The organism is Bacillus sp. A01H (assembly GCF_045277205.1).
Classification (GTDB): Bacteria; Bacillota; Bacilli; order Bacillales; family Bacillaceae_G; genus Bacillus_A; species Bacillus_A paranthracis.
Map to the genome: position 1 here is coordinate 2,040,438 of NZ_CP117702.1, position 115,092 is coordinate 2,155,529.

A 115,092-nucleotide genomic window follows, 5' to 3' on the forward strand; every position below is an offset into this window, starting at 1 on the left:
TGATGAGGCACTTACAAAACATATCTATCGTAGCAAGAGGAACAGGAGCGGCTCTAGCTAATGCTTCTATGTATATTGGTCAAATGATTGGAGCGGCAATGGCAGGAATGTTATTTGCAGCATCTCACAATTTTATATTTGTAGGTAGTTTTACTGCAATATTATATATTATAGCTGTATTTCTGTTTAGAAAAAGTGAAAAGCTTACTGAAAATAGTGAAACAGGAATTGCGTCATAAAGTCCTTACAAATAAAAAAAGCCCAAAAATAAAAATCCCTATAGAGATAGGGATTCATATATCGGCATATAGCTCCTTGGAAAAGGATATACTGAGTATAACATATAGGACTACTTATAATTGTGAAATAGTTGTGAAAGTAATGTGAAAAATAACATAATAAAAAGCACTGTTTTAGCTAATGAACTAAAACAGTGCTTTTCTCTTTGATTGAACAGTTGCTGCATTTTCATCATGTATGCCTGCATCTTTAATAATTCGTTGTTTAGCTTTATTTAATAGATGGTTTACTGCTTCTCCAAAATAGTTAGCTTCGCTTTTTGTGCGGGCTTCTCGTAAACATTTATAGTTTTCTAGCAGTTCCTCTTTTTCAGTGTCTGTTAAGAAATCTTCTATTTTCTTTTTTGTCATACGAAACACCCTTTCTTCTGACAAACGACGCAATAGAAAATATTTATTGTTTATTATAGCAATAATTTTCAAAAAAAGTATAGACTAACGTCGCAATAATTTGTCAATTTCTTGAATCTTCTCATCAGCTTTCCCGATTTGCGTATTTTTAGCCTGTTCGCCACCAAGAGCTTGATGTAGTAAAAAAGTCTGACCGGAAATAGCAGTCACAATGGATACTTTAATAATTTCTTTTATTAAGGTGACATCAAATAAAACGAGTCCAAGAAGTGCAGCTAGACTACCAGTGAAAATATCAGTCAAAAACCCAAAGTGAAAAAAAGTCTTCAAACGGCGTGGAAGCAATAACTTACCTTGGTTATTGATTAGATGGGAAACGAAACCGGTAATGCCACCAACGAGTATAGCGGTTAGCCATTGATACATTTCCATCGAATCCACTCCTTTTAGTGAATAAGATTCGATTATTTTATATTGATTCCTTTTAATATTTCATAGAAGCATATTGAGAAAGTTTGTTTGGGGGTATTACGTATTCAATTTAATTATAACAGAAAAATCTGATATATTTCAGTCTATTATATGAAGCTGTTATTCCTTAATATGAATACAGAAAAGGGTGCGTGATATGAATATAGATTACCGAATAAGAAGTGTGGCTGGTTATACAAAAAATATAGGGGAATTAGTAAGCATGCTGGAGCATACAAGGGCTGTAACATTCCTTGAAATAAGAGATCTATCGGTTGAGCAATTAGATTTAATGATACCGAGTGGAGGGAATTCCATTGGAGCGTTACTATAGCATATAGCAGCTATTGAAAAAGCACATCAGCTTATTTCATTTCAAGAGCGTGACTTTACAAAGGAAGAATTAGAAATATGGAAAGACGCACTCTATTTAGGAGAATCGAGGAAAACGATTCGTGGTCATGAAATAAAGTATTATGTACAGCTTCTACAAAGTGTTCGAGAAGAATCACTGAAGTATTTGAGTGAACAAGGTGATGAATGGCTTATGTCAGAAAGAAAGTGGCCTAACGGTGTAGCTCATAACCAGTACTATTTGTGGTTTCACGTGCTAGAAGATGAGATTAGTCACCGTGGGCAAATTAGAATGATGAAAAATAAAATGTTTGAAAATTACGTTAAATAAGGTAGCTTTTTAAATGAATATTCCATATAATGAGAGTAATTAAAATGAGAACGGGGTGATGTATTATGGCGAAAATAACTTATATGAATAATAAACCAAATACAAAGGTGGATGGAAAGGGCGAGACTATATAAGGGAGCGCACGATCCTTCCGCTTAGCTTAAACTAGGGAGGATATCAATTTGAATCAAAATATTTTAGAATCGTTCGGCTGGGATTCTTTTTTTGAGGAACAAGCTGTTGAGAACTTTGAAGTAGGACGAATTTTACTTGAGCATAAGCATATATATCGAATTATTTGTAATGATGGTGAATATATGGCAGAGCTGTCTGGAAAGTTTCGACATGAAGCAGTAACGAAGGGAGATTATCCAGCAGTTGGTGATTGGGTGTATATAAAGAAAATAGAGAATGAAAAGAAAGCAATTATTCATCGTATTTTTCCAAGAAGAAGCTCTTTTTCTAGACAAGAGGCTGGTACTCGAACGGAAGAACAAGTAATAGCAGCAAATGTAGATTATCTATTTTTAGTGAATGCACTTAATCATGATTTTAATGTAAGAAGAATGGAACGTTATTTACTATTAGCGTATGAAAGCGGTGCAATGCCTGTAATTGTTTTAACAAAGAGTAGCTTATGTGAGGACATAGAGCAGAAAATTGTTGAAACGGAAGCTGTGGCAATTGGTGTTCCAATCTTCGTCGTTGATAGTGTAGAGCATACCGGTATTGAATCGTTGCAGCAATTCGTTACTTCAGGAAAAACAATTGCTTTAGTCGGGTCATCAGGAGTTGGGAAATCTACTTTGTTAAATGCACTTATAGGAATTGAAGTAGCAAAAACGGGAGATATTCGTGAGGAAGATAGTAAAGGAAGGCATACGACAACTCATCGTGAATTGTTCCGATTACCGAGTGGTAGTTTAGTTATTGATACTCCGGGTATGAGGGAGCTGCAGCTTTGGGAAGGAAGCGATGCGATTCAAACAACATTTTCTGATATTGAAGAACTAGCAAATACATGCCGTTTTAGGGACTGTAAGCATGAAAATGAGCCAGGGTGTGCAGTGCATAAGGCAATTGATAACGGAATGATTACGATAAATCGATTGCAAAGCTATAAAAAATTACAAAGAGAACTAGCCTATTTTATGAGAAAACAAGATGCTGTTCTTGCAAGAGCAGAGCGTGATAAGTGGAAAAAGATTTCTAAACAGCATAAAAAAATGTAAAAAACCAAAGGTATATTCCTTTGGTTTTTTACATTTGTAAATTTTATAATAATATTATTCAAATATATAGACAAATAGAATTTATTTGTTTAAACTTTACAAAGTATTCATCATAATAGGTTATGAAAATAATAATTAGGGAATGGGAAATATTTATAATTCACAATATTTATCTTATAAAATTGAAAAGCAGGAGGTTTGTAATGGGTAGACTATTAAATTGGTTTCGTGATATGAAAGTAGCAAAAAAACTACTAATTTCATTTTTCGTCATTCTAATTGCGGCGGTCTCTATTATCGGAGGCATGTCTTATCAAACAGCTAAAAAGAATTTTGAATCACAAATTACGAGTAGTGCTCACGACAATATAAAAATATTAGATAATTTAATCAATCAAATGATTGAGGCAAAATTTAATGATATAAATAATTTTGCGCGAGTGATTCAAGGGAATATGTATCAAGGGGAAAATCAAGATGAATTAAGGAAGATGTTATCTCAATATATTAATTTAAATAAAGATGTTGAACAAGTATACGTTGCTGGAAATGATAAGAAATTTGTGCAAGAACCAAATATACAAATGGCAGCGGACTACGATCCAACAGAACGTTCTTGGTATAAAGATGCAGTGGCAAAACAAGGTGGTATTGTAATTACTGAGCCGTATAAGGCAAAAGGAAATGGACATATTGTCGTAACGATTGCAAAACAAACAGAAGATAAAAACGGTGTTGTAGCGATAGATTTAAGTTTAGATAATTTATTAAAAACAACGAAGTTAATTAATATTGGTAAAAAGGGATATGCTTTCATTTTAGATGGGAAACAAAAAATAATTGCACATCCTCAAGAGAAGTCAGGAGAAAAAGCATCTGATTCTTGGGCGAAGAAAATTTATGAAGATAATCATGGTGCTTTTTCATATATGTATGACGGTAGCGAAAAACAAATGGTATTTGCTACAAATGTAAAAACAGGTTGGAAAATCAGTGGGACGATGTACTCAAATGAAGTAATTGAAGCTGCGCAGCCTGTATTTTATAATATGTTAATTGTTATGTTCATTTCATTAGTTATAGGCGGGGCACTTATTTATTTTGTGACACTTTCTATAACGAAGCCATTAAAAAGATTAGTTGTCACTTCTAAAGAAATAAGTGAGGGAGATCTAACGCAAACCATCGAAATTCATTCTAATGATGAAATTGGTCAACTTGCAAAAGGATTTAATGAGATGACTGATGCATTGCGAACATTAATCGGAAGAATTAATACTTCGGCTGGACATGTTGCAGCAGCATCAGAAGAGCTAACGGCAAGTGTAAGACAAGCGAGTGAAGCGACTGAGCAAATTACAATGGCAATGGATGAAATATCGAGCGGGGCAACAACACAAACAACAAGTGTAGAAAATGGTGCAATGTTACTATTTAATGTAACAGAAGGAATTCAACATGTAGCAAATAGTTCATCATCAATTAGTACGGCTTCTGCGCATACTCGTGAAAAAGCAGAAGATGGTGGAAAACTAGTAGGAAAAACAGTAAATCAAATGCAGTCTATTGCAGAATCTGTTTCACAGTCAGATGAAGTTATACAGTTATTAAATAATAAATCAAAACAAATTGGTGACATACTGGAAGTCATTCAAAATATTGCAGATCAAACAAATCTTCTAGCTTTGAATGCGGCAATTGAAGCTGCAAGAGCAGGAGAGCACGGAAGAGGATTTGCAATCGTTGCAGATGAAGTACGTAAATTGGCGGAGAAGTCTAGCGTATCTTCTAGTGAAATTAGTAAATTAATAAGTGAAATACAAGATGACATGAGTAAGACGGTAAAATCAATGGGGCATGTAAATGAAGAAGTTCAATCTGGACTTGTAATTGCGAATGAAACGAAGCAAAACTTTACTGAGATTTTACAATCTACAAACGAAATTGCCGATCAAATTAAAACGATGGTTGAAACGGCTAACGGGATGTCAAAAGGTGCAAATGAAGTGTCTATTTCGGTAGGACAAATTGCAATGACAGCGCAGAATAATGCGACGAGTACTCAAAACGTTGCAGCATCAGCGGAAGAACAATTAGCTTCGATGGAGGAAATTGGTTCTGCAGCTGGTACGCTTTCTCAAATGGCTGAAGAGTTACAAGTATTAATTGAAAGATTTAAAGTTTAATAGAGAACAGACTACTCCAAGATAGCAGTATGCTATTGGAGTAGTCTGTTTTTTTGTAAAATTAAATAGAAATACACAATACTTTTATGAGGTTTAAATATATATTTTGTATAATATTTGTCGAAAAATAAAGGTATTTGTTAACTTTGTGTATAATTATAATCATATAGAATACAAATAAAAGGAGATTCGTATGGGAGTGTATTGGGGGACAAAAAGACATTCTTGGCTTAGTTATGTCTCATTTTGGTTAAGTATTTCATTTTTTATTGTTTTTCTAATTGAAGTGTTTATTTTAAAAACACTTTCGAATAGTTCGGTACAAATTGTTAAATATTTTTATTTTATATTTGTACCAATAAACATCTTCCTTAGTTTAAAGTTACTTTTGAAGAAGAATGAAAAGAAAGCATTACCTATTTTTAGTTTCATTGTATCATTATTATTTACTATTTTAATACTAGTATTAGCGTTAGCAGCTACTGGGAAATTCTTTTAAGGAGAGTGATATAAGTCACTCTTCTTTTTTTATTGCATGGAAATAATAAATTGGAGGGTGGACAAAGAAAGTATTTACTTAAGTTTGATATGATTTGAAAGCTTTAGAAGGGGATTAAGAAATGCATTAAGAGACAATCCAGAAAGTAATGCAGAGAATCAGGTGTTTTATATACAGTTATGAAGCAAATGAATACGGTAAGAACGGCGATATATGGTACAATACATATGGATAGTGATAGAGATAAAGAGTATATAAAATACTCATCGTTTTTTAGTAAGAGAGGGGTTATCTTATGCTATACGAGGATTTGATGACATTATTTCAAGCAGCTCCGAAAGAAGAAGGTAGAGGCGCTTGGAAATATATAATCCAGGAACGAAATGATAAATATGAAATTGTTAATGAAATGTTGAAAAATCAAATGAGTGTTGAATTGTATTTTAATGAATATGATGAGGTGAAAATCACTTTATATAAAGATGGAATGCCTATTTCGACGATGCAAAGAATTGCGATTTCAAAAGTTGAATTAGACGAAGAGGAAGAAGGGATTCAATTCGTTTTAGAACGTATGCCTAGTCGAATGATTCGGTTGCAATTAAAGCCATATTTGGCAATCGAAATGGGGCCGTACTGGGAAGTATGTGATGATTGTGAGTAAATATATATAAAAAGCATCCAATAACATGGATGCTTTTTATGTTTTTTGAAGTTGTTTAAAAGCAATAATCGGAAGTAAAATGATGCTAACCCACCCGATTACTGGATATAGAATATGGAGTAATTCACTGTAACCAACGTAACTAAAGCAATAACTTATTAGTAAAATGAAGAAAATAATATTGTTATTTTTCCAGCCAGTGATGGATTGCATTTGTTTTGTCATTCCGAACACATTGCCAACTAAAGTTGTGAATACTTCACCGAAAATGATAAGAACAAAGAAAAAGTGAAAAGTGGCATTGAATTTTCTTATGACTTCAGCCATTGGAATGTTATATTGATAAAATTGGTCGACTGATAAGATAGCTAAATGGCTACATAATAATATTAAAGAAAGTCCTGCCCCACCTAAAATACCGCCCCATAAAATGGCCTTTCGATCTTTTACTTCGCTGGCTAACGGGACGAGGACGCTTTGGGCGAGAGAAAGATTTAAGGCGACATATGTAATAGGACTAGTTATCCACTTCATATTCCAGCTTTCTGCAGGAATAGTGTTACTAATAGGAGTTGTACCGTGAAAAAACGTTGTAATAGCAAGTCCGATAATGAAAATCATCATAATAGGTACGACAAGTGTATTAACTTCAAAAACCCCTTGTAATCCGCGACTACCTATAATGAGACAGGCGATTACTGTAATGAAAATACCGAGTTGTCTTGGTAAACGAAGTTGCTCTTCAAATACCGCTCCAGCTCCTGATAACATAACGCTCGTTACACCAAATAATACGAGCAATAATAATGTGTTTACGACATTTCCAAATACATCCCCAAATAAATATTTGTTAAATTCTTGCGCTGAAAATGCACCGATTTGTGAGGAGAGTAACATCATTTTTGTACCGAGCCAAATAAAAAAAAATCCACTTATACATATACCAATTGTTCCATAAAAGCCATTCACTGTAAAAAATTCAACAATTTCTCGTCCAGTAGCAAATCCAGCTCCAACGACTGTTCCAATATAAGTAGCAGCGACTTTCTTTGCTACTTGCCATTGTTGATTGTCCATGTTATCCCTCTTTCTACTACGATGAGCTTGATTTACTATTATGCATATGTATGAGCTTGGACAATTAGACGTATGAAGTGTTTGAAAACATACATGAATTAATACATATTAGGGAAATATTAAAGGTGTTAAAACTTTGTTACATATAAGCTAATCGTTCGAAAGGATAGGAAATGTATGGTAACATGTAACTAGGTTATGAAAAGATAATCATTACAAAATGATAAGAGGAGTGGATTGTATGAGTACGAAAACAAATGTTGTTGAAGTATTAAACAAGCAGGTAGCAAACTGGAATGTGTTATATGTGAAACTACATAATTATCACTGGTATGTGACAGGACCACACTTCTTTACATTACATGAGAAATTTGAAGAGTTTTACAATGAAGCTGGAACGTATATTGATGAATTAGCAGAACGTATTTTAGCATTGGAAGGTAAGCCGTTAGCGACAATGAAAGAATATCTTGCAACATCTAGTGTGAATGAAGGGACAAGCAAGGAATCTGCAGAAGAAATGGTGCAAACATTAGTAAATGATTACTCAGCACTTATTCAAGAACTAAAAGAAGGCATGGAAGTTGCTGGTGAAGCTGGAGATGAAACATCAGCGGACATGTTGTTAGCAATTCATACAACATTAGAACAACATGTATGGATGCTAAGTGCGTTCTTAAAATAAAGTGAAACTTTAATCAGTGGGGGCTTACTGCCCATTAAAGCGGGATAAATATAAGAATATAAAGAAAAAAGTCATTGAAAAATTCTTTCAATGACTTTTTTGTGATTTTTCAGTTTTCTTTTATGCTATAATATAGTAAAAAGGAGGCGATGCGATGTTTCGCTTTTTCAAAACTGGAAAAGAAGAGCGTGAAATTACGAAAGATGAATTGGAACAAGCGATGGCTAAGTTTCTAGAAAAGAATGCTAATATCGTTTATACAGTATTAGTAAATGATGATTATACAGTGAATTATGATTTGTTAAAGCCGTATTTACCTGCATTTCCAACAAACCATTTTCTTATTACGAAGGAAACGCTTGAGGTATTTGAACATACAGAAGAAAACTTAAACCTAGTGAAAGAAATTGATATTGTACAAAAGGCAGTAGATCAGTATGTAACAGAAAAAGAAATGTTTCCAATTGTAGAAGGTAGTGAAGATCGCCTCATATGCGGAATGAAACTAGGACCTTACTTAGATCGTATATTAAAAAGAGACTTATATATTTCAGAAAAACATTATTTAGTTTCAAGTAAACCAGATAGAAAAAAACAAAAGAGTGGGTAGATGTATTGAGAACAACAATAAATATATTGTTGTCTTTTTTTTGGTTGTAAAAATATTTATTTTTCAGTCTATTAAACTTTATACTAAATTTATTGGGTAAAGAGGAGTAATAATTGAGTATCATTTTAAGAATAAAGTTATTGTTAGCTTGAGTTATATAACGATTACAGAATGATATAAAGGTTTGAGACATAAATATTATAACAGGTTACGGGGGAGTAGATGTATGAAAAATGGTATGACTTACATTCAATTATTAAATGAAACGTTACATTGCTATGCAAGTAAAGGAAGTTTAGAAGCGTACACTTATATAATGGAGCATGCTAAAGGTATAGTAGGGAATGAGGCTCAAATATATAATTTTAAATATGCATTAGCGAGTGCAGCAGGACTTGAAGAAGAAGCGTTGCATTTAATGAAGGAAGCTATTATAGAAAAGGGTTTTTGGTATGGAAATGAGTATTTAATTTCGGACGACGATTTAAAACCACTACATAAATTTGAAGAGTTTCATCAAATGGTTCAATTATGTAAAGAAAGAGAAGAGTTAGCAAAGAAAACAGAACGAGCAGATGTGAAATATATAGAAAGTAAGAAAAAAGAAAAACTATTTATTGCAATGCACGGTGATCAAGAAAATATAGGAATAATAGAACCATATTGGAAATCTGTTTTGGCACAAAATTATACGTTAGCTTTACCACAGTCTTCGAAAATCCAGTTTTCAGATGGGTTTGTATGGGATGATTTACATAGAGGGAAAGAAGAATTAAAAGAGCATTACGATAAGCTTATAGAGAACCGTACAGTAGAACATGTAATAATTGGCGGTTTTTCTGCTGGAGCAAGAGTAGCTCTATATACAATTTTACAAAAAAATATAGCTGTGGATGGGGTTATTTTTATGGCACCGTGGCTTCCAGAGGTTGAAGAATGGAATGAGTTGCTGGGAGTACTACAGGATAAACATATAAAGGGATATATAGTCTGCGGTGATCAAGATGAAGATTGTTTCGAATGCACACAGCAATTTGTACAATTATTAAGAGATAAGAATATAGAACATAAGTATAAAATTATACCTAACTTAAATCATGATTATCCTATTCACTTTGAAGAGGTATTGAAAGAAGCTATTGAATATATAGGGAATGAAAACAATAAGTAGTAAGAAAAGGAGATGCATCATATGTGATGTATCTCCTTTTTAAAATTATAAATTAAAAGCATTTGCCAATAAGCGATAAGAATTCAATTTATCTTCAAATCGATGAGTAATAGTGACAATCATAAATTCTTCAGTATTGTACGCTTTGCTTAAGTTTATGATTTTTTCTTTTACAGAAGACGGATCGCCTACTATCATACGTTGACGATTTTCTTTTATACGGAATAAATCATACGTGCTATATGAATAATTTTGAGCAGTTTCGATAGAAGGAGTGCCAGTTGTACGCTTTCCTTGTTCTAGTAATAAGATTGATAAATCTAAACTAGAAGCAATTTTTTCCGCCTCTTCATTTGTTTCTCCGCAAATAACAAAAATAGCGACGATTGATTTTGGTTTATCTCCTAAATAGGAAGGCTGGAATTGTTCTTGATAAGCTTCCATTACTTCAGGGCCGCCGTATCCGTTAATGAACTGTGCGAATGCAAAAGAAGCACCTTGTTGTGCGGCAATCTTTGCACTCTCTCCGCTAGAGCCAAGCAACCACATGTCAGGAGATGTGGGAATTACAGGAGTAGCCTTTAAATTTGCATAATGATGGTTTTCTGGTACTTGATCATGTAAGTACATTGCAACATCTGCAATTTGCTCTGGATATTGATCAAGTGAGACCATTTTTCCTTCTTGAAGTGCGCGAGTTGCAATGGGCATACCACCAGGTGCTCTGCCGACACCAAGGTCAATACGATTTGGATAAAGCGCTTCTAAAACACGGAAATTCTCAGCAACTTTATACGGGCTATAGTGAGGTAACATAACACCACCCGAACCAACTCTCATACGCTCCGTTTTTGCTGCAATATGAGAAATAAGTATTTCTGGACTTGAACCAGCAAGGCTTACAGAATTGTGATGCTCTGATACCCAAAAGCGTGTATATCCGAGTTTTTCAACTTCTTGCGCAAGCGTAACTGTATGTGAAAAAGCTTGGGCTGCCGTACTACCATCTGAAATAGGGGATTGGTCTAATACACTTAATTTGATCATAGAATATACCTCTCAATCTTAATGTACATCCTATTATATATTTACTTACGAAAAATGCGTAATGAAATGCTCAAAATAAAAAGTGGATAAATTATATATCCACTTTTAATGTGAAAATCCTCGTTCATAATGATTCATTTCGACTACATTTAAAATATATTCGTAGTTATCAATCTCAAGTTTTATTTGTTCACGCTCTTTTTTAGATAGATGCATATTACTAAGTTTGTTGCATAGCTGTTGTTTCTTTTCTTCTAAATACTTTTTTGTAGCATTGTAGTCGTAAGTTGGTTTCATTTTTAACCACTCCTTATTTGCTGTTGCTATATTATACGAAGCGTGAAGAGATGTGAGAGCGATCTCTTATGTATTTTCAGTGAATATTCAACTTGCTCTGTTGTTATGTTTATGGAAATTTATGAATAAAATGCACTAAACGACTAATGCCCATTTGATGAAGTAAGGGGTGGAATTGTGCAGAAAGATATAATGTATAACACGGAGATGGATGAAACGTTAAAAATTATAAATAAAGGATTAAAGAAGACGACGAGTCCGAAGCAAATTATTGTAGTAGGGGCTGGCATGGCTGGATTAGTTTCGGCATCTTTATTAAAAGCTGCGGGACATGAAGTGAAGATTTTTGAGGCAAACAACCGGGTAGGTGGCCGCATAGAGACAGTTAGAATGGAAGATACCGGTTTATATTTGGATGTAGGGGCGATGAGAATTCCGTATTCGCATACATTAACGATGGCATATATAAGAAAATTTGGGCTACAGGTAGGCCCTTTTATTAATAGGAATGAGACTGATATTATTTACGTAAACGGCCGAAAAACGACATTAAAACAATATGAAAAAGAGCCAAGTATATTAAAGTATCCTGTGGAAATGAATGAAGTTGGGAAAACATCTGAGGAGCTATTATTGTTAGCGGTACAGCCTATTATAAATTTTATTAAAAAGAACCCAGAGAAAAATTGGGATGTTGTAGTAAATGATTTTGGCAGATACTCTACAGGACAATTTTTAAAGTATCACCCTTATCAATATAATACTTACTTTTCACCAGTAACAATTGAGATGATTGGTGTTTTGTTGGATTTAGAAGGTTTTTTAGAAAGGTCATTCGTTGAGACATTACGTTTTTTATACATTATGCAAGAGGAGAGCGGATTTTGTGAAATAATAGGCGGTAATGATAGATTGCCAAAATCTTTTTTACCACAATTAGAGGAAGATATTATATATAATCAAAAATTAATGAAGCTACATCAGCATGATAATGGTGTGACAGCTTTCTATCGAAACGAAGAAACGTTTGAATATAGTAGTATTACAGGGGACTTAGTTATTGTTACCATTCCGTTTTCGACAATACGGTTTGTAGAAGTAGATCCATTTGATTCTATATCTCATGAGAAATGGAAAGCAATTCGTGAATTGCATTATATGCCAGCGACAAAAATAGGAATTCAATTTAAAAGTCGATTTTGGGAAGAACAAGGACAGTTAGGTGGCAGAATTATAACAGATTTGCCAATTCGTTACGCCTATTATCCAAGCTATGGAATTGGAGAGAAGGGACCAGCTATGATGCTAGGAAGCTATACATGGTCTTATGATGCGTTGTTATGGGATGGCTTATCAAAGGGTGACCGTATTTATTACACATTACAAAACTTAGCAACGATATTAGGTGGTCAAGTATATGATGAATTCTTATCAGGTATATCAAAAAGTTGGACGTTGGATCCATATGCACTTGGAGGGTTTGCTCTATTTCAGGCAGATCAAGAATCAGAGTTGCAACCAGCGATTGTCAAACCAGAGGGAAGAATATTCTTTGCTGGAGACCATACAACGTTATATCACGGATGGATACAAGGGGCAATTGAATCTGGCGTTCGTGTTGCGGTAGATGTAAATGAATTAAATGTATAAAATTCAGAAATTTCTTTACTGTATAGTTTGAGATGGATATTATTATATATAAAAGAATTATAGGGAGTGTTTACAGTGAATCCATTATTATTCGATTTTCCTTCTGAATTTTATACTGAAAGGCTATTGATTCGAATGCCGAAACCAGGTGATGGTAAAGCTGTATACGATGCCATTCAAGCTTCTATGAAAGAATTAAAACCATGGATGGTTTTTGCACAAAAAGAGCAAACAGAGGAAGAAGTAGAAGTGAGCATTAGAAAATCACATATTCAATTTTTACAGCGTGAGGACTTAAGATTATTAGTTTTTTCGAAAGAAACAGGCGAGTTTATCGCATCTAGCGGATTGCATCGCATTAATTGGGATATACCCCAATTTGAAATCGGGTATTGGATTGATTCGAGGTTTAGTGGAAAGGGCTATATGGTTGAGGCTGCAAAGGGGATAACAGATTATGCTTTTTCTGAACTGAAAGCAAATCGCGTAGAAATTCGTTGTGATTCTTTAAATAAGAAAAGTAGAGCGATCCCTGAGAAATTAGGTTTTAAATTAGAGGGTGTTTTAGAAAGTGCGAGTGTTGCAGTAGATGGAAATGGCTTAAGGGATATGTGTGTATTTGCGATGACTAGAAATACATATGAAAAAGAAGAGCTGTAGAGAAACGGCTCTTCTTTTTGTGTATTATGGTACAGGATGTCCGTTAGAGCTTTCGAAAATTGTAAACCATTGTTGACGGTCTAAGTTAAATTTTGTAGCAAGAGCGGCTGTTTTAACACGATCTAATTTACCAGAGCCGATGATTGGCAACATTTTAGCTGGATGTGCAAGTAACCAAGCATACATAACCGTATCGATACTAGAAACACCTAGCTCAGTAGCAACTTTTTGCACAGTTTCACGTACACGTACAGCACGTTCTGATTGACCAGTAAAGATTTCTCCGCCAGCAAGAGGTGACCAAATCATTGGATTGATTCGTTTTTCCTGACATAAATCAATTGTTCCCTTTTCAAAATGTTCAAGCTGCAGAGCTGATACTTCAATTTGGTTCGTAATAAGCGGGAAATCTAAGTATGAACTTAACATATTGAATTGGGAAGGTAAAAAGTTAGATACACCGAAATGACGAACTTTTCCTTCTTGTCTTAAGCGTGAGAACGCTTCTGCCACTTCATTTGGATCCATGAAAGGATCAGGACGATGGATAAGTAATACGTCAATATAATCTGTATGTAAATTTTTAAGTGAAGCTTCTGCACTTTGAATAATATGTTTTGCACTAGTGTTGTAGTGAGCAACATAACGCTCTGGAAATTTCGGTGATGGGGGAGCGATTCCACATTTTGTGATGATTTGCATGTTTTCACGTAAGGAAGGCTTTAGTTGTAATGCCTCTCCGAACAGTCCTTCACACATATAACCGCCATAAATATCAGCATGATCAAAAGTGGTAATTCCCATATCCATACAATCTTCAATGAAAGAAAGTAATTCTTGTTTCGTCATATTCCATTCTGCTAAACGCCAAAAACCTTGAATCATACGAGAAAATTCGAGTGTTTCGGCCATTTGAACTCGTTCCATTATAAGTGCCCCCTTGATGAATGAATAATGTTTTGAAAAGGCTTTCTTGCTACATATTATTATATAGTTACAGTGTCGTACATACAATAAATATGTTTTGCTACAAAAACGATTTTTTCTATATGCTATAATGTAGAAACATATAGCTATAAGGAGAGGTACAAAATGATTCCAGTAACAATATTAACTGGTTTTCTTGGTTCAGGGAAAACGACATTATTAAATCGTATTTTATCAGAGAATCACGGTCAGAAATTGGCGGTGATCGTAAATGAAATCGGGCAAATTGGTATTGATAATCAGTTGATTATGAATGTTGAAGAAGAAATTATGGAAATGACCAACGGCTGTTTATGCTGTACTGTACGTGAGGATTTACTCGTTGCGTTAAAACAATTACTGGACGTAAAAGCAGAAGGGAAAATGGACTTTGATGGATTAGTAATTGAAACGACGGGTCTTGCAAATCCAGGTCCTATTATTCAAACATTCTTTTTAGATCCTGTTATTCAATCTGCATACCAAATTAATGGTGTTGTAACAGTAGTAGATAGTTATCATATACATAAACATTTTGAAAAAGGGCTAGAAGCAAAAGAACAAATTGCATTTGCTGATGTTGTATTAGTGAATAAGTTAGATTTAATTGAAGAGAGTGAAAAAGAAAATCTCTTACATGAATTGCAAGGAATAAACCCGACTGTAAAGTTAATTCAGTCGACTAATTGTGATGTGGATATTCCATCGTTACTACAAATTCAAACGTTTAAAACGAAAGATACGTTACAAATTTATCCTCATACAGAGCATAATCATTTAGAAGGTGTAAAATCGTTTGTACTACGCGAAGAGCGTCCGTTAGATTTACAAAAACTAAATGAGTGGATGTCAGCTGTCGTTCAAGAACTAGGAGAATATTTATATCGCTACAAAGGAATTTTATCGATTGATGGAGTGGATAAACGTATCGTTTTCCAAGGCGTACATACGTTATTTGCTGCTTCGTATGATAGAGAGTGGCAAGAGGGCGAAGATCGAGTAAGTGAAGTTGTTTTTATCGGAAAAGATATTAATAAAGAATGGTTCCAAGCACATTTCGAGGAGTGTGTGAAATAAGTCTGCGTTTATTGCAGGCTTATTTTTTGGACTTAACTAAGTGTTTTGTAGAAAAATACTAGATTGCCAAAAACGAAGGACTAAAAAAACCTGTTTTCACAGGTTTGTATGTTCATCTAAAAGTAACTCCATTACAACACCTACAACAGGACCTTCATCATCAATATCGCCATTTAAACGGAAGCCAAATGACTCATATAATCCCATTGCAAGTTTGTTGTCTGGGTGTAAACTTAAATAAATTGTTTTACATTCAAATTTATTTTGTAAGAATTGAATAAGCAAGCGAAGGAAACGTTTTGCGTATCCTTTTCCTTGATATTGTTGGTCAATCATAAAGCGGTCTAACCATATGCTTTTACGTTTTTCACAATACCATCCATACATTGCATATCCTACAAGTGTTTCTCCATCATATAAACCTACTGACGTTCCGTTTCCCTCATATAATGATTCTGCTAAAGAAAACGCATTGCTTTCAATAAATTGCTGCTGGTCTTTTGCGACGTTTAAAGCAGCTACCGAACGCCAATTTTTTTCTGTTACTTCACAAATGTGAAGAGTCATAATTCCAACTCACCTTCTAAATTAATATAGCTTAAAAGCTAATATGGATAATTTTACTTGTTATTTTGGTCAAGTCAAGCAGAAACACATAAACATTATGCTAATAAGAGCATCTCCATTGGTGAACTCAATATTTTTATTCACTGCACATTGCACTCGTTGAAGGGGCACTTGGTTTTGTATTGTCTGCTGTATGTAATATCCTACAGGAGAAATTCTGGATTGTGTTTTTAGGAACATATTGATCCTTATATTTATCAATTTGGATAGCTAGTTAAAATAAAGATGCTGGTTTAGGATTTGCTATTGTTACAAAATAGGTAAGGATTATAAAAGCAGAACCCTTATACGGTTCTGCTTTTATTTGGTGTAATTAATTGTCTATATCTAGTGTAAATCCCCATATAGGTTTTTTTTCTTCAATTAACTCAACATCTGTCCTATTTACTTCCATATGAAATTCCCCACGACCTGGTACAGACATATTTAGTTTGTGTCCTACCTGTGGATTATTTGTAGCAATAACTACTTTTAATTCGCTTGCAGTTAGTACTCCGAAATTATGTCCTTTATATTTTGCGTATGTTGTAATTTCATAAGCGGTATCCAAGTCTTCTTTTTTTATTTTTTTAAAGAAAATATTTTCATCCCAATCATCTTGAATAAAACCATTTAATAGTTCAGCTGGATCATTCGATATAATTTCTAGATCATCTTTCTTTCCAGCTAACATGTATTCTTGTCCATTATATAATCCATATTTTCCATCTCTAATCATTGAGTCACCTAATCTACTGTTTTTCGGTTGCCGGTATTAAACGGCAGAACCTTTGTGCTTATAAGGTTCTGCTGTTATCTATTGTAATTAATTCTCTTTATTTAGTGTAAATCCCCAGATAGGTTCTACTTTTTCAATTAACTCAACATCTTCTAGTCTTACATCTTTTACGAATTCCCCACGACCAGGTGAAGACATTCCTAATTCTTTTCCTACTTTGGGATCAATCGTATATATTGAAACAGTTCCCTTGTCTTTATTTTCTCCAATAATTCGAAACATAATTTCTTTATGCTTGGCAAAAGGTGTAATGTCATACGCTGTTTCTAACTCGGATTTTTCAACTTCTTTTATAAATAAATTGGGATTTCGTTCGTAGGGTGTAAAACCGTTTTGTAAGTCCTTTTGATTTGTAGAAGTTAATATAAACCGATTACCGATTTTGGATATACTATATTCTGTCCCTTTATAAACTGCATACTCATCTCGTCTAATCATTTCCATAATTCCTTTCTTAGTTCTTAGTCACAGCTGGAATAAATTTTTTATCTAGCTCGCTATATATTCCTACCAATCGTTCCTTTCCGTTTACAACTTCATATATTTCTGCTCCATCATGTGGTCTTAATTTCTGTGGAAATTGAGATTCATATTCTGGAATAATACGTCCGTTTTCAGACATTACAAATCCATTTCCTGTTTGAGGATATTGTAAGTAATCGCTAGGTTTTTTATTTATTGGGTCATTAAAATTATCGCCATAAGGAATATATAGTTTTTCCGCATCATCCGATGTAAATCTAATAACACCAAAATCACTTTCGGTAGTAAATTTGGTTTTGTGATAATCTAAACGTAATGAGTGAAATAAGTCATGTGATGATTGAATGTCTGCTACATCTTCAAATTTTGCAACGCATCCCCCGACTTCATTGAATCGCTCATCCATTAAGTATTTTTTTATATCTTCTAACGGAATTGCTTTCTGCATCATTGTAGTAGAAGTTGGTGCGGGAACACTGTCTCTAATCTGTTTCATGGCTACTACTTCTTCTGGACTAAGTTCATGATACATTTTTGTTTTTAGCTCATTAAACTTTTCACGTGATATATCTACATCCCGCAAAACAGAATCTATTTGATTTTCAAAGTTACTTTCAGCTAGATGTTCGATTTGTTCACGTGTATATCTCGGTTTGATTTCTGCCACTGTTCCGCCAGTATTCTCTAAATAACGTTTTACTTGTGCTTCACCTACACTTGTGACAGGTTGGGACCTATCACCTTTAGCAAACTGGTAGGTTGAAAGTTTTTCTTCGGCTTGTCTAAAACTAGCACTATCAAATACAGATCTACCACCATTACCGCCTGCGAAAGCCAAATTATCGCCTTTATTAAATAATTGTCCAGCTTTCGAGATACCTTGAGAGAATTTAGCCCCTTGTGCAAGCTTTGCAGCCTTACTGACCCCTTTATCTCCAAGAAGACCCAATCCAATTTGTGTTAAAGCATACGATCCCCATCTTGCACGTGTTTCTGCATCTCCATTTATCACATCTTTATTAAAAGAGTCGGATAACGCATCCCACATAGCAGGTAAAGCTTCATCTAAATGGGTGACAGTGTAGCCCATGCCTTTCCAAGTTTCCCAGTCACCTAATGCTTTTATACCGTCAATTGTATCTCCAACAGCATCTCCCGCACCATCTACTATACCATCCCATACTTTTCCTAAGAAAGATTTTTCAGGTGCTTTACTAGACTTAGCCGTTTTTTTGGATGTTACATCTTCACTATCTGCAACGCGGAATTTCTCAGCAATTCTCTTTAATTCTTCTTCAACATGCACAAGCGCATTAATAGCTGTGAATGCGGATGGTCTCGCATTGTTAAACATTTGAATGAAGTTTTGATTTGATGCGCCTGTCCATTGAAAACACATGTAATCAATTTGATTGCATAAGTTATTATGTATAGATTCTAATGCGTGCTTTGTATCGTTTGCCCGTTTTGCAACTCGTTCCAATTCTTCGGGCGTTACTTTTATTTGAACCATTTTTTTCCTCCCTTTCCCGATTAAAATTATGAGGTAAGGAAGGGGAAATGTAAATACTTAATATTAATAAAAATAGATATATTATATGAGAAAATTATGGATGAATCTAATGTAAATGTGAAGTGGATATAGAGTTTTTATGAGCATGAAAAGATGTAGTTTCAATTGAAACTACATCTCTAAAATGAACTACTCTTGATTCTTAAAGATTTTCTCATCCATATTAAAGTTAAAATAAAAAACTGTCTCCAAAAGGTCTTATTTAAAGACCTTTTGAGACAGCCTCTTCTTATCAAAAGTTGGTTAGTTAGTAGCTTCTTTCAATGTGTTTACGTTTTCTTCCATTAAAGTGAAGTAATCTTTATTATTTTTCGCATCGTCTTCAGAAATAGTAGCTAAGTGATTTAAGCGTAAAATCTTTGTACCTGTTTCTTTTTGAATAACGGATGCTACTTTTGAAGTAGAAAATGTTTCAAATAAAATATATTTTAGATTATGTTCTTTTACTGTTTTTGTAATGTCAGCAAGTTGTTTTTGAGATGGTTCATCAGAAGCTGAAATACCGGCGATAGCAATTTGTTTCAGGCCATAGCGTTGTTCCCAGTATCCATAAGCCGCATGAGAAACTAAAATATCTTTCGTTTTTGCATTCGCAACTGCTGCTTTAAATTGATCATCTAAATCAGTAAATTTTGTTTGAAGTGCTGCAAAGTTTTTTTCGAACTCTTGTTTATGGTCAGGTTGTAATGCTACAAGTGCATTTTTAATTTTTTCTGCTTGTTTCATTGCTAGAGTAGGGTCTAACCAAATGTGTGGGTCTTTATCGTGATGATGTTCATCCTCTTTATGGCCGTCTCCGTGATCATGATGCTCTTCTTCAGTAGAAGTACGCAGTTCAATACCTTTTGATGCATTTACAATTTTAACGTTTTCTTTTTGTAATGTTTTTTCCATTTTTTCAGCAAATGGTTCTAATTCAGCACCGTTATAAACGAATAAATCGGCTTTTGCAACTTGTACTGTTTGTTTCTGACTTGGCTCAAATGTATGAGAATCGGCACCAGGCGGATAAATTGCTTCAACAGTTACATAGTCGCCACCAATTTTTTTTGCGAAATCTGCAAGAGGAAAAATAGTTGTATAAACAGTTAGCTTTCCGTCTTTCTTGGCATTACCTTCTTTTGTATTTGAGCAGCCAGTAAAAATTAAAGTGAAAATAAGTAAGAATGAAAATATAGTCAATCTTTTAGGCATGAAGTTCTCCTCTTTTCTTTTTTTACGGATATATTTTCCCCAATTATAGAAGAAAAATATCATTTTAATACAAAACGGAATAATTACGTTTTAGTTTGCGAACTTAGTATAATACATCTTTTATAAAGTTGCAATAAATAATAATCATTCCGATTTGATTTTGTTATAAAGTTGTCAAATATAGGTGTGTTATTTTTGCGAATACATGCATATGTGACAACGCTGTGTTCATATATATGAAAGGAGGGTGTAGAGGGGGCTGAGTGTTTGGGTTACTTAATGGAAGCTATTTTATTGATATTAGCGGTAGTATTACCATTAGCCGTAGTCTTAATTTTTTTAAGAAGATTAATAAGTAATTTAGGAGATGCATCAACCGTAACAAAATTACGAGAGAAAGATGAGAAAAAAGAGTGAGTAAAGCACTATGCGTACGCATAGTGCTTTACTTGTGGTAAAATGAGAGAAGGAAACTCCTAAAAGTTGTATGTTACTAAAGGAGAGAAAAGTAAAATAAGAGGTATATGCATATATGAATAAGCGAACAGCGTTAGTACTTGGTGCAAGTGGTTTAGTTGGGCAAGAGATAACGCGTCTATTACTTGAATCAGATTACTACGATTCGGTTACTATTTTTGTAAGAGAACCAATGCAATGGCAACATGAAAAGTTACAGCAAAAGCAAGTAGATTATTTGGCATTAGAGGAATATAAAGAGTTCTTTGCTGTAGATGACGTATTTAGTTGTCTAGGAACAACAATCAAAAAAGCAAAAACGAAAGCTAATTTCAAAAAGGTAGATTATGAATATACGTTACGAGCGGCTTGTTTAGCTGAAAAACAAGGGGTGCAAAATTTCCTTGTTGTGTCCTCAATGGGAGCGAATCCTAAATCGTTTTTCTTTTATTCACAAGTGAAAGGAAGAATGGAAGAGGAATTGCAAAAGTTAGTAATCGGTGGTATTCACATTTTTAGGCCATCTTTATTAGTAGGAAATCGACAAGAATTTCGCTTTGGTGAAAGAATGGCGGAAAAATTATCTCGTATGATTCCTTTTATATTTAAAGGAGCCTTCAAAAAGTATAAACCAATTTCCGCTAAAGATGTGGCAAAAGGGATGTATATAACTGCATTGCGAGAAGAATCAGGTATCCACATTTATAATTCGAATGAAATTACAACGATAGAATAAATAAAACCGAGAAGAAAAGCTTCTCGGTTTTATTTATTTGTACTGATTTTCCCAGGCGCTCGCTCGTATTGATACGGTTCTTCTAATTCAAAGCCAAGTTCATTGGCGGCTATTCTTGGGAAGTAAGGATTGCGAAGTAACTCACGTCCGATAAAAATTAAATCTGCTTCGTTATTATTTAAAATTTGCTCTGCTTGTGCCCCGGTCGTAATCAATCCAACTGCACCAGTTGCAATGTTAGCATGCTCTTTAATATGTTTAGCATATTGTACTTGATACCCAGGGTAAACATCGATGCGCGCAGGTACAACAGCCCCAGAGCTACAATCGATTAAATCTACTCCTTGTTCTTTCATCCATTTTGTATATTGTACATAATCTTGAACTGTTAACCCGTCAGGATGATAATCATTTGCTGAAATACGAACAAATAGCGGTCCGTTCCAAACTTCATTTATCGATTCAATGATTTCGCGTAAGAAACGATATCGATTTTCAGGTGAACCACCATATTCATCAGTCCGCTTATTGGTAAGTGGAGAAAGAAATTCATTAATAAGATAACCGTGAGCACCGTGTATTTCAATAACGTCAAATCCAGCTTGTTTGGATCGTACTGCAGCTTGCTGAAAAGCTAATACAGTATCTTTAATTTGGTGTTTGCTCATTTCTATTGGCATTTTCATTGTTTCATTAAATGGAATGGCTGAAGGAGCTAACGCATTTGTTTCTAATTCTGCTTTTCTTCCAGCATGAGCGAGTTGAATGGCAGCTTTTGCACCATTATCGTGTATAAAAGTTGTCGCTTTATGTAAGCCTTCAATTAGACTGTCATCCCAAATGCCTAAGTCTTTATTTGAAATTCGACCTTCAGGTAACACGGCTGTTGCTTCAATCATAACTAAACCAACTTGACCAGCAGCTCTTGTTCCATAATGAATGAGATGGAAATTCGTTACTTGGCCATCCTCGTTTTTCGATGAATACATGCACATAGGTGACATAACAATCCGGTTTTTTAATGTAACGTCTTTAATTGTATAAGGTGAAAAAAGTTTGTAATTCATCCAATAGCCTCCTAGATTGAATTTTCTTACATTGTATCATTCTCGTTTTTGTTTCTCGAATAAAACGCTTATACGAAAAATTTTGTCTATTCGTGTTACAATAATGAATATGAATTGAATTGGAGGATGACATATGTACCAAGCTTATTATGAAAGTGAATTAGGCTTGCTAGAAATTACAGCGAACGATAAAGGAATTACGTCTGTTATATTTGTTGATGAGAGACAAGAAGAACATACAAATGAAATGATAGATCAATGTATAAATGAGCTCGATGAATATTTTAAGGGGAATAGAAAAGAGTTCACAGTCCCGTTGTCTCCTGAGGGAACAGCATTTCAAAAAAATGTATGGGATGCGCTCTATACGATTCCTTATGGCGTAAGTGCTTCATATTTAGATATTGCAGAGAAAGTCGGAAATACGAAAGCTGTACGAGCAATAGGAGGAGCAAATAGTCGCAATCCGATTTCAATAATCGTTCCATGTCATCGTGTAATAGGAAAGAGCGGGAAACTTGTTGGGTATGCGGGCGGTTTATGGAGGAAAGAGTGGTTATTAAAACATGAAGGTATTTTGAAATGACGTATGGATGGGAAGAGGGATTGTTTTGAAATGTATAAATTGTGGGCAACTTTGCGAGGGAAATCAGCTGAATTGTGAAAGTTGCCAGCGGACTTTGCATACTGAACAGAGTGAAGGAAGTTCGCTAATAGACAAGGAATTAGAAGTATATGTAGGGAGACAATATCCGTATTACAAAAGGAAATGGGAGCTTGAGGAAAAGCGGATTGCTAGGTGGAGCTGGAATGGTTGGGCAGCTATTTTCAATGTAGGTTGGCTCGGATATCGTAAGTATTATTTACCTGCAGCTTTATTTGTAGTGTTATTATTAGCGTGTGATGCGTTTTCTTATTATATGGGCTTCAACGTAGCATTGCCGATCATTAATATGGTGCCTCTTACGTTTCTATTACTCGTTTTTATTTTATTTGGAATGGCGATTTTTGCGAATGGATTATATTATCAATTTGCAGAAAGGCGTATATATCGAATAAAAGCAAGAGAAATTCAAGATGGATCGGTTGAAAAGTACCTCATTCGTGATAGTGGTGGAACGAGTAAAATGGGAGCAACAATTGTTACGATTTTAGCGGTTGCTAGTATTTTTATCAGCCATTTCTTTTTCCCGACTGATCGAGATATTATTCAAAAAGTTCGTACAAGCTCGCTATATGAATATCCATTCCTTTCAATTGGTGAATCGTTTGAAAATTATTTTAGAAATCCGGGTTGGGCATATTATCGTGGCACGGAAGGATTAGAATTGGTAGAGTTCCAAGGGGATAGTCCGGATATGTCGAAGAAAAAGGTTACGATCCAATTTGTTGTTGATTATAAATTGGGTGAGATTGAGCCATACTCACTTATGATTAATGGCGAATCTAAAAATGAGGAAGAATTTTTAAAGATAATGGACGAAATATTTAAAGTTCAAAATCCATTTGACATAGAGGATGGATTACAAGTAAAAGAAAAAGAAGTGGATAGTAGAGCTCTCTATCCGCTTCTTTTTTTGTATATACGAAAATAATATTTGAAATAATCTGAATCTTTTGTATAATAATATGTATTATACTGGCTTTCATTTATACATATAGATTGGGGGAAGGAACAATGAAGAGAAAGGTAACAACGATTGCTGCAGTTGCATTATCGACTAGTATATTAGTTGCGGGTTGCGGAAATGGGGAGAAGGCATCTACAACGAAGAAAGAAACAGGTAAGGGGGCAGCAGATAAGCAAGTATTAAACTTACTAGAAACAGCTGAAATTCCTTCAATGGATACGTCAAAATCAACAGACTCTGTATCATTCCGTGCCTTTGTAAATGCAATGGAAGGATTATATCGTTTAGATAAGGATAATAAACCAACTCCAGGTATGGCAAAAGACGTGAAAATTAGTGAAGATAAAAAGACATATACATTTGAATTACGTGATGCAAAATGGTCAAATGGTGATCCAGTTCGAGCGCAAGATTTTGTATATGCATGGCAACGTACATTAGATAAAGCAATGGCAGCTGAGTATGCATTTATTTTATTTGATGTAAAGAATGCACAGAAAGTAAATAAAGGAGAATTACCGTTAGATCAATTAGGAGTGAAAGCGAAGGATGATAAAACTTTAGTAGTAGAATTAGAACAACCAGCACCATATTTCCTTGAGCTTACTTCATTCCCAACATTTTTCCCTTTAAATGAAAAATATGTGAAAGAACAAGGAGATAAATACGGATTAGAAGCAGATAAATTATTATATAATGGACCATTTACGATGAGTGAATGGAAACATGAAAGAAGTTATCAGTTAAAGAAAAACCCTAATTATTGGGATAAAGATACTGTGAAGTTAGAAGAAATTAATGTGAATATTGTGAAGGAAACAAGCACAGGAGTAAATTTATATGATAGTGATCAAGCTGATCGGGTTATTTTAACTTCTGAATTTGTTGATAAATATAAAAAGAATAAGCCAGATGAATTTAAAACGAAGTTAGATCCACGTATGTATTTCTTACGTTTTAACCAAAAAAATGCAACGTTTAAAAACCAAAAAGTTCGTGAAGCAATTGATCTAGCATATGATAAAAAAGGAATTGCAAATGTTATTTTAAATGATGGATCATTGCCAGCGTATTTCTTAGTACCTGAAAAATTTACGACAGGACCTGATGGGAAAGATTTCCGTACTGTAAATAAAAATTTCCGTGACAGTAAAGATAATGCAGCAAAAGCGAAAAAATTATGGGAAGAAGCGAAGAAAGAACTTGGTCAAGATACAATTACAGTCGAATTACTAAATGATGATAACGGTAGTCGTAAAAAAGTAGGAGACTTTATTAAAGAAGAGTTAGAGAAAAACTTACCTGGTATTAAAGTGAATTTAAAACAACAGCCATATAAGCAGAAGTTGGATTTAGAAAAGAAACTTGAATATGAATTCTCTTTATCTGCATGGAGTCCAGATTATCCAGATCCAATGACTTATATTGATATGTTTGTTACTGGAAGCTCATTTAATGAAATGGATTATTCTAATCCGAAGTATGATGAGTTAGTAGCGAAATCAAAAGGAGAACTATTAAAAGATGATAAAGCACGCTGGAATGCACTTGCAGAAGCGGAAAAAATCTTAATTGGTCAAGATGCTGCCATTTCTCCTACGTACCAACAAAGTACCGCATACTTAGAGAAACCATACGTAAAAGGTATTGCAAATCATACGTTTGGTGGGGACTTCAGTTATAAATGGGCATATATTACAAAAAAATAGTATAATAAAAGATGAGAGAATTTTCGCTCATCTTTTATTTGTATAGGAGGAATTAGAGTTGTTAAAAGGAATCAATCATCTTTGTTTTTCAGTATCTAATTTAGAAGATTCTATTACATTTTACGAAAAAGTATTGGAAGGAGAATTATTAGTTAGAGGAAGAAAACTTGCATATTTTAATATATGTGGAGTATGGATAGCGCTTAATGAAGAAATACATATTCCAAGAAATGAGATTCATCAATCTTATACGCATATTGCGTTTTCTGTTGAACAGAAAGACTTTGAACGTCTACTGCAGCGATTAGAAGAAAACGATGTTCATATTTTACAAGGAAGAGAACGGGATGTAAGGGACTGTGAATCTATATATTTTGTTGATCCTGACGGCCACAAATTTGAGTTTCATTCAGGGACATTGCAAGACAGGCTTAATTATTATAGGGAAGATAAACCTCATATGACGTTTTATTAAGGGGGGCAAAGAAAGTTGCATGCGCTAGTAATTGGTGGAACAGGAATGCTAAAGAGGGTGTCTATGTGGCTTTGTGAGCAAGGGTTTCATGTTTCTATTATTGGAAGAGATGAAGTGAAATTAGAAAATGTTAAACGAGAGAGTGCTATACCAGAAAATATCACATGCCTTCCGTTAGATTATCATAATGATGACGATGTAAAGGTAGCTATTAAAAGCACAATTGAGCGGAATGGCCCAATAACATTAGTTGTCGCATGGATACACTCAAGTGCAAAAGATGCGTTATCACTTATTTGTAGAGAATTAGACTTGTCGCCTGAAACATACGAAGTTTTTCATATTTTAGGCAGTAAAGCGTCGAGAATAGCCTCACAAAAAATAGGTGGTACGCGATGTAGCTATCATAGAATAATTTTAGGTTTTATATTAGAAGATACATACGCAAGATGGCTTACTCATGAAGAAATATCGGATGGGGTAATAAAAGGAATTGAACGTAAATGTAATGAATGGATTGTAGGACGAGTAGAACCGTGGGAATTGCGGCCAACATGGTAAGGGGGAATTGAAGTGAAGACAACGGTATATGTAACAAGGCATGGTGAAACGGAATGGAATGTAGCGAAGCGAATGCAAGGACGGAAAAATTCTGCTTTAACTGAAAATGGTATACTGCAAACTAAGCAATTAGGAGAGCGAATGAAAGATTTATCTATTCATGCAATCTATAGTAGTCCGAGTGAAAGAACCCTTCATACTGCAGAGTTAATAAAGGGAGAACGTGATATACCGATAATCGCGGATGAGCATTTCTATGAAATTAGCATGGGTATATGGGAAGGACAGACAATTGATGATATAGAAAGGCAATATCCAGACGACATACAGTTATTTTGGTATGAGCCACATCTTTTTCAGTCAACATCAGGAGAAAATTTTGAGGCTGTTCATAAAAGGGTAATTGAGGGGATGCAGATTCTTTTAGAAAAGCATAAAGGAGAAAGTATATTAATTGTCTCCCATGCGGCAGCAGCAAAATTACTTGTAGGACATTTTGCGGGTATTGAAATAGAAAATGTGTGGAATGATCCATTTATGCATAGTGCTAGTCTCAGTATAATAGAATTTGAAGATGGTAAAGGTGAAGTGAAGCAATTTGCAGATATAAGTCATTTTCAATAAAGCGGGATAAACGTAAAAAAGGCCGCAAAACGGCCTTTTTTTGTAGGCATAAAAACTAACAATTACGTTTTTTATACCAGAAGTGATCAAATTTCTTGTGTTTGCAAGATGGGAATTTATGTCCGCCTTTGCAATCATTCCATTTGTGTCCATCATCGTGACAGTCTTTACCATGATCGCATGAATCATCGCAAGAGCCGCCGTGTCTATGCGGGAAGAATTCGCACTTTTTACAGAAACTTCGTTTAGTCCAGAAAAATTTCTTTTCAAAGCGTATGCATTTTGTAATGAATGTACAATGTTTTCTGCGAGTACGTTTTGTAACTAAAACGCATTCTTTTCTACGCGTCACTTTCGTAACGAACGTCCATTTTTGAACGCGTACACGAGTACATTTTGTAACAAATGTCCATTTTTTCACATGTGTACATTTTGTAACGAACGTACAATGTTTCACGCGAGTACATCTTGTTCTTGGACATTTACCCCCAGTTGTACATTTACATCCAGTTGTACAAGTATGATGAGTGAATTTATCATCATCGCATTCAAAAGTACTTGGATCTTGGTGTAAGAAATCCTCCATCCCAGCACTTTTGATTTCTTCAACCGCTTTTCTAATATCACGTTTCATAGAAATCCTCCTTATCATGTATTAAGTTGAAAAGGTATTCTTTTTCCTTAACAGGATATGTATGTAGGTATCTTTCTGAACAGGACAAGAGTGTAATTTTATATAAATAGATGATAGCGGATGTATGGACAAGGCGAGTTGCATACATTGAATGAAGAGAACTGAGAAGGGATGAGAAAACATGCTACCTTCATATGATTTTTTTATTCATCCAATGTACTTAGTGGAATTGAAAAAAGACATTTGGTCAGACAGTCCAGTACCAGCAAAATTAACTTATGGAAAAAAGAAGTATGATATTGATATCGTATACCGTGGTGCTCATATTCGTGAATTTGAGAAAAAATCTTATCATGTTATGTTTTATAAGCCTAAAAAATTTCAAGGTGCGAAAGAGATTCATTTAAATTCTGAGTTTATGGATCCGTCTCTCATACGAAATAAATTATCTTTAGACTTTTTTCATGATATTGGTGTACTTTCACCGAAATCACAACATGTGTTTATAAAAATTAATGGTCAAATTCAAGGTGTATATTTACAGTTAGAATCGGTTGACGAAAACTTTTTGAAAAATAGAGGATTACCGAGTGGTTCTATTTATTATGCGATAGATGATGATGCGAATTTTTCTTTAATGAGTGAGAGAGATAAAGATGTTAAGACCGAGCTCTTTGCGGGTTATGAATTTAAATACTCGAATGAAAATAGTGAAGAACAGCTGAGTGAATTTGTATTTCAAGCGAACGCTTTGTCGAGGGAATCTTATGAAAAAGAAATTGGGAAGTTTTTGCATGTTGATAAATATTTACGATGGTTAGCTGGCGTTATTTTTACACAAAACTTTGATGGTTTCGTTCATAACTATGCACTATATCATAATGATGAAACAAATTTATTTGAAGTAATACCGTGGGATTATGATGCGACTTGGGGGCGAGATGTACAAGGGAGACCACTTAATCATGAATATATTCGTATTCAAGGTTATAACACGTTAAGTGCAAGATTGTTAGATATACCTGTATTTAGAAAGCAATACCGAGGTATTTTGGAAGAAATATTAGAAGAACAATTTACCGTTTCATTTATGATGCCGAAAGTAGAAAGTTTGTGTGAGTCGATTCGTCCTTATTTACTACAAGATCCATATATGAAAGGAAAATTAGAAATATTTGATCAAGAAGCTGATATGATTGAGGAATATATAAATAAAAGAAGAAAGTATATACAAGATCATTTACATGAATTGGATTAATTTTGAAAGAGATTGGAACATTATCAATCTCTTTTTTTGTATAATAAAGAAGTATTGGTAGAATTGGCGTAATATATACTTAATAAAGGATGGAGATGTGGAAACATGACGGTAAAATGGATTGATTGGGTAAAACAAATACAATCTATAGCTCAAGCGGGTTTAACGTATTCTAAGGATGTGTATGATATAGAACGTTTCCAACAATTACGGGATATTTCCATTTCGATGATGTCACATTATACAAAGACAGATTGGGAAGTTGTAGAGAAGTTATTTGCAAGTGAGACAGGCTATCAAACACCTAAAGTCGATATAAGAGCAGTCGTTTTTCAAAATGAAAAGTTATTATTTGTGAAAGAAAAAAGTGATGGGAAATGGGCATTGCCAGGTGGATGGGCTGATATCGGTTATACGCCGACAGAAGTAGCAGCAAAAGAGGTTTTCGAAGAGACAGGTTATGAGGTAGATCATTTTAAGTTACTCGCTATATTTGATAAAGAAAAACATCAACCATCGCCTTCAGCAACGCATGTATATAAAATTTTTATTGGCTGTAAAATTATTGGCGGTGAAAAGAAAACTAGTATTGAAACAGATGATGTGGAGTTTTTTGGTGAAAATGAATTGCCTAATTTATCGATTGCTAGAAATACAGAAGAGCAAATTAAACAAATGTTTGCCTACATAAAAGAACCTCAGAAAGAAATAGTAATAGATTAATAATGCGTATGCCTGTGATATTGTCGGCATGAAGATATTGGCAGAATGCAACCTTTATGTAATAATGAGATGGTATGTGAAGAAAAAAGGAGATAGAAAATAAGATGTTAGCAAGCATAATAGATCAGTTATTGCAATTTTTTGCAAGTTTAGGTTACTTTGGAGTAGCGCTAGCTTTAATGATTGAAATTATCCCAAGTGAAATTGTACTTTCGTATGCTGGCTTTTTAGTCGCAGATGGTAAAATTAGCTTTGTCGGTGCAGTTATTGCTGGAACAATCGGTGGTACTTTAGCCCAAATCTTTTTATATTGGCTTGGATACTATGGTGGACGTCCAGTTGTAGAGAAATATGGGAAATATCTGCTTATTAATAAACACCATTTAGACATAGCAGAAAATTGGTTTAAGCGTTACGGAGCAGGAGTAATCTTTTCGGCACGTTTTATCCCAGTCGTACGTCATGCAATTTCTATTCCAGCAGGATTAGCTAAGATGCCATTAAAACTATTCACACTGTATACAGTAGTTGCGATTATTCCGTGGTCAATACTATTTATATATTTAGGTGAAAAGCTTGGTGGAAATTGGCGACATATTAAAGAGTATGCATCTGACTACACACATTACATAATTATAGGAGCGGTTCTCTTTGTTGCTCTATACTTCGGTTTAAAGTATTTCAAAAAGAAAAAAGCAGCGCGTTAAAGTCAATGATTTTTCATTGGCTTTTTTATTTGTTTTGGTTCTAAAAAAAAGGAGTTGTCCATAATGTGTAATAATAAAGCGTAGCGGAGGAATGTGATGAAAGGGTCACCGTTTATACGTGGAACGATATTTTTAACAATGGCAACGATGATATCTAAAATGTTAGGGTTTATATATGTTATACCATTTACAGCTATGGTCGGTACGAGTGGGTACGTTTTATACACGTATGCTTATCGTCCATATACAATTATGCTTAGCATTGCGACGATGGGACTACCACTTGCAGTTTCAAAGATGGTATCAAAATATGATCAATTAAATGATTATCATACGGTTAAGAGAGTGTTGAAAAGTGGAATTGTTTTTATGTTTATAATGGGAGTTATTTCGTGTTTTACGTTATATATGCTAGCTCCGCATTTGGCTAAACTTGTAATCGATGGAAATGATCAAACGGGGAATAGTGTAGCGGCGGTCACTACTAATATTCAAATTGTAAGTTTTGCGTTAATACTCGTACCAGTAATGAGTTTATTAAGGGGCTTTTTTCAAGGATTTCAATCGATGGGGCCTTCTGCTCTAAGTGTAGTTGTAGAGCAATTTTTTCGAGTCTTAACCATCTTGATAGGAAGCTTTGTCGTTTTATATGTTTTAAAAGCTTCTATCTCACTAGCTGTTGGTATTTCAACGTTCGGTGCTTTTATGGGAGCGATAGGTGGACTAACTGTTTTAAGTGCGTATTACATAAGGAGGAGAAAGCACTTAAAGAAAAAAGAAATGGCAAGTATACCGCAAACAACGAAATCTTTTTTTTCACTATATAAGGAGCTCTTTACATATTCAATACCATTTGTTGTGGTTGGTTTAGCAATTCCGTTGTATCAGACGATTGACACATTTACAATTAATAAATTACTTATACAAATAGGATATATGCAAGGAGAAGCGGAGAAGATTAATGCGATAATTGGACTTGTTCAGATGGTTGTACTTATCCCAGTTTCCGTTGCGACTGCTTTTAGTATGTCACTCGTACCTGAGATGACAAAAGCTTATACAGCAGGAAATGTGAAGTTACTGTACAAACATTTTACGAGGACGAATCTATTAGTAGTAGGTATTACGGTACCCGCGGCAATTGGAATGATGGTGTTAGCAAAACCAGTGTATACTCTTTTATTTGGTGCCGGAAATGATCCGGAGATGGGAAGCGTTATTTTACGGTATTACGCTCCTGCTTGTATACTATTTTCGCTTTTTACAGTAACGGCTGCAATGTTGCAAGGAATTAATCAACAACAGAAAACAGTGCTAGGGTTAGTGATTGGCATTATTGTGAAGATAGTTTTAAATATTGTATTGCTTCCGTATTTTGATTATGTAAGTTTTATTATTTCAACATACGCTGGTTATACGATTTCAGTTGGCTTTAACTTGTGGATGCTTTCTAAATATGTTATAAAGGCAACATAAGCTTTTTAAGGCAGAGAGCACTCTGTCTTTTTCTTTGTTTGTAATATTTTTCTTATAAAAACGTTTTCAAAATAATTTTTCTATTGAAATTTAAACGTATGTTTCATATGCTGAGAATGGCGGTTCAAAAACTGTTATGTAAGAGAGGTAGATTCCTACATGTAAAAAGAATCGGGGTGATAGTATGTTAAATATTTATTTAACAGACCGAAACGGAAAACTACAAGAGGTTGAGGAAATGCAAAAGGGTTGCTGGATTAATGTACTTCATCCAACGGAAGAAGAAATTCAATATCTAGTACAAACTTTAAATGTGGACTTAGATTTCATTAAAGACCCTTTAGATGATGAAGAACGCTCTCGTATTGAAAAGGAAGACAATAATACTTTAATAATCGTGGATATTCCAACAGTTAGACATGATGAAGAAGGAAATTCGATTTATGACACGATTCCAATAGGTATGATTGTAATGCCAGATTGCTTTGTGACAATTTGTTTAGAAGAAAATCCAATTTTTGAACGTTTTATTAATCAACGTATTAAAGAATTTTATACGTTTAAAAAGACACGCTTTGCACTTCAGCTCTTATATACGATTTCTACTTACTATTTAAGATACTTAAAGCAAATTAACAGAAAGACAATCGATTTAGAGCATCAATTAAATCAGTCGATGAAAAATAAAGAGATTTTCACATTGCTAGGTCTTGAAAAAAGTTTAGTATACTTTACAACATCATTGAAGGCGAATAAAATTGTAATTCAAAAATTAATGCGTAACAGTACATTTTTAAAAATGTATGAAGACGATCAAGATTTATTAGAAGATGTATTAATTGAAAATAAACAGGCTATTGAAATGGCGGAAATATATAGTCATATTCTAAGTGGAATGATGAATACTTTTAGCTCTGTTATATCGAATAATTTGAACAGTGTTATGAAACTGTTAACGTCTATTACAATCATTTTATCATTACCAACAATGGTCTCTAGTTTCTTCGGAATGAACGTAAAGGTTCCATTTGAAGGTGAGGCTCAAGGTTTTGTAATTGTACTCATAATATGTGCAACATTATCTTGCGCTTTAGCATTTGTATTTTGGAAGAAACGTTACTTTTAACGATAAGAAAGCTGCTCTAGCATAGTTGTGTAACTGCGCTAGAGCAGCTTTTTTGCTATGAAATCCCAAATTTTGAATAGAATATAACTTATAAAATGTAATGTATATGAAAGGGATGAATTCCGTATAAGTCTTGTCCAATCAATAAAATGGGGTTAAAATTACATATTGTTAATGAAAAGTTGGAGGAAATACATCATGGAATTGTTTCAATTACCGAAAGCATTCCTGCAAATGAATACAATCTTTATCTCCATATTGATCGAAGCACTTCCTTTTGTGCTCATTGGTGTATTTATTTCAGGATTCATTCAAATGTTTGTGACAGAAGATATGGTAGCAAAATGGATGCCGAAAAACCGATTTCTGTCTGTTTTAATGGCTACTTTTTTAGGGATGATGTTTCCAGGTTGTGAATGTGGAATCGTTCCGATTGTTAGGCGATTAATTGGAAAAGGGGTTCCGCCATATGCCGGGATTGCATTTATGTTAACTGGTCCAATTATTAATCCGGTCGTATTATTTGCAACATACGTTGCCTTTGGAAGTAGTATGCACATGGTATGGTATCGTTCTATTGTAGCGATTATCGTAGCAATCATTGTTGGAATTATATTATCATTTATGTTTAAAGAACATCAATTACGAGATGATCACTTCCCAGAAGTGAATCATAAGCGTCCATTACGTAAAAAAATGTGGGATGTATGTACGCATGCTGTTGAGGAATTTTTCTCGATGGGAAAATATTTAGTATTAGGTGCATTAATTGCAGCTGCAGTTCAAACGTTCGTACAAACTTCAACACTTCTTGCTATAGGACAAGGTCCGTTTTCTTCACCAGCTGTTATGATGGGACTTGCTTACATTTTATCACTTTGTTCAGAAGCAGATGCATTTATTGCTTCGTCATTCCAAAGTACATTTTCAACAGCATCACTTGTCGCGTTCCTCGTATATGGACCGATGGTGGATATTAAAAATATGTTTATGATGCTTGCGACATTTAAAACAAAATTTGTAATTGTCGTTACAGTTACAGTTACAGTTGTTGTTTATGCAAGCTCACTACTCATTTATGCGATGGGGTGGTAGGTTATGTTTCGAGCATATATATTATTAGGTTTTACAATCTTAATCGCGCAGCTTCATATTTCAGGTAATATTACGAAGTATATCAATATGAAGTATGCCTATTTATCAACAACAGCAGCTATTATTTTAGGTTTCTTAACGATTGTTCAAATTATTATTGTTTTCCAAAAAGAACATGAGAAAGAACAAGGAAAACAGGATTGTAGTTGTGATCATAGCCATTGCGGGCATGACCATTCAAAAGATGAGAATACATGGTGGAAAAAAGCATTCTCGTACACATTGTTCTGTTTTCCAATTGTTTCGGGATTATTTTTCCCAATTGCAACGTTAGATTCAGATATTGTTAAGGCAAAAGGGTTTCATTTTCCTGTTGCACAAGCAGAAAGTACAGATCCATTTATGAGAAGGCAATTTTTAAGACCTGATACGAGTATATATTACGGAAAAGAAGGATACCGTGGTGTAATGGAGAAAGGGAAGAAAGAGTTTGTAACAAAGGATAGTGTTACTTTAAATGATGAAAACTTCCTAAAAGGAATGGAGACGATTTACAATTACCCTGGTGAGTTTACTGGGAAAAAATTATCATTTAAAGGTTTTGTTTTCAAAGATGATTCTTCTAAAAAAGAACAATACTTCTTATTCCGTTTCGGTATTATACATTGTGTAGCGGATTCTGGTGTATATGGTATGTTAGTGAAAAAGCCAGAAGGTGTAGAATGGAAAAACGATGATTGGATTCAAATAGAGGGAGAAATTTCTACTGAATTTTATCAGCCGTTCCATGCGAACATTCCTGTTTTAGAAGTAACGAAATGGAATAAAGTTGAACAGCCAAAAGAACAATATGTATTTAGAGGAGCCGATTGATAACATCGGTTCTTTTTTATGGACTAAAAGTTCTGAATGTTGTTAATATTAAACGTGTAGTTCATTTAGTATAGTGATTATTGAGATATTAGGGATACATCATTAAAGGGGTGATAACAATGACAGAAGTAAAGGGGAAAACAGCCAATGAATCAAGGGTGTTCAAAACGAGCCGAGTATTTCCAACAGATTTAAATGATCATAACACGTTATTTGGTGGAAAGATATTAGCCGAGATGGATATGGTTGCTTCTATTTCAGCAACGAGGCATGCAAGAAAAGAATGTGTAACAGCCTCTATGGATTGGGTTGATTTCTTACATCCAGTTCGCTCTTCAGATTGTGTTAGTTATGAATCCTTCGTAATTTGGACGGGTAGAACGTCTATGGAAGTATTTGTGAAGGTAGTAGCGGAAGATTTAATTTCAGGTGAGAAGCGTATCGCAGCAACGTCTTTTGTTACTTTTGTTGCACTGAGTAAGGAAAATAATCCAGTTCCTGTGCCGCGAGTAATCCCTGAAACAGAAGAAGAGAAAGAATTACATCGCATTGCAGTGTTGCGTGCAGAACAACGTCATATACGTAAGGCAGAGAGTAAGAAAGTAGCTACATTACTAACTTTTTGAGTTGAATATTTAGTCGTTAATGGCATTATAACAGACCGAAATGTTTTTCATATGAAAAGCGGACACCTAAAAGTAGGTGTCCGCTTTTATAGTTTTTCTATCCGCATATCATGTGACAATAACTACTTAGCAGAAGCAAGCAGCACCGACGATGATTAAGAGGATAAATAATACGACTAATAGCGCGAATCCATTACCATGTGCGAAGCCCATTGTTATTTCCTCCTTTTATTTTAAGATACAACATACAATATGCAAATGAGCTATCGTTTGATATGGACATATATCATGCAATGACATATTTTCTTGAATGATATTGTATTAAAAAAGGGAAGATATAGAAATAACAGTAAGTGGAGAAAGGAAAATATCCATGAAACACTTTTTCGTTGTAATCCTTTGTGTAATAGGTGTATTCATTTGGATGAACATCGATGTGGAAATGGGGAAAAAAATGGCTAGTGAATATGAAGTAGGACAAGTTAGATTAGGTGAATTTCAACTGTATACGAACGGTGAAGAGTTATATACGAATTTATTTGAGGATATACGTAATGCGGAGAAGTACATATATATCCATTTTTATATTGTAGGTAAAGATGAAATAAGCAAAGAGTTTTTGCAGTTGCTCGAGAAAAAGGCATCTAGCGGAGTAGAAGTGAAATTGTCAGTCGATCGAATAGGTGGATATAAGCTGAAGAAAAAGGTAATTCGTCAACTACAAAGCAATGGTGTCCAGTTTACGTTTAGTAAAAAACCTAAATTGAAACATTTATTCTATTCGTTGCATCAGCGAAATCATAGACGAATTGTTACGATAGACGGAAAAGTATCATATATCGGCGGCTTTAACATCGGAAAGGAATACCTTGGACAAGATCCGAAATTTGGCCAGTGGCGTGATTATCATGTGCGGGTTAAGGGGAATGGTGCCACGGATATGGAAAGAAAATTTGCTGCTGACTGGAAAGAAGATACGGGAGAAAAAATGCCTGTACATGAAAGTCTACCTGCAATTGGGAATGTAAAATATCAATATTTATTTTCAGATGGAAAAGGGTTATGGGAAAAATATGGAGCGTTTTTAAAGCAGGCTAAAAAGTCTTTAATTATTGCTACACCATATTTTGTACCAAGTAAAGAAATGATGAAAGAGTTAAAAGGTGCATTAAACCGCGGTGTCAATGTGAAAATTCTCGTACCATTTAAAAGTGATGCAGTATTGTTAAAACAAGCTGCCTATCCGTATTTGAGAGAGATGAACCATGCTGGAGCGGAGATCTATCAATATCGGAATGGTTTTTTTCACGGGAAAGTAACAATCATTGATGGAGAAATTGTTGATATAGGTACAGCGAATTTTGATAATAGAAGTTTTTATTTAAATTGTGAATCTAATTGTGTCGTATATGATAAAACAGTTGTTGCTGACGTATGGGATCGACTAAAAGAAGACTTCCATAAATCAAAAAGATTTTCGGAAGAAGATTTTGAGGAAATTAGTAAATGGGATTGGTTTTTAGCAAGAATAGCAAATGTTATAGCATCATATTTATAGCATATAGACAAAAAGTAGGGAGGCACTTTCATGGATTGTATGAAAGAATTGATGAGGTATAGTTATATGCTTATATATAAGGTTGGGGAGTATACAGGACAGGTAAGAGACGAAGAATTAAAGGAGCTATTACAGCATCATTTACCATATATGTTGCAAGCATATAATGAACAAGTGAACTTTCAAGAAGGAGAGAATGTACAGCATATAACTTGTGAACCAATTTCATTTCATTTTCATGAAATGGAAAAGGAAACTGATAGTAAATATACAGGTGATATGTATATTGCAACTTGTTATATTTCGCATTTGAAACGGTTAGCGTTAAAGTTTGCTCAAGTGGCAGTTGAAGTTGCAAATCCAGAATTTCGCTCGTTTTTAGAAAACTGCTTCCTGAAAATGAATCGTTATGCCTATAGTGTATGGCAATATGTCGTGAAGAAAGAGTATAAGATTAAACATGTATATGAAAATGAGAAATTTGCATAAGAGACTAAGGCGGAAAGATAGGCGCCTTAGTTTTTTACTTTTCGTGGAGAAAAATGAATATATGTACATATTTATTATCAGAAAATTTACAAATATTTACCGTTTATTTACTATTTTTCAATCTTTCCTTTAAAAATAGAGAGTAATATGGGATTGTACATATTCTATCAAAAGGAGGAAACGCAAATGAACAAATGGGTTAAATCATTAACTGCTATGGCACTTGCAAGTTCTTTATTAATGGTAGGTTGTAGTAAAGGTGAGGACAAGAAGAAAGAGGACGATACAACAACACAACAAGAGGATAAAAAGGATAAAGAAACAAGTGGAACTGAGAAGTCTACGGATTCTAAAGAAAAGAAATAATGTAATAATAGAGCTTCCTCTTTTATGTGAGGAAGCTTTTTTGTTGTAAATTGATTGAGATTATTGAAAAATAGAGAAAGAATGAAAGAGGGGGAAAACAAATGAAAGTATGTATATTGGGAGCAACAGGGCGAGTAGGTTCAAACATAATTAAATTAGCATTAAAAGATTCAGCAGAAGTGACTGCATTAGCGCGTGATTCAAGTAGGGTAGAAATAAATCATGAAAGATTACGAGTTATAGAAGGTAATGTATTAAATGAAAATGATATAAAGAAAGCGATAAAAGGAAGCGATATAGTAATTAGTGCACTTGGAACGGATCAAAATGGGACGTTAGCGAAGAGTATGCCACAAATTATAAAGAAAATGGAAGAAGAAGGCGTTCGTAAAATCATTACAATAGGAACAGCCGGTATTTTACAAGCAAGAACAAATCTAAATTTATATCGTTTTCAATCAACGGAATCAAAGAGAAAGTCGACAACAGCAGCAGAAGATCATTTAGCTGCATATAAGATACTTAGTAGTAGTAATTTATGCTGGACGGTCGTTTGTCCGACGCATTTAATTGACGGTGATGTGACAGGTATATATCGAACTGAAAAAGATGTATTACCAGAAGGAGGAGCAAAAATAACAGTTGGTGATACAGCGCAATTTACATGGAATCTGTGTAGTGAAAACAAATATGAGAATAGTCGAGTAGGTATTTCATATTAAAAAACCATCCCGAAATTGGGATGGTTAAAAGACGATATAACATACAAATATGATAATCATAATGATTTGGAGAATGGCTTTCGCTACTGTACTGCTTAAAAAACCAACTACAGTAGCAACTCCTACTAGAAAAGCGTCTTTTGGCGCTTTTTTATGCATTAATTCGGTTATAAATACCGCTAAGAACGGTATGATAATAAGTCCGAATGGTGGGAAGAAGAAAGATCCGGCAATGATCGAAATCATTCCGACACGTTCGCCCCATTTAGAACTACCGTATTTCTTTAAGAAATATCCATTTGCAATAAAATCAGCAACGAAAATGAATAGTGTGAAAATAGCTTGAATAATCCAAAAAGAAATCGTTAGTTCTCCGCCATTTATACCAAAATGGTAAATGAAATATCCAGCCCAGACAGCTAGGATGCCCGGGATAATAGGATAAATAAAAGCTAGAAATGAAATAATGAAACAGGCAATGATACAGATTGTTAAGAAAACAGTCACTTTATAACTCCTTTTGTATATCTAATTTATGTACAGCAATTTTTTTGACTTGATGTCCATCAAGTTCTAATGCCTTAAATTGAAAACCGGCATATTCGATGGAGTAGCCAGCTTCAATATTTACGTCAACTGCTTGCGATAATAGCCAGCCTCCAATTGTATCTAAGTCGCTCTCATCAATATGTAAGCCAAACATATCATTTACTTCAGAAATAAGTACTTTTCCATCTAGAACAGTAAGTTTAGGTGTACGTTTTTCAATCATAGGTGATTCATCTGCATCAAACTCATCTTGAATTTCTCCAATGATTTCTTCAAGAATATCTTCCATTGTTAAAAGTCCAGCAGTACCACCATATTCATCCATAACGATTGCCATCTGAACGCGATTCTTTTGTAGATGTACCAGTGTTTTACGAATTGGAACAGTTTCAAATACAGTTAGTACTGGATGTATGTAAGATTCAAGTGGCTTATGAATGCCTTTCGTTTGATCGTGAAATACTTCTTTCGTATTGATCATACCGATAATATCATCTTTATCTTTTTCGATGATAGGGTAGCGTGTATACTTTTCAGTTGCGACGATATCCATATTTTCTTCTAACGTATTTTCAGTAGATAAGCAAATCATTTCTGTACGAGGGACCATAATTTCTTTCGCAACTCGGTCGTCAAATTCAAAAATATTATTTACATATTTATATTCGGTTTGATTTATTTCGCCGCTTTTGAAACTTTCACCTAAAATGAGTCGTAGTTCCTCTTCAGAATGGGCAAGTTCATTTTCTTTCGCAGGTTCTAAACCGAGTAGTTTTGTGAAAAAGATAGCAGTACTATTAAGTAACCAAATGAACGGGTACATAATTTTATCAAATAAAATAAGTGGTCGTGCAAACTTAAGCGTAATCGCCTCTGCTTTTTGAATTGCGAATGACTTTGGAACTAATTCACCTAATACAACATGGAAAAATGTAATCACACTAAAAGCAATAATAAATGATAAAGTATTTGCCATTGTTCCAGTAATATTAATCTTTTCAAAGAGCGGTCGTAGTAAATGTTCCACAGTCGGTTCACCAAGCCAACCAAGCCCTAAAGAAGTAATTGTAATCCCGAGCTGACAAGCTGATAAATAAACATCTAAATTAGAAATGACACTTCTTGCAGCTAAAGCTTGTTTATTGCCTTCGTTTGCAAGCTGGTCAATTCGACTTTTTCGTACTTTTACAACAGCAAATTCTGATGCAACGAAAAAGCCGGAAATAAGGATAAGAACAAAGATGAGAAAAATATTTAATATGTCCAAGTGTATTCTCTATTCCGTCGTTTGGAATAAAGATGTCACCTCCTGCAATTATGTTATACTTTTATAATAAATCCAAATGAAAAGAATAGTCAAAGAAAAAGGGTAAATATTGGTATGTTTCTGCAATGGTTTTTGAATTTGCTGTTATTTTGTCCGCTATACAAAAGGAATAACCCTCTACTTTCAGATTCTAGAGGGTTATTTTAAATTAAGGTTTTGGAATACTTCTCGTTAAAGCGTATGATTGTTGTTTAAAGTGGTTTGTCGTCCATAGCGTTTGAAGGAATGAGAGTATACAATACGGGATATACAAAAGTAATAAGCTAATTGTAACAATAATAGGTGCATTTCCGCCGAATTGAACGATAAATTGCAATAGTCCACTTGCGTGAAAAACGCATTCCATAAAAACGAATGAAAGAATAATGGAACCTAAAATAGATTTATGATTCGAAGTAAGCGCTAAAAACAATGTATCTACAAGGAAAGAAGCTTGTTTTATTTCATATTCATTTGTATTACTTAAGAAAGGAATCCATTTTTTTATTGCTTGCATAACGATAATCATGGAAGTACTACAAACGATGATAAAAGATGAGTAGTAAGGAATCTTTATAAATTTTGTGATGTATAGGAGTAGTAATAAGACTGCGCATTGTAATAATACAGTACATAAAGAATAAGGAATCCATCTTAATAAAGAAGCGAACTTTTTAACCGATTGAGGTGCTTTAAAAATTAAATGGCCAATCCCTAAGCTGATGAAGAATCCGATTGCAAGAGTAAAGGTAAAACGAACAATCGATAAAAAATATATTTCCCACATGTAAGGGAATAACGGTGTTGATTGATTAGCAGTATGTACCATCTCATTTGCTGAGAAAAAGATAGATTCGTGCATCCAATCAATCTTTGGAATTGTCATCGAAGAAAGTTGTGCGAAGTTATGGAAAATGCTTATAAAGCCGGTGATGTATGAGTATTTATGTGTAATGAATAAAGTTGGAATAGGACTAATGATAAATATAATGAGAACACCAACGATAAATTTATATATATGTGAGCGCAATAAAGACATGTAATCACCTACTCTTTGAATATTCAGAAAATTCTTATTCTTATTTTAGCTTTTTTCGGAGTAAGTTACAATATATTTTTCTTAAAGAAGTTTAGTATTGTAGTGGATAGAATTGAATGAAACGTGAATAAATTATGACAAGAAAATGAATAATTTTCAGAAAAATAAAATAAATTATTTATTTTTTTCTGAAAATATAATATAGTTATGGCACAGAAAGTATTTTAACATAAGGAGGCTGTTTATGAGGATTAAAGGGAATTATGTGCCGAAAAGGGAAGTTTTATTTTGCTCAAGTTCAATTACAGTAGGGGAAGCGCTAGAGCATTTAAATAAAACTGGTTATCGTTGTGTACCAGTTTTAGATGAAAAAAAAGAGAAATATTTAGGGAATATATATAAAGTAGATATTTTAGAATATAAAGGTTCACTGGAAGAGAGTGTATTAAAACTATTAAACGATAAAGAAGGATATGTTAGAGAAGATTCTTCGTTCTTTAAAGTATTTTTTACAATAAAAAAATTACCTTATTTATCAGTAGTTGATGAAAAAGGAGTCTTTCTTGGGATTTTAACGCATAAAAAAGTTTTTGAGCTATTAGAAGATGCTTGGGGCGTTCATTCTAGTAAATATTCTGTCATGATTGGGACACAAGATTATAATGGGGCTATTCAAAAATTATCGACAGTATTAAAAAAATATACAGGTATCCAAAGTTTAATGACTTTTGATAATGATGCCTTATTAGTTCGTAGAATTATGTTTACATTAGGAGAAGAGTTTAACGATGGTGAATTAGAGACGTTATTGAAAGATTTAGAAGATCACGGATTTAGAGTGGTGTATGTGGAAGAGATGAAAAATCCACGTGAAGTTGAAACGATAGAATAATATGCAAAAGCCGTCTAATTATGTTGGATGGCTTTTGTTATGTTGCGTATATAAAATTATTTGAAAATAACGATAGGATAATAAGTGAGTTTGAAACAATATTTGTGCAAAAGAATAAAAAATGTAGATAATTTTGATTTTCAAAAAAGTCAATTTGAAAATATGTTTTTATTTTTCAACTAAATATGTTACTATATGTGTGATAAAAACAAAGAGGTCTGACAACTATACTCCGCGCAATACCACTCTAATGATTTAAAAATTCAAAAAAATCAAAAATCAAAAATTAATAATTAGAGTAAAAATAAGGGGACTGGAGAAATTATGGAGAAAGACACTGCTTTGTAAGGGGCATATTTTATCAGCTTGAACAGAGAGGAGGATGCATAGCATATTGTGAAAATAGAGATAAACAATGAAAAAGTGCTATGCAAATGAAAAGCATGAAGGGACGTTTAAGGCCAGGTGATACGGTAGCAATTGGTTTAATGTTATTTGCACTATTTTTAGGAGCAGGAAATTTAATTTTTCCACCAGTTTTAGGGCAACAAGCTGGAGAGAATGTTTGGGTTGCTACAATTGGATTCCTTGTAACGGGAGTCGGATTACCCCTATTAGCTGTAACAGCTGTCGCGTTTGTAGAGGGGGACTTGAAAGCGCTATCTTCTAGAGTTCACCCTATATTTGCGTTTGTTTTCCCATTAATTAGTTATTTAGCGATTGGACCTTTTTTCGCGATTCCGCGTACGGGAGCCGTTTCATTTGAAATGGGTATGAAGCCATTTTTATCAGAGGCATTAGTTTCCGAATGGTACATGCTATTTCTTTTCACTATAATTTTCTTCGGAATAACTTGGTATTTATCTTTAAATCCATCAAAATTAGTGGATTGGTTCGGGAAATTTCTTACACCATTGTTAGTATTAATTGTTGCTGTAATTGTCGGAAAGGCAATTGTTGATCCGATTGGAGAACCAGTTGCACCGCTAGAAGCATACAAGGAAAATGCTTTCTTTGGTGGATTTATTCAAGGATATTTAACGATGGACGCAATTAGTGCGCTTGTATTTGGAATTGTAGTTGTACAAGTTATCCGCTCTAAAGGAATAAAAGAGAGTAATCAAATTGCAAAAATAACAGTAGTATCAGGTATTATCGCTGTACTTGGTTTAACGTTAATCTATTTATCACTTGCTTATCTTGGTTCAACAAGTACATCACTTGGGGTATCAGAGAATGGTGGACTTATTTTAACGAATGTTGTAAATGAGTTATATGGAACAAGTGGTAAAATTTTATTAGGACTTGTTATTGTACTTGCTTGTTTAACAACTTCTGTTGGATTAACATCAGCTTGTGCTGGCTTCTTTACAAACTTATTCCCAAAAATTTCGCATAAAACGATTGTAACAATGGTATGTGTATTTAGTTTAATTGTATCTAACCTAGGTTTAACACAATTAATCGCAGTTACTTTACCAGTGTTAATGATTATTTATCCAGTTGCAATCGTATTAATTGTACTTTCTTACTTCCATAAATGGATTGGGAAGCGTAATACCATTTATATTGGAGCTATTTTAGGTGCGTTGTTAATTAGTTTCTTTAACGGTTTAGAAAGTGCGAATATTAAAATTGACGCGATTTCTAACGTACTACAAATGTTACCATTATATAAAGAAGGAATAGGATGGTTAATCCCATCATGTATTGGCGGGATCCTCGGTTTCTTCTTCTATAAATCAAATGAATCAAGTGAATTACAAAAGAAAGGTGCTTAGGCGCCTTTCTTTTTTTAAAGGGGATTTTTTTGTTTTGTCTAAGTAATAAATGAAAGGAGTGATAAAATGGCTAATTTTGAAGATTTTTTAACTTTGGATTTACGGATTGGGACTGTAACACATGCAGAGGAATTTAAAGAAGCGAGAGTTCCAGCGATTAAACTAGAAATTGATTTTGGAGAGCTTGGAATGAAACAGTCAAGTGCTCAAATTACGAAGAGATATAACCCAGAAGATTTAATCGGTCAGCAAATCGTTGCTGTTGTAAATTTTCCGCCAAAGCGTGTAGCGGGATTTAAATCAGAAGTACTTGTTTTAGGAGGAGTACCTGAAGCGGGTGATGTCGTATTACTGCAGCCTAATATGGAATTACCAAATGGAACAAAAATTAGTTAATGTAAAGGCGGGGGAACATGGATATTGGACGCGAATACGTACAGTGTGCCATTTCGAATTTTGAAGCAACAAAGAAACAAGGGGAACGGGTGCTTTCACAATTATCATATGAACAGATTGAATGGTCTTCTCATGAAGTAACAAATAGCATAGCAATTATAATTAAGCATCTGCACGGTAATATGCGTTCTAGATGGACGGATTTTTTAACATCTGACGGTGAAAAAATAGATCGTAACCGAGATGCTGAATTTGAAGGTGGTTATTCTTCTAAGAAAGAGGTACTCGCAGCATGGAATGAAGGTTGGGAATATGTTTTTAAAACGATGAATGCACTAACGTCAGAACATTTATTGCAGACGGTATATATTCGCGGTGAAGCACATACTGTCATGCAAGCAATTGAAAGACAAATTTCTCATTATGCTTTGCATATTGGACAAATGATTTACATTGGTAAAATGTTAAAAGAAAATGAGTGGGAATGTTTAAGTATTCCTAGAGGAAAGTCTAACTTTCATTTAGAGAAAAAACGTTCAACATAATAATAGGAAAGAAACCGATATAAAATTGGAAGTAAGAAAACAAGCCAAATGATAGATGGCTCTACAGTCATAAGAATGCTACCAACAATCAGCCCATATATAATAAGAAAGAAATTAATAAGTGTATTCACAGGGATAAATCGTGAGATAAAAACTTGCTGTCGTTTAAAACAATCACTATGAAATACATAAAAGCGGAAGTACCATGTGGTAGTAATAAGATCTTTCTTTCGCGTAATTCTTTTTTTGCATGTATGACAGATGAACGGTGGTTGCATTTCATTGCGCTCCATTTTCTATATTTGTAATAATGTAGGACAAAAGTAGGTACAAAGTGTATATCCCTATATACGCTCCTGATATAAGAAAAAATGGATTTAGTAAAATCCCATGAATACTTGTCATAAAAACTAAGTCTTGCATAAAAACATCATATATATGAATAGAAATGATTGTACCGAGTACATAAAGTGCTAGATATGCTGAAATATGTAACACAACACGGATGGTAGGATGCTTAGCAAGCCAATAAAAAATAAATGATAGTACAACGGGGAGTGTTCCTATTAGTAGTTTCAATTCATTTCACCTCATTAACAATATAGCCTGAATTTAGACGGTCTATTCTCTAGAGCTTGTACATAACTTGAAATAGAGAGGTGATAGTATGAATCGAGGCTTTTTTTATGTGAAATTCACGAGTGTACGTAAGTTAGTATTATTGCTACAGTACTGGCGACTTTTTTTCTTATTAGTATGATGGTAACTTCTATGAAAGAGACAAAGTCAACGTATTTATATAATTGGTTAAATGAGTTATCAATGAATGGTTACATGTATGTTCTTGGGAAAGAGAATCATTATTTTACACAGGAATATAGAAATTTAAATCAAGATTTTTCAATATCTTCGTTTCTCTTTTCTATGGCTACGAATATTCGTTTTAACGATGTACGCAGTTTTGTCGGCAAAGAGCTACCTGGTTTCGGTAAGTACGATACAGAAATTGTTATTGCGGGTGAAGGAACAAATTATTCTAACTTGCCTATAGAGTCGAGCGTTCCACTTGAAGAAGTAGTAAAAGAACGGACTGGAGAAGGTGGACAGGCTCAAAAGCCGGATACGAATAAAGAGAAAAAGCAACCAGCTCAAACGACAGGAAAACGACAAGTTGCATTTATTTATCATTCGCATAGCTGGGAATCTTATTTGCCATTATTGAATTTAACAAATGATCCAAATCCGAATAAAGCCACAAGTTCCGTAACGAATATTTCAATAGTCGGCGACCGATTTCGTGAACAATTAGCAAATGAAGGAATCGGAGCAACTAACGACAAGACTGATGTTGGTCAAAAGTTGATTAGTAAAGGGTTAAATAGTAATAGTTCATATAAAATGTCACGGGAAATTGTACAAGAAGCAATGGCCGGCAATAAAGAATTACAATACTTCTTTGATTTACATCGTGATAGTGCTCGGAAAAATGTCACGACAAAAATAATCGGTGATAAATCATATGCGAAGCTTGCGTTTGTAGTAGGGAAAGGTAACAAAAACTATGAAAAAAACTTGCAATTAGCAACGGCTTTACATGAGACGATTAGTAAGAAATATCCAGGCGTTAGTCGTGGTGTCATTCAAAAAGGATTCCAAACAGGAAATGGTGTCTACAATCAAGATTTGTCAGGACAAGCGATATTAATTGAAGTTGGTGGCGTGGATAATACAGAGGAAGAACTAAATCGATCGATTGATGCGCTAGCTAAAGCGTTTGGTGAATATTTCTGGCAGGCAGAAAAAGTGAATGGATAAAGTGAAACAGAAATGAATGCGAGAGTCTGAAAAAACGTGAGTGTAATGTAAAGCTTGCGTTTTTTTGTAATTAATGATGCGTCACAGAATAGACATAATTTGTCGATGTTATAGTAAAATCGAAATTTGTCAAATTATACTGGGAGATTTACAAAGGGATTTTCGGGAAAGTAGAGAAAATCTTTTTACAAGGAAAGCTTTTTATTATGAAATTGGTAGGGTGATTGAAGTGATTAGGGAAATCAAAGTAGAAGATGCAGCATCATTTTTGCAATTAAGTAAGCAATTAGATGAAGAAACAAAATTTATGTTGTATGAACCAGGAGAAAGGAAATTCACAGCCGAGCAACAAGAGCAAATGATTCAGCGTTTTGTAGAAAATAAATATGCAACAATATTGGTAGCAGTTGAAGAAGAGAGAATAGTAGGGTTTATTTTAGTGAATGGAAATCATATTCAAAGAAAGAGACATGTAGCAAGTATTGTAATTGGGATTTTGCAAGAGTATAGCGGGCGAGGTATTGGGACTAGATTGTTTAAAGAGGTCGAGAAGTGGGCAAGATTACATGATGTATGGCGTTTAGAATTAACGGTAATGGCCCACAATACAAGAGCTCAGGCACTATATAAAAAAGCTGGATTTGAGAAAGAAGGTGTCAAAAGAGCTGCTCTTATTATCGATGGAGAGAACATCGATGAGTATGAAATGGCCAAATTATTAAAATAAGAGGTCGTTATATGAAAAAAAGATGGATACTACTTGGTATCGTAGCGGCGATACTCATTGTTGGAGTAGCGGGAATCAATTATAAAATGTATAAGGATAAGCAAGCGCGCGAGGTGAATGTAAATAACATATTTCCGAAAGCGAAAGAAACGATTGCGAATATGGATGGAGATATTGCGGTAATTAGTAATCCGAATTCAATGCTTGTGCTTGTGAATAAAAGTAGGCGTTTACCAGACGGGTATAGACCGCCAGATTTAGTTATTCCGAAAGTGCGCTATTCTAGTGAAGGTGATCAAGAAAAGAAAAAAATGAGGAAAGAGGCGGCCGGTGCGCTTGAGGAAATGTTTCAGCAAGCGGATAAGGAGCGTGTTTTCTTATTTGCAGTCTCTGGATTTAGATCTTTTGATCGGCAAAAAGCGTTAAATACAATGTATAAAAAACAAGATGGAGAAGCCAAAACGGCAATGTCGAGTGCAGTTCCTGGAACGAGTGAACATCAAACAGGACTAGCTATGGATATCACATCACAATCTGCTAAGTTTCAGTTAGAGACAGTTTTTGGTGAAACGAAAGAAGGGCAGTGGCTTTCTGAAAATGCCCATAAATTTGGTTTTGTCATCCGATATACAAAAGAGAAAGAATCGATTACGGGCTATCGATTTGAACCATGGCACGTGAGGTATGTGGGAAATCCACAAGCTACATATTTATATGAAAATCAACTAACACTTGAAGAAGTAGCGCAGTGAACAATTGAGGGGAGAGAGGGATTATGACGGTGTTATATAAGAAAAAAGTACACGCATATGTGACAAGAGAAAAAGAAGGAGTTATGCAACTGCTTGTTTTTAAACATCGTGATATACCTGAAGCTGGTATACAAGTGCCAGGGGGAACGGTTGACGAAGGGGAAACGCTAGAAGCAGCGATTTTACGTGAAGTACAAGAAGAGTCTGGGTTACGTCATTTATGCATAGAACGATTCCTAGCTGATTACATCATACATGTGAGAGAAAAAAAGGAATATGAAAAACGCCATTTCTTTCACGTAACATTACTAACAGATGTAAAAGATCGTTGGGAACATATTGTAAGTGCCGGTGAGGAAGATGAAGGGTTAGTATTTTGCTATGAATGGATTGATATTGCAAAATGCCCTGAATTAGCGGGGAAACAAGGTGAGTTTTTACATTTGTTAGATGAGGTATACGTGCAGTAATAATAGGGTCTGAGGCGAAGGTGAAATCGTTTCAGACTTTTTTTATTTTTCAGGAAATAAAAGGTTTTTACATCGGTAAGTTGAATTCTTATAGAGGGATTGTAGTTGTATATGTGAGGAGCGGAGAAAATGAAAAAGTAATAGAGATATGCTATCAATAAAGGTTTATAGAAGGAGAATGAAAATGGAGATTCAGTTCAATACACTACTACAAAAAGAATTAACAATTCATGATATACAAAGAGCGATGGAAGATGGAAAGTTAACTTCAAAAGAACTAGTTATGTATTACCTTCATAGAATCGCAAAGTATGATCAAGATGGACCGGAAATTAATTCTATTTTAGAAATCAATCCAGACGCCATCTTTATTGCTGAAGCGTTAGATTATGAAAGAAAGATTAAAGGTAAAAGAGGTCCATTACATGGTATACCTGTTTTACTTAAGGACAATATTGAAACGAATGACTCTATGCATACAAGTGCAGGTACGATTGCGTTAGAACAACATATAAGTAGTGAAGATGCATTTCTCGTTACGAAGCTGCGAGAAGCAGGAGCAGTGATAATAGGGAAAACAAATATGACAGAATTAGCAAATGCAATGTCATTTGAAATGTGGGCTGGATATAGTGCAAGAGGTGGGCAAACAATAAACCCTTACGGTACGGGTGAGGATGATATGTTTGTTGGTGGCTCAAGTACAGGATCTGCCATAGCAGTTGCTGCTAACTTTACAGTAATATCGGTTGGAACAGAAACGGATGGTTCTATTTTGAGTCCAGCTGTTCAAAACTCTGTAGTCGGTATTAAACCGACTGTTGGTTTAATTAGTCGTAGAGGTACTATTCCATTTACGTATTCGCAAGATACAGCAGGACCATTTGCTAGAACGGTAACAGATGCGGCTATTTTGTTAGGGAGTTTAACTGGGGTAGATGAGAAAGATGTAGCCACTTATAAAAGTGAAGGGATAGCAGAGCATGATTATACAAAATACCTTGATGTTAATGGTTTAAATGGAGCGAAAATTGGTGTATATAGCAATGCACCAAAAGAGTATTATGAAACTGGTGAGTATGATGAAAAATTGTTTAAGGAAACGATTGAAGTATTGCGTATTGAGGGAGCGACAGTAGTAGAGGATATTAATATTCCGTCTTTTCATAGAGAATGGAGCTGGGGTGTATCGCTTTATGAATTAAAGCATAGTTTAGATAACTATCTTTCGAAATTGCCTTCTACTATACCAGTGCATTCTATTTCAGAGTTAATGGAGTTTAATGAAAACATAGCAGAAAGAGCTCTGAGATATGGACAAACTAAGTTAGAAAGAAGAAAAGATTTTCCTAATACGTTAAGAAATCCACAATATTTAAATGCAAGATTAGAAAATATATATTTTTCACAAGAACAAGGCATTGATTTTGCACTGGAAAAATATAATCTTGATGCGATTCTGTTTCCTTCTTATATAGGCTCCACTATATGTGCGAAAGCAGGTTATCCGTCTATAGCAATACCTGCGGGATATATGGATAACGGGAGACCATTTGGAATTACGCTTGCAAGCACTGCTTTTCGTGAGGGGACTTTAATTAAACTCGCATACGCTTTTGAACAAGCGACAAAGCATCGGAAATCTCCTAACTTATCATAAATAAAATAAATAGGGCAGGAAATCCTGTCCTATTTATTTTGTTCATTAAAGTGACATGTTTTTTTGCTTTGTCTTATCATATTTTAATAAGTTAAATGATAAACAAGCAGAGCACAATATAAGGATTGAAGCGAGAATATAGATCGTACGAACACCGAACAAATCGGTAATAATGCCAACACTCAGCATAGAAAGGCCAGAAGCTGTTGAGAGAAGAGCGCCGTGAGCTGTATACATCTTTGATAATAAAGATGGAGCGACGCTGGATTGTAAAACAGTTGTTTGAGAAATATCTCTAATTTGGTAACATGGGCCCATTAGAATGCATAGGAACAGCGCAATAAATCCGCTACTTGTTATACCATATAAAAATGTAAGAATACTAAACAGAAGAGAGCCTATCGCCATAGAGCGTATTAAATTGTTTTGAATGTATGTACTCATTTTCCACGCTAATAGACCGCCAATTAACGTCCCAACATAATAACTTGTATTAATAAATCCCCACCATTCTTCTCCTTTATGAAGGACAGTTGTTACATAAGCCATCGTAATAGCACCGATCCATATCGTCCCTGCAAAAGTTTCAATTAAGTCCATACATGTAACAGTACGGAGGGAAGGGTTTTGAAATAAGAGCTTCCAACCTTCCAATAAAGTATCACCTTTTGAAGAAGAAGGCTCTATTACTCGTTCAGTATGTATGGATCGTAATGAAAAGTGTAGTGCAACACATCCGAAAATCATCAATATGTTATTCATCATAAGTGTAGTAGTAGCGCCGACGAGAAGAACAATAATACTTGTAAATGAATAAGCAGCGGCTTGTGCAATTTGTGTGGAAAAGGAAAAAATACTATTTACTTTTACTAATTTTTCTTTCGGTGTAAGGCGCGGAAGAATACCGTATAGTAATGGAGCGCTCCAGCCACTACATAATGAAATGAAAAAAATGAAAATGAATAGTACTACAATGTTTGTGGAAAGGACCGGGAATAATATCATGAATAAAAATAATAGAGCAGTTTTTATCCATTGTAGTGTAAACAGTAATGAATAAGATGGAAAACGATTCATTATAAGTGGTGCAGATGTATTTGCTATAAGATTAGTTATGACTTGTAATAATGGAAAAAGAGCAGTTAATGTAGCTGATTTCGTTGTGATATACATATGAGTTGTAATAATCATTACGTATACGATGTCAGCGAGAGTAATGCATATTTTCGATCCTAAATAGTAAGTCAATGAACGTTTTTGCAATAAGTACACACCCTTTCTGGGGAAAATATGACAGTAGTTATAATCATTATAATTTGAAAAATAAATTTTGAAAGAATTAAATTTTTTGTCACTTTTTGAAAGGGATTTTCATGTATAATGAAGAATATATTAATATAGTATTTTAATAATACTCATTGTAACAGTGAAAATGTACAATAGCTTGTAGTAAGCGCCCACGTATGAGAAAGGGCGGATAAACCATTCTTTTCTTCATATACATATAGAAAATGAGAAAGAAAGTGAGGGTTGCAAATGGCTGCTTGGGTAATTTGGTTTATAATAGCTGGTATTTTATTTATTGCGGAAATGCTGTCGATTACATTTTACATGCTTTGGCTTGGAATTGGAGCTGTTGTCGGAGGTCTTATTGCTTTGTTTGCTCCTGAAGCACTACTATTACAAGTTGTTGCTGGTGCGATTGTAAGTTTAACGTTGACTTTCTTTACGAAAAGAATATCAAAAAACTTTCGAGAAGCAAAAGGTTTTACTGATACAGTAGATATGTTAGTCGGTAAAAAAGGGATTGTTATGCAAGCGATTACAAATGAAACGAACGGTATTGTGAAGGTGAATGGAGATACTTGGACAGCTGTTGCAGATGCTCCAATTGATACTGGAGAAAAAGTTGTTGTTATAAAGAGAAATAGTACTATATTACAAGTGAAAAAGGAGAGTGAATAAATATGGTAGCATTAACGTTAACGATTATTTTTGCACTAATTGTTGTTACATTTATCGCATTAACAATTAAAATTATTCCACAGCAAAAAGTTGGAGTCATTGAAAGATTTGGTAAGTTTCAGCGGGTTATGCAGCCGGGATTAAATTTATTAATTCCGATTGTGGATCGCGTTCGCGTATATCACGACTTGCGTATTCAACAAACGAATGTACCACCGCAGAAAGTAATTACGAAAGATAATGTACAAGTGGAAATTGATACAATTATTTTCTATCAAGTCGTTGAACCGGAACTTGCGACATATGGTATTTCGAACTATGAATACGGTGTACGTAACATTACTTCAGCAACGATGCGTCAAATCATTGGTAAAATGGAACTGGATGAAACGTTATCTGGTCGTGAAAAAATTTCAACAGAAATTCGCTTAGCACTTGATGAAGCTACAGAAAAATGGGGCGTTCGCATTGAACGTGTTGAAGTTGTCGATATTAATCCGCCGAAAGATGTGCAAGCATCAATGGAAAAACAAATGAAAGCAGAGCGTAATAAACGTGCGATCATATTAGAAGCTGAAGCTGCAAAACAAGATAAAGTCCTTCGTGCTGAAGGGGAAAAGCAAAGTAAAATCTTAATGGCTGAAGGGGATAAAGAAGCGCGTATTCGAGAAGCAGAAGGTATTAAAGAAGCAAAAGAATTAGAAGCGCAAGGGGAAGCAAGAGCGATTGAGGAAATTGCAAAAGCAGAACAAAATCGAATTGAATTACTTCGCGAGGCGAATTTAGATGAACGTATACTTGCTTACAAATCATTTGAATCATTAGCTGAAGTTGCGAAAGGGCCAGCAAATAAAGTCTTTATTCCATCTAATGCAATTGAAACACTTGGTACTCTCGGGGCAATTGGTGAAATCTTTAAAGAAAAACAAGCGAAGAAACTGCCTTTAAATAATACAGAAAAAGAACAATAAGAGTGAAAAAGAGAAATGGGATGCCGTTTCTCTTTTTATTTTTTATCATTTTTTAATTTATAAATTAAATGAGTAAGGGACGGGGGACCGTTCCTTACTCATTTACACTAAAAAATTTTTAAGATTTCATAATATGAAATAAAGGAGAATCTGTAAGAAATAGAATTGATATAATGATTGAAAATTCAGTCATCTGGTAAAATTTCTAAACTTTTTAGTATATTATTATTGGAAATTGGAGGGGAAAGAATGGCAATTAGAACAGGGGAACAGTATATTGAAGGGTTGCGAAAAAGAAATCCTGAAATTTGGATTGGAGGAAGAAAAGTAACGGATGTAGTAAATGAAGATGTTTTTCGTGAACCAATTATACAAATTGCGAACTTATATGATATGCAGCACAATCCAGAATATCAAGATAAGATTACTCATATATGCGAAGAGACAGGAGAAAGGGTATCAAATGCATTTTTAGTACCGAGAAATTATGAGGATTTAAAAGTACGCCGCGAATTATTTGAAGTGTGGGCAAAAGCCACTTATGGTTTAATGGGTAGAACACCTGATTTTTTAAATGTAACGGTTACTTCAATGGCAAGTAATTCGTGGTTTTTTGAGAAGTTTAATCCAGAATGGGGAGCGAATATAAAAAATTATTATAAACATATAAGGGATAATGATTTGTTTTTAACACACGCAATTATTAATCCGCAAAATGATCGGAGTAAGGCCTCCCATCAACAAGAAGATGAAACAATGCATTTAGGGGTAGTAAGTGAAACAGCGGAAGGAATGTATGTTAGTGGTGCTAAAATGTTAGCGACACTGGCGCCGATTACGGATGAGGTAATAATATATTCCTATCCAAGTTTTAAGCCAGGTGATGAACGTCATGCAATTTCTTTTGCAGTTCCAATTGACGCACCAGGTCTAAGAATTCTATGTCGTGAGCCAATGCAAGATGGAAAACGATCTTTATTTGATCATCCACTCGCATCAAGGTTTGAGGAAATGGATGCATTACTAGTATTTCATAATGTGTTTATCCCGTGGGATAAAGTATTTATTTATCAAAGTGTGGAAGCTGGGAATCAATTGTATCCTAAAACCGGAATTGGTCATCAACCAGCACATCAATCTGGGGTAAGAGGGTTAGTAAAACTATCTTTTGCAGCTGAAGTAGCTATGAAATTAGCAGATTCGATTGGAGTAGATGGTTTTTTTAATGTACAAAACCAGCTAGCAGAGCTTATGCAAGATGTTGAAACGATACGTGCTCTCCTGCAAGTAGCTGAATATGAGTATGAAACGAATTCATATGGAGAAGTTATTCCTGCGAGGTTACCGCTTGATACGATACGCAGTTTATTACCTAAGATGTATCCGCGGGCTATTGAGATTATTCAAACTATAGGTGCGGGTGGATTATTAATGTCACCGACAGGTGCTGATTTTATGAACCCCGAGATTCATGATGATATGCAAAAGTATTATATCGGGCGTGAAGGAGTATCCTCTGAGGAACGGGTTCGTTTGTTTAAATTAGCATGGGACTTATGTGGTGAGGCTTTTGGACAACGGTTATTACAATATGAGCGTTATTATTCTGGAGATCCGGTGCGTAAAATGGGAATGTTTTATAATGCGTACAAAAAACAACAAACTTTTTCACTTGTGAACAATGCGTTGCAATCGAGTTCATCTGAAGGGGCCTTAAGTTAAATAAAAATGTTTGCGCTTACATTTTTGTTTGGAAAAGGAAGGAGCAATAGATGATAGAAAGAATTTTACTGTTAGGATGTAATTCTTCTTATATTTTTAACAATATCTAGAACGTGAGAACTGTAACTGGAATAGGGGAGGTATATGATTTGATTGCTTCCATCGGTAAAATTTGCAAAATTCTAAATTGTTTCACAAGTGATGAGCCTGTGCTAGGTAATTCGGAAATAGCGGAAAAGCTAAATATGAATGCAAGTACGGTTCACCATCTTGTTCGTACGTTGTGTGCAGAAGGAATGCTCATACAAGATGAGCAAAGAAAATATAGATTAGGTTGGAAATTGTTAGAGTGGGGAAATCAAGTCATGTTTCAGCAAGAGATATATAGTGGAGCGATTCCGCTTGTTGAAGAGCTAGTAAGAAATTTTAGTGGTACTGTGCATATCGGTATGTTTGACCGTGGTGATGTTGTATTTATATTGAAAGTTTCATCGAAGGAGTCCGTTCAAATTTCAACACATGTTGGATCAAGAGAACCTGCATATTGTACAAGCACAGGGAAAGTGCTGCTTTCATTTCATTCATCACCCTTAGAATATACTTCAGAAAAAGGGCTTTTACGACGAGCACCCAATACCATTACATGTGTCAAACAATTCCAAACAGAGTTACAGAAAATTCGTAAGCAAGGTTATTCAATTAGTGATAACGAAAATGAGCATGGACTGTATGGAATTGCAGCTCCTATTCGATCTTATACTGGGAGAACTATTGCGGCACTTAATATTGTTGGACCTATATCGTATATGCAAGGAAGTAACCGTGAAATCATAATTCAAAGTGTGATGAATACGGCAAATTTGATTTCAAAGGAATTTGGTTATTTGGAAATTTAACTTTAGAAGAAAAGAGATGAGTATCATTTATATACATGAGCAGTGTATACCTGAATTAACGGAATCTATTGTTTCAATTGGAGCATTTGATGGTGTGCATAAAGGTCATCAAGCCGTAATTAAAAATGCGGTTGAGAAGGCAAAAGCATTAAAGATAACAAATGTTGTGTACACATTTGATCCACCACCACGCTCATATTTTCAAGGAGCGCAAGTATTAACGACTATTGATGAGAAAGTGAAACGTATTCAAAACCTTGGTGTTGAACATGTGATTGTAATTCGGTTTGATGAGTCTTATATAACAAAAAGTGCGAGTTGCTTTATTCAAGATATAAAAAGGTTAAGCCCTGTAGAAATTTTTATTGGTCAAGATTTTAGGTTTGGAAAAAATCGTGAGGGAAATATTGAGCTACTAAGAGAACAATTCAACCTTTCTATAGTGAAAGATGTTTGCTGTGATGAAGGTGAGCGAATATCTTCAACGAGAATTAGAGATTATATCTATCATGGGGATTTGCAAAAGTCTAGTTCTTTACTCGGTTGGTCTTTTAAAACGATATAAATAAAAAGGAATTATAAGGAGGAAATAGTATGTCTAAAACATTGCAATCTTTTAATTTACTAAAATGGATTGATGAGAATAAGGAGTTATTGAAGCCACCAGTAAATAACAAAGTTATTTGGCAAGATTCAGAGTTTATCGCCATGATATTAGGTGGTCCAAATAGAAGACGTGATTTCCATGTAGATCCTTCAGATGAATTTTTCTATCAAATTAAAGGTGAATGTTATGTGGAATGTATTACAGAAGAAGGGAAGCGGGAAGTCGTCACAGTAAAAGAAGGGGATGTATTTATGCTCCCAGCTATGGTACCGCATTCACCACATCGCGTTGCTAACACATATGGGCTTGTAATTGAAAGAAAACGTAGCCAAGGAGAACTTGAGGATTTCGTTTGGTTCTGTGATGAGTGTAATCATGAAATGCATCGTGTACGCGTCCAATTAAGTGATATTGAAAAACAAGTAAAAGAAGCAATTCATAGTTTTAATTCAAATAAAGAAATTCGAGCGTGTAAAAACTGCGGTCATATTATGCCAGAGGAAGTGGAGGAATGGAAGTGCGAATAGATTTTCATACACATATTATTCCTGAAACTTTTCCAGATTTTGAAGAGAAGTTTGGTGGCGGTCGTTGGCCGATATTAAATCGGACTTGTACATGTGGTGCAAGTATTATGGTTGGAGGTAAAAATTTTCGAGACGTGACAGACCAAGTATGGTGTCCTAAGAAAAGAATTGAAGATATGGATCGTGAAGGTGTTGATATTCAAGTTCTATCACCAATCCCCGTTACATTTTCGTATTGGGCAAAACCAGAGGAAGCCGAAAGTATGGCACGTATTCAAAATGATTTTATTGCAGAAACAGTTTTAGCATATCCAGATCGTTTTGTAGGGTTAGGAACGGTTCCGATGCAAGATGGAGAAACTGCGATTCGTGAAATGGAGCGTTGTATAACGGAATTAAATTTACATGGTATTGAAATTGGTACAAACGTAAATGGAAAAAATTTAGATGACCCATCGTTTATTGAATTTTTTCGAATGGCTGAAAAATGGCAAGTTCCGATTTTTATTCATCCATGGGAAACATTAGGGCGTGATAGAATGCCACATCATAATTTTATGTATACAGTTGGGATGCCGAGTGAAACGGCACTTGCGGCAGCTACATTAGTATGGAGTGGAATAATGGAGAAGTTTCCACTGCTAAAGGTTTGTTTTGCGCATGGCGGCGGCTCTTTCCCATATATTTTGCCAAGGTTAGATCAAGGCTGGAAAGTATGGCCGCATTTACGATTGACTACGCATCCTCCTAGTTATTATGCAAAGAAATTTTATTTTGATTCTTTAAATTATGATCCTATTAATTTGAAATATATGATTGAAAGGTTTGGGCATGAAAAGATTTTCATGGGTTCAGATTATCCATTTTTATTGCGAGAAGTTGATCCGGGTAAAGTGATTGATGAAACAGCCAGTTTATCAGAGGAACAAAAAGCAGCGATGCTTGGGGGAAATGCTGCGGAATTTTTAAATATTGATATAAAAAAACGAGGTGTAGCATATGCAGAGAGTACAAACACCTGAGGATAAACTAAGTGAGTTGGGAATTACACTACCAGCTATTCGCCCGGCAGTTGGAAATTATGTTAGTTGTGTAAGAGTAGGTAACTTATTATTTACTGCTGGACAAGGTGTAGATGAGTATCACGGGAAATTAGGAAAAGATATTTCAATTGATGAAGGGTATAAAGCGGCAAGGCAATCGATGTTGAATTTGTTAAGTGTTGTGAGAAATGAACTAGGTGATTTAAATAAGGTAAAACGAATTGTAAAAATACTTGGTTTTGTAAATAGTACGGAAGACTTTATTAATCAGCCAAAAGTAATGAACGGTGCATCGGATGTATTAGTAGATATATTTGGAGAAAAGGGGAAACATGCTCGCTCAGCAGTCGGTATGGCTCAGTTACCTAATAATACAACAATTGAAATTGAGATGGTTTTAGAAATTGAGGAGTAGGAGGTAAAGAAGGTGAACAAAGAATTATTAGCGGACAAACTGAAAGTGAAAGATGCGAAATTGTTTATTGATGGACAGTATGTGGATTCTGTATGTGGTGAAACGTTTGATACGTTCAATCCAGCAACGAATAGAAAGCTTGCATCTATTGCAAAGGCAAATGAAGAGGACACCAAAAGAGCAATTGATGTGGCAGAACGTACATTTAAAAGCGGTATTTGGAGTAAAATGCCTGTGGAAGAGCGATCAAATATTTTATGCAAAATGTCGGATTTGATTATGGAAAGAGTGGATGAGCTAGCTTATATAGAAACTCTGGATGTGGGAAAGCCAATTAAAGAAAGTAAAGGATTCGATATACCACGTTCGGCTCATAATTTTCGCTTCTTTGCTGAAATGGCTAAATATATGGTGCACGAGCACTATGACAAACATAATTTTATGTCATATGCAAAGTATGCTCCTGCGGGAGTGACAAGTTTAATCATTCCTTGGAATTTGCCATTTATGCAAATGACATGGAAAGCATCAGCGGCACTTGCTTCTGGTAATACTGTAGTTGTCAAACCGGCCTCTTATACTCCATTAAGTGCAGTTATGCTTGGTGAAATTGCAAATGATGCAGGACTACCACCAGGTGTACTTAATATTATTACAGGTCCGGGAAATACTGTTGGGACAAAAATGACAACACATCCAGCTGTTAGAAGAATTTCATTTGTTGGAGAAAGTAATACAGGCAAGACAATTATGCGTAATGCATCAGAGAACTTAATACCTGTTTCATTAGAACTAGGAGGTAAATCAGCGAATATCGTATTTGAAGATGCGGATTTAGATGAAGCAGTACAAGGCTCAATTGAAGCTATTTATCGGAATCAAGGAGAAATTTGTTTAGCTGGTTCAAGATTACTAGTGCAAGAAAGTGTATATGAACAGTTTTTAGAGAAATTTGTAGAGGCTGTAAAAAGAATAAAAGTTGGAGATCCTCTTTCTGAAGAGACAGATATGGGAGCGCTTGTATCAAAATCTCATTTAGAAACAGTTAATCGTTATGTAGAAATAGGAACTTCAGAAGGGGCAAAATTAGCCTATGGTGGAAAAAGAGTAGAGAGTCTAGTAGAAGGAAACTTTTATGAACCTACTATTCTATATGATGTTGATAACAGTATGCGTGTAGCGCAGGAAGAGATATTTGGTCCAGTTCTAGTTGTTATTCCATTTAAAACGGAGGAGGATGCAATTCGCATTGCGAATGATTCCATTTATGGACTAGCTGGAGTTGTTTGGACAAATAATCTTAGACGAGCACAACGAGTGGTTTCACAAATTGATTCAGGTTTACTATGGATTAATTGCTGGTATGTCCGAGATTTACGTACGCCATTTGGCGGTTCGAAGGCAAGTGGAATTGGTAGAGAAGGTGGACGTCATAGTTTCGAATTTTATACGGAAGCTAAAACGGTAACGATGAAATTATAAGGATAATATTTTAACTTAATTACAAAGAGCCCTCATTTAATGTTTATGAAAATAAGTCGATGGGTGGGGGCTAGTTACAATGTAGTGGATTGGACATATATATAAATTTTTAAAAATGAGGTGAGAGCAATTGTTAATTAAAGAATTAGCTGATGAGCTATTACAGGCTGAAGATTCACGTGTAGGAATACCTCCTTTTACTGAGAGATATGCTAATTTATCTATTGAGGATGCATATAATATTCAACTTGAAGTAGTAGAAAGAAAGTTGGAGAAAGGGCGTTATGTAATCGGAAAGAAAGTTGGACTTACGAGTGTTGCGATGCAGCAGACGCTTGGGGTAAATGAACCAGATTATGGACATTTGTTAGATGACATGAAAATAGAAAATGGAAGTACAATCTCAATAAGTTCTTTTGTAGCTCCGAAAATAGAAGCAGAAATAGGATTTGTTTTAGAGAAAGATTTAAAAGGGCCTAATATTACATATATTGATGTACTGATGGCAACGAAGTATGTTGTACCTACACTTGAAATAATTGATAGTCGTATTTCCGATTGGAAAATAAAATTGGTCGATACAGTAGCGGATAATGGCTCGTCAGCAAAAGTTGTAATTGGGAACAGATTTTCTAGCATCGATAAAGTAGATTTACGTACAACTGGAATGACACTTTATAAAAATAATAGTTTAATTGCCACGGGGGCTGGTGCTGCTGCATTAGGGCATCCTGCACAAGCTATTGCTTGGTTAGCTAATAAAATACATGAATTTAATATTGAATTAAAAGCAGGAGAGTTAATTTTACCAGGGGCGTTATCTGGTGCAGTCTCAGTGAATAGTAAAGATAGCATTCAAGCTGACTTCGGTTCACTAGGATCGGTTTCAGTTACATTCATATAGGTTAAAATGTTATGAAAAGGTGGGATAGATGTGCAGAAAGTAAAGGCGGCCATAATTGGATCAGGTAATATTGGTACGGATTTAATGTATAAATTAAGAAAAAGTGAAGTCATAGACCTCAATGCCATGATTGGAATAGATGTAGAATCGGATGGTTTAAAGAGGGCGAAAGAAGCCGGATACGAGGTTTTTGATAATGGAATACAGACGATTATTGATAATCCCAGTTTAGCTGATATTGTATTTGATGCAACTTCAGCTAAAGCACATAGGTATCATGCGAAAACGTTAGAAGAGCTTGAAAAAATAGTAATTGACTTAACACCGGCTGCATATGGGCCATTTGTTTGTCCTGCTATTCGAAATAATAATTTTTTAGATAAGAAAAACGTTAATATGATTACGTGCGGGGGACAAGCAACAATCCCGATTGTTCATGCTATTAATGAGGTGGCGAATGTTACATATGCAGAAATCGTTGCTACAATTTCCAGTTTAAGTGCAGGTCCAGGTACAAGAGCAAATATTGATGAATTTACAATTACGACAAAGCGTGGAATTGAAGAAGTTGGTGGGGCTGATAAGGGGAAGGCGATAATTATATTAAACCCTGCAGAGCCACCTATATTAATGAGAGATACGATTTATTGTGAAGCTAAGGATATGGATGAGGTTTCTATCTATGAAGCAATTCATAAAATGGTAGAACGGGTTAGGACGTATGTTCCTGCTTACTCTTTGAAACAAGAACCAATGTTTGATGGGAATCGTGTAACTGTATTTTTAGAAGTTGAAGGAGCTGGAGATTATTTTCCTCCTTATGCCGGTAATTTAGATATTATGACAGCTGCAGCATTAAAAGTAGGTGAAGAATTTGCAAAGCAAATCATTTCAGAGAAGAAAAGAGGTGTAATGAATGAGGCGAAATAGTGAAAGACCAGTGAGAATAACGGAAGTTTGTTTACGTGATGGAAGTCATGTAATGAAACATCAATTTACAGAAGAGCAAGTTCGATCTGTAACAAGGGCATTAGATGAGGCAGGTATGCATTATATCGAAGTGAGCCATGGAGATGGTTTAGGTGGCTCTACTTTACAATATGGGAAGTCATTAGTTAATGAAATGAAGCTCATTGAAGCTGCGGTAGATGGGTGTAAGCAAGCTCAAATAGCTGTCTTGTTAATTCCTGGTATTGGAACGATTCATGAATTAAAGCAAGCTGCAAATATTGGTGCGAAACTAGTTCGTGTAGCAACACATGTAACAGAAGCGGATGTTTCCGCTCAGCATATTCAATTTGCGCGTGAGTTAGGTATGGAAGTGTGCGGTTTTTTAATGATGGCACATTCTGCATCGGTTGAAAAGTTAGTAGAACAAGCAAAGCTTATGGAAAGTTATGGTGCAGAAGCAGTTTATGTAACAGATTCTGCAGGAGCTTTATTGCCTCATGAAGTACGTGAACGTATCCGTGCTTTGCGTCAATCTTTAAATATTGAAATTGGTTTCCATGGTCATAATAATCTTTCGGTTGCAGTAGCAAATACAATTACTGCAATTGAAGAAGGAGCGACACGTATTGATGGAAGTGTACGATGTCTTGGCGCAGGAGCTGGAAATGCCCAAACAGAAGTATTGCTCGCTGTTTTGGATCGTATGGGATATAAGCTAGATATAGATTTATATAAGATGATGGATGTCGCAGAGGAGATAGTTGCCCCTTTATTACCAGTACCACAAGAAATTCAAAAAAGTAGTCTAGTAATGGGATATGCAGGGGTATACTCTAGTTTTTTATTACATGCTGAAAGGGCGGCACAACGCTTTAAGGTAGACACACGTGATATTTTAATAGAACTGGGGAAAAGAAAAGTAGTTGGAGGACAAGAGGATATGATTTTAGATGTAGCTGCAGAATTAGCAAAGATAAAAATGGAGGTGTAACATATGGCTTTAGTGAAAGGGGCAGATTTAGAAATTATTGACTATTTACTTCAAGCTGAAAAGGAAAGAAAAGAAGTAGTAAAAGTAACGGATAAGCATCCTGATTTAACAGTAGAGGATGCTTATAAACTGCAAAAACGTTTAATTGAACAAAAAATGAGCGAAGGTTCTAAAAGAGTTGGTGTGAAACTTGGATTAACGAGTAAGGCAAAACAACAAATGATGGGGATTGATGAAGCGATTTACGGATATTTGTTGCATGATATGCTTGCATTCGAATGGGAGCCATTGCAATATGAAACGTTGATTCATCCGAAAGTAGAGCCAGAGATTGCTTTTTTAATAGGTGAGGATTTACAAGGAACGAATGTGACAGCTGATGATGTATTAAAGGCAACAAAATATGTTGCGCCAGCTTTAGAGGTGATTGATAGTAGATATTTGAATTTTAAATTTACATTACCTGATGTAATAGCAGATAATTGTTCCTCTTCAAAATTTTTGTTAGGAAGCAAATGGATTGATGTTAAGAATATAGATTTAGCAAATGTAGGAATGGTTATGTCAAAGAACGGTAAGATTGCTACGACTGGGACAGGAGCAGCTGTGCTGGGACATCCAGCAGAGGCAATCGCTTGGGCGGTAAATAAACTTGATTTACAAAATGAAGGATTAAAAAAAGGTGATATTGTATTAAGTGGAGCATTATCTGAAGCGATTGCATTTAAATCTGGAGATTCTATCATTGCACAATTTGATGATTTGGGAAGTGTAGCGATGTTTTGTGAATAAATAGTAAAGCGAGAGATAAAAATGCCCATTATACAAATTCAAATAATAGAAGGTAGAAAGCAAGAGCAAATTCAAAATCTAATATTTGATGTTACAGAAGTAGTCGCGAAAAACTTGGATGTAGATGTTGGACGAGTCCGTGTTTTAGTGAATGAAATCCCAAGTTCGCATTGGGGAGTAGGAGGAAAGTCTAAAGAGTGTTTAAAAGAAATTTAGTTAGTAATAAAAGCAATTTTCATTCTCTTATGAATGGGGGTTGCTTTTGTTGTTTTGAAAATTTCTAATAATATGTTAAAATTTATTCTTGGTTTTAAGGAGAAAAGGGGAGTGAAGAAACATGCAAATACTACTAATACGCCACGGAGAATCAGAAGCTGATATTTTAAACGTACATGAAGGACGAGCTGACTTTGAATTAACAGAAAAGGGAAGAGAGCAGGTGCAAAGACTTGTACAGAAAGTGAAAGCAGATTTCCCGCCAGATTTCATTTGGGCAAGTACATTAAAACGGGCTCGCGAAACAGGTGAAATGTTAGCAGAGGGAATTGGGTGTCCAATTCAATTAGAAGAGGAATTAATGGAGTTCAATAATGGAGTGCAAGCAGGTCTTTCATTTGAAGAAGCAAAGAAATATCCCGAGCCACAGTTTCTTCATGATCGATTTGAAAATGGGGAGTCATTTATTGAGTTTCGAATGAGAATAGAAGGCATCTTTTCTAAAATCGTGACAGAGAATACGTATGACCGAATTGCAATTGTTGCACATGGTGGTGTAATAAATAGTCTATTACGTGCGTTTTTCAAAATGCCCATTTCAATGGATTATTATTTTAAAATGGGAGATACGGGAATAAGCTTAATTGAAATGGATGGCGAACAAAAAACAGTACATTTCATTAATGATACGAATCATTTGGACGGGATGTAAAGATCTATGTACAAAGTAGTATTTTTTGATGTTGACGGTACGCTTTTAAGCGAAATTGATAGAAGTATGCATGAGAGCACAAAAGAAGCAATACAAAGATTAATAGAAAAAGGGATTCACGTAGTTGTTACTACAGGGAGACCATATAGCTTATGTTCGCAATTTAAAGAGCTGGGCATACATACAATTATTTCTGCAAATGGTGCACATATTAAGTGTGAGGAAACGGTTCTACATAAATCAGTACTTTCAAGTGAAATCGTTCATGATATCTCAGAGTTTGCAGAATTACATGGTCACGGTATTTCTTATTTTACCGAGGATTTTGCAATGAACGGAATAGCTTCGGATAATGAGCGTGTAATGCAAGCGCTTAGCGAGACGTTGAATTTAGAGAAGTATCCAGAAAAAAGCAGGGATTTGTCAGAAGAAATCTATTGTTTATGTCTGTATGCAGATGAAATAGAAGCTCAAAAATTTCTTGAAAGATATCCAGCACTTACGTTTGAACGTTTTCACGGTTATGTTATGAATGTGTTGGAAGATAATAAAGTATCGAAGGTAACTGCAATTCAAAAGGTATTAGAGCACCTAAACATTTGCAAATCAGAAGCCATTGCTTTTGGTGACGGTAGCAATGATATTGAGATGTTAGAGTATGTAGGATTAGGTATTGCGATGGGGAATGGCGGAGAAGAGTTAAAAACAAGAGCTGATTTCGTTACAAAGAAGGCGAGTGAAGGTGGTATTTTATTTGCCTTAGAAAAGCATTATGTCGTCTAACGTACCTTTATTGAAATAAAGGTACGTTAGGATCTTTAATGTGCTCGCATAATAAAATATGTATTTGTCCACGATGATGATAAAAGTGTGCAACAATTTCAAGTAACCATTCAAACCGAGAATAAGAAACACCCCAATAGGCAGTCATAACTGCCGCTAATTCTTCATGGGAATAGGAAAGAAATGTTTTAGAGAGAAGGTTGTATCCTTCAAGCATTATTTGTTGCATGTACGCAATTGTTTCTGGTGTATGTTCTAAATAAAAGGTACGTAACTCTTTTTCCGTACTACCATTTAAAATGAGTAAATCAGCATGGCAAATAAGAGAAAGATGTGCACACATTTCAAATAATGATCGCTTCGAGTGAATTGGTTGTATTTTTAATTCGTCTTCTTTATATCGGTTAAGCATTTGAATAGAAGTATCAACAGCAACTTTAAGTTGATGCAATACAGATTGTACAAACATTGTAATTCTCCTCTTCTACGTATATAATAGTTTCTTGAGGGTATTATATCGTACTCAAAATTCCGAAAATTCTAGTAGTTTGACTAGCATATTGAAAAGTATTATATTGTAAAAGGTCATATGAAACGTGAAATAGAATGGAATGCAATTATTGAGTTAGGAGTTAGACCAATGAGTTTGAAATATGGAAGAGATACAATTGTTGAAGTTGACTTAAATGCAGTAAAACATAATGTAAAAGAATTTAAAAAACGAGTGAATGATGAAAATATTGCAATGATGGCTGCTGTAAAAGCGAATGGGTATGGTCATGGGGCAGTTGAAGTTGCAAAAGCTGCTATTGAAGCAGGAATAAATCAGCTTGCAGTTGCATTTGTAGATGAAGCGATAGAGTTAAGAGAAGCAGGAATTAACGTGCCGATTTTAATTTTAGGCTATACGTCAGTAGCATCTGCGGAAGAAGCAATTCAATATGATGTAATGATAACTGTTTATAGAAGTGAAGATTTACAAGGTATAAATGAAATCGCAAACCGTCTTCAAAAGAAAGCGCAAATTCAGGTGAAAATTGATACAGGAATGAGTCGCATTGGTTTACAAGAAGAAGAGGTTAAACCATTTTTAGAGGAATTAAAACGTATGGAGTATGTAGAGGTAGTAGGAATGTTTACACATTACTCTACGGCAGATGAAATCGATAAATCATATACGAATATGCAAACAAGTTTATTTGAAAAAGCTGTCAATACAGCAAAAGAATTAGGAATTCATATCCCATATATTCATAGTTCAAATAGTGCAGGATCAATGGAACTTAGCAATACATTTCAAAATATGGTTCGTGTCGGTATCGGAATTTATGGAATGTATCCTTCAAAAGAGGTAGATCATTCAGTTGTTTCTCTGCAGCCTGCGTTGTCGTTAAAATCAAAAGTAGCTCATATTAAGCATGCAAAGAAAAATCGCGGTGTAAGTTATGGGAATACGTATGTAACGACTGGTGAAGAATGGATTGCCACTATACCGATTGGTTATGCTGATGGCTATAACCGTCAGTTATCTAATAAAGGGCATGCATTAATAAATGGAGTTCGAGTACCTGTTATTGGTCGTGTTTGTATGGATCAGCTCATGTTAGACGTTTCAAAAGCAATGCCAGTACAAGTGGGAGACGAAGTAGTATTCTACGGTAAACAAGGCGAAGAAAACATTGCAGTAGAAGAAATAGCGGATATGTTAGGTACAATTAACTATGAAGTTACATGTATGTTAGACAGAAGAATTCCACGTGTATATAAAGAAAATAATGAAACGACTGCTATTGTAAATATACTAAGAAAAAACTGAATCGTTATGATTCAGTTTTTTTATTTTTGACAAATGAAAAATGTTCTATTTGTACCGTGTGATTGAATGTCCTTAAAACCTACGGATTCTAGCAAAGAAATTATTTCTTCATTGGAATAACAAGCTTCTTCAAAAGAAAAGTCACTTCTTGTCCAATTATTATCTATGTCATGTTGAAATAGTATAAAGTTCATGACTGCTTTTTTATTGTCATTATCATATGTAGAATCGATTGTACAAACATATTCCGTTTCTGAAATGTGAAAGGAAGCGCTCCAGTTTTCAAGAAAACCTTTTTCCATATTCATATCAAATACGAATGTACCTTCACTATGTAATATAGAATAAACATTACGAAAAACACTTTTTAATTCATCTAATTTTAAAATATGGTTTAAGCTATCGCCAGTAGAGATAACATATTGAAATTGCTCATTTATATTGAAATAGCGAGCATCATCGACGATAAAGGCTGCGTCTGGAGCGTTTTGACGTGCGTATTCAATCATTTGAGCAGAACCATCTATACCAGTTACTACAAAATGATTCTCAATTAATTTCTTAGTAAGGTGACCAGTCCCGCAGCAAAGATCTAAAATATGAGAATGTGGTGGTGCATATTGTAAAATGAGTTTTTCCAAAAGTAGATAGGAGTGTTCAGCATAATGCCCCCAATGTTTATTATAAATGGATGCGAAAATATCATAATCAGAATAAATTAGTTTTTTAGACACATGCATTCACCTCGAAATTCATTACATTATAATAATCATACTTCGTTTTCATTTCAAAACCACATTGTGTATACAATTTTAAAGCATGGTTATTTTTCGTTTCGACGTCTAATTTAATTGTTGAAACTCCTTTTGTAATAAGGGTATGTATCATGGACGTAAGAATATCTTTACCGTATCCTTTCCCTTGATAAGAAGGGTGAACGGCGAATCCTGATAGTGTAGTAGATTGGTCTTCTTTAGAAACTGTAATTGTTCCTATCACTTTTTTATCGATAAGAGCACTGTAAACTTGATGGGAAGATGAATCCATCATCTTTTGTAACCATGTAGTGGTGTTTTCTACTGAATCTCCAAACGCTTTACTAGAAATTTCAATCAGATCAAGCAGTGATTTTGAAGATGCAAGAGTAAGTTGTATAGCATTCTTCGTTCTTTTTTGCGCTCCATTTGCTTTGAACTCCATACTATATTCACTATATAAATAAGGTAGCTTCATATGTATTGCAAATGCTTTCCCAGAAGCAGACGCCCCATTCATAATAAGAAGAGCTTCGTCTGCCTCTCTTAATCGTATTTCTTTCATTGCGGTTTGTAAAAGAGTAGTACCTATATATTGTTTCCTATAGTTCGGATGAACAAAGCCTATTAACTCAAGTTTGGTAGGTCTTTCAAAGTCATACATACTTAATGCACCGACTAATTGAGTATCGTCATAGAGTAAAAAGTCATGTATCTCTTCTTTATTACGAGCAGTTAAAAAGTTTACATGTAAATCTGACGAGTAATCAATTTGATCGTGTTGCCCGCAAATATGAGCTAAATCTTTCATTTGTTGTATTTCACATTCTGTTAAAGAACACTTTTTCTGAATTTCCATTTCATAACCTCTCACCTTCGAATTTAAAAATAGGATGGATGACTTAGCCACTTTTCTAATTCCACACTGCCCTGAACAGATAATAAACGGTACAAATATCGATAAGGACGTCTACATTCTACAAGATTAGGAATAGGCATGATGGTTTCATAACCTTGTTTAAAAGCATGAGCTTCCTTTTTTGTAAATACATATTCTAAGCCGATAAAATCAAATTCTCGGGGAGCAACTGCATAAGCTTCTGTATCTACTAAACCTGTAATAGTTGTACCATCTGATAAAAACTGAGTAGGGTCCATATCAATTAAAACGAGCGTAGCTTCCTTTGGTACCGGTAAGGAAGAAAGTTGTTGTTCAAAAGTAGGAAATGCGTTACGGATGCTCGCATTATTGGAATAAAATCTATTTACAAGTTCTTTACTGACTTTTAATATGTGAGACTTACATTCTTCTAGTGGAACTTGGAAAGTACCTGATGGGTTTCCTATAAACTTTGCTTGAAACGAATGAATTTCTGCTAGTCCTTTTCCAAGGCTGAATAAAATTGAATCAGATTGTCCGATAAAGGATTGGAGCGTACTTCCTGTTAGTTTTTCGACACTAACATACTTCCGGCCATTTAAAACATGTTTTTGCAAAATAGTGGGGATGGGCAAGTTAGTATGCTTTTTCAATAATTCGTGTATATGCTCTAAATGATGTACGTTCCTTGGATCGGTTCCAAAAAGGTTTTTACATCCCCACCAAAAATCATTATTTGGTTCTTCAGTCATTTTTGAGGAACGAACAATAACTTCTTCAAATGCTGTTTTAACAAGAAACACATCGCTTGCATGTTCTTCATAACCTGGGTGTAAAGTTTGAATAGATAAAATAGGTGAAGCGAATAGTTGTTGTAGCATGAAATTGCTCCTTTTTCTGTAAATTCGATAAATTTATTATATAACAGAATATGTTGCAAGTGGATAATGATAGGGACAACATAGAATTTAAATAAATTTACGGTGAGAAATCAGTTTGGAAATTATATTTTTCTACTTTTGTATGAATTATCAAAATAATGTTTTGATGATAAATCTGTAAAAATACCCAAATATAAATCTCATATTTTTCAGTAAATGAAGAGTTAAGCACACTTTCAATAGGGGGATAACGTAGGTTATGAAAAATATTTCTCAATAATAAAATGAAGAGAAAAATGTGAAGAAATAGAATAGATTCCTTTATAATAGTTTTAAATTAATTAATATAATTAATTATTAATAATATTAGATAGGAGAGAATATGATGGCAAACGTACTCGTAATAAATTTCCCTGGAGAAGGTCATATAAATCCGACTTTAGCTATTGTAAGTGAGTTAATTCGGCGAGGGGAGACAGTTGTTTCGTATTGTATTGAAGATTTTAGAAAGAAGATTGAAGCAACAGGTGCACAATTCCGAGAGTTTGAGAATTTTCTCTCTCAAATTAATATTATGGAGCGAGTAAATGAAGGTGGGAGTCCTTTGACGATGCTGTCTCATATGATGGAAGCATCAGAACGTATTGTTACTCAAATTGTAGAAGAAACAAAAGGGGAAAAGTACGATTATTTGATATATGATAATCATTTTCCAGTAGGACGTATTATAGCCAATGTTTTACAATTACCTAGTGTTTCTTCTTGTACAACGTTTGCTTTTAATCAGTACATTACTTTTAACGATGAACATGAATCAAGAGAAGTAGATGAAATGAATCCATTGTATCAATCTTGTTTAGCGGGAATGGAAAAATGGAATAAGCAGTATGGAATGAAGTGTACTAGTATGTATGATATTATGAACCATCCTGGTGATATTACGATTGTGTATACTTCAAAAGAATATCAGCCGCGTTCAGATGTATTTGATGAATCATATAAGTTTGTCGGTCCATCAATTGCTACTCGAAAAGAAGTAGGTAGCTTTCCTATTGAACATTTAAAAGATGAAAAAGTGATTTTCATTTCTATGGGAACAGTTTTCAATGAACAACCTGAGCTATATGAAAAATGTTTTGAAGCTTTTAAAGATGTAGAAGCGACAGTCGTATTAGTTGTTGGTAAGAAGATAAATATAAGTCAATTTGAAAACATTCCGGATAACTTTAAGGTGTATAATTATGTGCCACAATTAGAAGTATTACAGCATGCTGATGTATTCGTGACACACGGTGGTATGAATAGTTCGAGTGAAGCACTGTATTACGGTGTCCCATTAGTTGTAATTCCGGTAACAGGAGATCAGCCTTTAGTTGCGAAACGAGTAAATGAAGTAGGGGCTGGAATAAGGCTAAATCGTAAAGAACTCACTTCTGAATTGTTACGAGAGTCTGTAAAGAAAGTGATGAATGATGTAACGTTTAAGGAAAATAGTCGTAAAGTTGGAGAGTCACTTCGAAAGGCTGGTGGATATAAAAGGGCAGTTGATGAAATATTTAAAATGAAAATGAATTCGTACTTGAAACTTAAATAAATGTTTGAGGCACACTTACTACAATGGGTAAGTGTGTTTCAATAAAAAATTACATAAAAATCACTATAAAGGTGAAACTTTTGTGTATATAAACTGATATCTTTGTATTAGTAGAGAAATTACGTTAAAATAATACTAAGAAAATATATAAGTTTTGGGGGTAATGAATGAAGAAAGTATTTGAATACGTATTATTAACAATTGGCTCAATTATTGTAGCAGGTTCATTAGAGCTTATTTTAGCGCCTAATGGATTAGTAGATGGCGGGGTAACAGCCATTGCTATTATGGCGAATAAAGTTGCAGGATTGCCGCTTTATGGAGTGTTCTTGGGGATTAATATCCCGATTTTATTATTTACTGCAAAAGTAATGGGAAAGAAGTTCTTTATCCGTACGTCCTATGCAAATGTTGTGACAACACTCGGATTGATTTATTTGAAACCATTTCCAGCAATTACAACTTCTGAATTGTTAATTGTTCTTTATGGAGGAGTTCTATTTGGTGTTGGTGTAGGAATTGTAGTAAAAATGGGCGGAGCAATTGATGGATCAGAAATGTTAGCTGTTTGGATGAATAAACATTTTAAAGTGCCGATTAGTACATTTTTACTTGCTGTAAATGCGGTTATTTTCATCTTTGTTGCCATTTTGTTTTCAATTGAACAAGCGATGTTCTCATTAGCAATTTTCTATATTGTTACGAAGATGATTGATTTCATATTAGATGGCATTAATCAAGGAAAGAGCGTTATGATTATTTCTGGTAAAAATAAAGAAATAGGCGATCTACTTATGAAAGAATTGCAATTATCCGTTACGTATCTACATGGAGAAGGTGGTTTTTTAGGAGAACATAAGAGAATCATTTATTGTATTACAAACCGTTTCATTTATCCGAAAATGAAAGATCTCGTTCTCTCTGTAGATCCAACTGCTATTATTGAAGCTTCCTATTCAACAGAAACAACTGGTGTCAAACGTCCGGGAAGGGCAATGAGATCAGAAAAATAGTGCATAAAAATAGCTCCACGTAAGTATAACTTGCGTGGAGCTATTTTTATTTAGGGAACCACGCTTTTTTCAGTAATTTGACAACAGTTTCAATACATTCCTCTCGAATACTGCCAAAACCGAGCAATACATATGACTCCTCCCTCACATTATAAACAAAATCATATGTGGAGAGAGGGTATAACTTAATACGTTCTTTTGCAGCTGCATGAATAAGTTCTTGTTCATTCATCCCGTTATGAACGTGAAGTACAATATGAAGCCCGGATTGTTCACCGAGTATATGCACGTTATTTCCCATTTCGCTTTTAATAGATTTAATTAAAGAAATATGTTTTCTTTTATATAACGTACGACTTCGGTTAATATGACGTTCCCAATCACCACTTTGAATAAAGGTAGCAAAGGTAAGTTGTTGCATTGTAGAGACAGTTTGTTTAAACATACCACCAAGTTCTTTATAGACTTTTAAAAGATGAGGTGGTAAAACGATATATCCCATTCGTAAAGAAGGTAAAAAAGATTTCGAGAAAGTTCCCATATAAATAACACGTTCATTTGAATCTAGCCCTTGTAAAGAAGGAATAGGTTTTCCTATATAGCGAAATTCCCCGTCGTAATCATCTTCAATAATATAACCATTACAATCATTCGCCCATTTTAATAACTCGAGTCTTCTAGATAATGGCATAATGATTCCGAGTGGAAATTGATGAGATGGAGTGACATATGCCACATTGGAACCGGATTCACATAAAGCGGAAATATGAATCCCTTTATCGTCTAAAGGGATCGGGTGAACAGGAAGGCCACAACTTTGAATCATAGCAGGTATACGGTGAAATCCAGGATTTTCGATTCCGTATTCTTTTTTTGAACCAAGTAGTTGAAGGAGTAGCCAAAGAAGAGGCTGCGTACCTGCTCCAATAATAATTTGATCAGGTGAAGAATGTACCCCGCGAGCATGATATAAATACTTTGAAATATGTTCTCGTAGAACGAGCTCACCTTGTGGATCTTCTTTAGCAAATAATTCATTTTCATACTGCAATAAAGTTTCGTGTAACGCTCTTTTCCAGTTTGTTATGGGAAAAGCTTTTTGATCAATAAGTCCTTGACTACAATCATAATCATATTGTTCTTTTTCTTTATTGTTAGTACTGCTTGACGCAATTTGTTGTTTCTTTTGAATGACATCAATATCTACTTCCGCAACAAAAATCCCGCGTTTCGGTTTGCTTTCTACGTAACCTTCAGCTAGTAATTGTTGATAAGCGGATTCAACTGTAATACGACTCACATTAAGTTGCATAGCTAAATTTCTGTGAGAAGGAAGACGTGTACCGGCACGTAGTGATCCATGAGAGATTTCTCGTTTCATATATTCGTAAATTTGTAAGTAAATAGGTGTTTTATTTTGTAACACTAATGGGATAGTCAGATCCATTTGTAGACGCTCCTTTTTATACTGGCCTTATAAAAAAGAATAGAACTGTCACTTAAGTTAAGGGCAGTTACTTTCTATAATGATGATATAACATTTAGAAAATTTTATAAATAGTAAGGGGAGAATCATAATGAATATTAAAGAAGTAGTAACAGAAGCTGATTTACATGAAGTATTTCCCGTATTACAGCAATTACGAACAAAACTTTCAAGAGAAGAAGCAAGTTCTTTATTTCAAAAAATGAAAGAAGAAAATTATAAACTATTTTCGCTGCGTAACGAAGAGAATGAAGTTGTTAGTCTAGCTGGTGTAGCAATTTGTACGAATTTTTATAATGAGAAACATGTTTATGTATATGACCTTGTAACCGCGGAAGCTCATAGATCAAAAGGGTATGGTAATGTTCTGCTGTCATATGTAGAAAAATGGGGGAAAGAAGAAGGGTGCAGTTCTATCGTACTTACATCTGCATTTCCAAGAATTGATGCACATCGTTTTTATGAAAGAGAGGGCTTTAATAAGGTAAGCTATTCTTTTTATAAAGAGTTATAATACTAAGTAGGTTCCGTGTGTAAAAATATATGGAACCTATTTTCTTTTTCAGATTTGAGCTAGGGACAGGTCTAGCGATATGATTTGTCGAATATTAGAAATTTAAAATGGAATCTTGAATTTAGAGAATGTTAGGGGCGTTTATACTTGGAAAAAATAAAGAAATTATCTATACCAAATGATGTAAGAGTCATCATTATTTCTGATATTCATGGAGAATTAGACCTTTTTAAGGAACTACTACATAAAGTTAATTTTCAAGATGAAGATTATTTAATTATTAATGGCGATCTTTGTGAGAAAGGAAGAAATAGTATTGGCGTCGTAAACTATGTGATGGATCTAGTAGTTAGTAAGCCAAATGTGTATGTAATAGAAGGGAATTGTGAAGTTGTAGTTGAAGCACTTGTAAATGAAAATCCTGCTTTAATAAATTATTTGTGTACGCGAAAAAATACAATTTTTAATGAATGGCTAGCGCAATTGAATATTAACGTTCATAAAGAAAGTGATATCCGTGAATTGAAAACAAAATTAATGAGCCATTTCTCAAAAGAAATAAAGTGGCTAACAGAATTACCAACAGCGATTGAAACGGAGGATTATATCTTTGTACATGCTGGCCTTGAAGATAGAGAAGATTGGAAAGAGACAGAACGAAAAAATGCGATAGCAATACCGGAGTTTTTCAATCAATCACATAAAGCAAATAAGTATGTAGTTGTCGGTCATTGGCCTGTTGTAAACTATTCAGAGAAGGCACCATCTAACAATCCTGTTATTGATAAGGGAAAAAAGATTATTGCAATTGACGGTGGAAATACGATTAAAGAGGCAGGACAATTAAATGCATTTATCATTCAGAGGACAAGTGCAAGTGATAAGTTTTCTTATACATATGTAGACTATTTTCCAGAATATGAAGTAATAGCAGATTTTCATGCCGATGCAACAATGCAGGGCGGGGTTACCTATCCACATTATTACATAGAGCCTATGGAGAAGAAGCAAGATTACACAATATGCAGGCAAAGGGAAACGAATACATTACTTTATGTGAAAGATGAATATATTAAGCAACTTGATTCAGGTGAATACACAGTGAAAACGGATATATCTTGTGCGCAAATAAGCGTAAAAAAAGGGGATATTGTTTCTCTCATTAATGGTAGCTGCTCAGGATATGATTTAATTAAAAAAGATGGAGTAGAAGGCTGGATAGAGAAAGGGATTTTAGTTGAGATAGAAAAGACGAAAAAGAAAATATTTAGCTGAAATAGGAGGGATGTAACCTCCTATTTTTTTTAAGAAGTAGATTGCTTGCTATCTTTAATAAGTAAATAAATCGTACTCGGTAAAATGACAAGCGTCATTCCTAAAATAATTGTTAGTATAGCATAACCTCTATAAGGAGTAGAAACGATAAATGGAAGCCCCGCTAGTAAAATACCTGCTATTATCATTGAAATACTACAAATATTTGAAGCTCTTTTTTCGAGGTGCTTATCATTCCATTCCAATGAAACAGTTGATTCAGTCGTATCAATTTTGGAACTGAAATAACCTATTAATATAAATAAAAGCCCTAATCCTAAAAATATAAAATGATCAAGAGGAAGTGAAAAGCCAAGAGCGATAAGGGCAATGACAATATCGACAAAAAATAAGAATAGTAAAATAGTATTGCCGATCCAAAGGAGAAATTTCTGATTACTCGCTGCTTTAGATAAAGCTAAAAATAAAAAGAATACGAAAGAACATATAATTATATTTACGATAACAAAAGTAGCTTTATCCATTGTTGATGTAGGCGTTCCATTGAAGTCCCATTTCGTAACAATATTTGATGGTAAGAAGAAATAGAGAATAATATTTGCCGTAACAATAGTGAGAAATAAAGTAATACTAAATCGATTATTCATTGAATCACCAGCTTTCTACATGAATAATTGGTATCTTATAACAAAATTATACAATATAATAAACGATATCTGTTTTGATTTTTCAGAAAAAACATTATAATTATATATGAAATAAAGAGGAGTGTAGGAGGAAATTATGAAAAGCGTAATCATAAAAGGGGATAGAGTAACAATTCGTACAATTGAAGAATCAGATATAAAAACATTATGGAATCTCGTGTTTAAAGAAGAAAATCCAGAATGGAAAAAATGGGATGCACCGTATTTTCCGTTTTCGATGCAAGAATACTCAGCCTATAAGGAAAAGATGCAAACTCGTTTAAAAGAAGAACCGCTATACAATTTAATTATAGAACATAACGGTCAAGTTATAGGGACGGTCGGATTTTATTGGGAGTATAAACCGACGCGTTGGTTGGAGATGGGAATTGTCATTTATAATCCGGCTTACTGGAATGGCGGTTACGGTACAGAAGCGTTAACGTTATATCGGGATTTACTATTTGAAAAGATGGAGATTGGTAGAGTAGGGCTCACGACTTGGTCTGGTAATGAACGTATGATGAAAGTAGCGGAGAAAATAGGAATGAGCTTAGAAGGTAGAATGCGAAAATGCCGTTATTATAACGGAACGTACTATGACTCTATTCGAATGGGAATGATTCGTGAAGAATGGGAAGCGCTATGTGTAACAAAGGGGTGAAGGGATATGTACGCTATTATTGCTACATTTGATCGTGTATTTACTAATAAAATTACAGAATTGCAAAATGAATTAACAAATATTATTGGCACAAATCAATTAGCCGGAGCAGAACCTCATATTATGTTAGCTGATTATAATGAGTTAAATGTTCATTTGTATAAGGAGAAATTAGGGGAGTTTGTAGCTATTCAAGAAAATATGGATCCAGTAACTTTTCCTTCTATTGGAACTTTTCCTACTAACGGAACGGTCTTTCTAGCACCGACTGTTACTGATGCATTGTTAAAATTTCATCATTCTTATCATGATTATTTTAACAATTTTCATGACAACCCAAATTCATATTACGTACCGGGAAAGTGGGTTCCGCATTGTACGATTGCAAATAGATTACATACAAATCAGTTTTTAAGCGTAATGGAATATATTTATGAAAAATTTGATCATGCAACAGCTTCAATTGAGAAATTAAAATTAATAAAGGTGAATTATGAAAATGGTTCTGCCATTTCTTCTCGTATATTAGCAGAATATAATTTAAAGAGAATGGAGACATCGAGATGACATATGTAATTAGAGAAATGAAGCAGGAAGATATTCATGCTGTACAATCAGTAGCGAAAATAGCTTGGCATGATACATACGAAGGCATTATTCCGAGAGAGATTCAAGACAGTTTTTTAGACGAGGCTTATTCTGATGAAAAAATGAAATATCGTCTTGAGAATACACATTTATTCGTTGCAGAAGAAGAGGGAGAAGTCATTGGCTTTGCAAATTTTTCACCTGTTAGACTGCAAAACGAAGCAGAATTAGGAGCAATTTATTTGTTACCAGATCAACAAGGGAAAGGGATAGGAAGTGCTTTATTACAAAAAGGGTTAACAGTATTAAAAGGAATTCGGAAACTATACATTCATGTAGAAGCAGCGAATGAAAAAGGAAAACGTTTTTATGAAGCGAAAGGTTTTGCACAATTAGAAGAATTTGAAGAAGATTTTGAAGGACATATGATGCAGACAGTAAGGATGGTTTTATACATATAAGGAGGACTAGAAGTGAAAATCTTTGATTTTAGTGAAAAAGTAGGAAAGCAAATTACAGCATTTCAATCTAATTTCATAATGTCGAAAATAGTAAACCATCAAGGGAATATACATATCGGTGCTATGCATTTAAAAGAGAATGGAATAATTGGATATCATGAAGCAGTTGTATCGCAACTGCTTCTTATTGTGGACGGAGAAGGATATGTATGCGGGGCAAATAAAGAAAAAGTGAAGGTGGAAGCGGGACAAGCTGTGTTTTGGGAAAAGGGGGAGCTTCATGAGACAAGTACAGAAAAGGGATTGATGGCAATTGTTATGGAAGCGGAGGATCTTGAACGAGCGATATTAATGCCTATTAAAGAGGAGAGTTGTAAAAAATGATAGAAAAGGCAAATCGGGAAGAAACGGACGAAATAATACAATATGCAGCTCAATCGCTTTTTGAAGGTACGAGGGGAAATTGTCGTTTAAATACAGAGAAAGCGATTGAAATTACAAGGCCGATTGTAGAAAAGGGAGCGTATTATTTAGTCGTTAAAGAAGAAAACGTTGTAATGGGTTGGATATTAATAGGGGAAAATACGGACTATTTTTCTCATGAAAAACTAGGGTTTATATACGAATTGTATGTTTTTCCAGAGTACCGCGGGAAAGAATTGTCAAGAAAGTTAATGGAGGCTGGTATTAAGGAATTACAAAAGAATTATTCAGAAATTCGTTTGAATGTATTTGCTGGAAATTTTGCAAAAGAGATGTACGAACAGTTTGGTTTTGTTGAAAGACAGGTCATTATGACTTTGAAGTGAGAATAATAGTTTGAACGGGAGAAGAGAAAGAATGAGAAAAGAAAATGAGTATGTTGCGTATTTACAAAGGTTGTATCCTGAATTGCAAATAAATTCTGTTTATATAAATGAAATAGGTCAAAATAATGATGTGTTAATTGTAAATGATAATATAGTATTCCGGTTTCAGAAATATGAAAAAGGTATTCAGAAACTTCGAATAGAAACACAGTTACTAGAGAAAATAAGACCCTTCATTACGCTTCAAATTCCCAATCCAAGTTATCAAGGGTTTCAAAATGAAGTACCAGGGAAAGTATTTGCAGGTTATGAGATGATTGAAGGAGACCCGTTTTGGGAAAATGTTTTTACAGAAATAAATGATGAAAAGCAATTACAGAAACTTGCGTACACATTGGCGAGATTTTTAAAAGAGTTGCATGAAATTCCGTTATCTACATTCGAAGGTATTATGCAATGTGATAGTACTGATATGTATTCAGAAATAAATAGTTTATATAGCCAATTAAAAGAACATGTTTATCCATTCATGAGAAATGTAGCGAGAAAAGAGGTCTCAACATCGTTTGAGTTATATTTAAATGAAAGTAGTCATTTTAACTTTACTCCTAGTCTTGTTCATGGGGACTTTGGCATGACAAACATTTTATATAGTGCAACAAAAAAGAATATTTCAGGGGTCATAGATTTTGGTGGGGCGAGCATTGGAGATCCAGCTTATGATTTTGCTGGCATATTAGCTAGTTATGGAGAAGAGTTTTTACAACTATTTGAAGCCTATTATCCTAATTTAGAAGCAGTAAAGGAGCGAATGTATTTTTATAAGAGTACATTTGCGCTTCAAGAAGCATTATTTGGCGTACTAAATAATGATAAGAAAGCTTTTGAAGCTGGAATAGCACAATATGTATAAAAGCCGATTTTAAATCGGCTTTTTATTATTATCGATACATCGTCCACATCCCAATGTCTTTAAACCCTAGTCGTTTATAAATTCGTCCAGCAGTTGGATTGTTATAAAACAGGCAAAGTGTTCGGCTTTCTTTCGTAAAGTCTTGAATCATTTTTTGTAATATGAGTGAAGCAAATCCATTTCCGCGGTAATTCGGGTGTGTACATACGCCAACAACCATTGCAGATAATGAATTTTCAGCGGAAGTAGAGGCGGATGCGATGATTGCACCGTCTTTTTCAATATAATATGTACGTCCTGTATTTGTTTCGAGAGCTTGCCTTAAAATTTTTTCTGATTCATGAGCAGTCGGGAATTCATCGATGCTACTTCTTAATTGCATAATTCGCTCGACATCATCTAGTGTGGCAAGTTTAATTGTTTCTTGGACAGGCGTATTAGGCAAGTTGTCGGCATCTATACATTCGCAAAAATACATTTCATTTTTGGAGCCTAATTGTAGACTGGAAGCAGTTTCAAATCTTTCTACAATAGTTGACTTACCAGAGAGTTTAAGCGGCTTATATGCGGAAAGAATTGTCTCATAATCAGTGGTAACAAGTTCTTCTTTACTATAGGGTATAAATGAATCGTGGAATCGGAGTAGAATTGATTTTAATGTTCCATTCTCTTTAAATACGCCCCATAATTCTTGAAAATCTGTGTCATAACCGAAAGCTTCAATATCTCCAATAATAAACAAGTTAAGGGCTGCTTCTTCTTTTAGGTAAGCGAATACTTGTTCATGATCTTTCTTTGTTAATTTTCGCATCATAACGAATCGACCTCTTTTTTTATTTTTCTAAATATTACAACTTAAGTTTTTTGAAATCAATATAAAATTTTATGTTTAGTTCACAAACTTTCGGAAAAACTAGGAAAGATATGACAAAGGAGGTTATGAACGGTGGATCATCCAATTCAAGGATTAATGAAAGCGGCAATGGAAAATTTAAAAGAAATGGTCGATGTAAATACGATTGTTGGAGAGCCTGTTCAAACGGCTGACGGTGGTGTAGTGTTAACGGTTTCTAAAGTAGCGTTCGGTTTTGGAGCAGGAGGTTCTGATTTCCAAACGAATGATGGACAAAGAGCGAACGGTAACCCTGCATTTGGTGGCGGTAGCGCGGGTGGTGTTTCTATTACACCAGTAGCATTTCTTGTGGTGAATAAAGATGGAGTAAATATTCTTCATTTGCAAAATGCGACACATTTAGCAGAGAAAATGATTGAATTAGCTCCACAAACAATTGATAAAATTCAATCGATGTTCCAAAAAGATGAAAAGAAAGAGGGAAATCATCATCCTCAAAACCCAGATGAAATCCTTTAAAAACGCCTGCTTACAAGCAGGTGTTTTTTCTTGTAATCACTATGTAATAAAACACATGAAATTGTAAATAGTTTTTGAAGTTTTTTCTATGTTTCTAAAATTTTTCATGTTAAAATATGCTATAGAATTGAAACATATAAAACGAAGGTGGCTAGGTGCTTTGTCTGGAGGATCTGACCAAGTAAAGAATATGATATATATTAATGGTAATCGTCGAGGTCATTGTTTTATTACATCAGGAATTACGTTTAAAGAGTTTGCAAGTAACATCCCTTCACCGCTTCATCAAGTGTTGCTTTTAAAGCATAATTTTGAATGGACAGATTTTCATTATCATACTTTATTTGAATATGTTGAGGAAGAAAATATACATAAGTTAATTCAAGCAGAGATTGATGAATTTGATGAATTTTGTTGGGTAGATTTTGATGATGCAAGCGATTTAGATGAACTAGAGCCAAAAGAAATTGCAGAGCTTTTATATTTGGCTCACAAAAAAGAACCACTTGCAAGAACGTTCTTTCCGTTATTGAAAAATAGATTTGTTTATTTTTCACATGATGACGGATGGTACAACAAAGTGTATTATCGTAGAATTGCTGATTTTGTAGGAATGTTAAGTAAAGTTATTCCTTATAAACTCGGTGCTTTCGGTAAGAAACGTTTTTCTTTCTTCCAAAAATCAAAAATTTTCCCAGCAATTTCAAAAGAAGTGATTATGGGGCTTATTCCATTAATGGAAGATGGTCTTTATATTGATCTGGCAGGGAAAATTGAGTCAAGAAGGGGTCTTGAAATTCCAGTTTATGTAGTCGGTTCGTATGAAAGTACGGATGAGGTACTAGATAATATCGATGAATTGAAAGAAGAAGCAACAGAGACTGGTTGGCTTATTTTTGATAAGAAAGAACAAGAGTGGCAATGGGTTGTGGACTAAGAAAACTTGGCGCATGCAGTCAAGTTTTCTTGTCTTTTGAAAGGAGTACAAATGAAGAAATATTATACAATTGTGGGTATTGTAAGTATTATTCTTGTGGCAATTTTACTTATCACTTGTCCGAAAGAATCAGATTTTAAATTGTATCTAGAAGATAAGTATGCATTGAAATGTGACGAGGGTAGTTTTGAATGCACACAAAATGTAGATGGTAAAAAAGAAAAACTAAAATTTGAAAGTACAGATGCACGAAATGGTGTATTCTTTATGACTGTAAAGCAAACATTTAAAACAGAAGCTGATGTTACAAAAGAATATAGCGGGGTAGGAATGTTTGGTACATTTCTTTTTGTTTCAGAGAAGACTTTCTAGTAATAGAAGGTCTTTTTTTTATGCTTATGTTCATATAGATGAAGTAAGACAAGCATAGGAGGGATATTGATGAAGAAGGAATGTATTGTTTGTGGCGGTGAGGAGTTTTTCTCTTCTACATTATACGCACGTACGAAACAAGATTGGGCATATGCGCCAAATATGTATCGATTTGAAAAGGTATTTATTGAGCATCGGGATGAAGAAAATTATCCAGTGTTTCAAGAAATTACAGCGAAGCATTGTTGTGGATGCGGTCATATTATGTTGTATCATGAATGAACACACCAAGTATAACTTGGTGTGTTTTTTTAAAACGCTGACAAAGCAAGCGGATAAAGTAAAGTAAATAAAACAGAAAAACTACCAAAACCAATTGCGGTATATCCAAGTGTTCTTGCTCCAAAATTGACAGCTAATAAGCCAACTAAAATCGCAAGAGAACCGAGTGTAACTGGATAAAATGCAATGGAGAAAAGCGAAAGAAATAAAGCGACATAGCCTATCATTGCACCGGTATTTGTACCTTCTATTTCATTTGAAATTTCTTTACGTTTATGTCTAATTGGAATGCCAGCTGGTGATATTTCAGCTGCATACTCTTCGTTTTTTTCACCACTTTTAAAATGATGATTTCTCTTTCTTCGCATGTACATCCCTCTCTTTCAATTGGGTGTACTTATATTATCTTTCATAAAGAGAAGAACATGAGTATGAGTTAAACCCAAGTAAAGCAAAAATTGGAGAATAAAGATTCCTTTATTAGCATGTACATTTCCTAATGAAGATAAAACAGGAATTTTGGAAAATGATGTAGAATGAAATGAGTGATAAAGCGTGAAGGTAGGGGAATGTATGACGAAATTTAATTGGCATGAATCAGCAGAGAAGAAATGGGATAGTAGTGCAGAGTTTTGGAATCAAAATAGTCAGGAGATGTGGGATAGTGGGAGTAGGAGTACGATTATTCCATTTTTTGAACAATATGTGAAGAAAGAAGCCAAGGTGCTTGACGTTGGTTGTGGAGATGGATACGGTACATATAAATTAAGTCGCGCGGGCTATAAAGCAGTTGGAGTAGATTTATCAGAAGTGATGATTCAAAAAGGTAAGGAGCGCGGAGAGGGACCGGATTTATCCTTTATAAAAGGAGATCTTTCTTCCTTACCGTTCGAAAATGAACAATTTGAAGCAATTATGGCAATTAATTCTTTAGAATGGACCGAGGAGCCATTACGAGCATTAAATGAGATAAAGCGTGTTCTAAAAAGGGATGGATATGCATGTATTGCAATTTTAGGACCGACAGCAAAGCCGCGCGAGAACAGTTATCCTCGTTTATACGGCAAAGACGTTGTTTGTAATACGATGATGCCCTGGGAATTTGAACAGTTAGCAAAAGAACAAGGTTTTAAAGTTGTAGATGGAATCGGTGTATATAAGCGCGGAGTAAATGAGAAGATGTTAGGTCAACTTCCTATAGAGTTACAACAATCGTTAACATTCTTATGGGTATTTATGTTAAAAAAGCATAAAGAAATGAAAGAATTTTTAGGAGGTAAATAAGTGCAGAAAATACAAAAAACTGATACAATATCATCAGAACCAATTAAAGGGGGACTAGGGTATATGACAACTACTACAACAGTTAAATCCGACATTGAAATCGCACAAGAAGCAAGTATGAAGAAGATTCAAGAAATTGCAGCTGAATTAAATATTTTAGAAGATGAATTAGAGCCATACGGTCATTATAAAGGTAAGTTATCTCTTGATATTTTTAAGCGCTTACAGAATGAGAAAGACGGTAAAGTTGTTTTAGTAACAGCGATTAACCCAACTCCAGCTGGAGAAGGTAAATCAACAGTAACAGTTGGTTTAGGTCAAGCTTTTAATAAAATTGGTAAGAAAACAGTAATTGCACTTCGCGAACCATCTCTTGGACCAACGATGGGGCTAAAAGGCGGAGCAGCAGGTGGTGGTTTTTCACAGGTTGTACCAATGGAAGACATTAACCTTCACTTTACTGGAGATATCCATGCGATCACAACTGCTAATAACGCGTTAGCGGCGTTTATTGATAATCATATCCAACAAGGAAATACACTTGGAATTGATACGCGTAAAATCGTTTGGAAACGTTGTGTTGACTTAAATGATCGTGCCCTTCGTAACGTAGTAATTGGTCTTGGTGGACCGGTTCAAGGTGTACCACGTGAAGACGGTTTTGATATTACAGTAGCATCTGAAATTATGGCCGTATTCTGCCTTGCAACAGATATTCAAGATTTAAAAGCACGTCTATCACGCATCGTAGTTGCTTATAATTTTGCAAATCAACCTGTAACGGTTAAAGATTTAGGGGTAGAAGGTGCGTTAACATTATTATTAAAAGATGCATTAAAGCCAAACTTAGTGCAAACGTTAGAAAATACACCAGCTATCATTCACGGCGGACCATTTGCGAATATCGCTCACGGTTGTAACAGTGTTATCGCTACTACAATGGCAGCAAAATTAGGTGATTATGTTATTACAGAAGCTGGATTTGGTGCAGATTTAGGTGCTGAGAAGTTTTTAGATATTAAAGCTCGTGCAGCTGGCATTAAACCAGAAGCAGTTGTTATTGTTGCGACGATTCGTGCGCTTAAAATGCATGGTGGCGTAGCAAAAGATCAATTAAAAGAAGAAAATGTAGATGCATTAGCAAAAGGTATGGAGAACTTACAGAAGCATGTTGAAACAATTCAAAGCTTCGGTGTGCCTTTCGTAATTGCAATTAATAAATTCATTACAGATACAGATGCAGAAGTTGCATACTTACAAGAATGGTGTAATGAGCGTGGCTATGCGGTATCCTTAACAGAAGTTTGGGAGAAAGGTGGCCAAGGCGGAGTTGACCTTGCTGAAAAAGTGTTAAAAGAAATTGAAAAAGGTGAAAACAACTACGCACCACTTTATGAATTAGAATTACCATTAGAAGAGAAAATTCGTACAATTGCTCAAAAAGTGTACGGCGCAAAAGATATTGAATTTGCTCCGAAAGCACGTAAGCAATTAGCTCAATATGAAGGCGAAGGTTGGAGTAACCTACCAATTTGTATGGCGAAAACACAATACTCTCTTTCTGACGATGCAACGAAATTAGGTCGTCCATCTGACTTTATCGTTACAATTCGTGAGCTAAAACCATCCATTGGTGCAGGCTTTATCGTTGCGTTAACAGGAACAATGTTAACAATGCCAGGCCTTCCAAAACAACCAGCAGCACTACAAATGGATGTAAATGAAGATGGAAAAGCAGTAGGTTTATTCTAAAAGGTTGTAATTCATCTCGTTTATCTGTAAACTATATATACATCAAGTGGCGCCTTTCCATCGAAAGGCGCCTGTTTTTTGGAGGAAATTATGTTTGATCCAACTGCTTTTGATAATTTAAAAGTAATCGTAGAAGGCGCTGTTTATGATTTTGATTTACATGGAGATATTCTTGTAACTGATCGAAAAGATATGATGGACCTTGCTTCATTAAGTCGTATATATCATATTTCATTTCAATTAACAGAACCATTCGAACCGTTAGTAGAAGCAACATTTTCACTATCTGTAGATGCAAAGAACTTGTCTGGTGAAATATTAGAAGTACCACAATTTACACCAGGTTGTGAAATGAAATTAGCATTTTCATTCTCGATAGAAAAACCAGAAGTAATGTGCGAAGAAATTGAAACTTTCATGCATTCTATATGGGGAAAAGAAAGAATGATTACGCAAAAACTTTCATACGAATATAATAAGCAAGCGATTTCATATCATAATAAGGTAGAGGTTCTATTTCAAAAAGCGATTACAGAAGACCATGTTGATGATTTAATAGCTGTTATTTCACACATGATAGAAACGGTGCGAACAATACAACATTTTCTTCAAAAATAGAGATAAAGGAGAAAAACAAATGATAAAAGATATGCAACCATTTTTACAACAAGCTTGGGAGAAGGCTGGTTTTAAAGAGTTAACTGAAATTCAAAAACAAGCGATTCCAACTATTTTAGAAGGACAAGACGTTATAGCTGAATCTCCAACTGGAACAGGAAAAACATTAGCGTACTTATTACCCCTTTTACATAAAATTAATCCTGAAGTAAAACAGCCACAAGTTGTTGTTTTAGCACCAACACGTGAACTTGTCATGCAAATTCATGAAGAGGTTCAAAAGTTTACAGCAGGAACTGAGATCTCAGGTGCATCTTTAATTGGTGGTGCAGATATTAAGCGCCAAGTTGAAAAATTAAAGAAACACCCAAGAGTGATTGTCGGTTCACCAGGACGTATTTTAGAATTAATTCGTATGAAAAAGCTAAAAATGCATGAAGTGAAAACAATTGTATTTGATGAGTTTGATCAAATTGTAAAACAAAAGATGATGGGCGCTGTACAAGATGTAATTAAATCTACGATGCGCGATCGTCAATTAGTATTCTTCTCGGCTACAATGACAAAAGCAGCAGAAGATGCGGCGCGTGATTTAGCAGTTGAACCACAATTAGTACGTGTAACACGTGCAGAATCAAAAAGCTTAGTTGAGCATACGTATATCATTTGTGAGCGACGCGAGAAAAATGATTACGTAAGAAGAATTATGCATATGGGCGATGTAAAAGCAGTTGCTTTCTTAAACGACCCATTCCGTTTAGATGAAATTACTGAGAAATTGAAATTCCGTAAAATGAAAGCAGCGGCTCTTCATGCAGAAGCAAGTAAACAAGAGCGTGAAGCGACAATGCGTGCTTTCCGCGGAGGAAAATTAGAAATTTTACTTGCTACTGATATTGCAGCACGCGGTATCGATATTGACGATTTAACACATGTAATTCACTTGGAATTACCAGACACAGTAGACCAATATATTCACCGCTCAGGACGTACTGGACGTATGGGTAAAGAAGGAACTGTTGTATCTCTTGTAACACCGCAAGAAGAGCGTAAATTACTACAATTTGCGAAAAAACTAGGTATCGTATTTACGAAGCAAGAAATGTTCAAAGGATCATTTGTAGAAACAAAACCGAAAGCACCAAAGAAAAAGAAACCAGCATTTACTGGGAAGAAAAAGCCTAGATAAATAATGTGGAAGGCGTAACTATTTGTAGTTACGTCTTTTTTATTTGTAATCAAGTGATAATGGGAATTGTATTAGTGTTTTTTATGTGCCTATCATATATATGCTTTTACTGGGAGTATCGAAAAAAAGGGTAGTTTATTTATTTCGTTTATACGAGGAAATAATATAAAAAAAGCCGAATATTAAACTGATACGAAATAATAAAAAGAAGGTACACATATGGATAGGAAATTAGGAATGTTTTTAAATACGAAACATATTGAAGTAAACGAAGGAATAAAGAAGGCGAGAGAATGGGGGTTAGAATATATTCAATTATATGCTATGAATTCGACTTTCAACTTAGCTAACATTTCAAAGGTACAATGGAACACATTAAAAGAAAACTTATCTTTTAATGAGATTCAAGTCCCGTCATTAGCAATTAGCTTCGGAGAAAATGGAATGATAGGAACTGAAGCTGGATGTGCAATAGAGAGTCTTAAATATATTACTGATAAAGGGTTAAGGTTAGGAGCTAACATAGTAACTGCCCATATTGGGAAAATCCCTGATGATGAAAATAGTGAGTACTATGATAAAATGATACGTGTTTGTAATGAAATAGGAGACTTAGCGTTCAGATTTGGAGGATTTTTCGCTATTGAGACAGGATCTGAAAAAGCGATAGTGTTAAAGCGATTTATAGAAAATATAAATTCAAAAGGATTAGCGGTTAACTTTGACCCAGCAAATTTAATTAGTGATGTAAATGAAAATCCGGTAGAAGGTTTATTGCTATTAAAAGATTATATAGTACAAACTCATATTAAAGATTGTACAAAAGTGAAAAGCGATAGTTCAAGTAAGTATATTGAAGTAGCAGTAGGAAATGGTGAAGTGGATTTCGATATATTCTTCAAGGTATTAGATGAAATTGGATTCAATGGATATAACATGATTGAAAGAAATGATTATTTTGATGAACTGGATGGGATGAGTCAGTCGATAAATTTTGCAAAGAAGTACATACCAACTCAAAAGGAATAACGATAGTATTTGTAGAAAGCTACATAGAATATAAAAACCATTAGGGGGAAATGCAATGATCCATAAAGTAGGACAAATTATGTTATATGTAAATAATCAAGATGAGGCAGTAAATTTTTGGACGGAAAAGGTAGGATTTCATGTAGTTGCAGAGGAAGATAATAAACAAGGAATGAGATGGATTGAAATCGCTCCAACTAACGGTGCTGAAACGAGCATTATATTACATAATAAAGAAGTTATCTCTAAGATGAGCCCAGAATTGAATCTTGGTACACCGTCTTTAATGTTCTTCTCAGAAAATCTTGATCAATTATATGCAGATTTAAAAAATAAAAATGTTACTGTTGGCGAAATGGTAACTATGCCTTCTGGTAAAGTATTTAACTTTGCTGATAGTGAAGGGAATTATTTTGCGGTTATGGAAAAGAACCGATAATAATATTGTTATGTGAAAATCCCCCTCAAACATATTGAGGGGGATTAAATCTTTGAAATGAATTTATCATGAGAGAGTTGTTTAATAAAAAATGTTCCTTTTTCAATAGCGGTTTCCATATAACCGACAATTTGATTAAACGTAAACACCTGTAAGTCTTCATGCAAATGTTGCTTTGGATACAACATATCTTCAAAAAGATATTTTCGAAATTCTAAAACATTTTCTTTAGAAACCTCTTCAATATCGACAATGTGAGCATCTTGATTGAGAAGCGAGAAGAGCTGTTGTTCTTTATCGTAATGATGAAGCAATTTTGCATTTAACAATTTAAAATCGTTATAGTACATAGGTGCGATCGTTTCATCATTTTCTATTCTATTTTTTAACCAAGGAAGAAAAAAGCCGCTTAGCCAATTATCATCAGCAATGAGGTGAGTGTAATAGCCTAAGAGAAAAGGGGAATCCATTTGAGCTTTATATTTTTGAAAAAAAGAATTAAAAGCTATCCTTCTCGTATAATTTTTCGTTGTGCCAGCGTAAAAGTGTGAAGTTCCTTTTTCTTCTGCTGAATGAACCGCATCAGGGGCTACACCTCCGAGTATGAAAGAAGTTCTATCTTGAATACATAGTTTTTCGGCAATACCGTTAGCGATAATAGCATGCATAATTCGTGATCCCATGAATGACACCTCGGTTTCAAGTATTCATTTCAGGAGGAGGACTGAACAGTTAGTATTACTTTCCCTGTACTTTTTCTACTTTCGACCCATTCATGTGCTTTCCCTGCATCTTGAAGTGGAAAAGATTTCGTAGCCTTGATTTGCAAACGTCCGTCACGCAAATAACGGAAAACTTCATTTGCAGTTTCTTGGAGTAGTTCAGGACGTTTTTTTCGTGTAGTTCCAAAGCTAAAACCGAGTATAGAGCGGCAACTTGCATGTAAATCTTTCGTTTGAAAATTGCCAATTTCACCACTAGCATTACCGAAATGAACGAGGCGGCCGTAATAAGCAAGACATTTTAAACTTCTTTCCGAAACAGTTCCAGAAATAGAATCTAAAATTACATCAACCCCTTCACCGTTTGTCAGCTCATTGACTTTCTCTACAAAATCTTCATTCTGATGACAAATTACATAATCAGCTCCAGCATATAAAGGAATTTCTTTTTTTGCTTCACTTCCGACAGTACCGATAACTTTTCCAGCCCCTAATAGTTTTGCAAGTTGAATAGCTGTAGTACCAATTCCACCAGCAGCCGCATGAATGAGTACTGATTCACCTTGTTGAAGCCTTGCTACATTTGCGAGTAAATTATAGCTTGTGAAAGATACGATAGGGCATGCTGCTGCAGTTTGAAAGTCGACTTCATCAGGTAAAACGAAAGTAAGATTTTCATTTGAAACAACGTATTCTGCGTAAGATCCATTTTGAGGAAAAGCAATGACACGTTGTCCAGGGTTTATATTTTTCACATGAGAGCCGACACGTTCTACTATACCAGCGACATCTATCCCTGGAATAAAAGGTAGTACTTTATTTCCTTTTTTGCCATAACGTGATTTAATATCAGCGAAATTTACACTTGTAGCAACAACGCGAATTAAAACTTGATTTTCTGAAATAACCGGCATATCCACATCTGTATATTTCATCACTTCAGGACCACCGAACGATGTTACAATGATAGCTTTCATTATTTATCCCCCTAAATTTGACTATATAAATCATTTTAAATCTTTATCAGGAATTGGAAAATTATATAATAGTTATGCAAGGTTATAAGTGAAGCTTATGAACGTATTGAATCATTATATTAATTCATATAAAAAACTTTTGAAAAAATCGAACGAAATATAGATTACTTGCCAATATAAAGTGTAAGACAAAGGAGGGGTGGTATATGAAGGATGAAACAGTGTATACAGATTTGATCCAATTAACTTTATCAGGAAATAAAGAAGCGTATAGTGAATTATATGATGTAACGATTCACGAAGTATATAAGACAGCACATTTTTTAATAGATGATAAAGCGGATGTAGATGATGTCGTTCAAGAAATATACATACAGCTATATGAATCGCTTCGTAAGTATGATAGCGAGAAGCCATTTCGTCCTTGGCTAATTGGACTTGTAATTAAACAAATTCACTCTTATAGAAGAAAGAGATGGATGCGACTACGAATTATAAAAAAAGCAGAAGAGCAAAGAAAACCGGTACAAAGTGATTTTTCTAACGATGTTGTAAGTAAAATATCAAATCGAAAACTAATCGAACTTATTCATAAATTACCGTATAAATTGAAACAAGTTATTATTTTAAGGTACTTGCACGACTACTCACAAGAAGAAGTAGCAGAAATATTACATATTCCAATTGGTACTGTGAAATCTAGAATTCATTCGGCTTTAAAGAAACTACGTCAAAAAGAGCAAGTAGAAGAAATCTTTTTAGGAGAGGTAGGGAATGTGAAATGAGTTTAGATTGTAGAGTTCGAGAATCTATACAAGAAGAAGCGAAGGGGATTGTTGCGCCGCCGGAGTTGAAAGAAAAAGTAATCGTTCAAATAAAAATGAAGCGTGGGGGAAGTAAGAAGAAACGCCTTATCGCAGGAGTACTTGCAGCGGCGTTTTTAATCCCAACAACTGGTTTTGCATATCAATCTATTATGGCAGATGGTATATACGGGTCTTTTGAAAACTTAAAAAAACATGCTGGAACGATGACATTAGAGGCGTACATGCGTTTTAGTGCAAAGTTATCAGAAGCGAAAGATGAAATGGGTACAAAAGAATATGAAGTGTTTACAAAAGAACTAAAGAAATTAACAAATGCAAAGCTTGCGTACGGAGATTCGAACGGCAATATTGATTATGATGCATTATCGCCAGCAAAAAGAGAAGAAATGAAAAAGGTAAGTATGGGCCTTCAACCATACTTTGATAAATTAAATGGTCATAAATCAAGTAGGGAAGTATTAACGCAAGAAGAGTTTGATCGCTATATGGAAGCTTTAATGACACATGAAATCGTACGAGTGAAGACAAAATCAACTGGTGCAATAAAAGTAGAAGAAATACCTGAGGCATATAAAGAAAGATTTATGAAAGCAGAGCAGATTATGGAGTATGTAGACGAAAAGGTGAGATAATTAAAAAAAGCTCAAAGCTTTCGCTTAGAGCCTTTTTATTGAAATAAAATAGAGTATTCAATTATATTTTTTCATATTTGCAGGATCCTTTTGTATAAAACAATCTAAAAGGGAATAACCAGCTATTAAACTAATTATCGTAACAAAAGTTGTATTGATAAGAATAATATTAGTTATATAAGGTAGGTATGCACCAACTGGTGAAAAGAGTAGAGCTGGAGAAAAGGAAATGAATAGTGTAGGCACAGTAATGGCGATAAATTTATCCGGTTGAAAGCGCCAGTTTTGTTTACTCGTTTCACGATTAGTAGATTGAAGGAATCGTAATAAAATGCCGACTATAAGAGGGAAGAGTGTAAAGTAGAATAATCTTGGATAAACGTTAAAGTTTACTTGTGCGTCTGTATCTAAATAAAATTGAATTTTCACTCCGATAAATAATAATAAGACGATAAATAATGTAAAGCAGAGGTATAGCATCACTTTTTGCATTATATTCCACCATCCTTTACTCAAAATATATTCAAAAAAAGAAGAGATATACAATAACTACTGTTGTATATCTCTTCTTTTACGGTTATTTAATAGTGGTGTTTGCTTTTTCTTGCTTCGTGAAATAATCTATAATGCCCATCGCACTAATTTCTATATCTAGATGTAAAATGTTATAAACGGAATGATCTGATGGAACGTTTAACTTTGTAAGGTGAGAAGAGACCTTATCTATTAATACAGTTTGCAAAGCTTTAGTAGCTTCATCGAAATCATTATATTTTTCAAAGACCTCTTTACCAGTATGAACGAAAATAGGTAACCAATGTTCTAGTTGCTTATATACTTCTGTAACATTGGATGATGCGCCGTAATGGCCGAAATAAATAGTATCTACATTCATACTTTGAATATGATTTTTAGAAGCAATCATCGCATCTGGTTGGAATTGTGAAGGGGACGTTGATGGTAAATACAGTTCTACACCAAGGTCTGCGAGTTCTCTATAATAAATTCCAATTGTATCGCCAGTAAAAATGCCGTTTGTTAATGAATCGTGAATGCTAATATGGTGCTTTGCATGTCCCGGTGTATCATAAAATGTAAGGATGCGGTCTTCTGCAATTTGTAACGTATCACCATGTTGTACAATATGAACACGTTCTTCTTCAATTGGAAGAATTGGATCAAAAAGTTTATCGAAATCTTCTTTGTACACAGCTTTTGCACCTAAAATGAGTTTTGTTGGGTCAATCATATGACGAGCACCGCGAGAATGCACATATAAAGTAGCATTTGGACATTTTTCCATCATTAAACCAGCAGCACCGGCGTGATCTAAATGAACATGTGTAACGATAATGTTTTTAACTTCGTTTAAATCAATATGTAATTGTTGTAAGCCGTCTAAAATATACGGAAGAGAAGGGGCTGCACAAGTTTCAATTAAAGTAATATCATCACCTAATAAAACGTACGTACCAGTTCGTTCATTATGTTGTAAATCAAAATCATCAATCAGATATAGGTGAGAAGATAATTGTTCTACTTTTTTCATCTTTACCACTCCTTATATACGGTATGTAACTATTATACGCTAAAAATACAAAAAGGCAGAAAACGAAAGTTTCGTCTTCTGCCTTTTTGTAATGTTCTTATTGTCTTTGTTGTTTATTAATAGACATAACGAATAGTCCAACAATGCCGCCAACTAATGGAAGCATAATCTCTCCCGCTAAATTAAAGTAGGAGCTTAAAAATAAACCATTTACATCGATTACCCAGCCAATCACATACAATAACATCATATATAGTACGAAATAAAACTCGCGATTTGAAATCGTTTCATGTTGTGCAGTTTTCATATTGAACACCATCCTTTTCTATAATAATAGAATATAAACTGTCACATTTTGTTCACAATTCAATTGTAAAACTTTCCATCATAAAAGTCTAGTAATTTGTGTCGAATTTTCGAACGGAAATAAAGCGCTTTCAATTGTAGAGAGAAATACGTAATAAGAGCTGTAAATTCACGAATGTAGTATAGTATAAACATGGAATGATAGTGAAGAGAGGGGTAAGGACAATGACAGTTTATGATTTTTCAGCTAAAACAATTACAGGTGAAGAAAAATCGTTAAAAGATTACGAAGGAAAAGCACTTCTTATTGTAAATGTAGCTAGTAAATGTGGGTTTACACCGCAATATAAAGGATTACAAGAAGTATATGATAAATATAAAGAACAAGGGCTAGAAATACTCGGTTTCCCTTGTAACCAATTCGGAGGGCAAGAACCAGGAACAGAAGCAGATATTACTAGTTTTTGTGAATTAAACTACGGTGTAAACTTCCCAATGTTTGCAAAAATTGATGTAAAAGGTGATAAGGCTCATCCTCTGTATACATACATGACAGAACAAGCACCAGGTTTACTCGGTATGAAAGCAGTAAAATGGAACTTTACAAAATTTCTAATTGGAAAAGACGGAAAAGTAGTAGGGCGTTTTGCACCGCAAACGAAGCCGGTGGATTTAGAGGTTGAGATTGAGAAGGTACTTGGCGAATAACTAGGAGTTTCACTTTATTAAAAAATGCCTCAAAGAACTATTTTGTTCTTTGAGGCATTTTATTTACATTCACATTGTCAATATTAAATCGCTGAATGGAAGTTATTTGATTTAGGTGGAGAAGCAGCTTTTTTCATAAGTACTTCCCATAACTGTACGGATTTTTTCCATTCTGCTGCGGCTTGTCCTTTTTGATATATAGCATTCTCATAACTGAAAGTAAGTTGTTGCATATCGGCCGAGTTGTAAAGTGTATCAACATGGAGAGCATATTCTCGGAATGTTTGACTCTCATCTCGTCGTATACCAATTCGCGCAAATTGTTTTAGGAGTGAATCGTAAGCTTTTGTATAAACGGCATCATCTTTTCGATATTTATAGAAATGAATGATAAAAAACGTAATCCATTTCATTCTAGTGATGAATAGAATGTATCCTATAATACTAATCGGTATCGTAGAGAGGAATACGTACCACCAAGAAAATCCATTTTTAGAATTTGGAATCTTTTTAGTAGAAGCATCTTCTGTATCTTCTATTAAACTTTTGAGCTTTGCTTCATTGTTTCGTTGTTGTATGGGTTCGTTATTAGAATTATATACTTCGTTATTTTGTAAAGTAGGAGCAGGAGTATTATTTGTGAAATTATAGGGATTCGTAAATCCTTTTGTCGGTTCGAATGGAATCCATCCATATCCAGGGAAATATACTTCGACCCAAGAGTGTGCGTTATCGTTCGCGACTTTATAAACATCCTCACCTTCCGCACCCACCAACGTATTATCAAGTGTTCCTTCTGTATAACCTTTTACCCAACGAGCTGGAATCCCGGCAGAACGAAGTAAAACAATCATAGACGTCGAAAAATTATTACAGTAGCCGCTTTTTGTATCGAAAAGAAATTGATCTACATAATCTTGGTGTTTGGTAGGGAATGAGACATTCGTTGTTTCATATACAAAAGAATGGTCAGTAAAGTAGTTTTCAATAGCTAATACTTTATCATATCGGTTGTTTTTATCATTTGTTAGATTAACAGCTAAGTCTCTTACTCGCTGCGGTAATGATTCGGGAAGTTGCGTGTACTTTGTCATGAAATAAGGATTTGTTTCTTGACCTTCATTCGTTTTTACAGCTTTCAAGTTTTCTATGGAAAACTCCGGGACCTCATATGTTACTTTATATGAATGTAAAGTAGTGGAAGAGTCTGCGTCCATCGTATAGATTTTTTCTGAAAATGGGTCAACGCTGTATGATACATCGGAAGAAGCCTCAACTGATACTAAACCTGCTGGATAGGTAAGGTGCGGATAACTTTTTTGCATGGTGATTGTTGCCGAAGTTGTCTCTGTTTTTGTATTTTGTTCGTACCAACTCACGACGTCGTTTTTATTTTTAAAAGTAACCTTCTTTTGATTTTCAGAAACTTCCCAACCTTTTCCGGTATAAAAATCTTTCGTTTCTACTCTCCAATATTGTTTGTTTTGCGTTTGTGCTGTGAAAACAATTGTAGGATCTGCCGTAAAAGGACCGCCTAATTTTGAGTCATCAAGACCATATCCAATTTTAGAAACTTCTTGTTTTTTACTTGATTCGGATGTGTTGAATTTTAAAAAATCCATTGGGTTTGGCCATTGAGGGCCAAATTTTGGCGCAAAGTATGCGATGGTTGCTGACAATACAATAAATATTGTAAGAGGTTTAAGTAGTTTTGAGATTTCTCTAGCATAATTTTGTAAGTGCTCACTCTCTTTTATATGTTCTATGCGAAGAAGACTCAGCATAAAAAAGCCGATGACAACGGTACGAATAATAGCGTAGTTTGCATTGTATACATGTAAGTTATGAAAAGCGGTGATATAAATAATAGTCAATATAAGAAATAACAATCCACGCTTTTTATGAATCATCCAAAAAGAGATGAAAGCACTCAAAAACCAAAATGATAAAAAAAATAAAAGTGTAGGAAAAACAGGAGAAATATCTAGTAAATTCCCCTGAAATAACAGGGAGGAATTTCGAGAAATATCAGTAAAAAATTTTGTTAGCCAAGTTGGATTAATAAAAGCATTTTTATAATACAGGAAATGAATGATGAATAAAATCGTCACGATCTTTAGTGGAATTTGCCACCTTATTTGAAAAAAAGAAAGAGTGAAGCAAATTCCTATAAATATTACAAAAATATCTAATCTACCTACGTTTGTAATACCTATAAGGGGTCGTATCCATTCTAGTAAAAGTAGAAATGCGCATGCATGCATGAAGAATCTGCTCATATCCCATTTGTATTTTGTTTGTAATGTTGTCATTTGCTCACCTCAAAAAACACATTTGTATATCGGTTTTCATAAACCACATTTACAAATATTTTTCGTTTTTGTAGAGTTTCTAAAATACTTAGTTCTCGATGTGAGAGTTGATTCGGTTTTTCTTTTACAATAAAAACTAGTAATTTTCTATTTTGTATAGCGGCATAGTCAGCCGCCTTTTGAATATCGGGAGAAAGATCGCTTGTCACGAGTAGTATCGTTACGGGTTCATAAACTTTTCTTAATTCCATTTCTACACTCCGGGAGAGCGGGAATACACTGTCCGCTTGTACTTTCGCTAAATGACAAAAGATTTGCTGCAACTGACTATCTCCATTGTCTAAAGGGAAAAAAGTTCGTTCTTTTCCGACAGACACAAATGACGCTGGTGAATTTTGCTTCAATACAGCCCTGACAATAGAGGCAGTAAATGTGACGACTGATTCGAATAGAGGGGACTCAGTTCTGTCTATGAATATCATAATATTATGGCTACGCTGTTGTTCAAACTCTTTCGTCATAATGTTGTTTGTTCTTGCAGTTGCTTTCCAATCAATCCATGAAAAGCGGTCACCAGGTTTATAGTCTCTCACACCGACAGAAATGGTAGAGTCTTTTGTGAAATTTATATTTGCTGAGAGCGCTCCTTGTTCGAAATGGTTTTCCAATTGCTGATACGTTATATCTACATACTGAGGATAGACTAAAAATGTATCCGGAACTGAAAAAGTTACTTCTTTCTCCATCATACTGAATAGATCACCAGTTTTGACTCGTACGCTTGAAAAAGTGTGCTCTCCTCTAGGGATTGTGTCAATTGCATATTGAAACGAAATATTTCGTTTTAATCCTGGAAAGAGTATTGTTTTATTCATCTTTGTTTGTCTACAACTTGTAAGGTGTGGTGGCAGTTCATCTTCTATAACTAAATAAAGTAAGGGGAAAGGAAATTTTCTTTTTATTGTAATCGTGCTTACAAATCGTTCTCCTGCTACATAATCGTTTTGATTTGTTATTCTTTTTACTTCAGCACCCCGTAAAGCGTAGAAGGGGAGTAAAAGTGAATAAAGACCAATAGGAACCATACTGTAAAATAAAAACCAACTTACAAATCCTCCTTGAAGCATAGCATACACAAATGTTAACACTAGGCATAAAGGGATTAGTAATAACTTCGTAACGTGATATAGTGCTCGTAGCGTGCGTTTCATTAAAGGTTCATCTTCCTTTGAGTCGGCACGGTAGTTCGTGCAACGATTTTTGAAATAACTTGTTCCCCTGTTATTCCTTCAAATTTTGCTTCCATTTTTAGAATGAGTCTGTGAGCTAACACGTAAGGAGCTAAAAATTTAATATCGTCTGGAATAACATAATTTCTGCCATGGATGAATGCATAAGCTTGTGAAGCTTTCATTAAAGCAATCGAGCCACGCGGACTTGCACCTAGTTGTATAGAACTATAAGAACGAGTCTGACTAACAAGCTTTACAATGTAATGCTTAATTCCTTTGTCCATACTTACTTCCCGTACGCTTTGTTGCAAATAAAGTAATTCTTCTATTGTAGTAATAGCTTGTAAATGGGAGAGGGGATTTGTTTTTTCCATCCGGTTTAAAATTTCAAATTCTTCTTCTGGCGAAGGATATCCCATTTTTAGCTTCAATAAGAAACGATCGAGCTGGGCTTCTGGTAAAGGATATGTTCCCTCATATTCGACCGGATTTTGTGTAGCCATTACAAAGAACGGTTTTGGTAACGGTCTTGTCATACCATCTATTGTAATATTGCTTTCTTCCATACTTTCAAGTAAGGCAGATTGTGTTTTGGGAGATGTACGATTAATTTCATCAGCAAGTATAAAATTCCCCATAATTGGTCCAGGCTTGAACTCGAATTGAAGCTCTTTCGGATTATAAATAGAAACACCTGTTACATCTGATGGAAGTAAATCAGGTGTAAATTGAATACGTTTGTAATCAGCATCAATAGATTTAGAAAGTGCCCGTACTAACATTGTTTTCCCGACGCCAGGAACATCTTCTAATAGTACATGACCTTCAGCTAAGAGAGCTGTCAAAGCTAAGATCGTTTCTTTTCGTTTTCCGACCATTAACTTTTCAATATTGTTGATTATTTTTTCTATAATGGGATGTAATGAATCAAGCTGGTGCATCGTAATCCTCCTAATGTGTTATTATCGTTTTCTAATCTATTTAGTGGAAAATAGAACGTACCTCTCTATGTGCGAGTATAAAACTATTACCTTTAATTCTAAGAATATTCAGATTATTTATTCTGATTACATCTAGTATAATTGTTTCAGTAACTAAGGGCAATATGGTAAATAATGATTTCTCTTTTTATGTGAAATATGTCTTGATATAGAATAGTATCATCGGTAAAAGTAGAAGAGGGGAAGGAAAGATTGACCTCAATGAGCAAAATAAATAGCGTAGGAAACCCTACGCGTATAGTTTGGAACATATATTAATACCCCTTTGTGAATAAAAAATAAAGTCGACTTCTCATGAAGAGGCCAGTTATTTAAATTATTACACTCCTTTATTTTTTATCTTTCTTATATTCTTTTCGTTTATTTAACCAAATATGAATTAATTCTACCAATTCCATTGTTTCAATCTCACAATATTCTCCTTTACCATCTTCGGCTAAATTGTCTAACACAGTAGTTGTGTCGTTCCGAATTTCTAAACTGCAAATGTTGCCATTTACTACTACATAATTTTTTTCTCCGTTTAAAACATTATGTATTTCTTCTAAAATCCAATCTCCAAAAGATGTAACTTCAATTCCTAAAAAAGTTTCAACAAGTTTAATTTCTTGAGGAAGTCTCATAACTAAATCACTACTGTTAAGCACTTCAAAACTATATGGATATTTCATGACTATTTTACTCCTTTATTTCTGGCTTTAGTGACTCTATTTACTTCTCTATTAATCTCATAAGCTCTATTAAGGTAATAAATTCTTATACTATCATCTCTATTTTCCTACTTAAATTATAGTAAAAGTAAATTATTATTAAACTTATCTATCCAATATTTCTCTGATGTAGGTATGAATTCAGTGAAATCTTCATATGTACCACTCCAATCTTTTGGTACATAGTTTTCATATGATGCCGGTTCTGGAAACATTGAATATAGTATTTTATTATCAAAGTTAATTAATAAGATTGGACTAAAATCTAATAGATCTTCTCCTGCATTTTTCCTTTTAATATTTTCAAGTAGTAAATAATTTAATTCTTCTTTAGTTGTTTTATATTTATTAATCCTTACTAAAAATACTTCTACATTTTCATGATCTAATACTTTTATTCCATTTCTTTCTTCTGTTTCGTCATTATCTTCAATGCTTATACCTAAATTTTTATATGCATTATCTAATTTATTATAATCTAAAAACCATAGTTCTTTATCTGTTACATACCATCTAAACTCATTTTTATATATGACGGCTACGATAATGTTTTCTGCATAAAGCGGTTCTAATTTCATAATATACTCCTTTTATTATTATCTTAAAATCCTGACATTCTTGGTGTATTCTTCTATTGATTCAATCCAAGTTGCTGACAATTCATATGGATTTCCTGGCGTTTTTTGTTCAACTATTTTCAGGATAGTTGCCCTTGATATGGTGAATTTAAAGTATTGTATTTTCATTTATTAACTCATCTAACGATTTAGGTATATCAAATTTAACTACTCCCAAATTACTTCCTCTATTATATAAGAAATTTTTTTACAAGCTCATTATTATCTGTACTTCATCTTAAACTTTGCTAGAAGCAAGGAAGTAACTTAACAGTCAGTGAAGGATGTGAGCCCTCCACAATGATTAGATTTTCACCTTTTTATATTTTTTTCGGAATTTTTGACAATCTCTTGAACTGTGCGAAATGTCACATCTGTATTTTACAACCTCTCTTATAGTAAGGGTATGTAAGAGAGACGTATTAAAGGAGTGAACAGTATGAAGAAGAAACCTTCAGCACTAATGAGACGTTTAAAATATTTTTCACCAATAGATCGTTATAACGATAATCATACACAAGAAACATATGAAGATCGTGAATGGGAAAATGTGTATAGAAAGCGTTGGCAGCATGATAAAGTAATTCGTTCTACACATGGTGTGAACTGTACTGGTTCATGTAGTTGGAACATTTATGTGAAAGATGGAATTGTAACTTGGGAAGGACAGGAGCTTAACTATCCAACAACAGGTCCAGATATGCCTGACTTTGAACCACGAGGGTGTCCACGTGGAGCGAGTTTTTCTTGGTACATTTATAGTCCACTTCGTGTGAAATATCCGTATGTACGTGGTGTTCTTTGGAGTATGTGGCTAGAGGAATTACAAAATAATGGGTCACCATTAGATGCTTGGAAAAGCATTGTGGAAAACCCTGAAAAAGCACGCAAGTATAAGCAGGCACGTGGTAAAGGGGGATTCGTTCGTGCGAATTGGGATGAAGTGTTACAACTCGTTTCAGCTTCATTATTATATACAGTAATGAAATACGGTCCAGACCGAAATGTTGGCTTTTCACCAATTCCAGCTATGTCGATGTTAAGTCATGCTGCAGGCAGCCGCTTTATGCAACTTATGGGTGGACCGATGCTTAGTTTCTATGATTGGTACGCAGATTTACCACCAGCTTCTCCGCAAATTTGGGGTGATCAAACAGATGTACCAGAAAGTAGTGACTGGTATAACTCTGGTTACATTATGACATGGGGTTCAAATGTACCGATGACAAGAACACCAGACGCACACTTTTTAGCGGAGGTTCGATATAAAGGAACGAAAGTCGTTTCTGTCAGTCCTGATTTTGCTGAGTCAACAAAGTTTGCGGATGATTGGATTAGTGTGAAACAAGGTACAGACGGTGCACTTGCGATGGCAATGGGGCACGTGATCTTACAAGAATTTTACGTAGATAATCAAGTGGAATACTTCACAAAGTATGCGAAGCAATATACTGATTTTCCTTTCTTCGTTACATTGAAACAAAAAGGAGACCAATTCGTTGCGGATCGATTCTTAAATGCTTCTGATATTGGACGCGAAACAAAGTTAGGAGAATGGAAACCTGTACTTTGGAACGAGAACACGAATGATTTTGCAACACCTCATGGCACAATGGGGTCACGTTGGGATAACGAAAAGAAATGGAATTTACGTTTAGAAGATGAAGAAACAGGCGAAAAGATTGATCCACGTCTTTCTGTACTTGGAATGGAAGATCATGTTGGAACTGTACAAATCCCGTACTTCTCTGATAATGGAAACAAAGTATTAGAACGTACAATTCCAGTGAAAAAGGTTATGACAGAAGAGGGCGAAGTGTTCGTTACTACTGTATATGACTTAACGTTAGCAAATTACGGTGTGAACCGAGGGCTTGGTGGACAAGAGCCGAAAGACTTCAATGATGACGTGCCGTTTACACCTGCATGGCAAGAGAAAATGACAGGAGTAAAACGTGAGCTTATTATTCAAATCGCTCGTGAGTTCGCACAAAATGCTGTTGATACGAATGGTCGCTCAATGATTATTGTCGGGGCTGGTATTAACCATTGGTTTAACTCTGATACAATTTATCGCGCCGTTTTAAATCTTGTACTTCTCGTTGGAGCACAAGGTGTAAACGGCGGTGGCTGGGCGCATTACGTTGGGCAAGAAAAATTACGACCAGCAGAAGGATGGCAAACAATCGCAATGGCAAAAGATTGGCAAGGGCCACCGAAATTACAAAACGGTACATCTTTCTTCTATTTCGTAACAGATCAATGGCGCTATGAAGATACACCAGTGGGACATTTAGCATCACCAGTCGAAGGCAACTCTCGTTATCAACATCACGGTGATTACAACGTATTAGCGGCGCGACTTGGCTGGTTACCTTCTTATCCGACATTTGAGAAAAATGGAATTGAACTATATAAAGAAGCTGTTGCTGCTGGTGCAACAACACAAGAAGAAATCGGAAAATATGTTGCACAAAAATTAAAAGAAAAAGAACTAAAATTTGCGATTGAAGATCCAGATAACAAAAATAACTTCCCGCGCAACTTATTCGTTTGGCGTGCAAACTTAATTTCAAGTTCTGGTAAAGGACACGAATATTTCTTAAAACATTTATTAGGTACAACGAACGGATTAATGAATGATGATAGTGATTCATTACGACCAGAAGAAATGAAATGGCATGAAGAAGCGCCAGAAGGGAAGCTTGATTTGCTCATTAATTTAGATTTCCGTATGGCTGGAACAGCGCTTTATTCTGATATCGTCTTACCGGCTTCAACTTGGTATGAAAAACACGATTTAAGCAGTACAGATATGCATCCATTTGTACATCCATTTAATCCGGCAATCGGTTCGCCATGGGAAGCACGTTCTGACTGGGATATTTTCACTTCACTTTCTAAAGCTGTGTCAGATTTAGCAGAGAAAATTGATCTTGAACCAATGAAAGAAGTTGTTGCAACACCACTTCTTCATGATACACCGCAAGAATTAGCACAACCACTTGGTAAGATTAAAGATTGGAGCAAAGGTGAGTGTGAACCAATACCAGGTAAAACGATGCCGCAAATTCATGTTGTCGAAAGGGATTATAAAACGATTTATGACAAAATGACAGCACTTGGACCAAATGCCGGGAAACAACCGATTGGTACGAAAGGAATTTCTTGGTCGGCAGAAAAAGAGTATGAGCAATTAAAAAGCCGATTAGGAGTTGTTCGAACAGATTCTATTGCGAAAGGTTGTCCAGACATAAAAGAAGCAATCAATGCTGCTGAAGCGGTATTAACGCTTTCTTCTACAACAAATGGTCATATGGCTGTAAAAGCATGGGAAGCACTTGAAAAACAAACAGATTTAAAATTACGTGATTTAGCAGAAGAACGTGAAGAAGAATGCTTCACATTTGAACAAATTACAGCGCAGCCAAAAACAGTAATTACTTCTCCAGCCTTTACAGGTTCTGAAAAAGGTGGGCGCCGTTACTCACCATTTACAACAAATGTAGAACGTCTCATCCCTTGGAGAACAATCACTGGACGACAATCTTTCTATTTAGATCATGACATGATGAAAGAATTTGGTGAAACGATGGCAACATTTAAACCAATTCTGCAACATAAACCGTTCCGTAAATCACGACCTGAAGTAGAAGGGAAAGAGATTACACTAAACTATTTAACACCGCATAATAAGTGGTCCATTCATAGTATGTACTTTGATTCATTACCGATGTTAACGCTATTTAGAGGTGGTCCAACTGTTTGGATGAATAAAGAAGATGCTGAAGAAGCTGGTGTTGCAGATAATGATTGGATTGAGTGCTTTAACCGTAACGGTGTTGTTGTAGCACGTGCAGTTGTAACGCACCGTATACCGAGAGGAATGGCGTTTATGCACCATGCGCAAGATCGCCACATTAACGTACCTGGAACGAAATTAACAAGTAATCGCGGGGGAACGCATAATAGTCCAACTCGAATTCACGTAAAACCGACACATATGATTGGTGGATACGGTCAATTAAGTTATGGATTTAACTATTATGGTCCAACTGGGAACCAGCGCGATTTAAACGTTGTAATTCGCAAACTGAAGGAGGTAGATTGGCTTGAAGATTAAAGCACAAGTCGGAATGGTAATGAACCTAGATAAATGCATCGGCTGCCATACTTGTAGCGTAACGTGCAAAAACACCTGGACAAATCGTCCAGGTGCTGAATATATGTATTTCAATAACGTAGAAACGAAACCTGGCATTGGTTATCCGAAGCAATGGGAAGATCAGGAGAAATATAAAGGTGGCTGGGAATTGAAAAATGGTGAAATTCAGCTGAAATCCGGTTCGAAAATGAAGCGCCTTATGAATATTTTCCACAATCCAGATCAACCAACAATTGATGATTACTTTGAACCGTGGAACTATGATTATGAAACGTTAACAAATAGTCCGCAGCGTAAGCATCAGCCAGTTGCTCGTCCGAAATCAGCAATTACAGGCGAATTTATCGACAAAATTGAATGGGGTCCAAACTGGGAAGATGATTTAGCTGGTGGACATATAACAGGATTACAAGATCCGAACGTAAAGAAAATGGAAGAAGAAATTAAAACCGATTTTGAAAATGTCTTTATGATGTATTTACCACGCATATGCGAACATTGTATGAATCCATCTTGCGTATCGTCTTGTCCATCTGGTGCGATGTATAAACGGGAAGAAGATGGGATTGTTCTTGTGGATCAAAACGCATGTCGTGCATGGAGATTCTGCGTATCGTCTTGCCCATATAAAAAAGTGTACTTTAATTGGCAAACGAATAAAGCGGAAAAATGTACAATGTGTTTCCCACGTATTGAAGCTGGTATGCCAACAATTTGTTCGGAAACATGTGTAGGACGTATCAGATATATTGGGGTAATGCTATATGACGCTGACAAAGTAAAAGAAGCGGCTTCTGTTGAGAATGAAAAAGATTTATATGAATCTCAGCTTACTGTTTTCCTAGATCCAAATGATCCTGAAGTAGCAGCTGAAGCGAAAAAACAAGGCATTCCTGAAGAGTGGATTAAAGCGGCACAACAGTCACCAATCTATAAAATGATTATCGATTGGAAAATTGCTCTACCACTTCACCCAGAGTATCGTACAATGCCAATGGTTTGGTATATCCCACCGCTTAGCCCAATTATGAATATGGTGGAAGGGAAAGGTAGTAACTGGCAAGCAGAAGAGATTTTCCCTGCTATCGATAATATGCGTATTCCAATTCAATATTTAGCGAATTTACTCACTGCAGGAGATGAATCACACATTCGACTTACATTGAAAAAAATGGCTGTTATGCGAACGCATATGAGAGCACTGCAAATTAATAAAGAACCAAATGAAGCGGTATTAAAAGAACTTGGTTTAACAAAACAAGATGTAGAAGACATGTATCGTCTGCTTGCTATCGCAAAATATAAAGATCGTTTTGTTATCCCGACGTCTCACCGCGAACAAGTTGCAGATTTATACAATGAACAAGGAAGCTGTGGTTTATCATTTGCAGGTGGTCCAGGCTCTTGCATGACAATTTCTTAAATAATGGGGGCGGAAAAATATGAAACAAAGTCTACAAATTGCTTTTTCTTGTTCTTCATTCCTTCTCTCCTATCCGGAACTCGGGTGGAGAGAAGCTTTAGCTGAATTGCAAGAAGAGATTGAAGCGATTGAACAGGAAGAAGTTAAAACTTCACTTACAGCATTTATAAAACAAGCACTGGATAAAACGAACGATCAACTTATTGATAGTTACGTATATACATTTGATTTTGGTAAGAAGACAAATATGTATTTAACGTATATGAACACCGGTGAGCAAAGGGAAAGAGGTATTGAATTACTAGAGTTAAAACAGCATTATAAAAAATCTGGTTTTGAAGTAACAGATAAAGAACTACCTGATTATTTACCGCTATTACTAGAGTTTTTTGCAAATGCAAATGAGCAAGACAGTGAACCAATTATGAGTAAATACAAAGAGAACATCCAAGCATTACACGTTCAGTTAAAAGAAGCTGATAGTATGTATGAACCAATTCTTGCGGCTGTTCTACTCGCTATCGATACATGGGGTGTACAGACAAATTAGAAAGGAGAGTTGTCAAAATGATGGATCAATTTCTATGGGTGTTGTTTCCCTATATCATTTTTGCAATCTTTATCGGTGGACATATTTTTAGATACAACTATGATCAATTTGGATGGACATCAAAATCTAGTGAACTATTAGAAAAGAAAATGCTCCGAATCGGAAGTCTATTATTCCACTTTGGGATCATGTTCGTAATTGGCGGTCATGTTATGGGAATTTTAATTCCAGAAGCTGTATACCGTTCCATAGGTATTTCTGAGCATACGTATCATGTAGTAGCAATTAGTTTTGGGCTTCCAGCAGGGGTTGCTTCAATCATCGGTTTAATTATATTAACGTACCGCCGCGTAACGGTAAAACGTATCATTGCAACGAGTACAAAGGGAGATTATATTGCGCTTATTCTATTACTTATCGTAATGCTAGCAGGACTTTCTTCAACGTTTTTAAATATCGACTCAAAAGGATTTGATTATCGTACAACGATCGGTCCATGGTTCCGAAGCCTCTTCGTTTTTCAACCGAAAGTTGATTATATGAAGGAAGTACCTGTATGGTTTAAAATTCATATTCTTGCGGGAATGGGGCTTTTCGCAGTATGGCCATTTACTAGACTGGTACACGTATTTAGTGCCCCAATTAAATATGTAAGCCGTAGCTATGTAATTTACAGAAGACGTATTCCAAATGAATTGAAAAAATAAATTAGTTTTATATGTTTCGTAATTTATAAGGAAAGCCGAGATCTAATTGGAGACCTCGGCTTTCCTTATAGGTATAAGTACCTAAATAAGACGCTAATCAATACTACAAACAGAAGCAGAACAATCTTCACAAGCAATTTCACATTTTAAAAATTGTAAATCGTGTATTGTAATCTTTCCTTTATGAATAGAAATTGTACCTTGCTTTTTTAATTCATTTAACATTCGATTTACACTTTCACGTGAAGTTGCACAGAAATTAGCAAGTTCTTGATTCGTTAACGGTAAATCGATGAGAATACCATTTTCCTTTAAAACACCATAACTATTTGTCATTCGTATGAGAGTAGAATATAAGGCACCTTTTTTGCCGTGTAATACTAAATCTCGGAACTTCGTTTGCATTCTTCTTAAATGTTCACTAATCCATTTCATAAATTCAAATACAAGAGCTGGTTTTTGGAGTAATTCTTTTTCTAACGCTTCACGCTTTATAACGCCTACTTCAACATCTTCAAGGCATTTTGAATTTAATAAATACTTCGCATTATCCGTGAACAATGTTAATTCTCCAATAATGTCGTATGCCGAACAAATTCGAAGTGTTAGTTCTTGTCCGTCAGCACTAAGTTTACTAATTTGTACTTTTCCTGAGTGGATGATATAGAGTTCGGTTGCCTCCATACCTTCTTGAAAAATAAAACTACCTTTTTTTATCTGCATTTTATATTCAACAGATGCAAGTAATTCTTTTAAATCTTGAGATAATGTCATACTGTTTGCCACAGCAATCACCTTTCTTCTTATAAGCAATACATTTCCTATTTTGAGTGTAAATATGATGAAAATGCAAGAGCTATTTTAAAAATAATGTAAAATTTCAATGACCGTAAGGAGTATGGCCTGAAGATGTGAACAAAATGCGAACGGATTTGTGAAAAGTTTTTGAATGGGGAAAGTGATGTGAGAAAAGTCACATTGAATATGTAGCTTCTTTTTTATAATAAAGGCAAATAAAAAAATGAAAGCTTACTAAGGATTGCAGCAGAAAAGAAGGGATATAGATGCACGAGAACATGAAAGATTCTTTAAAGCGGCCACTTCAAGATTTACGCATTTCAGTTATTGATCGTTGTAATTTTAGGTGCACATATTGTATGCCTGCTGAAGTGTTCGGACCTGATTATGCTTTTTTACAGGAAGAGTGTTTATTAACGTTTGATGAAATAGAAAGGTTAGCGAGATTATTTATAAGTATGGGAATTAATAAAATTAGGCTTACTGGCGGTGAACCTTTATTGCGTAAAGACTTACCGAAGTTAATTGGAAGACTTGCAAAGCTAGAAGGCTTAAAAGATATTGGGCTCACAACAAACGGAATTCATTTAGCAAAACAAGCTAAGGCGCTAAAAGAAGCAGGATTAAAGCGTGTAAATATTAGTTTAGATGCAATAGAGGATTGTGTCTTCCAAAAAATTAATGGAAGACATGTAAGTACGAAACCTGTACTGAAAGGAATTGAAGCAGCGAAGGAAGCTGGATTAGAAGTAAAGGTAAATATGGTCGTAAAAAAAGGGATGAATGATAGTCAAATTCTTCCTATGGCTCAGTATTTTAAAGAACAAGAAATACAGTTACGTTTCATTGAGTTTATGGATGTAGGCAGTACGAACGGATGGAACTTTGAACAAGTCGTTACGAAGGAACAATTAATAGAGAAAATTAATCGTGTATATCCAATTGAACCTGTTAAACCTCGTTACTTTGGAGAAGTTGCGAAATTGTATCGATATGTAGGAAGCGATGCCGAAGTTGGATTTATTACTTCAGTATCTGAGTCATTTTGTTCTTCTTGTACGAGAGCCCGTATTTCGGCAGACGGCAAGTTTTATACGTGCTTATTTGGAGAAAAAGGAACGGATTTACGATCGCTTCTTCGAGAAAATATTTCTGATGCATCACTATTAAAAATTTTACAACATACATGGCGATATAGAACAGATCGATATTCAGATGAAAGAACGGCGGAAAGTACAAATAAACGTCAAAAAGTTGAGATGTCTTACATTGGTGGATAGCGAAAGGAGGATTCCTTATGCAAGAGCGATATTCAAGACAAGTATTGTTTTCTGGAATAGGTGAAATGGGACAAAGGAAAATAAGGGAAAAGCATGTGCTCTTAATTGGTGCGGGGGCGCTAGGAGCTGCAAATGCAGAAGCGCTCGTTCGGATGGGAATTGGGAAATTGACAATTGCCGATCGTGACTATGTCGAATGGAGTAATTTACAACGGCAACAGTTATATACAGAAGAAGATGCAAAACAATGCAAACCAAAAGCAATTGCAGCGGCAGAACATGTAAGAAGGATTAATTCTGAGGTGGAAATTGTACCAGTTGTAACGGATGTCACAATGAAAGAAATGGAAGAGTTAACGAAAGAAGTGGATCTCATATTAGATGCGACTGACAACTTTGATACGCGTCTACTTATAAATGATATTTCACAAAAAGAAAATATACCTTGGATATACGGTGGATGCATTGGAAGTTACGGTGTAACGTACACAATTCTTCCAGGAAAAACACCATGTTTTCGCTGCTTAATGGATCATCCGATGGGCGGTGCAACATGTGATACAGCGGGAATTATTCAGCCAGCTGTACAGATGGTTGTTGCTCACCAAGTGACAGAAGCAATGAAAATATTGGTGGATGATTTCGAGACGCTACGAGGAACAATGTTATCATTTGATATTTGGAACAATCAATTTCTCTCATTAAAAGTAAATAAACAGAAAAAAAGTACATGTCCATCTTGCGGAAATACACGTACGTACCCAAGTTTAACATTTGAATCACAGGTGAAAACGGAGGTGCTATGCGGACGGAATACAGTTCAAATCCGTCCAGGAATAAAGAGAGCTCTAAATTTAAACGAAATTAAAAAAAGATTACAAAAAATTGTACATGTCCAAAAAACGCCGTACTTACTATCATTTCTAATTGATGAATATCGTTTCGTTTTATTTACAGACGGTAGGGCATTTGTTCATGGGACAAATGATGTGAAAATGGCAAAACGACTATATGCAAAATATATAGGATGAACAGAGAGAGTTTCTCCTTATTAAAACGAGGTGAAAAAGAATGTTAGAAAAACGTATACCGATTCCAGTGGCAGAAGCAGTTGCACGAGTAATGAAATATGCTCATCAAGGTGAAACAGAAGAGGTTTCTCTTATAGAAAGTTACGGTAGAACGCTTGGAGAAGATGTTATTGCAGATCATGATGTCCCACATTTTGATCGCTCTCCGTACGACGGATTTGCGATTCGAGCGGAAGACACAAAAGAAGCAAGTAGCAGTAATCCCATTCAGTTTGAAGTGATTGGTGAAATTGGAGCAGGGGTTGTTTTTACAGAAGAAGTGAAAGCATTTCAAGCTGTCCGTATTATGACAGGAGCCGCAATTCCGAAAGGGTGTAATGCGGTTGTGATGTTGGAGATAACGGAAGGGTTTGAAGAAAACGAAAAGACTTATATGGTATTAAAACGGTCTTTCTCTCCTGGTGATAACATTTCTTTTAAAGGAGAAGATGTAAAACAAAATAGCACCCTTGTGAAAAAAGGGACTGTTATTAATCCTGGAGTTGCAGCACTTCTTGCTACGTTTGGTTATAGTTCCGTACATGTTGTAAAACAGCCGATTATTGGAATTGTAACGACGGGTAGTGAACTGCTTGAAGTACATGAACAATTAAAGCCAGGGAAGATTCGAAATAGTAACTCCTATATGATAGCTGCGCAAATTGAACGAGCGGGCGGAGTTGTACGGTATTATGGACAATTCATTGACGATTTTGAGACGTGTTATAACAATGTGAAAAAGGCGATAAAAGAAGTTGATATTTTAATTACGACTGGTGGCGTTTCAGTAGGAGACTATGACTATTTGCCTGCTATTTATGAGAGATTACAATCTAATGTACTTTTTAACAAAATAGCGATGCGACCAGGAAGTGTGACAACTGTAGCTGAGGTAGAAGGAAAACTACTATTTAGTTTATCTGGTAATCCTTCAGCTTGTTATGTCGGTTGTGAATTATATGTTAGACCAGTCATTGGAACATACTTGCATAGAAAAGATTCGTACGTATTTCGTGCAGAGGCAATTTTACAAAAAGACTTTCCGAAAGCAAATCCGTTTACTCGATTTGTAAGAGGGAGAGTAGAAATTGTAGATGGTCAATTACAAGTTACACCAGTTGGTTTAGATAAATCTAGCGCAATTTCTTCACTTGCAGAAGCGAATGCATTTATCGTTTTGCCAGGGGGAACGAGAGGATTTAAAGCTGGAATTACTGTTTCGGTACTGTTATTAGAATCAACCAACGGAAGTGAATGGCCATGGAAAGAATTGCTTCGTTCATACAAATAATAGAAAAATAGGTTGCTAATTTATACAAAGATAAGAGGTGCGAAATGACACATACGTATTATGAAGTAATAGATACACCTATATCAATTGAAGAAGTTACAAACAAAGTAATTCGGCGTGAGTGTGGTGCGGTTACTACTTTTATTGGCACTGTTAGAGAATTTACGAAAGGCCGTCGTACCCTTTATTTAGAGTATGTAGCTTATAAAACAATGGCGGAGAAACAGCTTGAGAGAATTGGTACAGAAGTAGGGGAGAAATGGCCTGGGGCATATGTGGCAATTACACATCGCATTGGTACATTACAAATTTCTGATTTGGCTGTTGTCGTTGCTGTTGCTACACCGCATCGGAAAGCTGCTTATGAGGCGAATGAATATATTATGGAGCGTATAAAACAAATTATTCCGATATGGAAAAAAGAGTTTTGGGAAGATAGTGAGTCGTGGATAGGCGATCAGTTAGAGAAAACAGCATATGGTAATGGCGAGCCTGGAAAGGAGATGAGAATTTGATTGAAGTACTATTATTTGCACATTTACAAGAAGAAGTAAGTAAGCCAGCATTACACATAGATTGTGAAAATATTACAGTCGCGAAGCTGAAGGAAGTTCTGATTAAGGAATATAATGTAGCAATTTCAAACGAGATTATGGTCGCGATAAATGAAGAATACGCAAATGAGGATGACATTATTCAAACTGGTGATGTCGTAGCAATGATTCCGCCAGTAAGTGGTGGTTGATTCTTTTCAGCCTAATCATGTAAGAACGTGATTAGGCTGGAGGGAATGAATATAACTACGTATACATAGGAGGGAACAGGATGAAAAGTCCTAATTTTCAATTAAGTTTACAAACTTCTAATCTAATTATCGGTTTTATGGTGTGGGTTATTTTATCATCATTAATGCCCTATATTAAAGTGGATATCCCATTAACTGCGGGACAAATTTCTATGGTAACAGCAGTACCCGTTATTTTAGGTTCTGTTCTTCGCATTCCAATTGGTTATTGGACCAATCGTTTCGGAGCAAGAAAATTATTCTTTATTAGTTTTATTCTATTATTATTTCCTGTTTTTTATATTAGTGTTGCCAATTCTATGATGGATTTAATTATTGGTGGATTATTTGTAGGAATCGGTGGTGCTGTATTCTCTGTAGGAGTAACTTCTTTACCAAAATACTTTCCAAAAGAGAGTCACGGTTTTGTAAATGGTATTTACGGTGTCGGTAACGCTGGAACAGCAATTACTTCATTTTTAGCGCCTGTTATCGCAACTTCAGTTGGCTGGAGAACGACAGTACAATGTTATTTAATTTTACTTGCAGCGTTTGCACTTATGAACTTTTTATTAGGTGATCGTAAAGAGAAAAAAGTGAATACACCACTAATGGAACAAATAAAAGGTGTATATAAAAATGAGAAACTTTGGTTTTTATGTATCTTTTACTTTTTAACTTTCGGATCATTTGTTGCATTTACAGTATATTTACCAAACTTTTTAGTATCTCATTTCGGATTAGAGAAAGTAGATGCAGGTATGCGGACAGCCGGATTCATCGTACTCGCAACAATTATGCGTCCGATTGGTGGTTGGCTGGGTGATAAGTTTAATCCATTTAAAATATTAATCTTCGTATTTATCGGTTTAACACTTTCAGGTATTATTTTATCATTTATGCCAAGCATGAACGTATATACATTTGGTTGCCTATTAGTCGCATTTTGCGCAGGTATCGGTAATGGTACAATTTTCAAACTCGTTCCGATGTATTTCTCAGAACAAGCTGGTATTGTAAATGGACTCGTTTCAGCTTTAGGCGGACTTGGAGGATTCTTCCCGCCACTAATTTTAACATTACTGTTCCAACTAACAGGTCATTATGCAATTGGATTTATGGCATTATCAGAAGTCGCACTTGCTTGTTTAATCATTACAGTATGGATGTATAGTCAAGAAAAGCTGTTAGTGATGTTAAAGAATCATTAATAAAGAAAAAGAGCCGTCCCAAAGTATTTTGGGGTGGTTCTTTTAGTAATAGGCTTCAACATGTTTTCTATTGATATCTTAACGAACGTTTGTTTCCTGAAATAATGTGGTTTTAAAATGAAAAACAGAAGAGTAATGGGATTTTATGTTAAAATATAAATATCAGATGTTATTCAATTAAAGGGCAGGTTAGTTCAAGCATAAAGATTAAACTAATTTTTAGAAAGCAAATATTTAATTGGATTGGGGTGTTTAGATGAAAAAGTTATATAAGTCCACTCAAGATAAACAAGTATCAGGTGTGTTAGGTGGCTTAAGTGACAAGTATGGAATTGATGTTAGTATCCTTCGCATAGTAACTGCATTATCAGCCTTTTTTACTAGCGGATTTACAGTGTTAATTTATATAATAGCTGCAATTGTTTTGCCTACAGATAAAGAAATTAAGGGATAAATGTATGACCTTAAATCTAATTCTACAATCGAGAACTCAGTTTTTTGTCTATTG

The 115,092-nt window shown here is 34.8% G+C and carries 129 protein-coding genes and 2 pseudogenes (1 of these 131 cut by a window edge); 92 read left to right on the plus strand and 39 right to left on the minus strand.

The genetic code is table 11. The features are described 5' to 3' along the window. Positions 1-239, plus strand: partial view of an MFS transporter gene (locus tag PSR14_RS10760; protein WP_000832291.1) — the final stretch only. 937 nt of this gene lie to the left of the window's left edge; only the last 239 of its 1,176 coding nucleotides appear in the window; the start codon falls outside the window, past its left edge; the stop codon is at positions 237-239. A 186-nt stretch (positions 240-425) separates the two neighbouring features. Here the strand turns inward: PSR14_RS10760 and PSR14_RS10765 are convergent, their stop codons facing one another. Beyond that, complete coding sequence (locus tag PSR14_RS10765) at positions 426-650, minus strand: hypothetical protein (RefSeq protein ID WP_000162601.1); 225 nt, start codon at positions 648-650, stop codon at positions 426-428. A gap of 84 nt (positions 651-734) precedes the next feature. Next, the gene (locus tag PSR14_RS10770) at positions 735-1,082 is read right to left on the minus strand and encodes a DUF4257 domain-containing protein (protein ID WP_000426313.1); all 348 of its coding nucleotides are present in this window, start codon (positions 1,080-1,082) and stop codon (positions 735-737) included. A 196-nt stretch (positions 1,083-1,278) separates the two neighbouring features. Here PSR14_RS10770 and PSR14_RS10775 point away from each other — a divergent pair. From PSR14_RS10775 to PSR14_RS10795, 5 genes and pseudogenes are all read left to right on the plus strand, one after another. Then, a pseudogene (locus PSR14_RS10775) lies at positions 1,279-1,806 on the plus strand (DinB family protein). Between the two features lie 182 nt (positions 1,807-1,988). Continuing rightward, positions 1,989-3,038 (plus strand): ribosome small subunit-dependent GTPase A, encoded by a 1,050-nt coding sequence (gene rsgA, locus PSR14_RS10780; RefSeq protein WP_001073059.1) that lies wholly within the window; start codon positions 1,989-1,991, stop codon positions 3,036-3,038. A 203-nt stretch (positions 3,039-3,241) separates the two neighbouring features. Then, positions 3,242-5,224: a methyl-accepting chemotaxis protein gene (locus tag PSR14_RS10785; protein ID WP_000533113.1), complete on the plus strand. Its 1,983-nt coding sequence runs from the start codon at positions 3,242-3,244 to the stop codon at positions 5,222-5,224. Between the two features lie 193 nt (positions 5,225-5,417). Continuing rightward, positions 5,418-5,723, plus strand: coding sequence for a hypothetical protein (locus PSR14_RS10790; protein ID WP_000539568.1), 306 nt, complete (start codon positions 5,418-5,420; stop codon positions 5,721-5,723). A gap of 295 nt (positions 5,724-6,018) precedes the next feature. Beyond that, entirely contained in the window at positions 6,019-6,387 is a 369-nt protein-coding gene (locus PSR14_RS10795; protein WP_000965077.1) for a DUF3979 family protein, read from the plus strand. Positions 6,388-6,423: 36 nt separating this feature from the next. On the opposite strand, the gene PSR14_RS10800 is transcribed toward PSR14_RS10795, so the two are convergent. Continuing rightward, a complete protein-coding gene (locus tag PSR14_RS10800) occupies positions 6,424-7,464 on the minus strand; it encodes a GerAB/ArcD/ProY family transporter (protein ID WP_001990330.1) in 1,041 nt (346 codons plus the stop codon). 241 nt (positions 7,465-7,705) lie between these two features. Here PSR14_RS10800 and PSR14_RS10805 point away from each other — a divergent pair, with 241 nt between their 5' ends. The 3 genes from PSR14_RS10805 to PSR14_RS10815 all read left to right on the plus strand — a co-directional run bounded on the left by PSR14_RS10805 (position 7,706) and on the right by PSR14_RS10815 (position 9,930). Beyond that, complete coding sequence (locus PSR14_RS10805) at positions 7,706-8,149, plus strand: Dps family protein (RefSeq protein WP_000105198.1); 444 nt, start codon at positions 7,706-7,708, stop codon at positions 8,147-8,149. 154 nt (positions 8,150-8,303) lie between these two features. Continuing rightward, complete coding sequence (locus PSR14_RS10810; protein ID WP_000488187.1) at positions 8,304-8,759, plus strand: DUF3939 domain-containing protein; 456 nt, start codon at positions 8,304-8,306, stop codon at positions 8,757-8,759. 226 nt (positions 8,760-8,985) lie between these two features. Further along, on the plus strand, positions 8,986-9,930 hold the full coding sequence (locus PSR14_RS10815) for an alpha/beta hydrolase (protein ID WP_000788435.1): 945 nt from the start codon (positions 8,986-8,988) through the stop codon (positions 9,928-9,930). A gap of 45 nt (positions 9,931-9,975) precedes the next feature. Here PSR14_RS10815 and PSR14_RS10820 read toward each other — a convergent pair whose 3' ends face one another. Both PSR14_RS10820 and PSR14_RS10825 read right to left on the minus strand, forming a co-directional pair. After that, complete coding sequence (locus tag PSR14_RS10820) at positions 9,976-10,977, minus strand: LLM class flavin-dependent oxidoreductase (protein ID WP_000594052.1); 1,002 nt, start codon at positions 10,975-10,977, stop codon at positions 9,976-9,978. Between the two features lie 105 nt (positions 10,978-11,082). Beyond that, positions 11,083-11,274 (minus strand): DUF3896 domain-containing protein, encoded by a 192-nt coding sequence (locus PSR14_RS10825; protein WP_000805515.1) that lies wholly within the window; start codon positions 11,272-11,274, stop codon positions 11,083-11,085. 177 nt (positions 11,275-11,451) lie between these two features. On the opposite strand from PSR14_RS10825, the gene PSR14_RS10830 reads away from it, so the two are divergent. After that, complete coding sequence (locus PSR14_RS10830; protein WP_113732884.1) at positions 11,452-12,924, plus strand: flavin monoamine oxidase family protein; 1,473 nt, start codon at positions 11,452-11,454, stop codon at positions 12,922-12,924. Between the two features lie 75 nt (positions 12,925-12,999). Then, complete coding sequence (locus PSR14_RS10835) at positions 13,000-13,584, plus strand: GNAT family N-acetyltransferase (RefSeq protein ID WP_001068763.1); 585 nt, start codon at positions 13,000-13,002, stop codon at positions 13,582-13,584. Between the two features lie 24 nt (positions 13,585-13,608). On the opposite strand, the gene PSR14_RS10840 is transcribed toward PSR14_RS10835, so the two are convergent. Then, the gene (locus PSR14_RS10840; protein ID WP_000442810.1) at positions 13,609-14,511 is read right to left on the minus strand and encodes an aldo/keto reductase family oxidoreductase; all 903 of its coding nucleotides are present in this window, start codon (positions 14,509-14,511) and stop codon (positions 13,609-13,611) included. 165 nt (positions 14,512-14,676) lie between these two features. Here PSR14_RS10840 and PSR14_RS10845 point away from each other — a divergent pair, with 165 nt between their 5' ends. Beyond that, positions 14,677-15,627, plus strand: coding sequence for a GTP-binding protein (locus PSR14_RS10845; RefSeq protein ID WP_000613440.1), 951 nt, complete (start codon positions 14,677-14,679; stop codon positions 15,625-15,627). 96 nt (positions 15,628-15,723) lie between these two features. Here the strand turns inward: PSR14_RS10845 and PSR14_RS10850 are convergent, their stop codons facing one another. From PSR14_RS10850 to PSR14_RS10870, 5 genes are all read right to left on the minus strand, one after another. After that, positions 15,724-16,194 (minus strand): GNAT family N-acetyltransferase, encoded by a 471-nt coding sequence (locus tag PSR14_RS10850; RefSeq protein WP_000172420.1) that lies wholly within the window; start codon positions 16,192-16,194, stop codon positions 15,724-15,726. 373 nt (positions 16,195-16,567) lie between these two features. Further along, entirely contained in the window at positions 16,568-16,972 is a 405-nt protein-coding gene (locus PSR14_RS10855; RefSeq protein WP_000617398.1) for a hypothetical protein, read from the minus strand. Positions 16,973-17,059: 87 nt separating this feature from the next. Next, positions 17,060-17,470, minus strand: a complete 411-nt coding sequence (locus tag PSR14_RS10860) for a hypothetical protein (RefSeq protein ID WP_000621152.1) — start codon at positions 17,468-17,470, stop codon at positions 17,060-17,062. A 16-nt stretch (positions 17,471-17,486) separates the two neighbouring features. Beyond that, positions 17,487-19,028, minus strand: a complete 1,542-nt coding sequence (locus tag PSR14_RS10865; RefSeq protein WP_000249905.1) for a WXG100 family type VII secretion target — start codon at positions 19,026-19,028, stop codon at positions 17,487-17,489. 303 nt (positions 19,029-19,331) lie between these two features. Continuing rightward, positions 19,332-20,282 (minus strand): metal ABC transporter substrate-binding protein, encoded by a 951-nt coding sequence (locus PSR14_RS10870; RefSeq protein ID WP_098487104.1) that lies wholly within the window; start codon positions 20,280-20,282, stop codon positions 19,332-19,334. A gap of 267 nt (positions 20,283-20,549) precedes the next feature. On the opposite strand from PSR14_RS10870, the gene PSR14_RS10875 reads away from it, so the two are divergent. Together PSR14_RS10875 and PSR14_RS10880 are read left to right on the plus strand one after the other, a co-directional pair. Beyond that, positions 20,550-20,699, plus strand: coding sequence for a hypothetical protein (locus tag PSR14_RS10875; protein ID WP_000540927.1), 150 nt, complete (start codon positions 20,550-20,552; stop codon positions 20,697-20,699). Positions 20,700-20,814: 115 nt separating this feature from the next. Further along, positions 20,815-21,474: an oxidoreductase gene (locus PSR14_RS10880; RefSeq protein WP_001042754.1), complete on the plus strand. Its 660-nt coding sequence runs from the start codon at positions 20,815-20,817 to the stop codon at positions 21,472-21,474. Positions 21,475-21,503: 29 nt separating this feature from the next. Here the strand turns inward: PSR14_RS10880 and namA are convergent, their stop codons facing one another. Further along, complete coding sequence (gene namA, locus PSR14_RS10885) at positions 21,504-22,541, minus strand: NADPH dehydrogenase NamA (RefSeq protein WP_001107026.1); 1,038 nt, start codon at positions 22,539-22,541, stop codon at positions 21,504-21,506. 133 nt (positions 22,542-22,674) lie between these two features. On the opposite strand from namA, the gene PSR14_RS10890 reads away from it, so the two are divergent. From PSR14_RS10890 to PSR14_RS10915, 6 genes are all read left to right on the plus strand, one after another. Beyond that, positions 22,675-23,127, plus strand: a complete 453-nt coding sequence (locus PSR14_RS10890; RefSeq protein WP_000283894.1) for a methylated-DNA--[protein]-cysteine S-methyltransferase — start codon at positions 22,675-22,677, stop codon at positions 23,125-23,127. Positions 23,128-23,152: 25 nt separating this feature from the next. Next, complete coding sequence (locus PSR14_RS10895; protein WP_002163686.1) at positions 23,153-24,136, plus strand: DUF2628 domain-containing protein; 984 nt, start codon at positions 23,153-23,155, stop codon at positions 24,134-24,136. 83 nt (positions 24,137-24,219) lie between these two features. Further along, positions 24,220-25,881: a peptide ABC transporter substrate-binding protein gene (locus tag PSR14_RS10900; RefSeq protein WP_061535805.1), complete on the plus strand. Its 1,662-nt coding sequence runs from the start codon at positions 24,220-24,222 to the stop codon at positions 25,879-25,881. A 58-nt stretch (positions 25,882-25,939) separates the two neighbouring features. Continuing rightward, entirely contained in the window at positions 25,940-26,356 is a 417-nt protein-coding gene (gene fosB, locus PSR14_RS10905) for a FosBx1 family fosfomycin resistance bacillithiol transferase (RefSeq protein WP_000911692.1), read from the plus strand. A 15-nt stretch (positions 26,357-26,371) separates the two neighbouring features. Continuing rightward, positions 26,372-26,917 carry a short-chain dehydrogenase gene (locus PSR14_RS10910; RefSeq protein WP_061535804.1) on the plus strand — a complete coding sequence of 182 codons (546 nt, stop codon included), beginning with the start codon at positions 26,372-26,374 and terminating at the stop codon, positions 26,915-26,917. Between the two features lie 12 nt (positions 26,918-26,929). Further along, a complete protein-coding gene (locus tag PSR14_RS10915; protein ID WP_406644204.1) occupies positions 26,930-27,541 on the plus strand; it encodes a phosphoserine phosphatase 1 in 612 nt (203 codons plus the stop codon). A gap of 55 nt (positions 27,542-27,596) precedes the next feature. On the opposite strand, the gene exsB is transcribed toward PSR14_RS10915, so the two are convergent. Further along, a complete protein-coding gene (gene exsB / locus PSR14_RS10920; RefSeq protein WP_000817501.1) occupies positions 27,597-28,175 on the minus strand; it encodes an exosporium protein ExsB in 579 nt (192 codons plus the stop codon). Between the two features lie 181 nt (positions 28,176-28,356). Between exsB and cotH the strand changes: the two genes are divergently transcribed. The 8 genes from cotH to PSR14_RS10960 all read left to right on the plus strand — a co-directional run bounded on the left by cotH (position 28,357) and on the right by PSR14_RS10960 (position 36,059). Continuing rightward, complete coding sequence (cotH, locus tag PSR14_RS10925; RefSeq protein WP_048556892.1) at positions 28,357-29,433, plus strand: spore coat protein CotH; 1,077 nt, start codon at positions 28,357-28,359, stop codon at positions 29,431-29,433. 105 nt (positions 29,434-29,538) lie between these two features. Next, positions 29,539-30,156: an NUDIX hydrolase gene (locus PSR14_RS10930; RefSeq protein ID WP_000216914.1), complete on the plus strand. Its 618-nt coding sequence runs from the start codon at positions 29,539-29,541 to the stop codon at positions 30,154-30,156. Between the two features lie 104 nt (positions 30,157-30,260). Further along, positions 30,261-30,863: a DedA family protein gene (locus PSR14_RS10935; RefSeq protein ID WP_000881208.1), complete on the plus strand. Its 603-nt coding sequence runs from the start codon at positions 30,261-30,263 to the stop codon at positions 30,861-30,863. Positions 30,864-30,959: 96 nt separating this feature from the next. Then, entirely contained in the window at positions 30,960-32,339 is a 1,380-nt protein-coding gene (locus tag PSR14_RS10940) for a polysaccharide biosynthesis protein (protein ID WP_098487105.1), read from the plus strand. A gap of 184 nt (positions 32,340-32,523) precedes the next feature. Beyond that, entirely contained in the window at positions 32,524-33,465 is a 942-nt protein-coding gene (locus tag PSR14_RS10945; RefSeq protein WP_000932396.1) for a magnesium transporter CorA family protein, read from the plus strand. Between the two features lie 198 nt (positions 33,466-33,663). After that, entirely contained in the window at positions 33,664-34,560 is an 897-nt protein-coding gene (locus PSR14_RS10950; protein ID WP_000418725.1) for a permease, read from the plus strand. A 3-nt stretch (positions 34,561-34,563) separates the two neighbouring features. Continuing rightward, on the plus strand, positions 34,564-35,433 hold the full coding sequence (locus PSR14_RS10955) for a TIGR03943 family putative permease subunit (RefSeq protein ID WP_000488047.1): 870 nt from the start codon (positions 34,564-34,566) through the stop codon (positions 35,431-35,433). Between the two features lie 119 nt (positions 35,434-35,552). Beyond that, positions 35,553-36,059: an acyl-CoA thioesterase gene (locus PSR14_RS10960; protein WP_000141167.1), complete on the plus strand. Its 507-nt coding sequence runs from the start codon at positions 35,553-35,555 to the stop codon at positions 36,057-36,059. A gap of 126 nt (positions 36,060-36,185) precedes the next feature. On the opposite strand, the gene PSR14_RS10965 is transcribed toward PSR14_RS10960, so the two are convergent. Continuing rightward, positions 36,186-36,272 carry a YjcZ family sporulation protein gene (locus PSR14_RS10965; protein ID WP_000505094.1) on the minus strand — a complete coding sequence of 29 codons (87 nt, stop codon included), beginning with the start codon at positions 36,270-36,272 and terminating at the stop codon, positions 36,186-36,188. A gap of 160 nt (positions 36,273-36,432) precedes the next feature. Here PSR14_RS10965 and cls point away from each other — a divergent pair, with 160 nt between their 5' ends. The 4 genes from cls (at position 36,433) to PSR14_RS10985 (ending at position 39,194) form a co-directional block, all read left to right on the plus strand. Next, positions 36,433-37,617 (plus strand): cardiolipin synthase, encoded by a 1,185-nt coding sequence (gene cls, locus PSR14_RS10970; protein WP_000680141.1) that lies wholly within the window; start codon positions 36,433-36,435, stop codon positions 37,615-37,617. 30 nt (positions 37,618-37,647) lie between these two features. Beyond that, the gene (locus PSR14_RS10975; RefSeq protein WP_000340560.1) at positions 37,648-38,106 is read left to right on the plus strand and encodes a spore coat protein; all 459 of its coding nucleotides are present in this window, start codon (positions 37,648-37,650) and stop codon (positions 38,104-38,106) included. 186 nt (positions 38,107-38,292) lie between these two features. After that, complete coding sequence (locus tag PSR14_RS10980; RefSeq protein ID WP_001045960.1) at positions 38,293-38,472, plus strand: hypothetical protein; 180 nt, start codon at positions 38,293-38,295, stop codon at positions 38,470-38,472. Positions 38,473-38,573: 101 nt separating this feature from the next. Continuing rightward, positions 38,574-39,194: an NAD(P)-dependent oxidoreductase gene (locus PSR14_RS10985; protein WP_000861632.1), complete on the plus strand. Its 621-nt coding sequence runs from the start codon at positions 38,574-38,576 to the stop codon at positions 39,192-39,194. A gap of 24 nt (positions 39,195-39,218) precedes the next feature. Here PSR14_RS10985 and PSR14_RS10990 read toward each other — a convergent pair whose 3' ends face one another. The 3 genes from PSR14_RS10990 to PSR14_RS11000 all read right to left on the minus strand — a co-directional run bounded on the left by PSR14_RS10990 (position 39,219) and on the right by PSR14_RS11000 (position 42,088). Continuing rightward, positions 39,219-39,701 carry a DUF456 domain-containing protein gene (locus PSR14_RS10990; RefSeq protein ID WP_000215659.1) on the minus strand — a complete coding sequence of 161 codons (483 nt, stop codon included), beginning with the start codon at positions 39,699-39,701 and terminating at the stop codon, positions 39,219-39,221. A 1-nt stretch (position 39,702) separates the two neighbouring features. After that, on the minus strand, positions 39,703-41,010 hold the full coding sequence (locus PSR14_RS10995) for a hemolysin family protein (protein WP_000353728.1): 1,308 nt from the start codon (positions 41,008-41,010) through the stop codon (positions 39,703-39,705). Positions 41,011-41,218: 208 nt separating this feature from the next. Then, positions 41,219-42,088 (minus strand): hypothetical protein, encoded by an 870-nt coding sequence (locus tag PSR14_RS11000; protein WP_098487106.1) that lies wholly within the window; start codon positions 42,086-42,088, stop codon positions 41,219-41,221. Positions 42,089-42,332: 244 nt separating this feature from the next. Here PSR14_RS11000 and cbpA point away from each other — a divergent pair, with 244 nt between their 5' ends. From cbpA to PSR14_RS11020, 4 genes are all read left to right on the plus strand, one after another. Further along, positions 42,333-42,980: a cyclic di-AMP binding protein CbpA gene (gene cbpA / locus PSR14_RS11005; RefSeq protein WP_001220513.1), complete on the plus strand. Its 648-nt coding sequence runs from the start codon at positions 42,333-42,335 to the stop codon at positions 42,978-42,980. A 443-nt stretch (positions 42,981-43,423) separates the two neighbouring features. Further along, positions 43,424-44,761: a branched-chain amino acid transport system II carrier protein BrnQ4 gene (gene brnQ4, locus PSR14_RS11010; protein ID WP_406644238.1), complete on the plus strand. Its 1,338-nt coding sequence runs from the start codon at positions 43,424-43,426 to the stop codon at positions 44,759-44,761. A 66-nt stretch (positions 44,762-44,827) separates the two neighbouring features. Next, entirely contained in the window at positions 44,828-45,157 is a 330-nt protein-coding gene (gene csaA, locus PSR14_RS11015; protein ID WP_001263033.1) for a chaperone CsaA, read from the plus strand. Positions 45,158-45,174: 17 nt separating this feature from the next. Next, positions 45,175-45,702, plus strand: coding sequence for a DUF1572 domain-containing protein (locus PSR14_RS11020; protein WP_000351110.1), 528 nt, complete (start codon positions 45,175-45,177; stop codon positions 45,700-45,702). On the opposite strand, the gene PSR14_RS11025 is transcribed toward PSR14_RS11020, so the two are convergent. Then, the gene (locus PSR14_RS11025) at positions 45,675-45,980 is read right to left on the minus strand and encodes a hypothetical protein (RefSeq protein ID WP_002091944.1); all 306 of its coding nucleotides are present in this window, start codon (positions 45,978-45,980) and stop codon (positions 45,675-45,677) included. The two genes, PSR14_RS11020 and PSR14_RS11025, sit on opposite strands and share 28 nt — an antisense overlap. A 1-nt stretch (position 45,981) precedes the next feature. Then, positions 45,982-46,281: a hypothetical protein gene (locus PSR14_RS11030; RefSeq protein WP_098487107.1), complete on the minus strand. Its 300-nt coding sequence runs from the start codon at positions 46,279-46,281 to the stop codon at positions 45,982-45,984. An 88-nt stretch (positions 46,282-46,369) separates the two neighbouring features. Between PSR14_RS11030 and spoIIP the strand changes: the two are divergent. The 5 genes and pseudogenes from spoIIP to PSR14_RS11055 all read left to right on the plus strand — a co-directional run bounded on the left by spoIIP (position 46,370) and on the right by PSR14_RS11055 (position 51,126). Beyond that, positions 46,370-47,517, plus strand: a pseudogene (spoIIP, locus tag PSR14_RS11035) (stage II sporulation protein SpoIIP). A gap of 229 nt (positions 47,518-47,746) precedes the next feature. Next, entirely contained in the window at positions 47,747-48,244 is a 498-nt protein-coding gene (locus tag PSR14_RS11040; protein WP_000617586.1) for a GNAT family N-acetyltransferase, read from the plus strand. A gap of 11 nt (positions 48,245-48,255) precedes the next feature. Continuing rightward, positions 48,256-48,996 (plus strand): D-alanyl-D-alanine carboxypeptidase family protein, encoded by a 741-nt coding sequence (locus PSR14_RS11045; protein ID WP_000747657.1) that lies wholly within the window; start codon positions 48,256-48,258, stop codon positions 48,994-48,996. A 23-nt stretch (positions 48,997-49,019) separates the two neighbouring features. After that, a complete protein-coding gene (locus tag PSR14_RS11050) occupies positions 49,020-49,466 on the plus strand; it encodes an NUDIX domain-containing protein (protein ID WP_000217588.1) in 447 nt (148 codons plus the stop codon). Between the two features lie 184 nt (positions 49,467-49,650). Next, on the plus strand, positions 49,651-51,126 hold the full coding sequence (locus tag PSR14_RS11055) for an amidase family protein (protein WP_098487108.1): 1,476 nt from the start codon (positions 49,651-49,653) through the stop codon (positions 51,124-51,126). Between the two features lie 45 nt (positions 51,127-51,171). Here the strand turns inward: PSR14_RS11055 and PSR14_RS11060 are convergent, their stop codons facing one another. Next, positions 51,172-52,389, minus strand: coding sequence for an MFS transporter (locus PSR14_RS11060; RefSeq protein WP_113733036.1), 1,218 nt, complete (start codon positions 52,387-52,389; stop codon positions 51,172-51,174). 273 nt (positions 52,390-52,662) lie between these two features. Here PSR14_RS11060 and PSR14_RS11065 point away from each other — a divergent pair, with 273 nt between their 5' ends. From PSR14_RS11065 to PSR14_RS11140, 16 genes are all read left to right on the plus strand, one after another. Then, complete coding sequence (locus PSR14_RS11065; protein WP_000741985.1) at positions 52,663-53,091, plus strand: NfeD family protein; 429 nt, start codon at positions 52,663-52,665, stop codon at positions 53,089-53,091. Between the two features lie 2 nt (positions 53,092-53,093). Beyond that, the gene (locus tag PSR14_RS11070) at positions 53,094-54,062 is read left to right on the plus strand and encodes an SPFH domain-containing protein (protein ID WP_000226248.1); all 969 of its coding nucleotides are present in this window, start codon (positions 53,094-53,096) and stop codon (positions 54,060-54,062) included. A 249-nt stretch (positions 54,063-54,311) separates the two neighbouring features. After that, on the plus strand, positions 54,312-55,784 hold the full coding sequence (locus PSR14_RS11075; protein WP_098487110.1) for a 4-hydroxyphenylacetate 3-hydroxylase family protein: 1,473 nt from the start codon (positions 54,312-54,314) through the stop codon (positions 55,782-55,784). 149 nt (positions 55,785-55,933) lie between these two features. After that, positions 55,934-56,680 carry an IclR family transcriptional regulator gene (locus PSR14_RS11080; RefSeq protein ID WP_071730004.1) on the plus strand — a complete coding sequence of 249 codons (747 nt, stop codon included), beginning with the start codon at positions 55,934-55,936 and terminating at the stop codon, positions 56,678-56,680. Between the two features lie 16 nt (positions 56,681-56,696). Then, on the plus strand, positions 56,697-57,245 hold the full coding sequence (locus PSR14_RS11085; RefSeq protein ID WP_000022929.1) for an FAD synthetase family protein: 549 nt from the start codon (positions 56,697-56,699) through the stop codon (positions 57,243-57,245). Between the two features lie 29 nt (positions 57,246-57,274). After that, entirely contained in the window at positions 57,275-57,814 is a 540-nt protein-coding gene (gene nbaC / locus PSR14_RS11090; protein ID WP_000047733.1) for a 3-hydroxyanthranilate 3,4-dioxygenase, read from the plus strand. Then, positions 57,799-58,836 carry an amidohydrolase family protein gene (locus PSR14_RS11095; RefSeq protein WP_000453804.1) on the plus strand — a complete coding sequence of 346 codons (1,038 nt, stop codon included), beginning with the start codon at positions 57,799-57,801 and terminating at the stop codon, positions 58,834-58,836. Before nbaC ends, PSR14_RS11095 begins: the two co-directional genes overlap by 16 nt. Continuing rightward, a complete protein-coding gene (locus PSR14_RS11100) occupies positions 58,814-59,272 on the plus strand; it encodes a RidA family protein (protein ID WP_001190048.1) in 459 nt (152 codons plus the stop codon). Before PSR14_RS11095 ends, PSR14_RS11100 begins: the two co-directional genes overlap by 23 nt. Positions 59,273-59,284: 12 nt before the next feature. Next, the gene (locus PSR14_RS11105) at positions 59,285-60,754 is read left to right on the plus strand and encodes an aldehyde dehydrogenase (RefSeq protein ID WP_001031170.1); all 1,470 of its coding nucleotides are present in this window, start codon (positions 59,285-59,287) and stop codon (positions 60,752-60,754) included. A gap of 130 nt (positions 60,755-60,884) precedes the next feature. Continuing rightward, positions 60,885-61,658, plus strand: coding sequence for a 2-keto-4-pentenoate hydratase (locus tag PSR14_RS11110; RefSeq protein ID WP_071742471.1), 774 nt, complete (start codon positions 60,885-60,887; stop codon positions 61,656-61,658). Between the two features lie 30 nt (positions 61,659-61,688). Then, positions 61,689-62,588, plus strand: a complete 900-nt coding sequence (locus tag PSR14_RS11115; protein WP_098487111.1) for an acetaldehyde dehydrogenase (acetylating) — start codon at positions 61,689-61,691, stop codon at positions 62,586-62,588. Beyond that, positions 62,575-63,600, plus strand: coding sequence for a 4-hydroxy-2-oxovalerate aldolase (gene dmpG, locus PSR14_RS11120; protein ID WP_098487112.1), 1,026 nt, complete (start codon positions 62,575-62,577; stop codon positions 63,598-63,600). Before PSR14_RS11115 ends, dmpG begins: the two co-directional genes overlap by 14 nt. Before the next feature lie 3 nt (positions 63,601-63,603). Beyond that, positions 63,604-64,392 (plus strand): 2-keto-4-pentenoate hydratase, encoded by a 789-nt coding sequence (locus PSR14_RS11125; RefSeq protein WP_001229803.1) that lies wholly within the window; start codon positions 63,604-63,606, stop codon positions 64,390-64,392. 15 nt (positions 64,393-64,407) lie between these two features. Then, entirely contained in the window at positions 64,408-64,608 is a 201-nt protein-coding gene (locus PSR14_RS11130) for a 4-oxalocrotonate tautomerase (protein WP_254916606.1), read from the plus strand. 121 nt (positions 64,609-64,729) lie between these two features. Continuing rightward, entirely contained in the window at positions 64,730-65,320 is a 591-nt protein-coding gene (locus PSR14_RS11135) for a histidine phosphatase family protein (protein WP_071742466.1), read from the plus strand. Positions 65,321-65,326: 6 nt separating this feature from the next. After that, complete coding sequence (locus tag PSR14_RS11140; RefSeq protein ID WP_061183067.1) at positions 65,327-66,103, plus strand: Cof-type HAD-IIB family hydrolase; 777 nt, start codon at positions 65,327-65,329, stop codon at positions 66,101-66,103. 7 nt (positions 66,104-66,110) lie between these two features. Here the strand turns inward: PSR14_RS11140 and PSR14_RS11145 are convergent, their stop codons facing one another. Further along, positions 66,111-66,572, minus strand: coding sequence for a DinB family protein (locus PSR14_RS11145; protein ID WP_073540514.1), 462 nt, complete (start codon positions 66,570-66,572; stop codon positions 66,111-66,113). Between the two features lie 171 nt (positions 66,573-66,743). Between PSR14_RS11145 and alr the strand changes: the two genes are divergently transcribed. Then, positions 66,744-67,919 (plus strand): alanine racemase, encoded by a 1,176-nt coding sequence (gene alr / locus PSR14_RS11150; protein ID WP_061535810.1) that lies wholly within the window; start codon positions 66,744-66,746, stop codon positions 67,917-67,919. Between the two features lie 20 nt (positions 67,920-67,939). Here alr and PSR14_RS11155 read toward each other — a convergent pair whose 3' ends face one another. From PSR14_RS11155 to PSR14_RS11165, 3 genes are read right to left on the minus strand one after another with little or no spacing between them, the layout of a single operon-like run. After that, positions 67,940-68,653, minus strand: a complete 714-nt coding sequence (locus PSR14_RS11155; protein ID WP_000038489.1) for a class I SAM-dependent methyltransferase — start codon at positions 68,651-68,653, stop codon at positions 67,940-67,942. Next, on the minus strand, positions 68,646-69,533 hold the full coding sequence (locus tag PSR14_RS11160; RefSeq protein WP_061535791.1) for a GNAT family N-acetyltransferase: 888 nt from the start codon (positions 69,531-69,533) through the stop codon (positions 68,646-68,648). The genes PSR14_RS11155 and PSR14_RS11160 overlap by 8 nt, the downstream gene beginning before the upstream one ends. Before the next feature lie 23 nt (positions 69,534-69,556). Continuing rightward, positions 69,557-70,435, minus strand: coding sequence for a hypothetical protein (locus PSR14_RS11165; RefSeq protein ID WP_061535790.1), 879 nt, complete (start codon positions 70,433-70,435; stop codon positions 69,557-69,559). A gap of 385 nt (positions 70,436-70,820) precedes the next feature. Here PSR14_RS11165 and PSR14_RS11170 point away from each other — a divergent pair, with 385 nt between their 5' ends. Beyond that, a complete protein-coding gene (locus PSR14_RS11170) occupies positions 70,821-72,029 on the plus strand; it encodes a macrolide family glycosyltransferase (RefSeq protein ID WP_073540516.1) in 1,209 nt (402 codons plus the stop codon). A 167-nt stretch (positions 72,030-72,196) separates the two neighbouring features. Next, positions 72,197-73,042, plus strand: a complete 846-nt coding sequence (locus PSR14_RS11175) for a YitT family protein (RefSeq protein ID WP_000755132.1) — start codon at positions 72,197-72,199, stop codon at positions 73,040-73,042. Between the two features lie 46 nt (positions 73,043-73,088). Here PSR14_RS11175 and PSR14_RS11180 read toward each other — a convergent pair whose 3' ends face one another. Next, positions 73,089-74,489, minus strand: a complete 1,401-nt coding sequence (locus PSR14_RS11180) for a PLP-dependent aminotransferase family protein (protein WP_073540517.1) — start codon at positions 74,487-74,489, stop codon at positions 73,089-73,091. A 130-nt stretch (positions 74,490-74,619) separates the two neighbouring features. Here PSR14_RS11180 and PSR14_RS11185 point away from each other — a divergent pair, with 130 nt between their 5' ends. Together PSR14_RS11185 and PSR14_RS11190 are read left to right on the plus strand one after the other, a co-directional pair. Continuing rightward, entirely contained in the window at positions 74,620-75,042 is a 423-nt protein-coding gene (locus PSR14_RS11185) for a GNAT family N-acetyltransferase (protein ID WP_001021919.1), read from the plus strand. Between the two features lie 147 nt (positions 75,043-75,189). Beyond that, positions 75,190-76,317: a metallophosphoesterase gene (locus PSR14_RS11190; RefSeq protein WP_073540518.1), complete on the plus strand. Its 1,128-nt coding sequence runs from the start codon at positions 75,190-75,192 to the stop codon at positions 76,315-76,317. 29 nt (positions 76,318-76,346) lie between these two features. Here the strand turns inward: PSR14_RS11190 and PSR14_RS11195 are convergent, their stop codons facing one another. Continuing rightward, positions 76,347-76,964 (minus strand): DUF1648 domain-containing protein, encoded by a 618-nt coding sequence (locus PSR14_RS11195; RefSeq protein ID WP_001065180.1) that lies wholly within the window; start codon positions 76,962-76,964, stop codon positions 76,347-76,349. Between the two features lie 136 nt (positions 76,965-77,100). Between PSR14_RS11195 and PSR14_RS11200 the strand changes: the two genes are divergently transcribed. The 6 genes from PSR14_RS11200 to PSR14_RS11225 are packed head-to-tail and all read left to right on the plus strand — an operon-like array spanning position 77,101 to position 80,438. After that, complete coding sequence (locus tag PSR14_RS11200) at positions 77,101-77,667, plus strand: GNAT family N-acetyltransferase (RefSeq protein ID WP_073540519.1); 567 nt, start codon at positions 77,101-77,103, stop codon at positions 77,665-77,667. Between the two features lie 6 nt (positions 77,668-77,673). Beyond that, positions 77,674-78,234 (plus strand): 2'-5' RNA ligase family protein, encoded by a 561-nt coding sequence (locus PSR14_RS11205; protein ID WP_000270870.1) that lies wholly within the window; start codon positions 77,674-77,676, stop codon positions 78,232-78,234. After that, complete coding sequence (locus PSR14_RS11210) at positions 78,231-78,716, plus strand: GNAT family N-acetyltransferase (protein ID WP_000222822.1); 486 nt, start codon at positions 78,231-78,233, stop codon at positions 78,714-78,716. The genes PSR14_RS11205 and PSR14_RS11210 overlap by 4 nt, the downstream gene beginning before the upstream one ends. A 12-nt stretch (positions 78,717-78,728) precedes the next feature. Continuing rightward, on the plus strand, positions 78,729-79,100 hold the full coding sequence (locus tag PSR14_RS11215; RefSeq protein WP_000688092.1) for a hypothetical protein: 372 nt from the start codon (positions 78,729-78,731) through the stop codon (positions 79,098-79,100). Continuing rightward, positions 79,097-79,525 (plus strand): GNAT family N-acetyltransferase, encoded by a 429-nt coding sequence (locus tag PSR14_RS11220; RefSeq protein ID WP_000570284.1) that lies wholly within the window; start codon positions 79,097-79,099, stop codon positions 79,523-79,525. Before PSR14_RS11215 ends, PSR14_RS11220 begins: the two co-directional genes overlap by 4 nt. 31 nt (positions 79,526-79,556) lie before the next feature. Further along, the gene (locus PSR14_RS11225) at positions 79,557-80,438 is read left to right on the plus strand and encodes a phosphotransferase family protein (protein WP_098487113.1); all 882 of its coding nucleotides are present in this window, start codon (positions 79,557-79,559) and stop codon (positions 80,436-80,438) included. A 28-nt stretch (positions 80,439-80,466) separates the two neighbouring features. On the opposite strand, the gene PSR14_RS11230 is transcribed toward PSR14_RS11225, so the two are convergent. Further along, positions 80,467-81,252 carry a GNAT family N-acetyltransferase gene (locus PSR14_RS11230; RefSeq protein ID WP_074604006.1) on the minus strand — a complete coding sequence of 262 codons (786 nt, stop codon included), beginning with the start codon at positions 81,250-81,252 and terminating at the stop codon, positions 80,467-80,469. A gap of 132 nt (positions 81,253-81,384) precedes the next feature. On the opposite strand from PSR14_RS11230, the gene ytfJ reads away from it, so the two are divergent. From ytfJ to PSR14_RS11250, 4 genes are all read left to right on the plus strand, one after another. Then, complete coding sequence (gene ytfJ / locus PSR14_RS11235; RefSeq protein ID WP_000349987.1) at positions 81,385-81,810, plus strand: GerW family sporulation protein; 426 nt, start codon at positions 81,385-81,387, stop codon at positions 81,808-81,810. Positions 81,811-81,970: 160 nt separating this feature from the next. Continuing rightward, positions 81,971-82,747, plus strand: a complete 777-nt coding sequence (locus tag PSR14_RS11240; RefSeq protein WP_000014090.1) for an oxalate:formate antiporter — start codon at positions 81,971-81,973, stop codon at positions 82,745-82,747. Positions 82,748-82,798: 51 nt separating this feature from the next. Beyond that, positions 82,799-83,119: a hypothetical protein gene (locus PSR14_RS11245; protein WP_000761177.1), complete on the plus strand. Its 321-nt coding sequence runs from the start codon at positions 82,799-82,801 to the stop codon at positions 83,117-83,119. 69 nt (positions 83,120-83,188) lie between these two features. Next, entirely contained in the window at positions 83,189-83,401 is a 213-nt protein-coding gene (locus tag PSR14_RS11250) for a hypothetical protein (protein ID WP_000711202.1), read from the plus strand. Between the two features lie 29 nt (positions 83,402-83,430). Here PSR14_RS11250 and PSR14_RS11255 read toward each other — a convergent pair whose 3' ends face one another. After that, the gene (locus PSR14_RS11255) at positions 83,431-83,769 is read right to left on the minus strand and encodes a hypothetical protein (RefSeq protein WP_001253203.1); all 339 of its coding nucleotides are present in this window, start codon (positions 83,767-83,769) and stop codon (positions 83,431-83,433) included. A gap of 205 nt (positions 83,770-83,974) precedes the next feature. On the opposite strand from PSR14_RS11255, the gene PSR14_RS11260 reads away from it, so the two are divergent. From PSR14_RS11260 to PSR14_RS11285, 6 genes are all read left to right on the plus strand, one after another. Further along, positions 83,975-84,685 carry a bifunctional 2-polyprenyl-6-hydroxyphenol methylase/3-demethylubiquinol 3-O-methyltransferase UbiG gene (locus PSR14_RS11260; RefSeq protein ID WP_000160036.1) on the plus strand — a complete coding sequence of 237 codons (711 nt, stop codon included), beginning with the start codon at positions 83,975-83,977 and terminating at the stop codon, positions 84,683-84,685. Positions 84,686-84,748: 63 nt separating this feature from the next. Next, positions 84,749-86,437 (plus strand): formate--tetrahydrofolate ligase, encoded by a 1,689-nt coding sequence (locus PSR14_RS11265; protein ID WP_012644371.1) that lies wholly within the window; start codon positions 84,749-84,751, stop codon positions 86,435-86,437. Positions 86,438-86,527: 90 nt separating this feature from the next. Continuing rightward, positions 86,528-87,055 (plus strand): hypothetical protein, encoded by a 528-nt coding sequence (locus PSR14_RS11270; RefSeq protein ID WP_113733316.1) that lies wholly within the window; start codon positions 86,528-86,530, stop codon positions 87,053-87,055. Between the two features lie 19 nt (positions 87,056-87,074). Next, on the plus strand, positions 87,075-88,244 hold the full coding sequence (locus tag PSR14_RS11275; protein WP_000588613.1) for a DEAD/DEAH box helicase: 1,170 nt from the start codon (positions 87,075-87,077) through the stop codon (positions 88,242-88,244). Positions 88,245-88,463: 219 nt separating this feature from the next. Beyond that, positions 88,464-89,273 carry a sugar phosphate isomerase/epimerase gene (locus PSR14_RS11280; protein ID WP_000375197.1) on the plus strand — a complete coding sequence of 270 codons (810 nt, stop codon included), beginning with the start codon at positions 88,464-88,466 and terminating at the stop codon, positions 89,271-89,273. Between the two features lie 55 nt (positions 89,274-89,328). Further along, a complete protein-coding gene (locus PSR14_RS11285) occupies positions 89,329-89,712 on the plus strand; it encodes a VOC family protein (protein WP_000581474.1) in 384 nt (127 codons plus the stop codon). A 44-nt stretch (positions 89,713-89,756) separates the two neighbouring features. Here the strand turns inward: PSR14_RS11285 and PSR14_RS11290 are convergent, their stop codons facing one another. Both PSR14_RS11290 and PSR14_RS11295 read right to left on the minus strand, forming a co-directional pair. Next, a complete protein-coding gene (locus PSR14_RS11290) occupies positions 89,757-90,395 on the minus strand; it encodes a zinc dependent phospholipase C family protein (protein WP_000535596.1) in 639 nt (212 codons plus the stop codon). 29 nt (positions 90,396-90,424) lie between these two features. Beyond that, positions 90,425-91,411: an NADPH:quinone oxidoreductase family protein gene (locus PSR14_RS11295; RefSeq protein WP_000644145.1), complete on the minus strand. Its 987-nt coding sequence runs from the start codon at positions 91,409-91,411 to the stop codon at positions 90,425-90,427. 206 nt (positions 91,412-91,617) lie between these two features. Between PSR14_RS11295 and PSR14_RS11300 the strand changes: the two genes are divergently transcribed. Beyond that, the gene (locus PSR14_RS11300; protein ID WP_000651119.1) at positions 91,618-92,196 is read left to right on the plus strand and encodes a sigma-70 family RNA polymerase sigma factor; all 579 of its coding nucleotides are present in this window, start codon (positions 91,618-91,620) and stop codon (positions 92,194-92,196) included. Further along, entirely contained in the window at positions 92,193-92,870 is a 678-nt protein-coding gene (locus tag PSR14_RS11305) for a DUF3600 domain-containing protein (RefSeq protein WP_000050680.1), read from the plus strand. Before PSR14_RS11300 ends, PSR14_RS11305 begins: the two co-directional genes overlap by 4 nt. Positions 92,871-92,927: 57 nt before the next feature. Here PSR14_RS11305 and PSR14_RS11310 read toward each other — a convergent pair whose 3' ends face one another. The 3 genes from PSR14_RS11310 to PSR14_RS11320 all read right to left on the minus strand — a co-directional run bounded on the left by PSR14_RS11310 (position 92,928) and on the right by PSR14_RS11320 (position 94,726). Continuing rightward, positions 92,928-93,362 carry a hypothetical protein gene (locus PSR14_RS11310; RefSeq protein WP_001174521.1) on the minus strand — a complete coding sequence of 145 codons (435 nt, stop codon included), beginning with the start codon at positions 93,360-93,362 and terminating at the stop codon, positions 92,928-92,930. Positions 93,363-93,447: 85 nt separating this feature from the next. Further along, the gene (locus tag PSR14_RS11315; RefSeq protein ID WP_000754986.1) at positions 93,448-94,419 is read right to left on the minus strand and encodes an MBL fold metallo-hydrolase; all 972 of its coding nucleotides are present in this window, start codon (positions 94,417-94,419) and stop codon (positions 93,448-93,450) included. A gap of 97 nt (positions 94,420-94,516) precedes the next feature. Continuing rightward, entirely contained in the window at positions 94,517-94,726 is a 210-nt protein-coding gene (locus tag PSR14_RS11320) for a DUF3925 family protein (RefSeq protein WP_000844978.1), read from the minus strand. Between the two features lie 224 nt (positions 94,727-94,950). On the opposite strand from PSR14_RS11320, the gene bsaA reads away from it, so the two are divergent. After that, on the plus strand, positions 94,951-95,433 hold the full coding sequence (gene bsaA, locus PSR14_RS11325) for a glutathione peroxidase (RefSeq protein WP_000219435.1): 483 nt from the start codon (positions 94,951-94,953) through the stop codon (positions 95,431-95,433). An 83-nt stretch (positions 95,434-95,516) separates the two neighbouring features. Here bsaA and PSR14_RS11330 read toward each other — a convergent pair whose 3' ends face one another. The 5 genes from PSR14_RS11330 to PSR14_RS11350 all read right to left on the minus strand — a co-directional run bounded on the left by PSR14_RS11330 (position 95,517) and on the right by PSR14_RS11350 (position 101,266). Next, the gene (locus PSR14_RS11330) at positions 95,517-97,745 is read right to left on the minus strand and encodes a transglutaminaseTgpA domain-containing protein (RefSeq protein ID WP_073540557.1); all 2,229 of its coding nucleotides are present in this window, start codon (positions 97,743-97,745) and stop codon (positions 95,517-95,519) included. Further along, a complete protein-coding gene (locus tag PSR14_RS11335) occupies positions 97,742-98,956 on the minus strand; it encodes a DUF58 domain-containing protein (protein WP_000831664.1) in 1,215 nt (404 codons plus the stop codon). The genes PSR14_RS11330 and PSR14_RS11335 overlap by 4 nt, the downstream gene beginning before the upstream one ends. Further along, positions 98,956-99,918 (minus strand): MoxR family ATPase, encoded by a 963-nt coding sequence (locus tag PSR14_RS11340; protein ID WP_061184728.1) that lies wholly within the window; start codon positions 99,916-99,918, stop codon positions 98,956-98,958. Before PSR14_RS11340 ends, PSR14_RS11335 begins: the two co-directional genes overlap by 1 nt. Before the next feature lie 389 nt (positions 99,919-100,307). Beyond that, positions 100,308-100,649, minus strand: coding sequence for a hypothetical protein (locus PSR14_RS11345; protein ID WP_000877041.1), 342 nt, complete (start codon positions 100,647-100,649; stop codon positions 100,308-100,310). A 116-nt stretch (positions 100,650-100,765) separates the two neighbouring features. Continuing rightward, positions 100,766-101,266: a hypothetical protein gene (locus PSR14_RS11350; protein ID WP_000764323.1), complete on the minus strand. Its 501-nt coding sequence runs from the start codon at positions 101,264-101,266 to the stop codon at positions 100,766-100,768. A gap of 478 nt (positions 101,267-101,744) precedes the next feature. Between PSR14_RS11350 and PSR14_RS11355 the strand changes: the two genes are divergently transcribed. From PSR14_RS11355 to narI, 4 genes are read left to right on the plus strand one after another with little or no spacing between them, the layout of a single operon-like run. Then, positions 101,745-105,428, plus strand: coding sequence for a nitrate reductase subunit alpha (locus tag PSR14_RS11355; RefSeq protein WP_000729079.1), 3,684 nt, complete (start codon positions 101,745-101,747; stop codon positions 105,426-105,428). Then, positions 105,418-106,893 carry a nitrate reductase subunit beta gene (gene narH / locus PSR14_RS11360; protein ID WP_000692685.1) on the plus strand — a complete coding sequence of 492 codons (1,476 nt, stop codon included), beginning with the start codon at positions 105,418-105,420 and terminating at the stop codon, positions 106,891-106,893. The genes PSR14_RS11355 and narH overlap by 11 nt, the downstream gene beginning before the upstream one ends. Before the next feature lie 19 nt (positions 106,894-106,912). Then, entirely contained in the window at positions 106,913-107,443 is a 531-nt protein-coding gene (narJ, locus tag PSR14_RS11365) for a nitrate reductase molybdenum cofactor assembly chaperone (RefSeq protein ID WP_000814203.1), read from the plus strand. Positions 107,444-107,460: 17 nt separating this feature from the next. Beyond that, positions 107,461-108,150 carry a respiratory nitrate reductase subunit gamma gene (narI, locus tag PSR14_RS11370; protein ID WP_000969219.1) on the plus strand — a complete coding sequence of 230 codons (690 nt, stop codon included), beginning with the start codon at positions 107,461-107,463 and terminating at the stop codon, positions 108,148-108,150. A 93-nt stretch (positions 108,151-108,243) separates the two neighbouring features. On the opposite strand, the gene PSR14_RS11375 is transcribed toward narI, so the two are convergent. Continuing rightward, the gene (locus PSR14_RS11375) at positions 108,244-108,936 is read right to left on the minus strand and encodes a Crp/Fnr family transcriptional regulator (RefSeq protein ID WP_000013859.1); all 693 of its coding nucleotides are present in this window, start codon (positions 108,934-108,936) and stop codon (positions 108,244-108,246) included. Positions 108,937-109,214: 278 nt separating this feature from the next. Between PSR14_RS11375 and moaA the strand changes: the two genes are divergently transcribed. The 7 genes from moaA to PSR14_RS11410 all read left to right on the plus strand — a co-directional run bounded on the left by moaA (position 109,215) and on the right by PSR14_RS11410 (position 115,038). Continuing rightward, positions 109,215-110,228 (plus strand): GTP 3',8-cyclase MoaA, encoded by a 1,014-nt coding sequence (moaA, locus tag PSR14_RS11380; protein ID WP_000545017.1) that lies wholly within the window; start codon positions 109,215-109,217, stop codon positions 110,226-110,228. A 17-nt stretch (positions 110,229-110,245) separates the two neighbouring features. After that, on the plus strand, positions 110,246-111,259 hold the full coding sequence (locus tag PSR14_RS11385) for a molybdopterin-synthase adenylyltransferase MoeB (RefSeq protein WP_001158139.1): 1,014 nt from the start codon (positions 110,246-110,248) through the stop codon (positions 111,257-111,259). Between the two features lie 40 nt (positions 111,260-111,299). Beyond that, positions 111,300-112,589, plus strand: coding sequence for a gephyrin-like molybdotransferase Glp (gene glp, locus PSR14_RS11390; protein WP_074604007.1), 1,290 nt, complete (start codon positions 111,300-111,302; stop codon positions 112,587-112,589). A gap of 44 nt (positions 112,590-112,633) precedes the next feature. Next, positions 112,634-113,104, plus strand: coding sequence for a molybdenum cofactor biosynthesis protein MoaE (locus tag PSR14_RS11395; protein WP_000149969.1), 471 nt, complete (start codon positions 112,634-112,636; stop codon positions 113,102-113,104). After that, on the plus strand, positions 113,101-113,334 hold the full coding sequence (gene moaD / locus PSR14_RS11400; RefSeq protein ID WP_000573674.1) for a molybdopterin converting factor subunit 1: 234 nt from the start codon (positions 113,101-113,103) through the stop codon (positions 113,332-113,334). The genes PSR14_RS11395 and moaD overlap by 4 nt, the downstream gene beginning before the upstream one ends. 80 nt (positions 113,335-113,414) lie before the next feature. Further along, positions 113,415-114,584, plus strand: a complete 1,170-nt coding sequence (gene narK, locus PSR14_RS11405; protein WP_000841849.1) for a nitrate transporter NarK — start codon at positions 113,415-113,417, stop codon at positions 114,582-114,584. A 256-nt stretch (positions 114,585-114,840) separates the two neighbouring features. Further along, positions 114,841-115,038, plus strand: a complete 198-nt coding sequence (locus tag PSR14_RS11410; RefSeq protein WP_000737852.1) for a PspC domain-containing protein — start codon at positions 114,841-114,843, stop codon at positions 115,036-115,038. The last annotated feature ends 54 nt before the right edge of the window (positions 115,039-115,092 follow it).

What these genes read in the sequence shown, in the direction of transcription:
- PSR14_RS10765 (WP_000162601.1), bottom strand. Translation starts at nt 650, where the DNA reads ATGACAAAAAAGAAAATAGAAGATTTCTTAACAGACACTGAAAAAGAG.
- PSR14_RS10770 (WP_000426313.1), bottom strand. Translation starts at nt 1,082, where the DNA reads ATGGAAATGTATCAATGGCTAACCGCTATACTCGTTGGTGGCATTACC.
- PSR14_RS10785 (WP_000533113.1), top strand. Translation starts at nt 3,242, where the DNA reads ATGGGTAGACTATTAAATTGGTTTCGTGATATGAAAGTAGCAAAAAAA.
- PSR14_RS10790 (WP_000539568.1), top strand. Translation starts at nt 5,418, where the DNA reads ATGGGAGTGTATTGGGGGACAAAAAGACATTCTTGGCTTAGTTATGTC.
- PSR14_RS10795 (WP_000965077.1), top strand. Translation starts at nt 6,019, where the DNA reads ATGCTATACGAGGATTTGATGACATTATTTCAAGCAGCTCCGAAAGAA.
- PSR14_RS10800 (WP_001990330.1), bottom strand. Translation starts at nt 7,464, where the DNA reads ATGGACAATCAACAATGGCAAGTAGCAAAGAAAGTCGCTGCTACTTAT.
- PSR14_RS10805 (WP_000105198.1), top strand. Translation starts at nt 7,706, where the DNA reads ATGAGTACGAAAACAAATGTTGTTGAAGTATTAAACAAGCAGGTAGCA.
- PSR14_RS10810 (WP_000488187.1), top strand. Translation starts at nt 8,304, where the DNA reads ATGTTTCGCTTTTTCAAAACTGGAAAAGAAGAGCGTGAAATTACGAAA.
- PSR14_RS10815 (WP_000788435.1), top strand. Translation starts at nt 8,986, where the DNA reads ATGAAAAATGGTATGACTTACATTCAATTATTAAATGAAACGTTACAT.
- PSR14_RS10820 (WP_000594052.1), bottom strand. Translation starts at nt 10,977, where the DNA reads ATGATCAAATTAAGTGTATTAGACCAATCCCCTATTTCAGATGGTAGT.
- PSR14_RS10825 (WP_000805515.1), bottom strand. Translation starts at nt 11,274, where the DNA reads ATGAAACCAACTTACGACTACAATGCTACAAAAAAGTATTTAGAAGAA.
- PSR14_RS10840 (WP_000442810.1), bottom strand. Translation starts at nt 14,511, where the DNA reads ATGGAACGAGTTCAAATGGCCGAAACACTCGAATTTTCTCGTATGATT.
- PSR14_RS10845 (WP_000613440.1), top strand. Translation starts at nt 14,677, where the DNA reads ATGATTCCAGTAACAATATTAACTGGTTTTCTTGGTTCAGGGAAAACG.
- PSR14_RS10850 (WP_000172420.1), bottom strand. Translation starts at nt 16,194, where the DNA reads ATGACTCTTCACATTTGTGAAGTAACAGAAAAAAATTGGCGTTCGGTA.
- PSR14_RS10855 (WP_000617398.1), bottom strand. Translation starts at nt 16,972, where the DNA reads ATGATTAGAGATGGAAAATATGGATTATATAATGGACAAGAATACATG.
- PSR14_RS10860 (WP_000621152.1), bottom strand. Translation starts at nt 17,470, where the DNA reads ATGATTAGACGAGATGAGTATGCAGTTTATAAAGGGACAGAATATAGT.
- PSR14_RS10865 (WP_000249905.1), bottom strand. Translation starts at nt 19,028, where the DNA reads ATGGTTCAAATAAAAGTAACGCCCGAAGAATTGGAACGAGTTGCAAAA.
- PSR14_RS10870 (WP_098487104.1), bottom strand. Translation starts at nt 20,282, where the DNA reads ATGCCTAAAAGATTGACTATATTTTCATTCTTACTTATTTTCACTTTA.
- PSR14_RS10880 (WP_001042754.1), top strand. Translation starts at nt 20,815, where the DNA reads ATGAATAAGCGAACAGCGTTAGTACTTGGTGCAAGTGGTTTAGTTGGG.
- namA (WP_001107026.1), bottom strand. Translation starts at nt 22,541, where the DNA reads ATGAATTACAAACTTTTTTCACCTTATACAATTAAAGACGTTACATTA.
- PSR14_RS10890 (WP_000283894.1), top strand. Translation starts at nt 22,675, where the DNA reads ATGTACCAAGCTTATTATGAAAGTGAATTAGGCTTGCTAGAAATTACA.
- PSR14_RS10900 (WP_061535805.1), top strand. Translation starts at nt 24,220, where the DNA reads ATGAAGAGAAAGGTAACAACGATTGCTGCAGTTGCATTATCGACTAGT.
- exsB (WP_000817501.1), bottom strand. Translation starts at nt 28,175, where the DNA reads ATGAAACGTGATATTAGAAAAGCGGTTGAAGAAATCAAAAGTGCTGGG.
- cotH (WP_048556892.1), top strand. Translation starts at nt 28,357, where the DNA reads ATGCTACCTTCATATGATTTTTTTATTCATCCAATGTACTTAGTGGAA.
- PSR14_RS10930 (WP_000216914.1), top strand. Translation starts at nt 29,539, where the DNA reads ATGACGGTAAAATGGATTGATTGGGTAAAACAAATACAATCTATAGCT.
- PSR14_RS10935 (WP_000881208.1), top strand. Translation starts at nt 30,261, where the DNA reads ATGTTAGCAAGCATAATAGATCAGTTATTGCAATTTTTTGCAAGTTTA.
- PSR14_RS10940 (WP_098487105.1), top strand. Translation starts at nt 30,960, where the DNA reads ATGAAAGGGTCACCGTTTATACGTGGAACGATATTTTTAACAATGGCA.
- PSR14_RS10945 (WP_000932396.1), top strand. Translation starts at nt 32,524, where the DNA reads ATGTTAAATATTTATTTAACAGACCGAAACGGAAAACTACAAGAGGTT.
- PSR14_RS10950 (WP_000418725.1), top strand. Translation starts at nt 33,664, where the DNA reads ATGGAATTGTTTCAATTACCGAAAGCATTCCTGCAAATGAATACAATC.
- PSR14_RS10955 (WP_000488047.1), top strand. Translation starts at nt 34,564, where the DNA reads ATGTTTCGAGCATATATATTATTAGGTTTTACAATCTTAATCGCGCAG.
- PSR14_RS10960 (WP_000141167.1), top strand. Translation starts at nt 35,553, where the DNA reads ATGACAGAAGTAAAGGGGAAAACAGCCAATGAATCAAGGGTGTTCAAA.
- PSR14_RS10965 (WP_000505094.1), bottom strand. Translation starts at nt 36,272, where the DNA reads ATGGGCTTCGCACATGGTAATGGATTCGCGCTATTAGTCGTATTATTT.
- cls (WP_000680141.1), top strand. Translation starts at nt 36,433, where the DNA reads ATGAAACACTTTTTCGTTGTAATCCTTTGTGTAATAGGTGTATTCATT.
- PSR14_RS10975 (WP_000340560.1), top strand. Translation starts at nt 37,648, where the DNA reads ATGGATTGTATGAAAGAATTGATGAGGTATAGTTATATGCTTATATAT.
- PSR14_RS10980 (WP_001045960.1), top strand. Translation starts at nt 38,293, where the DNA reads ATGAACAAATGGGTTAAATCATTAACTGCTATGGCACTTGCAAGTTCT.
- PSR14_RS10985 (WP_000861632.1), top strand. Translation starts at nt 38,574, where the DNA reads ATGAAAGTATGTATATTGGGAGCAACAGGGCGAGTAGGTTCAAACATA.
- PSR14_RS11000 (WP_098487106.1), bottom strand. Translation starts at nt 42,088, where the DNA reads ATGTCTTTATTGCGCTCACATATATATAAATTTATCGTTGGTGTTCTC.
- cbpA (WP_001220513.1), top strand. Translation starts at nt 42,333, where the DNA reads ATGAGGATTAAAGGGAATTATGTGCCGAAAAGGGAAGTTTTATTTTGC.
- brnQ4 (WP_406644238.1), top strand. Translation starts at nt 43,424, where the DNA reads ATGAAGGGACGTTTAAGGCCAGGTGATACGGTAGCAATTGGTTTAATG.
- csaA (WP_001263033.1), top strand. Translation starts at nt 44,828, where the DNA reads ATGGCTAATTTTGAAGATTTTTTAACTTTGGATTTACGGATTGGGACT.
- PSR14_RS11020 (WP_000351110.1), top strand. Translation starts at nt 45,175, where the DNA reads ATGGATATTGGACGCGAATACGTACAGTGTGCCATTTCGAATTTTGAA.
- PSR14_RS11025 (WP_002091944.1), bottom strand. Translation starts at nt 45,980, where the DNA reads ATGCAACCACCGTTCATCTGTCATACATGCAAAAAAAGAATTACGCGA.
- PSR14_RS11045 (WP_000747657.1), top strand. Translation starts at nt 48,256, where the DNA reads ATGAAAAAAAGATGGATACTACTTGGTATCGTAGCGGCGATACTCATT.
- PSR14_RS11050 (WP_000217588.1), top strand. Translation starts at nt 49,020, where the DNA reads ATGACGGTGTTATATAAGAAAAAAGTACACGCATATGTGACAAGAGAA.
- PSR14_RS11055 (WP_098487108.1), top strand. Translation starts at nt 49,651, where the DNA reads ATGGAGATTCAGTTCAATACACTACTACAAAAAGAATTAACAATTCAT.
- PSR14_RS11065 (WP_000741985.1), top strand. Translation starts at nt 52,663, where the DNA reads ATGGCTGCTTGGGTAATTTGGTTTATAATAGCTGGTATTTTATTTATT.
- PSR14_RS11070 (WP_000226248.1), top strand. Translation starts at nt 53,094, where the DNA reads ATGGTAGCATTAACGTTAACGATTATTTTTGCACTAATTGTTGTTACA.
- PSR14_RS11075 (WP_098487110.1), top strand. Translation starts at nt 54,312, where the DNA reads ATGGCAATTAGAACAGGGGAACAGTATATTGAAGGGTTGCGAAAAAGA.
- PSR14_RS11085 (WP_000022929.1), top strand. Translation starts at nt 56,697, where the DNA reads ATGAGTATCATTTATATACATGAGCAGTGTATACCTGAATTAACGGAA.
- nbaC (WP_000047733.1), top strand. Translation starts at nt 57,275, where the DNA reads ATGTCTAAAACATTGCAATCTTTTAATTTACTAAAATGGATTGATGAG.
- PSR14_RS11095 (WP_000453804.1), top strand. Translation starts at nt 57,799, where the DNA reads ATGGAAGTGCGAATAGATTTTCATACACATATTATTCCTGAAACTTTT.
- PSR14_RS11100 (WP_001190048.1), top strand. Translation starts at nt 58,814, where the DNA reads ATGCAGAGAGTACAAACACCTGAGGATAAACTAAGTGAGTTGGGAATT.
- dmpG (WP_098487112.1), top strand. Translation starts at nt 62,575, where the DNA reads ATGAGGCGAAATAGTGAAAGACCAGTGAGAATAACGGAAGTTTGTTTA.
- PSR14_RS11125 (WP_001229803.1), top strand. Translation starts at nt 63,604, where the DNA reads ATGGCTTTAGTGAAAGGGGCAGATTTAGAAATTATTGACTATTTACTT.
- PSR14_RS11135 (WP_071742466.1), top strand. Translation starts at nt 64,730, where the DNA reads ATGCAAATACTACTAATACGCCACGGAGAATCAGAAGCTGATATTTTA.
- PSR14_RS11140 (WP_061183067.1), top strand. Translation starts at nt 65,327, where the DNA reads ATGTACAAAGTAGTATTTTTTGATGTTGACGGTACGCTTTTAAGCGAA.
- PSR14_RS11145 (WP_073540514.1), bottom strand. Translation starts at nt 66,572, where the DNA reads ATGTTTGTACAATCTGTATTGCATCAACTTAAAGTTGCTGTTGATACT.
- alr (WP_061535810.1), top strand. Translation starts at nt 66,744, where the DNA reads ATGAGTTTGAAATATGGAAGAGATACAATTGTTGAAGTTGACTTAAAT.
- PSR14_RS11160 (WP_061535791.1), bottom strand. Translation starts at nt 69,533, where the DNA reads ATGGAAATTCAGAAAAAGTGTTCTTTAACAGAATGTGAAATACAACAA.
- PSR14_RS11165 (WP_061535790.1), bottom strand. Translation starts at nt 70,435, where the DNA reads ATGCTACAACAACTATTCGCTTCACCTATTTTATCTATTCAAACTTTA.
- PSR14_RS11170 (WP_073540516.1), top strand. Translation starts at nt 70,821, where the DNA reads ATGGCAAACGTACTCGTAATAAATTTCCCTGGAGAAGGTCATATAAAT.
- PSR14_RS11175 (WP_000755132.1), top strand. Translation starts at nt 72,197, where the DNA reads ATGAAGAAAGTATTTGAATACGTATTATTAACAATTGGCTCAATTATT.
- PSR14_RS11180 (WP_073540517.1), bottom strand. Translation starts at nt 74,489, where the DNA reads ATGGATCTGACTATCCCATTAGTGTTACAAAATAAAACACCTATTTAC.
- PSR14_RS11185 (WP_001021919.1), top strand. Translation starts at nt 74,620, where the DNA reads ATGAATATTAAAGAAGTAGTAACAGAAGCTGATTTACATGAAGTATTT.
- PSR14_RS11195 (WP_001065180.1), bottom strand. Translation starts at nt 76,964, where the DNA reads ATGAATAATCGATTTAGTATTACTTTATTTCTCACTATTGTTACGGCA.
- PSR14_RS11200 (WP_073540519.1), top strand. Translation starts at nt 77,101, where the DNA reads ATGAAAAGCGTAATCATAAAAGGGGATAGAGTAACAATTCGTACAATT.
- PSR14_RS11205 (WP_000270870.1), top strand. Translation starts at nt 77,674, where the DNA reads ATGTACGCTATTATTGCTACATTTGATCGTGTATTTACTAATAAAATT.
- PSR14_RS11210 (WP_000222822.1), top strand. Translation starts at nt 78,231, where the DNA reads ATGACATATGTAATTAGAGAAATGAAGCAGGAAGATATTCATGCTGTA.
- PSR14_RS11220 (WP_000570284.1), top strand. Translation starts at nt 79,097, where the DNA reads ATGATAGAAAAGGCAAATCGGGAAGAAACGGACGAAATAATACAATAT.
- PSR14_RS11225 (WP_098487113.1), top strand. Translation starts at nt 79,557, where the DNA reads ATGAGAAAAGAAAATGAGTATGTTGCGTATTTACAAAGGTTGTATCCT.
- PSR14_RS11230 (WP_074604006.1), bottom strand. Translation starts at nt 81,252, where the DNA reads ATGATGCGAAAATTAACAAAGAAAGATCATGAACAAGTATTCGCTTAC.
- PSR14_RS11245 (WP_000761177.1), top strand. Translation starts at nt 82,799, where the DNA reads ATGAAGAAATATTATACAATTGTGGGTATTGTAAGTATTATTCTTGTG.
- PSR14_RS11250 (WP_000711202.1), top strand. Translation starts at nt 83,189, where the DNA reads ATGAAGAAGGAATGTATTGTTTGTGGCGGTGAGGAGTTTTTCTCTTCT.
- PSR14_RS11255 (WP_001253203.1), bottom strand. Translation starts at nt 83,769, where the DNA reads ATGCGAAGAAAGAGAAATCATCATTTTAAAAGTGGTGAAAAAAACGAA.
- PSR14_RS11260 (WP_000160036.1), top strand. Translation starts at nt 83,975, where the DNA reads ATGACGAAATTTAATTGGCATGAATCAGCAGAGAAGAAATGGGATAGT.
- PSR14_RS11265 (WP_012644371.1), top strand. Translation starts at nt 84,749, where the DNA reads ATGACAACTACTACAACAGTTAAATCCGACATTGAAATCGCACAAGAA.
- PSR14_RS11270 (WP_113733316.1), top strand. Translation starts at nt 86,528, where the DNA reads ATGTTTGATCCAACTGCTTTTGATAATTTAAAAGTAATCGTAGAAGGC.
- PSR14_RS11275 (WP_000588613.1), top strand. Translation starts at nt 87,075, where the DNA reads ATGATAAAAGATATGCAACCATTTTTACAACAAGCTTGGGAGAAGGCT.
- PSR14_RS11280 (WP_000375197.1), top strand. Translation starts at nt 88,464, where the DNA reads ATGGATAGGAAATTAGGAATGTTTTTAAATACGAAACATATTGAAGTA.
- PSR14_RS11285 (WP_000581474.1), top strand. Translation starts at nt 89,329, where the DNA reads ATGATCCATAAAGTAGGACAAATTATGTTATATGTAAATAATCAAGAT.
- PSR14_RS11290 (WP_000535596.1), bottom strand. Translation starts at nt 90,395, where the DNA reads ATGGGATCACGAATTATGCATGCTATTATCGCTAACGGTATTGCCGAA.
- PSR14_RS11295 (WP_000644145.1), bottom strand. Translation starts at nt 91,411, where the DNA reads ATGAAAGCTATCATTGTAACATCGTTCGGTGGTCCTGAAGTGATGAAA.
- PSR14_RS11300 (WP_000651119.1), top strand. Translation starts at nt 91,618, where the DNA reads ATGAAGGATGAAACAGTGTATACAGATTTGATCCAATTAACTTTATCA.
- PSR14_RS11305 (WP_000050680.1), top strand. Translation starts at nt 92,193, where the DNA reads ATGAGTTTAGATTGTAGAGTTCGAGAATCTATACAAGAAGAAGCGAAG.
- PSR14_RS11310 (WP_001174521.1), bottom strand. Translation starts at nt 93,362, where the DNA reads ATGCAAAAAGTGATGCTATACCTCTGCTTTACATTATTTATCGTCTTA.
- PSR14_RS11315 (WP_000754986.1), bottom strand. Translation starts at nt 94,419, where the DNA reads ATGAAAAAAGTAGAACAATTATCTTCTCACCTATATCTGATTGATGAT.
- PSR14_RS11320 (WP_000844978.1), bottom strand. Translation starts at nt 94,726, where the DNA reads ATGAAAACTGCACAACATGAAACGATTTCAAATCGCGAGTTTTATTTC.
- bsaA (WP_000219435.1), top strand. Translation starts at nt 94,951, where the DNA reads ATGACAGTTTATGATTTTTCAGCTAAAACAATTACAGGTGAAGAAAAA.
- PSR14_RS11330 (WP_073540557.1), bottom strand. Translation starts at nt 97,745, where the DNA reads ATGACAACATTACAAACAAAATACAAATGGGATATGAGCAGATTCTTC.
- PSR14_RS11335 (WP_000831664.1), bottom strand. Translation starts at nt 98,956, where the DNA reads ATGAAACGCACGCTACGAGCACTATATCACGTTACGAAGTTATTACTA.
- PSR14_RS11340 (WP_061184728.1), bottom strand. Translation starts at nt 99,918, where the DNA reads ATGCACCAGCTTGATTCATTACATCCCATTATAGAAAAAATAATCAAC.
- PSR14_RS11345 (WP_000877041.1), bottom strand. Translation starts at nt 100,649, where the DNA reads ATGAAATATCCATATAGTTTTGAAGTGCTTAACAGTAGTGATTTAGTT.
- PSR14_RS11350 (WP_000764323.1), bottom strand. Translation starts at nt 101,266, where the DNA reads ATGAAATTAGAACCGCTTTATGCAGAAAACATTATCGTAGCCGTCATA.
- PSR14_RS11355 (WP_000729079.1), top strand. Translation starts at nt 101,745, where the DNA reads ATGAAGAAGAAACCTTCAGCACTAATGAGACGTTTAAAATATTTTTCA.
- narJ (WP_000814203.1), top strand. Translation starts at nt 106,913, where the DNA reads ATGAAACAAAGTCTACAAATTGCTTTTTCTTGTTCTTCATTCCTTCTC.
- narI (WP_000969219.1), top strand. Translation starts at nt 107,461, where the DNA reads ATGATGGATCAATTTCTATGGGTGTTGTTTCCCTATATCATTTTTGCA.
- moaA (WP_000545017.1), top strand. Translation starts at nt 109,215, where the DNA reads ATGCACGAGAACATGAAAGATTCTTTAAAGCGGCCACTTCAAGATTTA.
- PSR14_RS11385 (WP_001158139.1), top strand. Translation starts at nt 110,246, where the DNA reads ATGCAAGAGCGATATTCAAGACAAGTATTGTTTTCTGGAATAGGTGAA.
- glp (WP_074604007.1), top strand. Translation starts at nt 111,300, where the DNA reads ATGTTAGAAAAACGTATACCGATTCCAGTGGCAGAAGCAGTTGCACGA.
- PSR14_RS11395 (WP_000149969.1), top strand. Translation starts at nt 112,634, where the DNA reads ATGACACATACGTATTATGAAGTAATAGATACACCTATATCAATTGAA.
- narK (WP_000841849.1), top strand. Translation starts at nt 113,415, where the DNA reads ATGAAAAGTCCTAATTTTCAATTAAGTTTACAAACTTCTAATCTAATT.
- PSR14_RS11410 (WP_000737852.1), top strand. Translation starts at nt 114,841, where the DNA reads ATGAAAAAGTTATATAAGTCCACTCAAGATAAACAAGTATCAGGTGTG.